Below are 115,343 nucleotides of genomic sequence, written 5' to 3'. Positions count from 1 at the left end.
ATTTTCAACGCCACCATCAATCCAGCCAGCACCAACACCACCAGCATGAAAAGCAGAGAACGGCGGTGCCGTTGCAGCCAGTCACCCATCAGGATTTCCCGGCCACACGCAGGGCCATGCCATCCCGCAGTTCATAATTACCAAGGCTGACCACCCTCTCTCCCGCCTGCAGTCCTTTGCTGACCGCAATCCAGCCTGCTTCGCGCCAGCCGGTTTCAATCCAGCGCTGCTGCGCTTTACCGTGAACATCCACAAAACAATAAGCGCGACCGCCCTGCTGTAGAACAGCGCTGTCGGGAATAGCCAAAGCTTTATGGCGCCCCAGGATGATCTCCGCCCGCACCATGGCCCCAGGCAGCAGACTGGGGGTGGCGGCCATGGGGACGACCACCTGGGTGAGACGTGTTTTGGGATCGATCTGCCAATAAATCTGCCGAATCCTGCCTGATAACGGGGACTGAGCGCCGTAAACGGGACGGAGCTGAACGCTGTCACCCACTTTTACGCGGGGTAAATCTTCCGGCTCAACCCCCAGCACAATACGCAAGGCATTGCCGGTGCTGAGGCGCAGCAAGGGTTGTCCGGCGGCAACCAGATCACCCTGATGGATGGTCACGGCTTCCACAACACCACTAATGGGTGCGCGCACCGTACCGGCTTGCAGAATCTTTAGACGCGCCTGTAGATCGTGGAGGGTGGCTTGCGCCCTGGCAAAAGTTTGCCGGGCAACCTGCACCTCCGCATTGGTCGCCAGCTGCCTGCTACGCAGGGATTCCAAACGCTGCTGGTCCGTGCGGGCAAAGCGCACACCAATCTGCGCCTGCTGCAACTGGAGCTGATCATTGATGGAAGGGACCACCCGTAGCAACGCTTCCCCCTGATGTACCCGCTGGCCGCTCGCCACCAGCACCTGACTGACCAGACTTTCCGCTTCCAGCGACAAGGTTCGCCCACCCTCTGGTGCAAATTCCACGGTACCATAAGCCCGCAAATACTCTGCCAAGGGCATCACGCGTGCGGGAGTTAACTGGACCAGGGCTGCCACCGCCGCCGTCGCTGGCAGCGCCAGTATACTGAGCCCTAGTCCCAGACCACCCCATAACCATACCGGTATCCGTCGCGTCACCGCCATTCTCCTCGTTATTGCCAAGGCAAACCTACCGCCATTTCCAGAGCCACCTGTTGTTCAGCATAAGCCTGTTTGAGGGCCAGCAATTGCAGGCTCTTGGCGAGGGCCTGACTGCGTACCGCCTCATAATCGATCAAAGTCACATTATGCTCCGCCGCCGCACTCCGCAGGCGCTGCTCGGCACTTTGCAGTTGTGGTACCTGCTGCTCCAGCGGGGTAATTTCCTGATGCAATCGGTGCAAATCGGCCACCAGGGCGGTGATTTCGGCACGGGTCTGAAAAAGGCGGGCGGTGTAGGCGGCATGTAATTGCGCACGGGTGGCTTCGGATTCGGCGATAACACCGCGATTGCGGTTCCAGAGTGGGATATCGAGATGGATGCTGGGGCCGATAGTCTGAATGTTCGAGGTGTCAGCCGCCCTGGAAAAACCGATGGTAAATCCCGGGTATTGGCCGAGAATCGCCCGGCGCACCCGCGCTTCCTGGGCTTGATAGCCCGCGCGCAGAGCCAGCAAATCCAGCCTGTGGCTATCAGCGAGAGGGACCAGTTGGGCTGCGCCGGGGAAATTTTTCAGCATTTCCGGCGCCCGCAAAGCGAGATGCATTCCTGGTGGCAACCCAATGACTTTGTTAAGATTCTGCCGCACCTTGGTCACTTGCCGACGCAGCGCCAACTGGCGGTCCTGACTATCCAGCCAGGCGATTTGCCGTAGCGCCGTGGTGGTGATAGTGGCGTCTCCCAGCCGGAGATTCTGGACCGAGGTTCGGTAGAGCTGATCCGTAGTGGCTGCGGCCTGCTGCGACACGGCCTCTTGTTCTTGCAGATAATACAGTTGCCGGGCCAGTATCCGCGCCTGGTTAGCCACCAGCCATTCCTGCCAGGCCACCTGATACTGCACCGAATGCGCTTGTGCCCGAGCAACATGCAGATCCGCAGCGCGGGTAAACAGGCTGGCCAGGCTCCAGCTCAGCCCCATGCTGTAGGCGTTATAGTAGCCAGCAGCCACATTACTGGGCAGGTCGGCGCTCAGGGCAAGCTGCGGGTCGGGCAGCAGGCCCGCCGCGAAGACCTGCGCCTTGGCGACGCCGATTTGTGCGCGCATCGCCCGCAGGTCCGGATTAAGCAGCACTGCGATCTCTCCGAGATCCTTGCCGGACAGGGGCGCGTGCAGGTTTACCGGGTGGGCACTGGCGGGATGATTGTGGCGCAGGGCGGCAGCCATTTCCCGCTCCACCTTCGCCATAGCTGGCAGATGATCGCGCAAGGGCTGTGCGTGGTAGCTGGCGCAGCCCGTCAGAAGCCACAGAGGAAGGACGATGCGTCCGTGAACCGCGACAAGGCGCCACCAGCCTGATCTCTCAAAAATCGAATACATGATCCCTGCGCTCCGTGAGGGGTGATGACGGACTATTTGTTTTAGGATGCTACCACCATGTTTTATGATTCAAGGAAACGTGACAAGGCGCTGTCGATACATAAAAACCAGCCCTTGCCGGTCGCTCCGCGAGCCGAGTGTTATGCGTCCGCCGAGTCGATCGGCAATATGACGAGCGATGGTCAGACCCAGGCCGCTACCGCCTTCCGCGCTGTCCGGCAAGCGGTAAAATGCATCAAATACTCTATGCGATTCCTCTGGAGGAATGCCCGGACCACTGTCGATGACCTCCACGACACCCTCTTCGCTAGCGCTACGGATTCGAATGGTCACCTCACCGTTTTCCGGGCTATAGCGCAGGGCATTGTCGACGGCGTTGCGTATCAGGCTATGCAGCGCCGCTTCCGTCCCCTCTACCCACACCGCGCCGTGCAGCTCCAAGCCAAAATCGAGGTTTTTCTGCTCCGCCAGCGGATATAGATCTTCCACCACCAAACGGGCGATAGCGGCAAGGTCCACCGGCTGATGCGCTGCCACTGCCGCCTGCTGGCGGGCCAGACTCAGCAACTGATCAAGCAGATGACGGGATCGCTCCAGACCGCTTTTGAGAGGCAGCAGGCGTTGTTTGCATTCGGCGAGGGATTCCGCCCGTTCCAGATTCTGCGCTTGTAGTGAGAGTGCTGTCAGCGGTGTCCGCAGTTCATGGGCGGCGTCGGCGACAAAACGGCGTTGTTGGGTCATCAACAGCCTAACCCGCTCCAGCAGGCGGTTGATGGCGCGCAGGAAGGGTGCGATTTCCTCCGGCACATCGCTTGCCGGTAAAGGCTCGGGATATTCTGCATTCTGCGCATCTGCCGCCTGGGCCAGGGCATGCACGGGTGCCAGACTGCGCAGGACCAGATAGCGGGCAAATACGATCAGCAAAGGCACTAGCAGCAAAAGTGGCAACAGGGTCCGCAGAGCGCTATCGAAAGCGGCGTCACTGCGAACATCGGTAGACTGGGCAACGGCGAGTTTTTTACCCGGCGCTACCGGACGGACAAAGACGCGCCAGTTCTGGCCACCCACGTTCACCGTGTGGAAGCCGCTGCTCAAGTGAACCGGGAGCCTGAGCAAAGCTGCGGTCGACGGCTGGGATGTCGTTAAAGCTTGCACCACAATGCGCGCATCGGGGTCCACATCCGGAGGGGTCGCAACGGGCTTTTCCACGGTCGGCCAATGTTCCGGGGGGATCAGGACCGCGATCTGCCGCAAGGACGCATCCTGGTATTCCTGCGCCTCATCAAAGGCGAGCCAGAACGACGCCAGGCCGGCCAGCAAACCCATACACACAATAGCCATGCTCAATCCGATGGACAAACGACCTTGCAGAGAACGTGTCATGGCCGGCGGACGACCATCCAACCGGCGCCACGGACATTTTTGATAACCTCCGCACCGAGTTTTTTGCGAATGCCGTGGATCAGGAAATCAATGGTGTTGCTCTCCACGGCTTCGTTCCAGCCGTATAAGCGCTCTTCGAGTTGGGCACGGCTGAGAATGGCACCGGGGCGCAGCAACAAAGCTTGCAGCAAGGCGAATTCCCGGGCAGTCAGCAGGACTTGTGCATCGCCATACTGCACTTCACGGGTGCTCAGGTTGAGTTGCAGCAATCCATTGCTGAGTACCGGGGTGGCCTGTCCGCCCTGACGGCGGATGATAGCGCGCAAGCGGGCCAGCAGTTCATCCATTGCAAAGGGTTTAACCAGATAGTCGTCGGCGCCGAGGTCCAGGCCATCGACCCGGTCCGCCAGCGCATCGCGGGCAGTGATGATGATAACGGGCAAGGTGTTGCCAGCGGCCCGAAGCTTTCTCAGCAGCGCGCGGCCGTCCAGTTTGGGTAGACCCAGATCCAGCAACACCGCCTGGTGCTCCTGGTTGCCGATGGCCCGCAAGGCGCTTTCGCCGTCCCGCACCCAATCCACGGCATAAGCCGCATCCCGCAGAGCCACCGTGATGGCTTCGCCGATCATTCGATCATCTTCAACGAGGAGAATACGCATAAGTAACCTCCAGTATATTCCCGATGGCTCCGCCCACCAAAAAGCCCCACCACCTGAGAGCGGGTAGGGCTTTTGCAAAACCAGTGATCAATCCGGATGCGTGCCTTCGGTAGAGTTCTCCAGAACGGCCCCGGTTTTAGCATCGACGCCTACCTCATGGGTGACCTGGCCGTTTTTGATGTCGAAAGAATAACGCAAACCGCTCCCACCTTTCTCCTGCTCCAGTTCTTCGTCCGTGATTTTGCCGGGGTATGCCTTCAAGGCAATAGTCCGGGCCGATTCGATAGATACCTTAGCATTGCCCGCCAGATTCTGGCCGGTGAAGGCGAAGGCACTAAGGGATACTGCGCTCAAAATTACACCCAGCACGCTAATGACCACTTTATTTGATATCCCCATGATGTCACTCCTTTCCAATATATTGAGGTCTGGTGGATGCTTGTGCTTCCACCGTGTTGCTCACACTACCACTGCGGAATTAGCGCAGACTTAGCGCCGAATGATCCGAGCTGTAACGCACGGCAACACGACAGCCCTCTACCACGCAAGGAATAAATATCGGCAGAAAAGCCCCAGACACAACACGCTGGAACCTTTCTGCCGAAAATGACAAGCAACGGCAAACCTAGAAGTTTACCGCAACACTTCCATATACCATCAGCGGAGCACCGGGCAACGCCAGTACCTGCCCGGCCGAGTTGCCACCCAAAAGCCCACCAGCCGTAATATACTGAAACTCATTGTAATGATTATTCGTAAGATTGAGGACATCGACACTCAGCTTGACATTTTTCAACCCTGGAACCCTTCCACGAGTAGGGATGGTGCTGTCAAAACCCAAGTTCACCGTACCATAGCCCGGCATTTTCTGCAGGCTGGGTGCCGTCGTATTATCATTGAACATGCTCTGTGCGCCCGTGTACTGATACCAGACCCGTGGCTCCAGCAACACGCCCGCAAGATAATAACTGTACGCCGTGCCGATATTAAAGGTGCTGCTCGGCACATTGGATACCGGCAACCCGCTGTAACTGACGCCGCCGGTCACGTAGTGGGCGAAGGTCGCCTTTTCCAAATTGAGATTGGCAAAAACATGCAGGTTGTAAATAGGGTCATCTTCCAGTGTCATATTGACACCCTGATAGATGGAATCACCATTCGCATCTCCCAGATAATTTCCATTACTATCAGTGAACGGAATATACTGGTTGGTATAATGCAGATGGTAAAAGCTCGCGGACAACAGGAAATTGTGCAAATAGGCAGCATTCTTAAAATGAACCTTTACACCGGCGTTGTAGTCTGCGCTTTTTTCCAGATTGTAAATAGGAGGCGTACTTTGATACAAACCACCGCCCCCGCCCACCTGCGGCTCTTTGTAAGCCTGCGCATAGCTGGCAAATACCGCCAGCCATTTGATCGGCTGCCAGTTGAAATCCACCGAAGGTTCCACCTCGGTGAAGCTGTTGCTGGCAGCCGGGAGCGCACCTTGATTATGCTGCGGATACAAGGCATAAGCCGCAGCGAAATCCGACTGCGCGGCAGGCGTGTAATTGGTCTGATAATTGATGAAGCGGACGCCCGGTGTGATATGCAGGCTTTTTATCGGGCTGATTCGATCCTGGATGAACGCCGCGAGGTCGGTCTGATCGAAATAATTGCTGCGGTAATGCGCATTCGGAACGGATAACGAACCATTGTACGGCGGGTTGGTATTATAAAAGGCGTTCCGCGAGTTATACCGGCTGTTCAGGAAAAATCCGCCCACGTTCACATCGTTGTAAGGCAGCGCCACCGAAAACCACAGCTTGTCGCCGTACACACTGGTATGTGGGTTATTGTATTCGTACAGATTACCCGGATTGGACAGTCCGTAGTTGTTATAGTGGAAATGCAGACGGTGGCCATTGCGGTACCAGAGTGTGTTATGCAGACCCACCATACTGTCCAGTGCGATATTCAGTTTGCTGTAGACCAGCCAGGTGCTGTTGCTGTCCTGTTTGAACCAGACGTTTTCCGGCAGTGAGGCATAGTACCCTGAGCTTGCCTGGCTATACAGCGGCGAGTTTGCCGTACCATCCATGGTCACACCGGCAATAGGGCTGAGGGGGATGGATACCGGCCGGTAACCGGAACCTTTCGCCAGGTAGGCGCCCAGCGAAAAGTCACCGTTGCTGAAGGTCTTGCGGGTTTTCAGGAACCAGGCGTAGTTATAACTGGGGTTAGCAAAACCATTCGGGGTTTGCCGGTAGCTGTTGCCGGAACCGGAGCCACCCGCCAGAATCGTGGACCAGCCGTCTATGCTCCCGGTGCGCAGGTTGAAGACAATGTTTTTGGTATTGTAGCTGCCGTAACTCATTTTGATCGAGGCGCCGGCCGTTGTGGTGGGCTGCAAGGGGACAAAATCGATCTGGCCGCCGATGTTGTTATACCAGCGATCCACCGGATTGCCGGGACCATAGGTGATGCCTATGCCCTGTAGAATGCCGTTCTGCGGTACCTGCGGGCTCTCCCAGAGGCCACTGGAGGGATTGACCATGGGGACGCCGTCAAAGGTGACGGAAAGACTGCCGTTGTCAATCTGGCCACCGGAAAAACCGCCCCAACCCTGCTTGATCCCGTTCACGCTGATGGAATTTTTGGTGGATCCGGTATATCCGTAGCTAGAGACACTGACGCCCGGCGCGTAAGACAACGCCTGCGCGCTGCCGCCCACCGGACCGGCCGCCGCCAATTCATGTTTACCCAGCACTTTTACCGATTGTCCTGAATTAAAGCGGGTTTTCTGACTCAGGGAGTGCGCCTCATTACTCCCGAGGTAAGAAGTTCCCTGCGCCGCGGCATTAACCTGACCAACGTCGACGGCAGCATGATCGGCACTTGCCGTGCTGGCAGTGACGCCATCGGCCAGGGCAAGTGCGCTCGACAGCATCACCCCGGAGGCCATGAGTGCAACAATTATAGGACGTAAATTCGTGGTGTTACGCATATTTTAAGACACTCCCTAGTTATGATCGGCAGCCCTAAGGAAACTTTTAAAGAGTCTTTGGGCTTTTCAAAGAGGGAGTATCATAATCAACGAATGTGTCGATAATGTGACAAATCAATGACTTTTTTATGATATTTTTAGGGGCCCATCTAAAAAGAGGATAATACGCCGCTGGATAGATGCGATGCCGGTTCTCGGCAGAAGGCGGTTACCCTAAAGTGTAATCGGAGCACAAGGTATTGGTCTATATAACCTAGTCAGCAGGCAATGCTATCATCAGACGCCGGATCGTGCTGACGATTTAACCGACACCCAAGGAGAATCAGCCTATGGAACAGAGTTCAACCCCGCATGTCACCTACTGGAATACCGGCACCCGCCTCCTTCACTGGGGCATGGCGCTCACCGTGAGTTTTCAGCTCCTCATCAGCCTGATCATGGAACATCCCAAGCCGGGTCGGGTGCTGACATCTACCCAGGCCCTATCCTTTGAACTCCATGAGTGGGTGGGTCTGGCTGCGGTTGGGGTCATCATCGCCCACTGGGTATGGAGCGCACTGCTCACTCGTGACGACAGTGGCTTCCGCCACCTGTTTCCCTGGGATGCCAAAGGACGGGCGAAACTCCTGGTGGAATTACGCCAGATCCGGCGCTTTCAATTACCCCAGGGAGGCCCCGAAGGGGGGCTGGCAGGGCTCGTCCATGGGCTGGGATTCCTCGCCGTCTCCGCTATGGCGGCCACCGGCGCCGTACTTTTTTTCACCTATCCAAAGAACGGTGCGGAAACGCCTTTCGTCGGCAACGTCGCCGATCTACATAGCCTCATCGCCAACCTCGCCTGGGTGTACTGGTACGCCCATATCGGCATGGCGCTGTTGCATGAGATCCTGGGTCATCGGGTTCTGGCGCGTATTTTCCTCCCGCGCCGGTAAACCGCCCCTAATTTTCTTTACGAGGTGGGGTGAGATAAACCCAGACCGCCAGAAAAAGGAACGCGATGACGTAGATATTGGTGGTACCCAGGACATCGCCCTTGTTCGCCGTGGCGCCCGGCAGAAACGGTGCGCCCCAACCTTCTGCCGTGGTCCAGACGCCAATGCTGTAGGCAATACCTACGGGAATCACCCAACGCAGGCCGCGGCCGATGATCAGGTAAAAAGCGATAATACTTTCCATGATCGCGGCAAAATAACCAAAGAGCACCGGCCCGACCCAGGTGATGACCATGATGAAGAAGCTGATGTAAGCGGCAATCCATGCCGGCTCGCCCGGCAGGGCCTGCTGCAGGTAGGTGACCGCATGATTGATGAAATAGGGCTGCCATTTCCAGAACGCATCGAAGGCCCAGAGAATGCCGAACAAGACACGTGCGGTGTGCATGGCCGGTGCATAAATAGGACGATGCGGTACTTTACTGAGACTCAGGCCCTCCCAACTCCGTGTCCAGATCACATAGAGGAAACAGAGTGCATAGATGATGGCAGTACCGGGATCGGTCGCCCCCTGAGTGTAGGGGCCGCCAAAGCCGCCAACGGTACTCCAGAGCCAGAGGTTATAAATCACCCCCACCCAGGCCAGCAGTGGCAGGCCGATACCGGTAATGAGGGAAATGGCGAGAATGGCATCGAGCGCAATAGTCGCATACGCCACATGCTGCGCACCCAATTGCTGGACCAGTTGCGCCATCCAGTGACCATAGCTGGCGATCCAGGCGGGTTGTCCGGACACCCAGTCAGCATTGAAGGTGCCGAGAAAGTGCGTGCTGTAAGCAGGATTAAGTTGTAACCAGGTATTGATCAGCCAGATCAGACCAAAAAGGATGCGAACAGCACCGAAAGCCTGTTTACGACGCGGTTCCAAGGGCTGGGGTGTTTTCATCATACCTCTCATTGTGTCATTAATAATACGGACATTCTTCAGGAAATCGACAAGAAGGTCAAAGGTCGGAAAATCTTTTGCTCTGGTTATAAAGAACAAACACCATGAAAATACTGATCATCGAAGATGAACTAAAAACCGCCGCCTTTTTAAAAAAAGGTTTTATGGAGGAAGGGGATGTCGTAGATATCGCGACCAATGGCATAGACGGACAACACCTGTCGGCGACAGGGAATTACGACGTCATCGTACTGGACGTCATGCTGCCGCAGCGGGATGGCTGGTGGGTGTTGCAGGAAATCCGCAAGCGGCGGGCACATCAGCCGGTGATCCTGCTGACGGCGCTGGATGCCGTCTCGCAGCGCGTGAAGGGTTTGCAACTCGGCGCCGATGATTATCTGGTCAAGCCCTTTGCCTTTTCTGAACTGCTGGCGCGGGTGCGCAATATCCTGCACCGCTGTCACGTGCGCGCCGAAGACGTGCTCCATTACGCGGATCTGGAGGTCGATCTGTTGCGGCATAAAGTCTGGCGGGCGGGAGAAGCCATCGGCCTTGCCCCTCAGGAATATCGGCTGTTGGCCTATCTGATGCGCTTTCCCGGGGAAGTGCTGACCCGCACGCGGATCGCCGAGCAGGTCTGGGATATGAATTTTGACGGCGACAGCAATGTGGTGGATGTCGCGATCCGGCGGCTGCGCCGAAAGGTCGACGACCCCTATTCCGGCAGGCTGATTCATACTTTGCGAGGGGTCGGTTATGTCCTTGAAACACGCGACTGAAGCCCTCCGCCGCGTTACCAGTTCGATAGCTGTACGTCTGACATTGTGGTACGCGTTGCTCAGCGTTTTATTGATTGCCGCCGCTGGCAGCACCTTGTATTGGGTACTCGTGGAGCAATTGCAGCAGGTCGACAGCCAGATTTTATCCAGTAAGATCACTGCGGTGTACAGCGCATTGAGTCAGCATGCCGGGAATGCAGAGGCACTACGACGCGAAACGCAATTGGAGGCGAGTACCATTCGCGGCGTATTCATCTGGGTCAGCCGCCCCCCTGACGGCATTATTGCCCGCGGTCGTGATTTCAATCCGCTTCTGGATAGTCCGCGACCATTCACCAAATCACCCGACACCCTGCAAAAAAAGGAGTGGAAATGGAAAATACACGATCACGATCATTATCTGGTCATGGCACAACGCTTTGCAGGTAACCCGCCCACAACGATTTATGTCGCCATCAGCACCACGCAGAATGCGCAATTTTTGGCTATTTATCGGCAGGCGCTGCTGCTGGCGACTACCCTCGTCCTGCTGGCGGCGGTGGCGGCGGGCTATCTGATTGCCCGCCGGGCTATGCGACCGGTCGCACGGTTGGCGCAGATTATCGATGAGCTGGGCGCCGGGCAGTTGCATCGGCGCGTTGCCGACGAACCTTGGCCGGGCGAGCTACGCACCCTGGCGGCCAATTTTGACCGCCTGCTGGGTCGCCTGGAGACCTCCTTCAAGCGTATCTCGCGCTTCTCCGCAGATATCGCCCATGAACTGCGCACGCCCCTGCATATCCTGCGCGGCGAGGCGGAAATCGCGCTTTCCAGAGGCCGCAGTCCGGCGGATTATCAGGCGTGTATCGAGTCGGCCATGGATGAATACGGACGCCTTTCACGCATGGTGGACGCTCTCCTCTTTCTCGCCCGCGCGGAGCAGCCAGATGCCCAGCTCGACACACCGTTGCTGGACAGCCGGGAAGAAGTAGCGGCAGTCTGCGCCTTTTATCAGGCGATGGCCGACGAGTTGGACGTCGCGCTGCTCAACAAGGCCAGTGGACCAGTGGCGGCGAATCCCGGGCTGTTACGGCGCGCACTGGGCAATCTGCTCGGCAACGCGCTGCGCCATACCCCTGCGGGCGGGCAGGTCAGTATCCGAACCGCCATTCAGCCAGCGCTGCTGCAGATCATCGTCAGCGATAGCGGTTCCGGGATAGCGCCCGAGGACCTGCCGCATGTGTTTGACCGCTTTTATTGCGCCGATGCGGCGCGTCTGCGTCAGGGTCAGGGCACCGGGCTGGGGCTCGCCATCGTACGGTCCATTATGCAGTTGCACGGCGGCGAAGTCGCCCTGCAGAGTGCATTAGGGAGGGGCACCACCATCACGTTATCTTTCCCGACTATCGCGGCGAAAACTCCGGTATTGCAGCAAAGATGACGAATTCGTCAGGTTGCGGTCATCTTCCGGTTTCCTGCTTTTGCGATGATGCGCGCATGGTCCGCAGGTGTTATGGCGGTATTTAATCCTGGGCGGAGATGAAATTGTAGAGACCGATTACCGGAAACCCCAGATAAAGCGTCGAAATAATCCCGCATTTTTAATCGCAAAGGTCAGTGCATGATACACAAAGCCGTAACACGGCGGATAACGACCGCGCTCGGAATTAGCGCCTGTCTGCTCTCGGGTACCGCCGCGGCGGATGATCTGACTTTACGGGGTGCCATTCAGCGGGCGCTGGTCAATCAGGCGGTGGTGCAGCAGGCGCAGCACATGATCGCGGAGCGCCAGGATCAAGGTCGTGCGGCGCATGCGGATCTATTGCCCGCCCTCTCGCTGAGTACCGGAGGCATCTGGACCCAAACCCAGAACAGCCAGCCACGCTTTGTCAGTGCCAATGGTGCGCGGGAGCTGATCGGACAGGTTCGCCTGCAGATTCCACTGTATACGCCACAAGCCTATGCCTTGTCGGCGCTGGCCCGCGAGCGCTCGGCCATCGCCCGGTATCGGCTGCAGCAGGCGCAGCTTGCTGTCGCGGCGCAGGTAACCATGGCTTATTACCAGATGGCGTTGGACGCTAACACTCTGGCCGTCTGGCGCAAGGCGCTGGCGGCCGCGCGCCAGATGCTCGTGGCGACACAAGAGGGCTACCGGGCGGGGACCCGCTCCCGCCTGGATCTGAGTCAATCCAAATTGACCCTGGTGCGTATCCGGATGGGACTCGATCAGGCACGGCCGCAGGCGCAGGCGGCGCGCCGGGTGCTCGCGCTGCAAACCGATTACACGACGGCGGCGTTACCCGTGCTGGCGCGCGTCGCCGTCCCACGCACGGCGTTGCCGGGTACCAATACGCTCCGTCAACAAGCCGATCAATCGCAGCCGCTGTTGCGCGTCGCCAATGGCGAAATTCAATCGGCGCGCTCGCTGTTGCACTATCGGCAGGCGGCGCGGCTGCCGGTCATCGCCGCCACCGGCGCCTATGGGGTGGACACCTCGACACTGCCGCAAAGCCAGCAGTTGGGCTGGCAGGCGATCCTGAGCCTGCAGATGCCCATTTTTGGCTTTGGCCGCAACCGGGATCGAGTCGCCGCAGCACAGGAGCAGGTGGCTGCCATGCAGGCCGCCAAGGCGGCGCTGCAACTGCAGATTCGCAGCCGGCTGGCGGCCGATTACGGGGCGGCACAGGCGGCAGCAAACGCCTTGCAGGATGCGCAAACGCTGGCCCGGACCGCACGGACGGTCTATACCATGACCCGCAAGGGCTACCTCGCCGGTGCGGAGAGCGCACTGGCGTTACAACAAGCGGAGAATGACTGGGTACAAGCCCAGTTGCAAAGCGCGGGCGCCGCCATCCGCGCCCGCCTGACACGTGCGCAACTGGCATTGGATAGTGGCTTGTTGCCCGATCAAAGGAAGCTGTCATGACCCCTCGCAAACGCTCAATGATCCACATTTCCCCACGCTGGCCCGCCGTTATCGGCCTCACCACCCTGCTCTGGCTGACCGGCATGAGCGCGGCTTGGGCACTGCCGGTACGCGTAGCCGTTGTCGCCTCCGCGCCGGCCCGGCAGGAGAACACCGTACTTGCCACCGTCGAGAGCAACGGTCAAGTGACCCTGACCGCCGCAGTGACCGGCCGGGTGCTCGGCCCGCTGCTACCGGCCGGACAAGTCCCGGCCGGCGCCATGGTGGCGCATATCGCGCCGCCCGGCCTGCAGGCGACCATCAGCGCCGCTCAGGCTCGGGTCGCTTTCAGCCGCAGTCAGTGGCTCCGCAACCGACAGCTCTATACCGATGGCGTCTTCTCCCGGCAGGATGTGGAGCGGACGAAGCTGGCACTGGATGAAGCACGCTCCACGCTCCGCGTCCTGCAGGCGCAAGCCAACGAACAGCAACTGACCGCCCCGTTCGCCGGGAGTCTGCATTATCTGGTCCCTGCTGGGGCAGTGGTCAACGCCGGCCAGCCCATCGCCACCCTCGCCGGGCGCGGGATACCCTGGATGCACGCCTACGTCACACCTGCCGTAGCGCAGGGGCTGCGGATAGGAATGGTGGTAGGGCTTGAGGGCAGCAGTTGGCAGGGGCATGGCAAGATTCGCTCCGTCGGGCAAAGTGCGCGGCATCTGGGTCTGGTGTCGGTCTATATTGACCTGCCTGCCCACAGCCTGCTGCTGCCGGGTGAATGGCTGCAGGTAAGACTGTCCGCACCAGGGGCAACGGCCCTCGTCTTACCGACCGCCAGTATTGTCATGCGCGGCGCCCGCACCGAGGTATTCGCCGTCCGCCACGGGCAGGCGGTCGTGGTACCCGTCCGCATCGTTGCCAGCCGCGGCGATCGCACCTGGGTCAGCGGTGATCTCCGGGTTGGCGAGCTCGTCATCCGTTCCGGCAATGCCCGCCTTGTCGCCGGCACCCCCGTGCAGGTCCAAAAGCCATGAAGCGTTATCTGGATTTTCTCTGGGAAAATCGCTTCAGCATAATCCTCGCCACCCTGTTTTTGCTGGCAGCCGGCTGGTTTGCCTTGAAAGGCCTGCCGGAAAGCGTGTTTCCCAACGTCGATTTTCCGCGCGTTGCGGTACTGGTCAATGACGGCAGCCTGCCGGTCAAGTTCATGGAGGTCGAGATCACCCGACCGCTGGAAGCACTGGCCAAGGGTCAGCCGGGCGTCCGGATGGTACGCTCGCAGACCGGTAACGGGCTGACCAAGCTCAATGTCTACTTCAATCCCGGCATCAACCCACAGACCGCTTATCTCATGCTGCAGGCCCGCCTCTCGCAGGTCCGCTTACCCGTTGGCGCGCAGATGCGGGTGACGCGCATGGCACCCTACACCTACCCCTTCGCCGAATATGCGCTGGTCTCCAATCAGCAGGATAGCTCGGCGATGATGCCGACTTTCGCCTTCCAGGTTCGCCCTGCCCTGCTGGCGATTCCCGGTGTCTATCAGGTGCAGGGCACCGGCCGCGGCTGGCCGCAGGTGCATATCGATCTGAACCCGGTGCGCCTGGCGCAATATCACCTGACGGCACAGCAGGTGATTGACACCCTCCGCCTCGCCCAGGGGCCTTTTTTCTCCGGTGTTCTGCATGCCTATCACCAGCAATTTATCGTCGCCACGACGCCGCGGCCCGTGGACACCGCGCATCTGGCCACCCTGACCCTGCCCCTCGGCCCGGCCAACGCCGAAGGCATCCGCGCCCCGCTGGCGTTGGGCGCGCTGGGGCGGGTGCAGGTCGGTCCGCCGCCCTTACTCACCGATGCCGCTGTCCCCGGCTACCGCCATGCCCTGATCATCGACGTGCTGTCGCAATCGAGAGCCAACGATGTGAATGTTGCCCGTGCCGTGCAGAGTCGGCTGGCCGCCTTACGGACGCACCTGCCACCCGGCGTGCAATTGGTGCCGATCTATGACTTGAGCCATTTGATCAGCAGCAGCCTGCGCGACGTCTGGATCGCCCTCGGACTCGGCAGCCTGATCGCCTGGCTGGTGGTCTTCGCCTTTCTCGGCCGTTTTGATGGGGCGATGGCGACCCTGGTGGTCGTCCCGCTGGCCCTGGCGGCTACTTTTCTGGTGCTGCATGCGTTGGGCTACGGGCTCAACATCATGACGCTCGGCGGCCTGACAGCGGCGATTGGTGCCTTGGTGGATCATGCCATCGTGGTGATCGAACGCGGAATCCATGGTCTGCACGGTGACCGCACGACACGACGACAGGAGGCCTTGCGCCGCGCGGCCGAAATTCTGCCACTGATGACCCTGGCCACCCTCACCTCCTGCCTGATCTTTCTGCCGCTGATCTTTTTGTCCGGCACGCTGGGACTCCTGTTCCGGCATATGGCGCTGGCCATCGTCATTGCACTGCTGACTTCGCAAATCGTTGCCCTGCTGGTGACGCCGGTACTGGCCGCATGGCTCGCCGGGCGCCCGCGGCAGAGTCGGCGAAATGGCGCTGAGCGCTGGTTACGCCGCCATTTCAGCCGCTGGCTGATCTACGGAATGCGCCGCCCGTGGTGGGCCATTCCGGTCGTTCTGTTACTCGTGGTCGCAGGGTGGCTAGCGCTGACCACCTTGCCCACCGCCTTCCTGCCCCATTGGGACGAGGGCATCATCTCTGTACCCTTCCGCACTCCGGTCGGCAGCAGCGTGGCGGAAACCACCCGCGTGGGGCGCGATTTCATGCGGGTGGCGCTGAAAAATCCCAATGTGGAGCAGGCATCGCTGATGGTCGGGCGCGGCTTTCAGTTCCTCCATGCGCCAGCCAACAAGGGGGCCATCGCCATCGTCCTCAAACCCAGTCATACGCAGAGCACCGAGGCGGTGATGCACACGCTGCAGGCACAGTTCCGGCAGACGGCCCCCAATCTGCTCTCCTTGACGCTCCATCAAACGATGATTGTACGCCTGGGCAATCTCTCGGGTGCCCACGCGCCGCTGGTGGTTTATCTCTTCGGCTCGGATTCCGCCACCTTGCGCGCGCAGGGAGCGCGTCTGGCGGCAGCTTTGCGCCAGAGCCATGCCTTTGAGTCCGTGAACTTCAAGTCACCGTCAGCGGGCCCGGAGCTGGAGATCACCCCATCGCCACTGGCGGCGATTTATGGCATCACCCCGCCAATGCTGGCCGGCCAGGTCAAAGCGCGTTTCTGGGGACGGCAGGCGGGCTTCCTCCTGCACGGCGAGCAGATTCTGCCGATTCGCGTCAGCCTCGCCGGGCACGATTTCACCCCGCGCACGCTGGACAGCCTCCCCATCCGCTTGCCGGACGGGAGCTTTACTCCGCTGGCAAGCATCGCTGGCGTTCATGTGCAAGGGGCGGTACCCTTTGTGACCCATCAGAATCTGGTGCCCGATGCCTATGTCTGGCTACAGCCGAAGCCCGGTGAGGGACTCGCGCAGGCCGCCGCTAAAGCACGTGTGGTAGTAGCTAACCTGCACCTGCCGACCACCGTGACGACCTTGCTGGGCGGCTATTATCGCCAGCAATCACAGAGCTTTCAGCAGATGGCACTGATTCTCGGCGGGGCGCTGGCCTTGCTCCTGATCCTGCTCGGCTTTCAGTTCAGCAGTCAGCGGGCGGCCATTTCCGCCCTGCTGGCGATTGCGCTGGCGGCACCGGGGGCCTTGCTGGCGCTCCTGTTCCTCGGAATTGACCTCGATAGCACCGCGTTTCTCGGCGTGCTGCTGGTCTTTGCCATTGCGGTCAACAATGTGATTCTGATTTTTGCCCGCGCCCGGCAACTCGGTGGTCCGCAGCCGCGCCCCGCCGTGGTCGCCCTCGCCGCCCGCCAGCGCTTGCGCCCCATCCTGATGACCATGCTCGCCGATGTCTTCGGCTTTTTGCCGCTGGCTATCGGTATCGGCCACGGCACTGACCTGCTCAAGCCCCTCGCGGTAGCAGTCATGGGTGGTCTGCTGCTGTCCGTGTTCATGTCTTTGTGGCTGGCGCCGGTGATTTATAGCGCGTTGACCGCGAAAGCAGCGCGGCAAGCAGCACTTCCTGGATAAGCCTTTTCTCGACGACCGTGCTTATGGCGTCTATCATGCTGACCGCGCTCGTTTTATCATAGCGACTGATCCGTTGGTTCTTTGCGTCTACAGGATGCCCATGTCCCTCCTCCACACCCTACGCCGTCCCGGCATTCAGGCCGCCCTCCTGTCAGCACTGCTCTTTGGAGCGAGTACGCCGCTGGCCAAGATGCTGCTGGCGTCGGTAAGCCCCTGGATGTTGGCGGGTCTGCTCTATCTGGGCTCCGGCCTGGGGCTGACCCTCTACCGCTGGCTGCGCCGCGCCGAACGGGTGCGACTGTCGCGTCGGGATGCTTTCTGGTTTGGGGCTTCGGTGCTGGCGGGTGGAATCATCGCACCGGTGCTGTTCATGATCGGCTTGCAGGGCGCTGCCGCTTCAACGGCTTCTTTATTATTAAATGCGGAGACCGTGTTTACGACCCTATTGGCGTGGTGGGTGTTCAAGGAAAGTTTTGACCGACGCATAGCCTGGGGCATGGTGGCGATTGTGCTGGGGATGGTGCTCCTCAGTTGGCCGGGACAGGTGCATTTCGACCACCTCTGGTCCGCCGCTGCCATCATCGGTGCCTGCTTTGCCTGGGGTATGGATAACAACCTGACCCGCAAGGTGTCCCTGACCGATACCAGCTGGATCGCCGCCAACAAGGGCTGGGTAGCCGGCAGCGTGAACCTCGGATTGGCGCTGTTACTCGGTGACCGTCTGCCGGCCCTGCCGGACGTGGCAGCGGCGATGCTGCTGGGTTTCTTCGCCTATGGCGTCAGTCTCGCCTTTTTTGTGGTCGGCCTGCGTCATCTCGGCAGCGCGCGGACGGGGGCATATTTTTCCAGCGCCCCCTTTGTCGGTGCCATACTCAGCGTGATGCTCGGTGCTCCAGTCACTCCGCTCTTACTGATCGCCGGGGCACTGATGGGTTGGGGCATCTGGATGCATCTCACCGAAAGCCACGCGCATGAACATACCCATACGCTCATGGAACATGACCATGCCCATGTGCATGACGCACACCATCAGCACGCACACCCTGATCCGCTGGTGCCCGGTGTCAGCCATCGCCACCCGCATAAGCACGAAGCACTGACCCATAGCCATGCCCACACCCCGGACATGCACCATTTGCATGAGCATTGAGCCGGACACTCCACCATTCCGCATCTCTTTTGTCTCCAGGCGCGACACGCCTCTGATATGAGCAACCGTGTTGCTAGCGGAGGCGAACCACTTGCCACTTGCGCAACGCCACCAGCGACCAGATGCTCTCGACGACCCCAAAGGGCCAGGTGCCGGCGAGAAATCCATACGCCGCGGACCCTAGACAAGCTATTGCAAAGGCCAGGGTGAACCAGTGCGAGCGCGATTCGAATGCATAAAACAGCATCATCAGCGTGACAATCGTGGCCCCGTATATCGTCAATATCATGCGTACCCCCTCAGAGCAGACTACTACAATCTGCCACAGACCATAACCACGCACCGCATGCCGCACAGCATCCTGTTCCTTGTCGATTTACTGCTGGCGGTGTCGCAGGGAGTGGATATGTCAAAGGGAAAACTTTTACGCCTTGACTCTGTAGCGCACTTCATGGTTTACGATGCCTTTACGAACTCCAAAAGGAGTCATTTTATGACTGTTGTAACCCTAGGGAAGCTGGCTTGCGACAACGGATCCCGCGATCACGACGCGGCAGGCTTCGACGTGCGGACCGAGATCACCTGACACTGACATGCAAACAATCCGCCATCACTCTCCCTTGCTCGCCTTGCTGGCTATGTTCATGTTCTTCCTCGGAACATGGGTAAGCAATGTCGCAGTGGCCATGCCGCTCGGTGTTTCCTGCACTGCCACGCCAGGTATGTCGATAGCAGACATGCCCTGTTGCCAGGGTGATCACGGTATGAACGTGAGCACACATTCCGGGGCGATGTCCGGCCAGTGCGTGTCGATCTGCGCAGCAACCCATGCGCCGGGGGGATTAAGACTCCCTGGAATAACCTTCCCGGCCCCGGCAATGATGGGCTCCGTGACATTTTCCCGCCCGGCAATGTTCCCCCCGGCAGCAGCCCAGGGTTTTTTCCCCCGCCTGCCGCATCCCTCCCCTCCCCTCCAGCACGTGCGGTTGGTCATTTAAATCTCTCCTGAGAAAACTGGCACTCCTCTCTAAATTGAGGAGATATCTCGCTGTTTTGCCATGGAGATTTTTATGTACGCCAATATTCCTGGTCGTTTTATCCAACCGACATGGGGCAGTATTCGCCTCTCGGTCGGGGTGCTATTGCTCCTGTCGGCAACATCCGCCTGGGCCGCCTCATTGAGTCTGCGGGATGCTGAGGCGATTGCCCTGCGGCAAAATCCCGGTCTCGGCGCCCTGACCCAAAAGATTGCGGAATTGCGGCACAAAGCCGTGGCCGTTGCCCAGTTGCCCGATCCGCATCTTGATCTCGGTGCCGCAAACCTGCCCCTCAACAGCTTCTCCATGAACCAGCAGCAGATGAGCATGCTGAGCGTGGGCCTGAGTCAGACTTTCCCCTCTTTTGGCAAACTGGGGCTGGAAGGACAGCAGGCGGGGATTGAGGCCCAGGCGGCCGCCGACACCCTGCGCGGCCAGTCCGCCGAGCTGGTGTTGTTGCTGCGCCGTGCCTGGCTGCAAGCCCTTTATACCGAAAATGCCATGGTCACGGTCCGGCATCAGGAACAGTTGGAGGCCGAAAGTGTGCAAGCGGCACTGGCGCTCTACCGGTCCGCTCAAGGGTCACAGGCCGAGGTACTCCGTGCCCAACTGGCGCGCGACAGTTTGGCCAATGACATCACCAGATTGCAAGCAGAGCAGGCAAGCGATCTGGCGCAAATCGCCCAGATTCTGAATCTGCCGGAACCGCCGTCCATAGAAAAGCAATGGCCGAATCTGCCGCCACCCCCCACTCTTGCCGAAATGGAAGCCCGACTTTCCGGCCAGCCCCTCCTGCGCGCCGCCCAGGCGCAAACCCGTGCCGCGCAAATGGGCGTGCAGGTAGCCAAAACCGGCTATTGGCCGGACGTCACCGTCAGCGTCGGTTATGGCCAGGATTTCTACCCCGGCAGCCCCAACTGGCTGTCAGCGGGGGTTAACCTGAGCCTGCCGATATTCCCGGGGGATCGTCAGGACCAGGACGTTGCCGCCGCCCAGGCCAGGGCCCAGCAGGCGCAATATCGCTATGACGATCAACACCTGGCCCTGACCCAGCAGGCGCGCGCCGCCTTTGCCCGCTATGAATCCTACAAAATCCAGTTGCAGCGCATGGATCGACAACTGCTGCCCACCGCACGGAATGCCTTTTCCGCAACGCTCGCCGCCTACTCGGCGGGGCGCGCCGGACTGAACACGGTGTTGCGCACCCAGAAGGAAGTGCTGGACTACGCCCTGACCCGCCTGCAATACCGCCGCGACCTGGCCATCAGCGCCGCAGAACTGGATTTCCTCACCGCCCAAGGAGAGATGCAACCATGAAGTCACGCAACTGGATCATCGGCATGGGTCTGCTCGTCCTTGGCGTAGTCCTCGGGGCTGGGGTGGTGTGGTGGTTGCGGGCCGCCGCCCCTGCCGCGGCATCGAGCGCCAACGTCGCCGCAACCCATCCTCAGGAAAGTACCCCCAAGGGACGGCACATCCTCTACTGGGCTGCCCCCATGGATCCCAAAATCCATTCGGATCACCCGATGAAGGACAGCATGGGGATGGCATATATCCCGGTCTATGCCTCCAGCCCGAACGCAAAAAAAGAGTCCGGTCTCAGCATCGATCCGCGCCTGGCGCAAAACCTGGGGGTGCGCCTTGTAGCGGTGCAGCGCCGTCAGATGGGGCATGCCATCCATACCGTGGGCACCGTGGCAGTGGACGAGAACCGGGTCTATTCCGTCACGCCGCGTTTCTCCGGCTGGGTGACACGCTTGCACGTCCGTGCCGTGGGTGACCCCGTGCAGCGCGGCCAGGTGCTCGCCGAGATATATTCTCCCGAGCTGTATAGTGCCCAACAGGAATATCTCATTGCCCGCCGCCAGGGTGGGACGACGGAAGACCCGGCACTGCTGGCACGCCAAGGCGAGATTGCGACTGCTGGGCATGCCGGAAAATCAGATCGCGGCGCTCGCCCGGCACGGCACGGCGGAGCGGGACGTGCCGCTCATGGCGCCCGCTTCCGGGGTGGTCGAGACCCTCAATGTGCGCCAGGGCAGTTATGTCTCGCCGCAGACGAATCTCTATGAAATCGCCAACCTCGACCGGATATGGGTCAATGTGGCGCTCTATTCCTACCAGTTACCGTGGGTACATATCGGCGATGCCGTGCGCTTGCATCTGCCCGCCTATCCCGGCAAATCCTGGGAGGGACGCCTGAACTTTCTCTACCCGACACTGGACCCCAAAAACCGGACGGTAACGGCCCGGCTGAGTTTTCCCAATCCCGGCGGGATGCTACGCCCCGGCACTTATAGCGACGCCACGGTTCTGGCCAGCGCTGCGGAGACTCTGGCGGTGCCCAGCAGTGCCGTACTGCGTACCGGTCAGAGAGATTACGTGATGCTGGGCGAGGGCCAAGGACACTTCCTGCCGGTACAGGTCGCCCTGGGGCCGGAGGCCGACGGTTGGGTAGCCATCGACAAGGGACTCAAAACGGGTGACCGGGTAGTGGAAAGCGCCCAGTTCCTGCTCTATTCCGAATCCCGGTTCCAGTCCGTCAAGGCCCGTATGTTAGGGGGTAACACGGCGTCCACCAAGAGCGCCATGGCCGGGATGGATATGGGTCCAGGAGGGCAGTCTCATGATTAGAGCACTCATGCGATGGTGTATGGCAAACCGCGCACTGGTCGTGATCGCCGCCTTGGTGCTGATTGCCAGCGGTCTGTTGGCGATGATCGATATCCCCCTGGAGGCTATCCCCGACATTTCGCCCACCCAGGTCATCGTCAAGACCTCCTACCCTGGTCAGGCTCCGCAGATTGTTCAGGATCAGGTGACCTACCCCCTGGAGACCACCCTGCAGGAGGTACCCGGTGCCCAAGCCGTGCGCGGCTACTCCATGTTCGGGGACTCCTATGTCTACGTCCTCTTCAAGGGGGGCACCAGCATCTATCAGGCCCGCAATCTGGTACTCCAATACCTGAGCCAGGTACAGTCCAAGCTGCCGCCGGGGATCACCCCGGCCCTGGGGCCGAACAGTTCGGGGGTGGACTGGATCTTCGAGTACGCCCTCACCGATCCCGGCGGGACATTGAATCTGGCTCAACTCACCACCTTGCAAAACTGGTTTCTCAAGTACGAGCTGCAGGGCATCTCCGGCGTTGCGGAGGTGGCCACGCTAGGGGGCATGGTGCAGGAGTACCAGGTGGTGGTGGATCCGCAGAAACTCCTCGCCTACCACCTGACCCTGCCGGAAGTGGAGACCGCCATCCGGGCGGCTAACGGGGAGACCAGCGGCTCGGTGGTGGACATGGGAGACGCCAGTTATATCGTCCGCACCTCGGGCTATATCCATTCCCTGAAAGATCTGCAAGATGCGTCGCTGGCCGTACGCAACGATGTGCCCATTACGCTGCGGGAGGTGGCCCGGGTGCAGTTGGGTCCACAATTGCCCAACGGTGTCGCCGAACTCGACGGTAAAGGTCAGGTGGTGGGCGGTATCGTGATGATGAACCAGGGTGGCAACGCCTATGCCCTCATCCACCAGATTGAGCGCAAGCTCAAGGAACTCCAGCCCTCCCTGCCCAAGGGCGTGCAGGTCGTCACTACCTATAGCCAAGCCCCGCTTATCCGGCACAGCATTCACACCCTGACCGGCAAGCTGCTGGAAGAATCCCTGGCAGTGGCACTCATCTCCCTGCTCTTCCTGCTGCGCGCGCGTTCGGCGCTGGTCGCCCTCGTCGCTCTGCCGCTGGGCATACTGGCCGCCATCCTCATCATGTGGGCCATGGGCATCCCCGCCAACATCATGTCCCTGGGCGGCATCGCCATTGCCATCGGCGTGATGATGGATGCCCCCGTGGTCATGATCGAGAATATGCACAAGCATTTGGAACACAACCCCGGCGTCGACCCCTGGGCGGCGGCGATGGCGGCGGCGGCGGAGGTCGGTCCGGCACTGTTCTTCTCGCTGATCATCATCGCCGTTTCCTTCCTGCCGGTCTTCGCCCTGGGTGGCGAGGAGGGCAAGCTCTTCGCGCCGCTCGCCTTCACCAAGACGTTTTCCGTGGCCGCCGCCGCCCTCCTTTCGGTCACCCTGGTGCCCATTTTGATGGCCTGGTTCATCCGCGGCCGCATCCGCCCTGAAAACAAAAACCCCCTGAATCGGGTCCTGGCTTTCCTCTACCGTCCGCTCATCCACGCTGTCCTGCGCGCGCCCTGGATTATTTTGATCCTGGCCCTGCTGCTCACGGCCACCCTCTTTTACCCCTGGAACCGTCTGGGATCGGAGTTTATGCCTCCCCTGAACGAAGGGACGCTGCTCTACATGCCGATATTTCAAGACCCCGCCGTCTCCATCGGTGAGGCGGCCATGGTTTTGCAGCAGACGGACCGCATCCTCAAGACTTTCCCCGAGGTGAAAACGGTTTTCGGTCAGGCGGGCAGGGCCCAGACAGCGACCGATCAGGCACCCTTATCAATGTTTGATACCACCGTCACGCTCAAAGAACCGGATCAGTGGCCCGTCGGGATGACGATACACAAGCTGCAGAACAAGATGAATGAGGCGTTGCGCATTCCTGGCCTGTCCAATGTGTGGACGCAGCCGATCAAGAATCGGGTGGATATGGTCACTACCGGGTTGACGACCCCCCTTGGCATCAAAGTGACGGGTCCGGATCTCGATACCCTGAACCGCCTGGGACAGGAACTCCAAACGGCTTTGCAGAAAATATCCGGCACCCAGAGTGCCTACGCGGCACGGGTTACTGGCGGCCGATATATCGTCGTGCACACTGATCGCCGCAAAGCAGCCCGTTACGGTCTTTCGGTGGCGGATGTGAACCGTCTCGTGGAAACGGCCATCGGTGGCAAGGTCCTGACCACCGCGGTACAAGGGCTGGAACGCTTCCCGGTGGTTCTCCGTTACCCCCGGGAACTGCGCCAATCCCTGTCCACCCTGATGGAGAGCCGAATCGCTACACCCGACGGTGCCCAGATCCCCCTGGCCCAGGTAGCCGATCTCCGCATCGAGGGGGGCCCAGCGATGCTCACCAGCGACAACAGTCGTCTGAACAGCTGGATCTACATTGACCTGAAACCGGGCACCAACATCGGTGCCTATGTGCCCCGTGCCAAAGCAGCCATTGCGAAAGCCGTCAATCTACCGGGCGGTTACACCGTCTCCTGGGTAGGCCAGTATCAGATCATGCAGCAGACCACCAAACGCCTGGAGCTGGTCATTCCTGCCGTCATTCTGCTGATCGCCCTGCTCCTCTACTTCAATTTTAAAAACTGGGTGGAGGTGACCATCATCCTGCTGACTTTGCCCCTGTCTCTGGTGGGTGGTTTCTGGCTCATCTATTGGCTGAATTACAAGCTCTCGGTGGCGGTGGCGGTGGGTTTCATCGCCTTGGCGGGAGTGGCGGCGGAATTCGGGGTGGTGATGCTTCTCTACCTGGACCAGGCCCTCCTCCGGCGGCAGGCCAGTGACACCTTGCGGAACTGGCACGACCTTCGGCTGACCGTCATTGAGGGGACCATGCTGCGCCTGCGGCCTTTGGCCATGACCTTTACCCTGGTGGTGGGTGGCCTCTTACCCATCATGTTCAGTCATGGTGCCGGTGCCGATGTGATGAAGCGCATCGCCGCCCCCATGGTGGGCGGCATGTTCAGCGCCGCGTTACTGGCGCTGCTGGTAATTCCCGCCCTTTACGCCCTATGGCAGAAGCGGCGATTGGGCCTACGCTGATGAGGCTACGGATGAGGAGGAAATAATAATCATGAGTGAAAAGGAGGGATACCACGGGAGTTTTTGTAGCGACACTAAAGTTGGGATTCAACAAGGAAACAATTTAACCATAGCAAGGAGACGACAATGAAACGCTTCTATCTCACCCTCATTCTGCTGTGTTCTTCGGCGGTCACTCTTCCGGCACAGGCGGCCATGGACAATATGCAGAGCATGGCCCATATGGGTGGCACCAAAAACACGACCGAGGCGCAGGCGGTCAAGGCTCAGACCTTCATGGGATATGGCAAAATCAACAGCATCAATCCCACCGGCACGGTCAACGTCGCCATGGGCCCCGTCAAGGCCCTTGGTTGGCCCAAGATGTCCATGAATTTCCTGATCCGGGACAAGACCATGATCGCCAGTCTTAAGACTGGCGAGACTGTGAATTTCGACTTCTCAAAAGATACTGCCGGAGGGTACGTGATCACCAGGATATCGCCAGCCAAATAATAAAAATATGGGGAATCCCCGTAACTGGCCTAATCCGGCCTGGGCGCATCCACGGTGCCAGCAAGTCAGTGACCAAGGCCACCACGCCGCCGCTGAATACGGCGGCTGCGGATTTGCCACAAGGTCAACAGCAACCCCACCACCACGTAGGAAATCACGGCGATAAACAGTACCAGCGGTGGATGCACGGCGACCAAGGCCACAACCAGCACCACAAAGATGGCTAAGGCAAAAGGCACTCGCCCGTGCAGGTCAAAATCCTTGAAGCTGCGGAAGCGGACATTACTGACCATCAACAGGCCCAACGCGTAGACCAGTCCCAGCGCCAGATACTCGCTCATCTGTGTCAGCCAAGGGTACCCCTCCCCTACTGCCACCCAGACCAGACTGGCCAGCACGGCCGCCGCTGTGGGTATGGGCAAGCCTTGGAAGTAGCGCTTGGACGCGCTATGCACCTGAGTGTTAAAGCGGGCCAGGCGCAGAGCGCCACAGGCAGTATAGACAAAGGCCCCCAGCCACCCGAGATTGCCGAAATCCTGCAGCCCCCACAGAAATACCAAAATGGCCGGCGCCATACCAAAGGCAATCACATCCGCCAATGAATCATATTCCGCGCCGAATGCGCTTTCCGTATGGGTCATCCTTGCCACGCGCCCATCCAGACCATCGAGAATCATGGCAATAAAAATGACGATGGCGGCCACCCGATAGTGACCGTTGATGGAAGCGATGATGGAATAAAAACCGGCAAACAGGCTGGCCGTGGTAAAGAGGTTGGGCAGGACATAAACCCCACGGCGCGGATATCTGGGATTCATGACTGGTGGACACCCAAGGTCGCAATACACTGGGCACCCGCACGCACCCGCTCGCCTACGGCCACCAGGGGCTGGGCATTGACCGGCAGGTAGGTATCTACCCGCGAACCAAAGCGGATAAAGCCGAAGCGCTGTCCTGCGGTCACGCCGCTATCGGCCGCGACATAACAGACAATACGCCGCGCAACCAGCCCTGCCACCTGTACGACAGTCACGTCGCTGCCATCGTCGGTTTTCACCCAAAGGACATTGCGTTCGTTCTCCAAAGAAGCCTTGTCGAGGGCGGCATTGAAGAATTTACCCGGAAAATACCAGGCCTTCTGCACCTGTCCCTTAACCGGCATGCGATTCACATGCACATCAAACACATTCATAAAGATACTGATCTTGAGCGCAGGACGGGAAAGATAGGGGTCGTCAACCTGCTCAACAGCAACCACCTTGCCATCAGCGGGGCATACCACCGATTTTTCCGATAACGCCGGCAGGGGACGCCGCGGATCACGGAAAAATTGGAGGCTGAAGAGAAAAAGCAGATAAAACGGCGAAGCCCACCAGCCATTCGTAAATATCTGCAGCACAATGGCGACACCTAAAAACAAGGCCAAAAAAGGCCAGCCTTCGCGCGCCAGTAAGGGATAAGGATAATCTGTTTTCATGCGCGGAGCGTATCAGGAGCCGGCCAACGATAAAAGGGCGGAATCACCACAGGCACATTACTTTTTGCCCACTGCCATTCCGCCCCATGCGGATTATCGCCAATCTCGGTCGCAGACTTTAGTTGCGCGAACGGTCCACGATCCGGTTCTGGCCGATCCAGGTCATCATCGAGCGCAGCTTTTTGCCCACCACTTCAATGGGGTGCTCCGCCCCAATTCGGCGCATAGCCTGCATGGTCGGCTTACCCGCCTGATTCTCAAGAATAAACTCTTTGGCAAACTGACCATTCTGAATTTCGGTCAAGATCTTCTTCATCTCCGCCTTGGTATCCGCATTTACAATCCGCGGGCCGCGCGTCAGGTCACCATACTCCGCCGTATTAGAAATGGAGTAGCGCATATTGCTGATGCCGCCTTCGTACATGAGGTCGACAATCAGCTTCAGTTCATGCATGCACTCGAAATAGGCCATTTCTGGCGCATAACCGGCTTCCACCAGCGTCTCAAAACCTGCCTGCACCAGCGCCGTAGCGCCACCACACAGCACCGCTTGCTCACCAAACAAATCCGTTTCGGTTTCTTCCCGGAAGCTGGTCTCGATCACGCCGGCACGGGTACCACCGTTGGCCTTAGCATAGGACAGCGCAATATTGGTGGCATTACCGCTTGCATCCTGATGTACCGCGATCAGGCTGGGCACACCGCCACCTTGCGTGTAGGTAGAACGCACCAGATGACCGGGTCCCTTAGGTGCCACCAGGAAGCAGTCCAGATCGGCACGCGGATGAATCTGGCCAAAGTGGACGTTAAAGCCATGGGCAAACACCAGCGCCGCACCCTGCTTGATGTTCGGTGCGATTTCATCGCGATACAGCGCGCCCTGGCCTTCATCGGGGGTCAGGATCATGATCACATCGGCTGCGGCCACGGCTGCGGCAACTTCCTTGACGGCCAATCCGGCATTACTGGCTTTCTCCCAGGAGGAAGAATCCTTGCGCAAAGCAACGACCACGCTGACGCCGGAATCCTTGAGGTTCAAGGCGTGGGCATGTCCCTGGGAACCGTAACCGATGATGGCCACTTGCTTCTTCTGGATCAGGGCGAGATCAGCGTCGTTATCGTAATAAACCTTCATGTAAAACCTCTTTATATTTGGTTAAGTGATTGTAAATTTTTATTTATGGATTAGATTGCCTTGGCACCACGACTGATGGCGCTGGCACCGCTGCGTACCACTTCAATGACCATACCGGGGTCCAGAGCATGGATAAAGGCATCCAGCTTCTCGCCGGTACCCGTCAGCTCCATTGTGTAGGAGCGGTCCGTCACGTCGATGATGCGCCCCCGGAAAATATCCGACAGCCTTTTGACTTCCTCGCGGTCCTGCCCTACGGCATGAACCTTGATCAGCATCAGCTCGCGCTCAATGTGCGGGCCCTCAGTCAAGTCGTGCACGCGTATGACTTCCACAAGTTTATTCAGCTGCTTGAGGACCTGCTCCATGATCTCCTCGGAGCCTCGCGTCGCCACCGTCATCCGCGAAATACTCGGATCGTGAGTCGGCGCGACGGTCATCGCCTCAATGTTATAACCGCGCGCCGAGAACAGCCCTGCCACTCGTGACAAGGCACCCGCTTCATTTTCCAACAAGATGGAGATGATATGGCGCATGGGTTATACCAGAATCATTTCAGAGAGGGCCGCACCTGCAGGCACCATGGGGTAGACATTTTCCTGCGGATCTACCTGGAAATCCATGAACACCATGCGATCTTTAAGGCGCAGTGCCTCACGGATCACCGGTTCCACATCAGCAGGGGTATCCGCGCGCAGGCCAATATGGCCATAGGCTTCAGCCAATTTCACGAAGTCAGGCAAGGCATCCACATAGCTCATGGCGTAACGATTCTCATAGAAGAACTCCTGCCACTGACGCACCATCCCCAGATAATGATTATTGAGACACGCCACCTTGACGGGCAGGTTATACTGCAGGCAGGTGGACAATTCCTGAATATTCATCTGGATGCTACCATCTCCCGTCACACAAACCACCGTCGCATCCGGTTCGGCGACCTGCGCGCCCATGGCCGCTGGCAGCCCGAAGCCCATGGTGCCCAGTCCGCCACTGTTGACCCAGCGACGTGGCTGGTCGAAACCATAGAATTGCGCGGCCCACATCTGGTGTTGGCCCACATCCGAGGTAACGATGGCGTCACCACCGGTAAGCTCGAACAGTTTCTGCACCACAAACTGCGGCTTGATGATCCGATCGTCCTGATTATAGTGCAGACAATCGCGCTGCCGCCATTCTTCAATCTGCGCCCACCACGCCTGCATGGCTTGCAAATCGTTGCGCTGACCATTTTCCGCCAGAATCTGATTCATCTCCAGCAGTACCTGCTGCAAATCGCCGACGATGGGCACATCCACCCGCACATTCTTGGAGATGGAAGACGGGTCAACATCCACATGCACAATCCGGGCGTGCGGCGCGAATTTGGCGAGGTTGCCCGTGACGCGGTCATCAAAACGCGCACCCAGGGCCACCAGCACATCACAGTGCTGTACCGCCATATTGGCTTCGTAGGTACCGTGCATACCCAGCATCCCTAAAAACTGGCGATCCGACGCCGGGTAAGCGCCCAACCCCATGAGCGTATTCGTGATGGGCGCGCCCAGAGTGCGCACCAGCTTGCGCAGTTCCCCGGAAGCGTTACCGAGGATAATGCCGCCGCCGGTATAGAACATCGGTCGCTGCGCACCGGTAATGAGCTGCATGGCTTTACGCAGCTGCCCCGGATGGCCTTTCAGCGTCGGTTTATAGGACCGCAGACTGATTTTTTCCGGGTAGTGATAGTGGGTTTTGTGGCTGGTAATATCCTTGGGGATGTCCACCAGCACCGGGCCTGGCCGCCCCGTCGCCGCCAGATAAAAAGCCGTCTTCAGGGTGCTCGCCAGATCGCGGACATCCTTCACCAAGAAATTATGCTTGGTGCAGGGCCGCGTAATACCCACCGTGTCCACTTCCTGAAAGGCGTCATTACCGATGAGCGCAACAGGCACTTGCCCGGTGATCACAACTATGGGCACCGAGTCCATATACGCCGTGGCAATGCCGGTCACCGCATTGGTGGCACCCGGGCCACTGGTGACCAGCGCCACACCAACCTTGCCAGTGACCCGGGAATAAGCATCTGCTGCATGCACTGCCGCCTGCTCATGGCGCACGAGAATATGCCTGACGGCATCCTGCTGTGCGAGCTTGTCATAAATATACAGCACCGCACCGCCCGGATAACCGAAAACATGTTCCACACCTTCATCACGCAACGCACGGACCACAATCTCCGCACCCGTCAGGTCTTCTTCTACCAGATCGGGACCTGGGCGATTTTGCGTAATCGTCGGGGACGTCATCGTCGTACTCCTCAGGGAATTAAAGTATCAGCGCAAAAAGCTAGACATTTTTTGCCGTGAGGTCAAATAAAAATGCCTTGGCACATACGGCTTGTCATCTATGGTACCGCGGTAAGCAGCACATTTTCCGGCCTAGTGGCTGTGCAGGTATTCCAGATAATCGCGCGCCTTGCTGACCAAAGCCTCCGGCAGTCCGCGTTTTGCCGCAATAACCAGACCCAGGGAACGTCCTGGCACACCAATCTGCAGTTCATATGTGGGCTCCAGGCGCTCCTGATCAAAGCGCATGGAGGCATTACACAGGCAAGCGTGCATATCGGCAAAAGCCTTGAGCGGGGTGAGATGGGTAGTCACCATACCCCGCACCCCGCGTCCCGCCAGATGATCAAGCACGGCCATCGCCAGCGCAGCGCCCTCTTCCGGGTCCGTGCCGGTACCCAGCTCATCCAGCAGGATAAGGGTATGATCATCGGCATCCGCAAGTAGTCTTTTCAGGACCTCCACATGACCAGAATAGGTAGACAATTCAAAAGCGACACTTTGCGGATCACCCATATCCACAAAAACATGCGTGAAATTTCCAACCACAGCGCGCCCGTCCACCGGGATATGCAAGCCGCAATGGGCCATTACCGTAAGCAATCCAACCGTCTTCAGAGAGACACTCTTGCCCCCGCTGTTGGGTCCAGTCACCACCAGAATCGGGCACTCGGCATCAATATGCACGGATAGCGCCTTGGGCTGCGGACCCCGCTTCTCCGCATAAGCGAGGACCAGTTGCGGGTGATAGGCCACTTCCAGTACCAGCACCGGCTCGTCCACCATCTCCGCCGCTTTGCCATGCAGATGGATGGACAGTTGTGCGCCCGCAATGGCCAGATCCAGCCAGGTCAGTGACTCGACCAAATGCTGTAAGCCGCTCAGGCGCTCACGCGCGGCATCACTGAGGGCACGGAGGATAGTCTGGTTTTCCTGTTCGATACGGCCAGCGAGCTTCTCCAGATGATTATTACCCGCCACCATCTCCATCGGCTCCACCAGAATGCCATGTCCGCCTGGGCCGGTACCGCGCCGTACCCCGCGAATCTTGTCCACCGCCCCATCGGGCAAATGCACGCAGGCGCGCTGGCCGGACCAGTGGACCTTCGCTCCCGGCGCACGCAGATGCCCCTGCAGGATTTTCTGAATCTGCTCGCGCTCCGTCTTCAGCTCAGCATGCAACTGGCGCAGGGTATCATTACCATCTTCGCGCACGCTGCCGTTGGGCAGGAGAACAGCGTCAATCTGGGGTAGCAAGTCCGCTGCCGCGTCCAGCCGCGCTGCCCCGGTGGGCAACAGCGCAGGACGTTTCTCCACATAAGGACGCAATTGCACACCGACCCGCAGCACCAGCGCCAGATTACGCAAGGCGGTCCCCGCCAGCGCCGCACCAGGAGAGGCCACCTGGCGAATAGCGGCGCGCACATCCGGCAACTCCGGGAGAATCGGGCCTTCGCCCGACTCCAGGCCAACGCGGGCGGCGGTGATGGCCGCCTGCAACTGGCGCGCGACGCCCACTGTGGGGGCAGGTGCGAGGTTACGCGCCGCCTCGGCCCCGAAGGGCGTCGCACAAAGCCTTTCGAGCAAGCGGCGAATGCCCTCGAATTCCAGGGGCTTCAGGTCAGCTTCCATGGGTTCTCCTGATAGTTAGTGCGCCCAAGAGTACAAAAGGCCTGGCGACAATGCCAACCCAATCAGTTTTGAAAAATTTCCCGCCACCAGCGTTTGCGACCTTCGGGCACAACAAACTCTCCCAGAGAATCGGGAGGTACCCGCGAGAGTATCCAGCCGGCTGGAACCACCTTTCCGCTGCTGCCACAAGATGCCCCCAAATGGTTGGGATCGTAAATCTTGATCAGCCGCGGATGCTCAAAATCATCCACATAGACGATACCCAGATAGGTCTCTTTATGATCGTGATGCAGCAAAGTGCCGATCGCGTCCAGCACTTTGCAGAAGGTCACGGCATCAAGTGGCGCCTGCGGAAAATCTACCCCAACGAAGTACACATACCAGCCATTATCGGCCTGTTCCGCGAGCGTTTTCTGAAACTCGTCCCAACGCGACCACGCACGAATGCCACGCAGCATTCCGTTGTATAACGCCATGAACTCAGACATCAATCTTCCTCCATAACCCCTTGAAAACTGACCAACACCCGGCGGCTGACTGGCCGCACCCGGTGTTCAAAAAGAAAAACCCCCTGCCAGGCCCCCAGCGCCGCCCGCCCCTCCCGTACGGGGATGATCAGGCTATTCTGGGTCAGTACACTGCGCAGGTGCGCCGACATATCATCAGGTCCTTCATTGCGATGACGAAAACCATGATCGCCATCCGGAACCAAACGCGCAAAATAATCCAGGATATCCGCCCGCACATCCGGATCGGCATTTTCTTGCAGTAATAAACTGGCTGAGGTGTGTGGCACGAAGAGATTCGCCCATCCTACCCGAGCATCAACTTCCCGCAACCAATCCTGCAATTTCTGCGTGAGTTCGTATAGGCCGCGACCACCATTGTTCACCTGCCATTCATGACTGCAATGCCGCATCACCGCTCCTCTGCCCCGTTTCGACACCCGTTTCAGCCGTGGCGACATCGGCCTCTCCTGCCCCTTTTCCGCGTCGCCTCGCCCGGAAAAAATTCCTTAATAACGTCGCGGAGGGTGCGGCCAGCACGCCCCCCTCCGTCACAATACGATGGTTAAAGCGGCCATCCTCCAAGAGATGGTAAAGACTTTCCACTGCGCCCGTCTTAGGATCCGATGCCGCATAGACGAGACGCGCAACCCGCGCATGCAGCATCGCCCCAATACACATAACGCAAGGCTCCAGCGTGACATAGAGGGTAGCACCCGTTAGCCGATAATTCTGCAAAACCTGTGCTGCCTGACGCAGCACGAGCATTTCCGCATGGGCACTGGGATCATGACTCTGAACAGGCGTGTTATGCGCCGCCGCCAGCAGATGACCGTCAGCACCCAGCAACACTGCGCCCACAGGAACCTCGCCTTGGATGGCGCCACGCGCCGCATAATCCAGCGCCAGCGTCATCCAAGCCAGATCCCGGTAATGACCATCCGTTTCCGTCAAAATCATGGAACTCCAGAATTACTCATCGCTAAAAGTCGCGTTGGTATGCCACCCCCACCGGGTTTCGCGCCTATGGTAACAATTTCTCGGTCGGTGCGCCTTGACAGAATCGGGAATGCTGCTAATTTCCCTCACGTGTTGCAAAAAGTATTCGTGCGTTGCGCAAGTGCCGTTGAGTTTTCTGCAAAACAAATTTATGTAATATTCGTCAGCTCATAAAAGGGAATAAACGTGCTGCGCTTACCAAGTCCTCCTTTGCTCGGCCTGGATATTAGTCCGGACGCAGTCAAACTCGTTGAACTCTCGCAGTCCAGAGGGAAGCTTCGCGTCGAACATGCGGACTCCGAGGCGCTGCCGCCGGGCGCCGTTAATGATCGTGACATCCAGGACGCTGCAGCGGTCAGCCGGGCGCTACACACCATTCTGGAGCGATCCCGCATCCGGACCAAGGCCGTAGCAACCGCCCTGCCGGCCAATACGGCCATCGTCAAGGTCATTTCTCTTCCGGCTGAGCTGGATGAGGTGGGTATTGAAGAGCAGATTCGCTTTGAGAGCAGCCAATATATTCCCTACAGTATTGATGCCGTCAATTTTGATTTCGCGGTGCTTGGACCCGATGAAGTCAGAAAAGGTTATAATCATGTCCTGCTGGTAGCGTGCAAAAAAGAAGCCATCGAAGATCGTGCTGCCGCCCTCGAAGAAGTGGGCTTAAAACCAAAAATTATTGATGTCAAACCCTTTGCACTCTGGTTATTACATGAGCATCTCACCAGAGCATCGCCACTGGCACATGACAGCTCAGGCGGGGCGGTCATTCTGGTGGAAATAGGTAGTGTCACCACAAACATCAACGCGTTTCAGGAAGGACATCCGGTTTACTCCCGTGAGCATAATTTTGGCTTGGGTCGTCTGATTGAAGAAATACAGCGTCGTTATAGCCTCGATACCCATGTCGCGCAACGCATGGAGCGCTTCGGTGGTTTGCCTCCCGAATATGAGCGTGATGTACTCAATCCCTTCGCCCGGAGTATCGCCCAGGAACTCTTTCGTTCTCTTGATTTCTTTCAGGCCAGCATGCCGGATATTGCCGCAGGATCGGTGCATCTTTTTGGTATAGGCGCTAAAATTCCGCAACTTGCAGAGCAATTGCGTCAACTCGTGAGCTTTCCGGTTTACGTGCCTGATCCTTTTACAGGCATGGAAATGGCTCCCCAGATCAGCCGTCGCTTTATGGATGCAGACAGGTCGTCTCTGGCGGTTGCCTGTGGGTTGGCGCTCAGGAGGATTTCGGTATGATTCGCATCAACCTGCTGCCCTATCGCGAGGCTCAGCGCGCACAACGCGGCCAGTTGTTAGTGTTAGCCCTTATCGGCATTCTGCTGCTTGCCGCCCTGCTCTATTATGGTATCTACAGTATTTTTAGTGCGCGGGTCTCTGCTGAGCAGCAAAAAGTGCAGTATCTGCAAGAGGTTACCACCCAACTGGACAAAAAAATCGCGTCCATTGCCGATCTGCGTAAAAAACGTGATGAACTGCTTTCCCGTGAGGGCATCATTACCGATCTGCAAGACCAGCGGGATATGGTGGTGCGACTCTTCAACACCCTGGCTCAGATAACTCCCGATGGTATCTTTCTAACGAAGCTTCAGCAGACGGGTGATTTCATTACGGTGGATGGTTATTCCCAAGCAAACAATCAGGTCGCGGCATTTATGCGCAATATTGAAGCCTCAAACATTTTCGCTAAGCCGGAACTGAATATCATCAGCAAGTCCAAGCTGGGCAATGAAGAGGTGGGACAATTTACGCTGCAGATGAGCATCCGCATACCGACTGCCGCGAATAAAAGTGGCGCATCCGCGCAGCACAAGGATACCCAGCCATGACCTTTGATGAATTCCGTAGTCTGCAAATGGATGATGTCATCCGCTGGCCGATCAAAACCAAGCTCATCATCATCGCCATCATTGTCCTGGTTCTCGGTATCCTGGTCTGGTTTGAGTTCATTGCACCCGAAAACAACCAGTATCATCAACTAAAAACTCAGGAAGACAGTCTGAAGCTCCAGGTGCGGCAAAAACAATTGCTGGCTGCCTCCCTACCCGCCTATCAAGCCCAGATCAAGGAAATGAATCTGCGTTTTCAGGACTTTCTGCAACAGTTGCCCAACCGCACCCAGATCCCTTCTTTGCTGGATGACGTCACCTTGGCCGGACGTAGCCGCGGGCTGGGTTTCGAACTGTTCCAGCCTATGGGAGAAGTGAACAAGAATTTCTATGCAGAAATTCCGGTCAAGCTCAAAGTGGTCGGCACCTACAGTGACATCGGGCGCTTCGCTGCCGCAGTCGCCGCCATGCCGCGCATTGTGACCATCAACAATATCGACATCGCCCGAATGCCTAATGTGGGTGCGACCAGCGCGGCCAAGGCACAGGCAGCCCAGCAATTGGTGATGCAGTGTACAGCAACCACTTATCGCTATCTGGATGGCAGTGAGCGTGCAAATCGTCAAAGCAAGGAAGGGGGCAAGCCATGAAACGCTCTCTCAGCATCCTGATGATGCTTACCGGCATGGTGCTGCTGAGCGGTTGCTCAGACAGCGACAATCTCAGCAGTCTTCGGGCTTTTGTCGCCGCTGGCCCCAAAACCAACACACACATTATGCCGCTGCCCAAGACGGCTGCTTACGAGCCGAAGACCTATGCAAATCCGCTCAACCGTGACCCCTTCACGAGCTTCTCTGAGCTTCTGTTGCGCAAGGAGGCCGCCGCCGCCGGCACCGGACCACGTCCCGTCAGCCATGGACCTGTCCAGCCGCTGGAAAAATATGCCCTTTCCAGCCTGAGCATAACCGGTATTGTCCGGGATAATCAGGGCAGGCTCTGGGCCGTAGTTGGCACGCCGGATCATAAAGTCTATCGCGCGACGATCGGCAGCTATATTGGCACCCATGACGGTCGCATCGTGAACATTGATGATGGCATAACGAAACGATCGGTCACCGTCGAACAATACCTGCCCAACGCCTTCGGTGGATTCCAGAAAGAACCAACTGTTTTGCAGATGCAAAACGGCAACTGAACATGACTTGCCTAACCCCAAAGAATACAGAGGATAGCGAAAAGATGAGCACAGCATCCATTACCGCCCGCCACGCCCGCCGTGTTGCAGCACCGCGCCTGCAGCTCCACCCCTTGGTGCTGAGACCAGTGACGCTTGCGGTCATGGCGGCGGCGCTCTGCCTGAGTCCAGGGGCCGCCTGGGCAGAAAGTCTCATCACCGGCGTCACTCCGGTGCAGGACCAGCATGGCACAGCCCTCCTCATTCGCAGCAACAGCCGACCGGCTTATGATGTCAACACCCTCGACGGCGGCTATCGGGTGCGGATCGATTTCAACAATGCACACTTCATGAGCTCGGTAGGAACTATCGCAAGCAGCGGCGCGGTCGAGAACGTGCTCGCGGAAAACATCGGGCACAACGCCAGACTTGACCTGCTGCTAAAGTCACCACAGGCTATCATGGTAGCACCGACACCAGGCGGTTATCGCCTCGCCCTGGTGGCGGAACGGGGTAAGGGTGTGACCGCCCCGAGTGCGGCGAGCATACCCACCAGCAACGCCGCCGCGACGCCTGCTATGCCCGTACCTGTCCACACTGCGGGCACCCAGATCAACGACCTGAATTTCAAGCGTGGCAAGAACGGTGGTGGGATTCTGAATCTTTCCATCTCCGGCCCGCAACCGCAAATGAATGTCACCCGCAAGAATGGCGCCCTCGTCGTCGAGCTCAAAGACACGGCCATTCCCTCCAGCTATACTCACCGCTTCGGGGTCAGCCAGTTCGGCACCCCGGTTCAGTATGTGGACAGCTATCCTCTGGGGCGTAGCACCCGTCTGGTATTTGCCATTCATGGTCCTTACGAATACTCGGCTTATCAGCTGGGGCAGCGCACCATGATTGATGTACATCCCAAAACTACTGAGACAGGCAACAATCCCGACTCCGGTGCGCGCCTCAGTATGGACTTTCAGAACATCAGCGTGCGCGATGCCCTGCAGGTGATTGCCGACTTCACACACCAGAACATCGTCGTCTCCAACAACGTGAGCGGCAGTCTTTCCCTCCGCCTGAAGAACGAGCCGTGGGAAGAAGCTCTGCAAGTGATTATGGAGTCTCAGGGACTGGCGGCTAAACATATTGGCAACATTCTCTGGGTGGCTCCCGCTAATCAGATTGCCAGTCAGGAAGAGGCGCAACTGAAGGCCGCTGCCAGTAAGCGCAAGCTCGAACCACTGGAGACGGAACTGATCCAGATCAAATATGCAAAAGCCTCAGAGATTGCCTCTCTGCTGCAGGGCTTTGATCAAAACCAGCAGCCCGGAATTGCCGGTGCCGACAACGGCATGAGCATGAATCCCAGCCAGAATGCCGCCCTGGCCAGCGCATTGGGCATTCCGAGCTCCAGCCTTATTGGCAACTCACTGCTCGGCCCACGCGGCTCGGTAGCGGTGGTAACCCGCACCAACAGCCTGCTGGTGCGGGACACCCCGCAGGATATTACCAACATTAAAAACCTGATCGCCAAAATCGATCGTCCGGTCCCGCAGGTATTGATTGAAGCGCGCATTGTGCAGATCACCACCAATGCCGCCCAGTCCCTGGGCGTCAATTGGGGCGGGACCTATACCGGCGGCGGCGGCGGTGGCGTCGTCAACCTATCCGGTACTGGTGGTACGGGGGTCACATCGACACAGGGTGGCGCTTACCCGATGTCTGGAACTTCCACCGCCAGCGGAACCGGCTTCACCACCCCGGCCCTGGTAAACCTGATACCCTCCACCGCCGGCAGCGCCCTCGCCGGCAGCAATCCCGCCTCGCTGGGTTTTGCTCTGGGCACCGCTGCGGGCAATCGCATCCTGAATCTGCAATTACAGGCACTGCAAGCGAATAACCGCGCCAAGATTATCTCCAGCCCGAAAGTCCTCACCCAGGACAACGAAAAAGCGGTCATCGAACAGGGTCAGGAAATCCCCTATCAGCAATCCACCAGCAGTGGTGCAACGGCGGTATCCTTCAAGAAAGCAGTGCTCAGCCTGAACGTCACGCCGCACATCTCGCCCAACGGCAAAATTACCCTGGCTGTGGATGCGCGCAATGATCAGCCCAACTACGCCCAGGCCCTGCCTTCCGGCATCCCGATTAATACACAACAGGTTAAAACCAAGCTGCTGGTCAACAATGGGCAAACCGTCGTCATCGGCGGCATTTATACGGACTCGACCACCCAGACGGAAACCGGCGTCCCATTATTGAGAGACATCCCGCTGCTCGGCTGGCTCTTCAAGAGCCACCTCAACAATGTGGCGAAAACGGAGTTGCTGGTTTTTCTGACCCCCAAGGTGATTGGCGGCGATGCCCCGGATGGCCTGGGCGGGACATCCGGCAGCGCCAATCTCGGGCAATGACCGGAAGTATCATCCTTATCGGTCCCATGGGATCGGGTAAATCCACCATCGGGCGGCTTCTGGCCACCCGCTTGCACCTTCCTTATGTGGACAGTGATGCGCTCATCGTCAGTCATACCGGCGTGGATATCCCCACCATTTTTGAAATTGAGGGGGAATCGGGCTTTCGCGAGCGGGAGCGCAAAGTTATCGCCGATCTCGCCACCCAGAGTGAAGCGATCGTACTGGCCACTGGGGGTGGCGCCATACTCGACCCCGCTAATCGCCGTCATTTACGCCGCATGGGCAAGGTCATCTACCTGGATGTCAGTGTCGACGAACAACTCAAACGTATCCGCCATGACCGCAACCGTCCCTTACTGCAAAATACGGACCTGGACAGTCGCCTGCAAACTCTGGCAGAACAGCGCCACACGCTTTATCAGGAAACAGCGCACTGGCGGGTACTAGGAGATGGTCTGCGCTCGGATCAGGTTTTGCGCCGCATACTGCGACATCTCCAACCGCGGTCTGGGCCGATCCCCGCGCGCGGATAGCCGTAGAAACAAGCTCAAGATGGCGTTATAGGGGCGGCCCACTTGCCTCAACGTAAAAGAACCCCAACAATGGGGCATAAATCGGTCCACAAGAGTAAACATCATGCACAGTCTTCACGTCGATCTGGGGCAGCGCAGCTACCCCATCCACATAGGCACTGGTATTCTTGCCGACCCAGCCCTCTTCGCGCCCGCTCTGAGCACAGGTCCGGTTGCTATTATCACGGACAGCAATGTTGCACCCCTCTATCTGGAGGCGCTGCACAAAACCCTGAGGAAACTTGAAAAAGACGTGCTGACCATCACGCTGTCGGCCGGTGAAGCGAGTAAATCCCTCGCTAATATCCAGGAAATCACCGGCCGCCTGCTGAGTGCGGGTTACGGGCGTGATTGTACCCTTTGCGCCCTTGGCGGCGGTGTTGTGGGAGATATCACCGGCTTCGCCGCCGCAGTCTATCAGCGCGGAATCGCCTGTATTCAAGTGCCGACCACCCTGCTCGCCATGGTGGACTCTTCTGTCGGCGGCAAGACCGGGGTCAATCACCCCCTGGGTAAAAACATGATCGGCGCTTTTTACCAGCCGCGTGCCGTGATCGCCGACACCGACACCCTGGACAGCCTACCCGACCGGGAATTTCGCTCGGGCCTGGCCGAGGTCATCAAATATGGTCTGATTAACGACCAAGGCTTTTTCTCCTGGCTCGAAGACCATATGGATGCTGTGCTTGCCCGGGAGGCCGACGCCCTGGCCAAAGTGATCCAATACTCCTGCAAAGACAAGGCTGACGTCGTGGCGCGCGACGAACTGGAGGGGGGGTTACGGGCCATTCTCAACCTCGGCCACACCTTCGGCCATGCCATCGAGGCAACAACCGGCTACGGCCAGTACCTCCATGGCGAAGCGGTGGCCATCGGCATCGTCATGGCAGCAGACCTTTCCCGCCGCCTCGACCTGATTCGGGAGAGCGAACAGAACCGTATCTACGCCCTCATCAAGGCCACCGGTTTGCCCACCCTCGCACCAGCGTTCCCCATCGCCGATTATCTCGCCTTTATGCGCGTCGACAAGAAAGCGGAAGGGGGCCGGGTGCGTTTCATCCTGCTGCGTGGCATTGGGAGTGCGGTGATTACCGGCGATGTTCCCCCGGCGGCCATCGCCCAGACCCTTCAAGCCTTCATGGAGCATGAACATGCATGAGATCAACAAAGCGACTGCGGAATTGCAAGAGGAAATGGCACAGCGTATCGCGCTGAACCCGGGTGGCACCCGCCGTATTGGCAACTTCGGTTTCATCGAGCTGGAAGAGACCTGGGGGGACGAAGCCACCATCATCAATACCGCGCGCATCAGCACCACCAACCAGCGACTCCCAAGCGGGCACGACTTTTCAGAGCGCGACCGTGCCCTGCTCTACCAGTTACTCCGGGATCAACATGGCACGCCTTTTGAAACCATCTATTTTCGCTTCCGTTTTATTGCGCCGATTTTCGTGTTGCGCCAGTGGGTCAAACACCGCGTTTCGAGCTGGAACGAGTTTTCCATGCGCTATCGCAAGCCGATTTCCGTCGCTTATGTGCCTGATGCCGCAGCGCGCACGGTGGATGGCTTTGCGGTGTTGGACGAGGCTGCCGTAGCCGAATATGAAGCGCTGATGGAGCAGCTCTTTGACTGGTACGAACGGCAATACAGTACTGCTTGCAGTCGCATTGATCAGGCACGCGCGAGCGGCAAACTGGGTCCTAAAGAAGGCGGCCGCGACCCCTACCGCGGCCGGGCCCGCGAGCTCCTGCGCAACGTGATGCCGGTCGCTGCTTACTCGGATGTCTACTGGACGGTCAATTTCCGCAGCCTGATGAACTTTTTCAAGCTGCGGCGCAAGCAAGATGCCCAGTATGAAATCCGCGAATATGCCGATGCGGCCTTTGCCCTGTTCGCCACGCGCCTGCCTCTGCTCGCCGAAACCATGCAGCGGGTGCTAGACGAATCCACCGCCAGTGCCGCGGTGCAGGAATCGTCCGGGCATGCCTGACCTCGTCTCTCCGTGCCAGTCCGGGAGATTGGCGCCTTACGCCGCCGACCCCGCGCAGAGCCGTGGCCGCAAACATGCGGAGGAGCCGCCCGCCGGTCGCAGCGCCTTTCAGCGTGACCGGGACCGGGTCATCCACTCCGGCGCCTTCCGCCGCCTGGAATACAAGACCCAGGTCTTTGTAAATCACGAGGGCGATCTCTACCGCACCCGCCTCACCCACAGCCTGGAAGTAGGACAGGTGGGCCGTGCCATCGCCCGCCAGTTGGCCCTGAATGAGGATCTGGTCGAAGCCATTGCCCTGGCCCACGATCTCGGTCACACCCCTTTTGGCCATGCCGGACAGGATGCGCTGCAGGAGTGCATGGCCGACCTCGGTGGTTTCGAGCACAACATCCAGTCCCTGCGGATCGTGGACCATCTGGAAAAACGCTATGGCGACTTTCCGGGCCTGAACCTGAGCTTTGAAACGCGCGAGGGCATCCTCAAGCACTGCGCCAGAAGCAAAGCTGCCGACCTGGGAGACGTAGGTGAACGGTTTTTGCAGGGTACCCAGCCCGGTCTGGAGGCACAAATCACCAATCTCGCCGACGAGATTGCTTATAATAACCATGATATTGATGATGGTTTACGCGCTGGCCTGCTGAGTCTGGAAGAACTCTGCGCCAGCACCTTGTACGGGGTTATTTTTGCCGAGGTACGCCAGCGCTACCCTGAGACCTCGCAAACCGTATTGCGCCACGAAACGGGTCGCCGCCTCATCAATCTGCTCATCCACGATCTGGTCGATGCAACCCGGCGCCACATCGCGGCTGAGGGCATCACCACCATTGCGGAAGTGCGGGCAGCGCCGCGCCCGCTCGCAGCCCACAGTCCGGCCATCGCCCACGAAGTGGTGACCCTCAAACGCTTCCTCTTTCAGCGCATGTATCGTCACCCGCGGGTGCATCGTCAGGCGGAAAAAGCCAAGCGCCTAGTACGCAAACTGTTTCATGCCCTGCAGGAAGATCCGCGCCTGCTGCCGCTGAAATATCAGGCACGCATCAACGAGTGTGACGGCGCGGTGAAACGTCAGGCGCGTGTCGTCGCAGACTATGTGGCCGGCATGACCGACCGCTTCGCCATTGCCGAGTACGACCGCATCTTCGATCCCCATGGCGAGGCGTAAACACCTCGGCCATTCCGCCGCAAAAATCCCGAAAGATGACGCGCCCGCACCCTTGGATGGTATCCATGAGCGCGTTATAATGTTCGGCCCTGCTTTGCAGTCCGGCGACAGGGTGCGGTGACAACCAGGTGACAATATGACGCAAAGCTTATACTCCCCCGATTTTGAACGAGACTCCTGCGGCTTCGGCCTGATTGCCCAGATGGACAATCAGGCGAGTCACGCCATTGTCGCGACGGCGATCACTTCCCTGGCACGACTCACCCACCGCGGCGCGGTAGCCGCCGACGGCAAAAGTGGCGACGGCTGCGGCTTGCTATTGCAGATGCCGGAGACTTTTTTCCGCGCTATCGCCATCGAGCAAGGCATTGCTCTCGGCAGGCATTTCGGTATCGGTCAATTTTTTCTCCCGCAAGACCCGGCGGTTGCGAGCAAAATCTGCACGACACTGGCTACCGAAGCCCAGGACCTTGGGCTCAGATGTCTGGGCTGGCGCGAGGTCCCTACTGACCTTGCCGCTTGTGGCGATGAAGCCCTGAAGAGCCTGCCGAGTGTATGGCAAGCCTTTGTGGGCCTCCCCGATGCCGCGGACACAGACAGTCACGAACGCCTCCTTTATCGCCTGCGACGGCGGGTGGAAAAACGCTTTGTCGACGAAAGCAGCTTTTTTGCCGTGACCTGCTCCTCTCAGGTCATTGGCTACAAGGGCTTGGTGCTGCCGGAAAATCTCCCCGTTTTTTATCCCGATCTCTGCGACCCGCGCTTTGCCTCCGCGCTCGTCACTTATCACCAACGCTTTTCGACCAATACCTGGCCGGAATGGCGCTTGTGCCAACCCTTCCGCATCCTCGCCCACAATGGCGAATTGAATACCGTGCAGGGCAACCGCCTGTGGGCCAAGGCCCGGGAAGCACAGTTGCAATCTGACCTGCTGCCCATGGCAGAGGTACTGCCTGCGGTGGGTGGCGGCAGCGACTCCTTCAGCCTCGACAACATGCTCGAACTGCTGGTGCAGGGCGGTATGGACTTCTTCAAGGCCATCCGCCTGCTGGTGCCACCCGCCTGGCACAATGTCCCACGGATTGAACCCGCTCTGCGCGCCTTCTACGAATATCACTCCATGCGCATGGAAGCCTGGGATGGTCCCGCCGGACTGGTGCTCAACACCGGACGCATTGCTGCCTGCGCACTGGATCGCAACGGTCTGCGCCCGGCCCGTTATGTCATCACCAAAGATCGCATCATCAACATCGCCTCCGAAGTGGGCGTCTTTGACTACGATCACCGCGACATCGCCGTGCAGGGCCGGGTCGGGCCGGGGCAACTGGTGGCAGTGGATATGGCCACGGGTAAATTCCTCGAGTCGGCTGACATCGACACACAAATCCAGAATAGCCACCCTTACCGGGAATGGCTGGATCAGTATGCTGAGCACCTCGATAGCGACAACAACGACAGCTCCCCCGCACTGCCGGTAACCGATCTGCTGACCAGTGAAAAGGCCTTTGGTGTCAGTTTCGAAGAAGAAGACCAGGTGATTCGCGTCCTCGCCGAGGGCGCCCAGGAAGCCGTCGGCTCCATGGGGGACGACACCCCCATGGCGGTCTTATCGCGGCAAACCCGGCATATTGCCGATTATTTTCGTCAGCAATTCGCCCAGGTCACCAACCCCCCCATCGATCCTCTGCGCGAAGCCCTGGTGATGTCCCTCAACACGGTCATCGGCAGTGAGAGCAATCTGTTTGCCGAGCGCCCCGAATACGCCCGGCGCATTGAAGTACACTCCCCGGTACTCTCCGATGCCACTTTTGTCGCTCTCACCAGCCGCACGGAAGCTGCCTTCCGCGGCCAGACTTTTGATCTCTGTTATTCAGCGGCGGACAGCAATCTGGGGGGCGCCATCGAAGCCCTCTGCGAAGAAGTCATCACGGCAGTGCGGCACGGAGCCGTTATCCTGGTGCTCTCGGATCACGCCCTGGCGCGCGATCGGCTCTACATCCCGGCACTGATGGCGGTCGGTGCCGTCCACCATGCCCTCATTGATGCCGGCCTGCGCACCCGCTGCAATATCGTCGTGGCTACCGCCCATACCCGCGATCCTCACCATTTCGCCACGCTGATCGGTTACGGTGCCACCGCTGTCTACCCCTACCTGAGCTATGCCATCATCCGCAGCCTGGCCGAGCGGCATGCCTTCAGCCAGCCGGTCACGGTCCTCAAGGCACTGGAAAACTACCGCAAGGGCATCGACAAAGGCCTCTACAAGATCCTCTCCAAAATGGGAATTTCCACTCTCGCCTCCTACCGCAGCACCCAACTTTTTGAGGCGCTCGGCCTCGATCAGACGGTGGTGGAGCGCTGCTTCAAGGGGACGGTCAGCCGCATCAGCGGCGCATCGTTCAAGCATCTGGAAAACGATATCCGCCAGCAGGTCCGCGATGCATATATCCCCAGAAAGACGTTGCCATTGGGTGGTCTGCTCAAATATGTCCACGGCGGTGAATATCACGCCTACCACCCAGACGTCGTCCAGAGCCTGCAGACGGCGGCAAAATCAGGGCGCTATACCGACTATCAGGTGTTTTCCGGGCTCGTCAATGAGCGCCCGGTCACCAACCTGCGCGACTTACTGCAATTGCGTACGGTAGCGCAACCCATTCCGCTCAGTGAAGTCGAGCCCATTGAGGCGATTACCCGCCGTTTTGACACCGCTGCCATGTCCTTGGGCGCGCTCTCGCCAGAAGCCCACGAAGCCCTGGCCATCGCCATGAACACCATCGGCGGGCGTTCCAATTCCGGCGAAGGCGGCGAAGATCCGGCCCGTTACCACAACAACAAGATAAGCAAGATCAAGCAGATAGCATCAGGCCGCTTTGGCGTGACACCAGAGTATGCGGTGAACGCCGAAGAGTTGCAGATCAAGGTGGCGCAGGGCGCCAAGCCCGGCGAAGGTGGTCAGTTACCGGGACATAAGGTCAGCGGCATCATCGCCCGCCTGCGCTACGCCAAGGAAGGGGTTGCCCTCATCAGCCCGCCGCCGCACCACGATATCTATTCTATCGAAGACTTGGCACAGCTCATTTTTGACCTGAAGCAGATTAATCCGCAAGCCTATGTCTCCGTCAAACTGGTCTCCGAGGCCGGTGTCGGAACGATCGCCGCCGGGGTGGCCAAGGCCTATGCCGACCGCATCACCATCGCCGGCTATGACGGTGGCACCGGCGCCAGCCCGCTGAGTTCGGTCAAATATGCCGGTTCCCCGTGGGAACTGGGTCTGGCGGAAACTCAGGTCACCCTGCGCCGCAATCACTTGCGGCACCGGGTACGCCTGCAGGCCGACGGCGGCTTCAAGACCGGACTGGATGTGATCAAAGGTGCCCTGCTGGGCGCGGAGAGTTTCGGTTTTGGCACCGCACCGATGATTGCGCTGGGCTGCAAGTATCTGCGCATCTGCCATCTCAACAACTGCGCCACCGGCATTGCCACGCAGGATGAAACCCTGCGCAAGCATTTCACCGGCCTCCCGGAAATGGTCATTAACTACTTCCGCTTCGTCGCTGAAGAAGCCCGCGGAATCATGGCGCAACTCGGTATCCGCCGCTTTGATGACTTGGTTGGTGCCAGCCAGATGCTGGAAATCGGTGGAGCGCAGACAGAAAAACAGGCCCATCTGAATCTGCGTCCACTGCTGGCCAATGCCGATCTGCGCGATGCCGACAGCAACATCCACACTCAGGATCGCAACCCGCCTTTCGACAAAGGCGAGCTTGCTGAGACCATGGTGAAGGACGCACAACCGGCGCTGGACGAGCAAATCCCCACCCGTTTGCACTACCCGATCCACAATGTGAACCGCTCCATCGGCGCGCGTCTCGCCGGAGAAATCGCCCGTCGCTATGGCAATTCTGGTCTGCGGGAAGATGCGGTGCACGTCGAACTCCACGGAACGGCAGGTCAGTCTTTCGGCGCCTTCTGCGTACAGGGGATGACCCTGCATCTGCATGGCGATGCCAACGATTACGTGGGCAAGGCCATGAACGGCGGCACCATCATCATCGCACCGCCGACGGGCGTTTCCTACGCCAGTCAGGACTCGGCCATTGTCGGCAACACCTGTTTGTACGGGGCCACCGGCGGACGTCTCTATGCGGCCGGGCGCGCCGGTGAGCGTTTTGCGGTGCGCAACTCCGGGGCCATCGCCGTGATTGAAGGCGCCGGCGACCATGCCTGTGAATACATGACCGGCGGCCAGATCGTCATCCTCGGCACGGTCGGCGTAAACTTCGGCGCCGGCATGACGGGTGGTCTCGCCTTCGTCCGCGATCAGGCCCGCCAATTCCCTGATCAGGTGAATGGTGAACTGGTGAATTATCACCGGATTGAAACCGAGTCCATGCGCGGTTACGAGGCCTTGCTGCGGCGCCATATCGAGACACATATAGCCAGCACCGGCAGCAGTTATGCCGCAGCACTGCTCAAAAACTGGGCCCACTTTATCCGTGATGTCTGGCTGGTGGTGCCCAAAGCCACCAAACTGGATGTCCTGCTCGAAGAAGCGAGTTGAGCAACCGCGTCACCCTGAGGATAAAATCATGAGTTATTTTTCATTCATCGAAGACCCGCGGCAGGACCCCAAAAAGCTGGACGTGGAAGAACGCCGCGAGGCATTCAAGGAAATCTACAATAGCTTTGACCTGGACAGTGCCAAATTGCAGGCTGACCGTTGCCTGCATTGCGGCAACCCTTATTGTGAATGGAAATGCCCGGTGCACAACTACATTCCCAACTGGCTGCAACTCATCGCCGAGAATCGCCTTGAAGAAGCAGCGGATCTGTCCCATCAAACCAATACCCTGCCGGAAATCTGTGGCCGTATCTGCCCCCAGGACCGTCTTTGTGAGGGCGCCTGTACCCTCAACGATGGCTATGGCGCCGTCACCATTGGCAACCTGGAAAGATTCATCACCGAAGAAGCCCTCGCCCGCGGCTGGCGTCCGCAAGTGCCTGAGATTATCCCTAACGGCAAACGCGTTGCCGTGGTAGGGGCAGGCCCGGCCGGCCTCGGCTGTGCGGACATCCTCAACCGTGCCGGTACCGAGGTCGTCGTTTTTGACCGCTACCCGGCCGTCGGCGGTTTGCTCACCTTCGGCATCCCCTCCTTCAAACTGGAAAAAGAAGTCGTCGCCCGCCGCGCCGATCTATTGCAGGAAATGGGCATTCGTTTTCAGCTCGATACGGAAGTCGGCAAGGACATTTCTCTGGCCAGGCTACTGGAAGATTTTGACGCCGTGTTCCTGGGGATGGGCACCTACACCGCCAAGACCGGCAACTTCCCCGGTGAAGACTTGCCCGGCGTCCTCAACGCGCTCTCCTACCTGATCGCTAACACGCGTCATCTGATGCAGTTGCCTGACCCAGACCTGCCTTATGTCAGTCTGTCCGGCATGCGGGTCGTAGTACTCGGGGGTGGCGATACCGCCATGGATTGTGTACGCACAGCTATCCGCCAGGGTGCCAGCAGTGTCACCTGCGCCTATCGCCGCGACGAAGAAAACATGCCCGGCTCACGCCGGGAAGTCGCCAATGCCCGCGAAGAAGGCGTCAAATTCCTCTTCAATCGTCAACCCGTCGAGGTTATTGGTGATGCGGCATCGGGCGCACGGGGTGTGCGCCTGGTCGAAACCTGTCTGGGGGAACCCGATGCCAAGGGCCGCCGCCATCCGGAAATCATCCCCGGCTCAGAGCAGATACTGGATGCCGATGCGGTGATCATCGCTTTTGGTTTTGATCCCTCTCCCGCTCCCTGGTTTGCGGAACACGGCATCAGCACGGATGCCCGTGGGCGGATCAGTACCAGCGAACAATTCCAGACCAGCAACCCGCGCATTTTTGCCGGGGGCGACATGCGCCGCGGCTCTGATCTGGTCGTCACCGCGGTAGATGAAGGACGCCGGGCCGCCGAGGGCATCCTCAATCAACTGGGAGTATAGGCGATGAAGTCCACATTGCAGAATGACAATTTCCTGCGAGCCTGCCTGCGCCAGCCGGTGGATCATGTCCCCGTCTGGCTGATGCGTCAGGCCGGGCGTTACCTGCCGGAGTACCGCGCTACCCGCGCCCGTGCCGGGGATTTTCTCACCCTCTGCACCACACCGGAACTGGCCTGTGAAGTGACACTACAGCCCATTGATCGCTTTCCTCTGGATGCCGCCATCCTGTTCTCGGATATCCTGACCATTCCTTATGTCATGGGACTCGGACTGCAATTTCAGGAGGGCGAAGGTCCGGTATTCGAATGTCCCTTGCGTAGTGCCGCAGACATCAAGGCCCTGAGTCAGCCCGATCCGGAAACGGAACTGCGCTTTGTGATGGATGCGGTGCGGCTTATCCGCCGGACGTTGAATGGACGCGTACCCCTCATCGGCTTTGCCGGTAGCCCATGGACTCTCGCCTGCTACATGATCGAAGGTCGCGGCAGCCGCGACTTCATCCATATCAAAGGGTTGCTGTATAGCGATCCGGCGCTGCTGCACCGCCTCCTGCGTCATCTGGCCGTATCGGTCACCCAATACCTCAACGCCCAGATTGCCGCTGGGGCGCAGGCAGTGATGATTTTTGATACTTGGGGTGGCACGCTCAGCACCCCGGCTTATGCAGAGTTCTCGCTTGCGTACATGCGAGAGATCATAGCCGGCTTGAAGCGCGAGGCGGAAGGCCGCCCGGTACCGATCCTGCTCTTTACCAAAGGCGGGGGGAACTGGCTGGAGGCAATGGCGGCAAGTGGTGCCGATGTGCTGGGTCTCGACTGGACAACCGAGTTAAGTGTCGCCCGCCAGCGTCTGGGTGATGGCATAGCACTGCAGGGCAATATGGATCCCATCGCCCTCTATGGCAGCATCAGCGGCGTTGCCGCAGAGGTAGAGCGCGTTCTGGTCAGCCACGGACCTGGGCCGGGCCACATCTTCAATCTCGGCCATGGCATCACCCCGCAAACCCCCATACAAAACGTCGCCACTTTGGTGGAAAGCGTTCATACTTGGCGGCCGGCCTAACCTTCGTGACCTTGCCGCCATGCCGCCCAGGCATCCCGGATGGAATGACGGCGGGGGTCATGCAGATAGGTGACCGAAGCCCCCTGCTCCATCCGCTGTAAGGCATCGGCAATAGCCGTCTGAGCCGTTGCTGCCAGCTTCCGGCGACCTAATTCTGGCGCCAGCGCGGGCAGGAATTCCACGCGCAGTGTCAACGGTGCCGCCGCTGCCAGTCGCCAGAGATGTCCAAACAAGCTGTCTTCACCGATGAAGGGGCAGAGGGGGTCGGGCTGACCGGGGCACAGCACATCTTCGTAACGCAAGGCCACCGGGATCGTCGACGCTACTGCCCCAGAGGCAATCTCAAAAGGCGCCGCAAAAAAATCGCCCACCCTTTTGCCATCGCTGGTGGTGCCTTCCGGAAAAATGATGATGCTGGTGCCCGCTGCCAGAATTTTGCCGGCCTGACGCACCGTGCGCTGACTCGCACGGGCGTCGCCGCGATCGATAAAGAGCGTCCCCAGCCACTCGCCCATAATCCCGAAAAAAGGCCAGGCACGCATTTCCCTCTTTGCCACAAAACGACCGGGAACCAAGGTCGCGAGCGCGAGAATATCCAGGTAGGAAATATGGTTGGCAGCGACCAGTACCGGCAATTTGGGGACGATTCCATCCACACGCAAATGAATGCCGAAGATACGCAAGGCCCGCCGACTCCACCAGGCAAAAGCCCGGTAGCTGGCCGCGTCCGGTTCAGACTTGCGCCTACAAGTCCAGACCGCCAACGGAAAAGCCAGCAGCAGATAAAACACCAGCACCGGCAGCCGCCAGATACGCCGTAAAGCCTTGGGCCGCGAACGGCGCCAGCGCCGCCCCGGATACGTCACCAATACCGAGGCGGGCTTTTTACGGCGTGTCATTTACGCGCATCCACCGGTTCCAGGTAGCGCTGCTGATAGCGCGGGGTGATCAGACCAGCTTCGCACCAGACGAAGAAATCTGCACAATGAAATTGCGGATCCCAGAAAGGCTCGCCGCCGATGCGCACTCCAGCCCTTAAATAGCCCTTGAGCAAGCCTGGCGGGGTGGCAGGGTCCACCTGCGCTCGCGCATCAAAATTGGGAACGGCGCGCAAAGGGAAGACCCGCTGTTCCTGCGGCGTCAGGTATGTATGGAGACTCTGGTACAGGGCGCCCAGGGCCGGGCCATCGGTGCTGTGTACACTTGCGCAGCCCATGAGATAATCAATTTTCCACATCGACATGGTCTCGGCCAGCCCCGACCAGAGCAGCGCAATCACCGCGCCCTGACGGTAGTCAGGATGTACGCAGGATCGCCCCAACTCCATAATCCGCACATTCAAAGCCAGCAGACGTGAAAGATCAAACTCTGTCTCAGCATAATAGCGGCCCACCCGAGCAACCTTCTCAGGAAGGAAGAGGCGGTAGGTCCCAACCACTTCCTGACTGACCTCATCTTCGACAATCAGGTGCTCACAGAAAGGGTCGTACTCATCCTGATCCAGCCCGGGACGACCACTCAACTGGGCATCATATTCGGCACTGAATACGTCATAGCGCAGTCGTTGCGCCGCATCTACTTCGTCCTGGTGATGCGCCAGATAGAGACGCAACGAGCGCTCTTTCTTGGCGGCGACACGACTGGTACTGCCGTGAGATTGGGTGCTGAGCATAACGGGGCTCTCCGTGCAAAAACGATAACGAATCTTGCTTATTATGACTCATAAATATGACAATAGTGCGGCATTTTCATGAACTTTTCGTGACAATGATACGCCGACTCCCACAGACATGGTAACTTTTCTTCCGAAGAATAATCATGCTGGCCTTACACAAGAGTCCTCACCACCAGTAACCATCGTCAATGCGGACATTTTATATCATGAACCAGGCAATACCAGCCCCGATCATCAAATCGCGGTAGTTGTGCTGTGGACCGCGGCGGCCTCTTGCACCGCATCCCCTCAATAGTTACTGTATGCCTTTGCTTTAGTGCATTCTGTTAGAGGTGAAAGTTCTGCCATGTCCGCCGCCCCCGAGGAAGTCGATAGCAGCCCCTATTGCTGCTGTTCGGCCGCCACTTTTCAGGAAATCCTTGAGCGCCAGCGCGCCAAGCCCCTGCCCTTTATGGAGCTTTTGATGGTTCATGCTGGCTGCGGCAGTGGCTGCGGCAGTTGCATCGACGATCTGGAGGCTTATTTGCGCAGTCACGACGCCTACATAGAGGATTGAGTCCTTCCTGCACCTTTCATCCGCCCTGGTGGTCGCGGGGTGGAGATTTTCAGACTATCTGGGCGCCCTTTTTCGCTCGCTCGGCTCCGGTCGATTTTCGCCGGGAAATCTGGAAAACGCCTGATGGCGACCAGGTCGCTGTAGACTGGGTGGATGCATTAGCCGATGCACCCGTGGTTATTCTCTTTCATGGCTTGGCGAGCAGTTCGCGGGGACATTATGCCCGCTCCCTCGCGGCGGAACTGCGGCGGCGGAGTTGGGCGGGCTGTTTTATCAATTTCCGCGGCTGCGGGGGAATAAACAACTTACTGCCCCGCGGCTACCACGCGGGTGACAGTGCCGAGATTCGCTGGATGCTGGAGCGCGCTACGGCACTGTTCCCGCGTCGCCCACGCTACGCCGTCGGCGTTTCCCTGGGCGGTAACGCCCTACTCAAATATCTGGGCGAGGCCGGAGACGCGGCGCGCAAAAATCTGGAACGTGCGGCTGCCGTCTGCGCCCCCATTGATCTGGTCGCGACAGCAGAGTATCTGCAATCCAGCCATCTTCGCTTCTACAATCAGTATTTTCTCCAGAAAATGAAGATTTCTGTCCGTCGTTACGAGGCCAGGTATCCGGATCTGGCGGACTGGCCGCGGGTCTTTTCGGCAAAAAGCGTGTATGATTTCGATGAATATTTTACGGCACCAGTGCATGGTTTCTCAGGCGCCCTTCACCTCTGGAAAGAGGGCTCCGCAGCGCCGTTGTTGTCACGTATCAATGTGCCCACACTGCTGCTGAACAGCGCAGATGATCCCATTGTACCCGTCAACAGCCTGCGTAATGTTCAGACAAGCCCGGCCGTAACCCGTTGCATCACCGAGCATGGCGGTCATGTTGGCTTTATAGATGGCACCTTTCCCGGTCATCTGCGCTGGTTGCCAAACACGCTGCTGGATTATTTTGAGAGGAAGAGCACCCCATGACAGACCATCTGCAGCCGCGTCTCCGCATTCTGCTGGCAGAAGCCATCGCCGTTGGCCCCGGCAAGGCCGAACTGCTCCGCCATATTCGCGAAAAAGGCTCCATCTCCGCAGCGGCGCGCGCGATGAATATGAGTTACCGGCGCGCATGGTTGCTGGTGGATACCATGAATCACTGCTTTCTGGCGCCGCTAGTCGGCACCGCCACGGGCGGCAGCCATGGCGGCGGCGCCCATCTGACCGAGATGGGTGAAGAAATCTTGAAACGCTATGAGGCGATGGAAAGCAAGGCGAATGCGGCCCTCGCTCCCGATATCGCCGAATTCCGCAAACTCATGCAACTCCACACACCAGAAGAAAACGCTTCGTGAAAACCCTGCTCCGCGAAGTGCTGTGCAGCCGGGTCTACGATGTGGCCCGGGAAACGCCGCTGGAAACGGCGCCCAAACTGAGCGCACGCCTGCAGCGCGAAGTGCTGTTCAAACGCGAAGACCTGCAGCCAGTGTTCAGCTTCAAACTGCGCGGCGCCTACAACAAGATCGCCCAGCTTTCGGACGCCGAAAAAGCACGCGGCGTCATCACCGCCAGCGCCGGCAATCATGCACAAGGCGTTGCCTACGCTGCCCAAAAACTGGGTATCCGTGCGGTGATCGTCATGCCCGGCACCACCCCGGAAATCAAGGTCAATGCGGTACGGGCGCGGGGTGCGGAGGTCATTCTTCATGGTGACAGCTACTCCGACGCACAGGCGCATTGCGACGCACTGATCGCCGAGTCGGGCCTGGTCTTCATTCCACCCTTTGACGATCCGCTGGTCATTGCCGGCCAGGGGACCGTTGGCGCAGAGATACTCCGTCAGCGGGGCGCCGGCCTGGAGGCGATTTTTGTTCCTGTGGGCGGCGGCGGCCTCATTGCCGGGGTGGCGGGGTATCTGAAATCGATCGTGCCCGAGATTCGCATCATTGGCGTAGAACCCTTTGAGGCCGACGCCATGTATCAGTCTTTGCAAGCGGGAATGCGGGTGACGCTGCCCCAGGTCGGTATTTTCGCCGACGGCGTGGCGGTGCGCCAGGTGGGAGAACACACCTTTGCCCTCTGTCAGAAATATGTGGATGAGATTGTGCGGGTGAGTAACGACGAGATCTGTGCAGCCATCAAGGATGTGTTTGACGAAACCCGTTCCGTCATGGAGCCGGCGGGCGCGCTGGCCTTAGCGGGCCTCAAACGGATGGCGGCAAGCGACCCCGGCCAGGGCGGGGCCTGGGTCGCCATCCTCTCCGGCGCCAACATGAACTTCGATCGCCTGCGCTTTATTGCCGAGCGGGCGGAACTGGGCGAGGCCCGCGAGGCGCTGTTTGCGGTCACGATTCCGGAGCGACCGGGAGCCTTTCGCGCCTTCTGCGCGGCCATTGGTCAGCGGGTCGTCACCGAATTCAATTATCGCCTGCACCGCCGGGATCGGGCACATATTTTTGTCGGTGTGGCTATCCGTGACCGGGAAGACGCCCATGCGTTGCTGGAAAGCTTGCGGACGACAGGCCACGAGGCGCTGGATTTAAGTGATGATGAAATGGCCAAGCTGCACATCCGCCATATGGTGGGCGGGCATGCGGCGGCGGCGCAGAATGAGCGGATTTATCGCTTTGAGTTTCCCGAACGTCCGGGCGCGCTGATGGAATTTCTTGACCAGTTGGGCGGGCACTGGAATATCAGTCTCTTCCATTATCGCAACAATGGCGTTGACCTGGGCCGGGTGCTGGCGGGTTTTGAAGTGCCGGATACCGAGATGGCGCAGTTTGAATCACTGCTCGCCCGACTCGATTACCCGCATGTGGCGGAAAGCGCCAACCCCGCCTACCAGTTTTTTCTGGATCAGGGTCAGCGCTGACCCTGTACGCCACCGCTTGCGGCCCCCCTGCTCAAGAGCCGGTCAGAATCGCTCCGGGCGATAGGGTGCGGGGTCAGTAAACGGCGTTTCACCCACCATCATTTCAGTCAGCAGGCGCCCGGTGGTGGGTCCCAGGGTCAGCCCTTGATGACAATGGCCAAAGGCATACCAGACCCCGGGATGCCCCGGCGCCCGGCCAATGATCGGCAGCATATCCGGCGTGCAGGGACGCACCCCCATCCAGGGATCGGCGTCCAGACGTCTGCCCAGGGCAGGCAATAACCGCCGTGCCTGCGCCTCCGCCCGGGTGAGCGGAATGGCGGAAGGCGGGGCATCCCGGTGCGCAAACTCCGCCCCGGTCGTCAGGCGAATACCGCGCTGCATAGGCACCAGCATATAACCCTGATCGGCATCGAGCACCGGGTGACAGAGTGCTGTGGCCTCCGCTTGGGCGTAGTGCATGTGATAGCCCCTTTTTACAAAAAGCGGCGGGTGGTAGCCCAGAGGTCCGGTTACATCCGGCGACCAGGCGCCCAAAGCCACCACCACCTCGGCGGCATCCACCGGTCCATGCACCGTAGCGATGCGCCATCCCGTCGAACGGCGCTCCACACCCTGCACGGTGCTGGTGCGGAACTCACCGCCCATCCGGGTAAAATAGTTCAGATACGCGCGCGTGAGTGCATGGGGATCGACGACAGCCAGGGGCTGTGTCCAGTGGATGCCACCGGCCAGCCCGGGGCGCAGACTGCACTCCATCGCCGCCACCCCCGCGCTATCAAGTGCGTCGTAGGCCACCGCAAAATTCCCCGCTTTAAATGCCGCCTCTTTCAGGGCATGATCCAGGGACTCGGACTTTTCATGTACCTGCAACCAGCCACCGGGACGGAGCAGATCAATCGCCCCCGCCGCTCCGGCCAGAGCCAGGTGGTCATCCAGACAGTGGGTAATCAGTGCGGCATAATGCCGAGCAATCATCCGATGACGATCTTCCTGGGAGTTATACCAGTACTGCATGAAGGGAATGGCCAGACGCGGCAGCATCGTCCCTCGGTAGTAGGCCTCGGTCGACTGATTGCGGGCATAGCTGAGCAGCGTCGCCAGGGCACGGGGGAAGGGGTGCGGCATAACTGCCTCGCGCTGAATCAGGCCGGCATTGCCGAAGGACGTTCCCTCTCCGGGGCCCTGTTGATCCAGGAGCATGGTGGGACGACCCCGTAGCTGCAACTGCAAGGCAATGGAGACCCCAACGATGCCTGCCCCCAGAACCACCACTTCGCCATGCGCTGCCATAAGCACTCCAGAAACAGTTTATGAACCCCATTCCGAGCGCCATTTTTTGTCGGCTATAGACATAACCGCCAGTATGGGACACTAACATGACGTTCCTATGGGTTGCCTTGGATATTGCAGTGGCCTGTCGGCAGGGTCAAGGCACTGCGGAGGTCTGTGCAAAACGCTTTTTACAATTCGATGCTTGTTTGCACCACGTCGGCAAGGTACTTCATCCCTTCGGCTTCTTTGTGGGTAACTGCTGCACCATGCGGTCGAAATCCGACTCGAAACGCTGGTCATCCAGCAGCACCCGGCCCATTGGCGAAAACGCACGCCTACCGGGCTGCGCCCGCGAAAGCCGAGAGCGAGGATCATGTCGAGATTGTAGTGTTCCACCTCACGGGTCACTTCACGCCCCCCTCGGCTTGAGCTGTTCGGAATAACCGAACAGTTGCCGTCGGCGTCAACTCCCCATCCTCGAAGATGTGCCTGATGTGCTCACTGATGGTGCCCTTGGCCTTGCCGAATAGCTCGGCCAACTGCTTCTGATTGAGCCACAGCGTTTCCTCCTCCAGCATCACGTCAATGCGGGTGGAGCCGTCTTCGCTTTGGTAGATTAGGAATTGTTGGGGTTCAGTCATGACTTTTCCCGATCGCATTCATCGCGTCACATTTGGGTATGTTGGGTTCATTTGCAGATTGAAGTCTGTGGTCTTCACGGCTTTCTGTTCATCATTGACGGGGAGTTAACAACAACGCAGCCATTCATTCCCTGTAATTTCAGCACACCTTCTTTGAATTTGGTGTGTTCCTGCGTCGAGCAGGTATGGTCCCAAAGAAAACTGACGATCCGCGCATCCCTATATGTCGGATCGGATCGGTAGAGGGGAATGTCTTCCGCAACTTCGCCAATCAGGACTGGAAACGATTTTTTTGTGTCCTTGCGATATTTCACCTCGATGATCGTGTGTATCGGGGGGATATAAATATCCACGCGCGGCGTCTTCTGCCCAACCGGCTGGAGATAGATCTCATCCGCAATATCCTCGAATATTGGAGCCAAAAGCATATACAGGAGGTTTTGGACATGATATTCATTTTCGATCAACCATTTGATAGGAGTGGCATTCTTGGTACGGCCGCTCTCTTCCCATGTCCATCTTTTCAGACCAACTGGTATGTGCTCCAGAAACCCGACAAGATCATCGAACGTCCAGCCATTCGGCGGAACTAGCGCGATGTCGTTGTTCACCCTGTCAAAGACGTAGATCATCAGACTGAGAAGCGCGGTTGAGTAATCCACGAGCGCCAAACCTTTAAACTCTCCCATGAATTTGCTGATTAGGAACTGCCGTTTCTGATGGTCGACGATACGTTGTATATCGCGATAGTGCAGAAAGAGTGGGAGGCCTGCGGATAAGAACACTGCCTCTTCGGAATCGGTGATATACGCGGCGATATCCTTTTCGTAACAGTTGAACCTATCGCTGTTCGCCTGTAATGGCAGAAATCCTCCACTCCACATTTTATACTGACTTCGTAAATTTTCATCGTCCCATTTTTCGATAAGCCACTTCACGGCCATGACGCCGAAGATATCGGAGACCCATGGCCTTGGCGTCGAATCTATTGTTGCTGCCTGGCCCAGAAGCCGGGACAGGTCGTGGGCGGAAACATGCTCATCCAATACATGCAACCCAGCTATTGCGCATTTCTGGTACAGAGACAGTGTGGCGAAGTCGAATGACGCGGGCTGAACCTGCGCCAACCCGAGAAAGGACAGAAAGCAGGACTTGAAGGCATCGCCGCTAGCATTGTCTAGCACTTTCCTATGAAGGTATTCCCGGAGCTGGAAAGTGTTTTCCCTGTCTATAGAAACCATTGCGATTGCCCTATCTTTCCGATCATGATTGAATCATTCCAGCCCGGCAGTTGATTGAGCCAGCCGAGATTTCGGGCAATCAGATCAGAGTAGCTGATAGTGACCGGCATGGGATTTGGGAAATAGCTACGCCAGGAATGCGAGGCAAAGCTGTAAAGTTGCGCGCTCAGATATTTGATATCCTTGAATGTCGAGTCCTTGTGGATATTCAGGATCACGCCGCGCGGATGACCGTCTGTTTCCTGTCTCAGTTCACGCTGGCCAATCAGGTAAACAAGCATCTCATGCTTCGAGAGTTTGAAAGTTTTCCCCCTCTGGGGGGCCAGTCGTCCCTTCTGCTCGCCTGCTGTCGAAGAGTCGAACATATGGAGCCCGTGATCTTCCGAGATTTTCAGGAAGGCGTATTCGATCTGGTAATCCCGGTAGCTGCGAATGACGGAGCGTACGGCCTCGATCTCTTCCTTGTTGAACTTCTTGACAGACGCATGAAAAATCAGGCGGATGGTGTCCCCTTTTTGCCAGTTCATGCGTTTTTGTATTTTCTGGATCGTCTCTCCGAGAACAGAAGTCAGTGCATCGCAATACGCCTCAGGCACGACCGCCTTCGAGGTGTTCGAAACAATGTAACTACCGTCACCTGAAAAAACGGTGGTGATCCCCATGATCCGGTGGCCCCCGGCTTCGCGTTTGGGTCCAACATTGGCACTTCCAATGCCGACGACCAACTCATGGGATAAGGTCGGCGAAGACTTGAGCAACCAAGGCACGCCTCCCATCTTTGCATAACAGGCTAGCGCCATGTTGTTCAGAGAATATCCTAGGGAATAAGGGGACTGAGTGAGCAGCTCTATTGTGAAATCCTGGACGGGTACCTGATGCAAAAAGAACAAACTTTTTCCCCAGTAATAAGGGTTATCTCCCACATCTAGTGTCTTGAAGGATTGCCTCACCTGGACAAGTGCGAGGTCCCACCGGCCGCTATCGTCGGATTTTTTCCGGATCGCGGTTTCTATTGCATTCTTGTAGCCGCTGACATCCTCCGTGCCGGTAGCGAAAACCTCAACACGGCTCGTTCCAAGGCTGAACTTGCCTTCAAGCCCATTACTGAAATACTTGCTCTCGGACATTCCCTTCAGGAGTTTTCTGACGAATTGTTCCACACGCCCCTTATCGTGCTCCGCGCAGATCACGCAGATCGAAGGATCGTTTCTGTCAAAAGTACGCTTTGTGTAGGGGCCGTACTGAGAGAGCCCCTTCTCCGCCCAGTCTGCCTCCCTATTGTCATTAAAGACGAAGACAGGCTTGTCCAGTTGGCCGCATGCACCCTGGATATTTTCCGCCTCTTCGATATCAATGCGGGTGCCATCAATGAGAATAATACCTTTGGATAGGAAATATTTTTTTAACTTATCGATGCGGGCCTTTTTGTTGTCGCCACTATTGAATGACGAAATGGCCTTCCTGACCTCCTCTATGATCGCGTCCTTCTGGCTGCCGTGCGTGTGCAAGATGTAATCGTCAAAATTCTTCCTGCTTGCTTCCAGATAGACGTCCCTACCTTGAAACATTCCAGTTTTTCCGTCTGGCTGCACGATGTGAAGCATCTCATCCTCAATCTTTGTCACGTATCCCAGGAGCTTCCTATAGCCATCCTCCTGCTCCGCAACGACATAGCGACCCATCAGATCAAAATTATTACCTATGAAATAGAGGCAATTTTCGCCGACCGCTCTCCGGGTTGAACAGTCAATAACCAAATAGGGTCTTTCGTTGATAAATCGTGTGTCGATCTTGTATCTGACGTAGATTTGGAACGGATATTCCTCCCTCAGGATGGAGGCCAGGAGATTGTCTTCCGATTTTATGCTCACCAGCTCTATCGGGTTAAAACCACTTGGTTGGCGTTTGAGACTGGTGAAGTGGCGTATCAGGCCATCCTTGACGAGAAAACAGGTGGTTCCGAAATCGTCTTTTAGACTTATCGTTTGGGTTTTTCCTATAACCGGATACTGCCCGTCCTGTGAGAAAATCAGGATACTATCGCCCTGCCGTCGGAAAACATAAGTGCCTTTATGCTCTGCTCGGAGTGTATTCAGCCGATCCTGTTCATAGGGAATAACACATGCACTCAATGAATTGCCTGGAATTTGTAGTGGGAATGCGTTCAAATTAATAGGCATGGTTCGTTTGTCAACCCCCTCTAACAACCCTAAACACCTTCATCACCTCATCCCCCAGATGGTTGATCACTTTCACCGCAATCCGCCCCGTCGCGGGCTTGTCAAAAGGCCGGGAGGTGTCGCTGTTCAGCGTTGCCCAGGCTTCTGCGTCTATCTCCGCTTTCAGGGTGGTTTTCAGCGATTTGTAGGGGTCGTTGGCGCCGAGGAAGTAGGCTTGGCGGACGAAGAAGCTTTCTTCGTTGTAGTCGGTGTCGATGAACCAGCAGGCGATGCCGTCGGGGCCGTCGCTGTGGACTTCGCCGCTGTTGGGGTGGAAGACGTCGACGCCATTGACCTTGACGCGGATCTGGCCGTCTTTAGCGTCAAGGATGTCGATGTCGGGTTCACCGAAGATGACGAAGAGGTTGCCTTTGCCGGTGTTCTTGAGGTCGTTGGCCATGTGCAGGTCGGCGTTCATGCGCGCCTTGAGGACGGGGACGCGGCCGAGTTTGTCGAATTCGCTGGCGTGGGCGTCGTAGTTGAAGGCGCAGGCGATGAGCACGTCGAATCCGGCGTCGGCAGCCTCTCGGGCGGCGGCGACCAGATCGGGGCGGGAGACGGTGCCGAATTCGGGGCCGATGAAAATGGCAGCGCGGCGCTCGGTGCCGCCCCCATCCAGTCCGGCGGGTTCCAGATAGCGGCCGTCGGCACAGACCAGTTCACCCGGCCAGGGGGTCAGAGCGGTGAAGTTGATCTTGCCGTCCTTGTGGGCCTGCTGCACTCCGGCGGTTTTGAGGTTTTCGAGAATGATCTGGGTGAAGTCGCGTTCCTCGCCGTAGCCAGAGCCCTGATCGCCGATTTTACTGGCGTTGGGGTCGATGAGTTCGTCGTTTTCATCTACGCCCAGCACACGGTGGGGGGAAAGGCTTTCGACAGTAAAGGGACCGGCGACGCGGACCTTTTTCTTGTCCTCATAGGTCTTGTCGTAGAGATACTCAAAGTCGGCCTTGGCGGCGATGGAGGCATCTATGGCTTGTTGGCGGGCGATGCGGGCCTGCCAGAACCCGGCGAGGGGCGCATGGGTGCTGGCGGGCCAGTCGGCGGGGGCGTCGCGGGGGACTTCCCAGTCGAGCAAGGTGCTGGCGCTGACGGTTTCGCCGCCGGGCAAGGTGGTGCTGCGGCCTTCCGGCGCGTCGAAATGCAGGAGTTGGCCCTGCCGTCCGCCGCTGGAGACTTTGTAGGGCGTTTTATGGCCTTTTAGTGCCGCATTCAGATCTGCCAAGGCGCCGCTGACGGCGGGCTGCCACTGCTCCCAGATGACGTCGATCTCGGCATTGTTGGCGATGGACTTGAGGGTGATGTGGGGCACGCGCTCACAGACAAAACCATGGCGGATGCTGCCGTAAGTGGGCTTGCCGGAGGGGAAGCTACGGGTGACTTCCGCCTCTTTCTGCTGTCCTTCCGGGCTGTCGGCGAGGAGATAATAGGGATAGCGGGCGCCCATGATGCGGGCACGGGCCAGTGCCAGGGCGACGCGGGAGGTGTCGAGGGTGATCCAGCGGCGGCCCCATTGTTCGGCGACATAGGCGGTGGTGCCAGAGCCGCAGGTGGGGTCGAGGACGAGGTCGCCGGGGTCGGTGGACATCAAGATGCAACGTTCAACTATACGGTTCGCCGTTTGAACAACGTAAACCTTGTCGCCACCAAACTGGTTTTGCCCGACAGTATCTGACCACACATTCGTTAGCGGAAACGCCGGGAAGTCATCGATATATCGGACGTAAGATAGCCTTCCACCGGACGTACTGCTCAGGCGATCCGCTTTGATGATTTTCTGAAAACCGATCTCTCCAGTTTTCCAATAGCCCTTGACGGGCCGAAATGTCTTACCACGGTATGCGACAGGAAAATCTCCAGGTGGGCGTTGGCTAGTCATGTCACCAGTTGCCATGACGCGGCTGTCAATTGGCAAAGATGCTGCACCAGATCGCTCTTGCGCTGACATCTGGCGAATCTCTCCGTTTGATAAGCGAATTTTCGTGTATCCAGTGGCGCCTTCTTCGCCAGCAATCTTTTTTGCGAACAGTTGATGGTACCTAACGGTGTCTAACCTCTTCGCGTACCAGACAATATAGTCGCATATTGGCGGTAGTAGTTCGCTTGTTGCGCCGGTCGTTTTAGCCACAGCGATCAAACAGGCGAAATTCTCATCCCCAAAAACTTCATCCATCACCGCCCTTACCCTGTGCACATTCTCATCCCCGATCTGCACAAAGATCGACCCAGAATCCGTCAACAAATCCCGCGCCACGGTGAGCCGGTCGCGCAGGTAAGTCAGGTAGGAGTGAATCCCGTCCCTCCAGGTGTCGCGGAAGGCCTTGACCTGTTCCGGCTCGCGGGTGATGTGCTCGGTGTTGCCGTCCTTGACGTCGCGGCTGGTGGTGGACCACTGGAAGTTACTGTTGAATTTGATGCCGTAGGGCGGATCGAAGTAGATGCACTGCACTTGGCCGCGCAGGCCTTCGCGCTCGGCCAGGCTGGCCATGACCTGCAGGCTGTCGCCGAGGATCATGCGATTGGCCCAGTGGGCGTCGTGCTGGTAGAACTCGGTCTTGGCGTTGGCGTCGGGCAGGCCGTTGAAGTCGGCGAAGAGGTCGATCTGCTGGCCGTCCTCCTGCCCCGCCGCGCCCGGTGCCGGGTTCCGTGCCTGAAAGCGCCGGAGGTCGTCGATGAGGACTTTGGGGTGGACCTTTTCCTGGATATAGAGGGGCGGCGCCTGCACCACGAGGCTGGACCAGTCCTGCCGATCCTTGCCGCGCCAGATGAGCTGGGGATCGAGATCGGGGTTGCGGCTGCGCTTTTCGTCCTCCAGCCCGGCGGCCTGCCGGGGGTACTCCACTCGCACCGGCTTTTGCTCGTCCTGCCGCATCACCGCCTGATATTCGGCGGTGGGGATGTTCTTGCGTGTCGCCTCGTCGTGGGTGAGGGTTTCGATAGTCAGGGATGGTTTAGGGCTTTTGGCCATGTTTTACTCTTTAGCAGACGCGTTGCGGATATTCGCTTTGGCCGTATCCCAAGCCGAAAAGTGGTCAGATCCCTGGCGTAGGGCATTTTCCCGTTGGACCAGTATTTCTCCGTGCCAGACGGGAGAGGGAATGTTTGCCGGTTGCTGACAGAGACTGTCCCATAAAGACTCGATCATCTGAAGCTTTTCACTGACAGTGAGTTCACTCAACTTGGGCAAAACATCGCTCCTGATAGGTGGGAATCCACCACGCTGGCAATCGTTCGATCAAAGAATAACGCAATCTGACGGACAAAATCTTCCTGCATCAGCCAGACATCCGTGAACTCGGCGAAGGCCCAGCGGCCGTAGCTGCGGAGGTTGTTCACGCAGGGTACCCAGTAGGTGTCCATGGTGGCTTTTTTGTCCTTGGCGTCCTCGCCACGATAACCCTTAATCTCGACGATGAGATTCAACAGATCATTATCGCCATGGCCATCGTCCACCCGCACGATGAAGTCGGGACGGTAGACGCGGGATTCAGAGCCGTAGCGATAGGGCACTTCAAAGCCGAGGTTGTGGTTTTTCACATAGGCGCGCACGCGGGGGTGGGCTTCCACCACACGGCAGAACTCCCCTTCCCAGTCGCTGTCGAGAATGACCCAGTTGAGCGGACACTTGGGCGGCGGGCCGCTGGTGTCCCAGCGTTCGGTCTTGGAGGTGTTGAAGTTGACGTGGGTAGTGCTGCCGCTGGGGTTGTAAGGGTCAAGCACGGCGTGGATATGGCGCTGTGCCGCTTCGGGATGATCCGTGAGCATGGCGCGATTGATAGCGGTGATGATGCGGCTGGCGGCCATGTCGGCCAGCATCTTGTATTTGAGTTGTGCCGGATAAGTGCCGCCCTTGCAGGTCAAATAACCATCGAGCCATTGCCGGGCAATGCGCTTAATCTGCCCGAAAAGGTAGAGTTTCGGTTCACCGTCTTTGTCGCGGAACTCGTTGAGCAGCAGGTAAGAGGTCAGTTCATAGACCACCTGTGAAGGGCGCACGTCGCCGGTGTGGACGAGGTTGAGGTCCACTGTTTCGCCGATGATGCCGGAGTTGCGGGTCTCTGTGGCGCCGACCAAATCGGGCGTGATCCAGGACCGAGTCGGCATCAAAGCGCGCTGCGAGCGGCGTTTCCGGTAGCTCGACGCGGTAACCCTGCACTCGCGGAAAGCGGATTTCCAGGGCATCGCGCTCGGGTCGCACGACTTTGACGTGAATGGTTTCGCGGAGTAGTTGCAGCGGCGCCACCACCGGCTTGGCGGTGAAGTCGAAGGGAATACCCAGCACATCGGCATACTCGACGTTGAACAGCCCTTCCTCATTCAGATCGTAGGACTGGCGCCGCAAAGCGCGACCGATGACTTGTTCGCAGAGCAACTGGGTGCTGAAGGCGCGCACCCCCAGCACATGGGTGACGGTGTTGGCGTCCCAGCCCTCGGTCAGCATGGACACGGAGACCACACAGCGGACGGAATCGCCCAGTCGGCCCGGCTTGCCGACGGTGTTCATCGCCTCGCGCAACAGCTCCTGATCGCTGATGTTCTGACCTGATTGCAGATCGCCGCTGCGCTCCACCATCTCGCGGCGAAAGCGCTCGATCTCATCAGCCGCCATGACGCGGAACTTGTCGTCCAGCGCGTCGCCGGATTCCAGTTGTTCGCTGTCGATAAGCAGGGTACGCGGGCGGCCCAGCGCGTTGCCATACTCGTCATAATTGCGAAACAGCGGCAGGCGTCCGTCCACCAACTTAGTGGAGCCGTCTTGCTGGACTTGCAGAAAACCAGCGATATAGTCATAAACCAGCTTGGATGTCGCAGTATTATTGCAGACGATGATGAAGCAGGGCGGTACGGCAATGTTCGCCCCCTCCCAGAGCTTGAAGGTCTTGTCGTAATGACCATATAGCGCATCCAGAGCGGTTTGCAGAGGTGTCGGCATAGACAGTGGGTCTATGGGATTGCCTTTGCCGCGCCCAGGCTTGGGCATCTGGCCGCGGATATGTTCCCAGAGGTTGCGGAACATGGGCATCTCGCCGCCGGGGATATTGTCCGCCACCGGCACTCGCGGCAGCTTGACGATGCCGCATTCGATGGCGTCCATCAGCGAGAAGTCACTCATGGTCCAGGGGAAGAGTGTACCCTCGACATAGCCCGAGCCGCTCAGGAAAAAGGGCGTGGCGGAAAGATCAAACACCCGCGCCAGCCCGAGCTTACGCTGCACCGCTTCCAGCCCCGATATCCACAGGCGGGCGGCGGCGCTGTTCTCTTCGGCCTCCTTTTTCTCGTCGTCTTTGAGATCGTCGTCCGTCGCACCGGGTTTCTCGCGGTAGCAGTGGTGGGCCTCGTCATTGATGGCGATAACGTTTTTCAGACCCATGAGTTCGGGCATAACGCGCTGGAGCATCTGGCCTTCCGTCTCCAGCGTGTTCAGCGCCTCACCGCCCTGCCCCTGGAGCAGGCGGCGACCGCCCTTGGAGAGTTCCAGCCGCTCGCGCAGCTTGAAGGCATGGTAGTTGGTGATAACGATGCGGGCGCGTTCCAGATCAGCCAGCATATCGCCGGGCACCAGTTCGCGGCTGGCGTAGTAGCTGTCGGGATCGTTGGGTTGCAGCACGCGCAGACGATCTTTGATGGTGATGCCGGGCGCTACGATCAAAAAGCCCCGCGTGAATTTCTTGCTGTTGGGGTGCCGCACTGCGTTGACGGTCTGCCAGGCAATGAGCATGGCCATCACCGTGGTCTTGCCCGCTCCGGTGGCCAGCTTAAGCGCCAGACGCAGCAGGTCCGGGTTGGCATCGTGACTAGCGTTACGCAGGTGATCGATGTAGGTCTGCGCTGATTTCCCCATCTGCGGCGCGACTTCAGTCAGCCAGATGGCGGTTTCCACCGCTTCGATCTGGCAGAAGAAGGGGCGAATACTGCTGAAAGCGTGGTGCCGCCAGTGTTGCAACAGCCGTGCCGTCTCCGGGGTTACCCGCCAGTCTGCGGGGTTGGGGATGCCGCGCCACTGGTCTACTTCGGCACGCACACCGTTGATGAGCGCGGTGATGTTGTACTGCTGTTCCTCAGTCGAGAGCCCCTGCCCTTGGTCGAGCACCAGCGCTGCCTGCCGACCGGCCCCTTTTTGCTTGCGTGGCCGGGGAATGGGGCTGATGAATTCCGCCTTGCGGCGATTGTCGATGATGCGTTGAGTTGGCTGTCCCTGTTCATCCAGTTCCCAATGACGCTGCGGATACGCATAGGGGGAATTGAGGATGGGTTTTTGAAAGAAAGGGTTTTGCATGGTTATTTATGGTCTGCGGCGGCCAAGCTTTGTCCCCTTTATAGCCTATAAAGGGCCTGCTGGCGACCTGGAGACTGTCAGATAGCGTCATGAGCAAATGAGGCAAGGCAACTTAGGGGAAAGGGAATACTGCGGTAACCATTTGTTTAATATGGCGGAGAGGGTGGGATTCGAACCCACGTGGGGTTTTACCCCCCATCCGATTTCGAGTCGGCGCCGTTATGGCCACTTCGGTACCTCTCCGTGGGGGCATACAGTAATCTTTCCCGACACCAACGGCAAGTGCGCCGCGCCGGCAAACGCCGTACAGCGCTACAAGGTGGCGCCGTCGTTACGATCCTTGGCACTGATAAACTGGCGTTTGAGGACGTGCTCCCGCTTGAGTCCCAGCCACAGGGCAATCGGGCTCGCGACGAATATTGAGGAATAAGTACCCACCACCACACCGATAAGCAGTGCCGTGGCAAAGCCGTGAATTACCGGTCCGCCGAAGAGGAAGAGCGACAAGGCGACCATGAAGGTGATGAAACTGGTAATCACCGTGCGTGACAGGGTCTCATTGATAGCGACGTTGAAAATTTGCGCCACATCGCCGCTACGGGATGCCCGCAGGTCCTCGCGCATACGGTCGAAAACCACCACCGTATCGTTGAGCGAATAGCCCATGATGACCAGCAAAGCCGCGATCACGGTCAGGGAGAACTCTTCCTGACTGATGGCGAAAAAACCCACCACCAGGATCGGGTCGTGAAGCATGGCGAGCACACCCCCCACAGCAAAGCGCCACTCGAAGCGAAACCCCACATAAATCAGGATGCCCAGGGTCACGATGATGAGCGCCATAACCCCTTTATTGCGCAATTCCTTGCCCACCTCCGGACCAACATATTCCGTGCGGCGCAACTGCACGTCCGGATACTTTACCTGATCTTTCTGAAAGACCTGCAAAATCTTGTTACCCACCGCGCTGCTCTCACCGGGTACGCTGCGCAAACGAATCAGCAGATCACGATCCCCACCGAAGGTCTGCACCACCGCGTCATGAAATCCAGCCTGTGCGAGCGTCCCGCGTACGGCACCCAAATCCGGCGTCTTGCTGAAGGCCAGCTCCACCAGCGTACCACCGGTAAAATCGATACTGTAATTAAGTCCGCGCAGCAGAAAGACGGCGACAGAAGCAATAATGAGCAGAGCGGACACGCCCAGAAAAATCCAGCGTCTGGACATGAAATCAACATGGGTACGGGTTCTAAAGAGTTCCATCGCGGCCTCAGATATATAACTTTTGCACGCGCCGCTTACCGAGGGCGAGTTCGATGATGCCACGACTCATCATAGTCGCGGTAAACATGGAGGTGATCACTCCGATAGTCAGCACCAACGCGAAGCCCTTGATGGCTCCGGTGCCAAACTGGAAGAGCACCAGCGCGGCGATAAGTACCGTGACATTGGAGTCCACAATGGTCGCAAAGGCCTTTTTAAAGCCGGCGTCGATAGCCGCACGGGTACTCATGCCGTGCCGTAATTCCTCGCGGATGCGCTCGAATACCAGCACGTTGGCATCCACCGCCAGGCCGATCTTCAGTACAATACCGGCAATACCCGGCAGCGTCAGGGTGCCGCCCATTATCGAGAGCACAGCCAGAATGGCCAGAACATTCACCAGAATGGCGAGGTCGGCAATCAGGCCAAAAGCCCGGTAATAAAGCGTCATGAAGAGCACGACAAAGAGCATGCCGAAGATCACTGCCATCACCCCGTCGTGGATGGAGTCCTGGCCCAGAGTCGGGCCAACGGTGCGCTCTTCCGAAATATGAACCGGCGCGGGCAAAGCGCCAGCCCGCAATTCAATCGCGGCATTGCTGGCGTCTTTCAAACCGGAGAATCCGGTAATCTGGGCCCGGCCCCCCGTAATGGCTTCACGTATCACCGGCGCGGTCACCACCTTGTTATCCAGCAGGATAGCCATGCGCTTGCCCACATTTTTGGTAGTCAGATCACCGAAGATACGGGTTCCCGCATTGTTGAAACTGACATTAACAATGGACTGGCCGCTACTGTTGTCTACCCCCGCGCTGGCATTGCTGAGATAGCGGCCCGTGAGCACCGTATCCGTGTAAAGCACGTAAGGCGCACCATGAACGCCGTAAAACAGGGCGGTACCGGGGGGCAGGTCACCTTTGAGCGCCGCCGCCATGTTGGCCTGATCATCCACCATCTTGAATTCAAGTTGGGCAGTGGAACCGATAATGGATTTGGCCCGCTGGGTGTCCTGCACACCCGGCAATTGCACGGCGATATGCGCAGCACCCTGACGCTGGATGACCGGCTCGGAAACGCCCAGTTCATCAATACGATTGCGAATAACGACAATGGCCTGTTGCAGCGCGTCGTCCTTCATTTTCCGGGCGGCATCGGGGGTGATACTTACGTCTAACACCGCATTAGGCTGCAGGGTGATGGCATAATCGGGATAATGCCCGGCAATAGCCTTTTGCGCCTGCGCCGCGACGGCGGCGTTTTCCATCTCGATGGCAAGACTTTGCGGTCCGGTTATATTGACCGCCAGATATTGCAGATTCTGGTGGCGGAGGAAGGTACGCAAGCTGCCGCTGTCCTGCTCCAGAGCATGTTTGATAACGGCATCGGTGTCGACACGCAGCAGGAGGTACACCCCGCCGCGCAGATCAAGACCCAGATTGACGGGTTTGCCGCCGAGACTGCTTAACCAGTCCGGCTCGGCAGACATCTGCGAAAGAATGACCTGAGCATTGCCTGGGAGTTTACTTTGCAGTAACGTTTCGGCCAGACCTTGGGCATCATTGTTGGGGAAAAAGAAGGTGCTCCCCGTCCCATCCGAGCTGACGCGGGTGACCGGAACTTTAGCCGCTTGCAACCAGCCCTGCATCGTGGCCACCGGCGGCAGGAGGGTTCCCGCGGGCGCGCGCACCTCTACGGCAGAGTGCCAGCCATAGAAGTTAGGCAGTGCGTAAAACAGGGAAGGCAATACAACTGCGAGGATAATCAGGTACTTCCACCATGGATAACGGGTCATGAACAGGCCTTTACAGTTTTTTCAGTGTCCCTTTGGGCAACAATAACGTCACTGAAGACCGTTGCACCTTTACAACAACCCCCTCGGCGACCTCAAGCTGCAAATATTCCTCACCCGCCTGCATGATCCGCCCGGTCAAACCACCCTGAGTGACCACCTCGTCGCCCTTGGAGATTGCCGCAATGAGCTGGCGTTGAGCTTTCGCCTTTTTCATCTGCGGCCGGATCAGGAGAAAATAGAAAATGGCGAAAATGATAGCCAGCGGGACGATCTGCATAAAAATGGCATCTGGACCATCCCCCGCCGCAGTTCCGGCATAAGCATTGGCGATAGGCGAAAAATTCATTGTGTACTCCAGATCAGGTCCGCGGGCCGCCATTGTAGCCTTTAGGCATCCACTAGGGAACCAGCGCGACGGCGGCGATAGAAATCATCGGTAAAAGCACCCACGCGACCGGCAGCAATAGCATCTCGCAGCCCCGCCATCAGCTCCTGATAGTAGTGCAGATTATGCAGCGTGTTCAGGCGTGCACCGAGAATTTCATGACTGCGCTGCAAGTGGCGCAGATAGGCCCTGCTATAGTTCTGACAGGTGTAGCAGGCACATTGCGGGTCCGGCGGCAGGGCATCTTTCTCATAACGGGCGTTGCGCAGCTTGAGAATGCCATCACGGGTAAAAAGCCAGCCATTGCGGGCATTGCGGGTCGGCATGACACAATCGAACATATCCACACCGCGACACACGCCCTCCACCAGATCCTCGGGCGTCCCGACGCCCATAAGATAACGCGGCCGATCTGCAGGCATCTGCGGCATGAGGTCCTCCAGCACCTGCATCATCTCCGCCTTGCTCTCCCCTACCGAAAGTCCGCCGATAGCAAGACCGGGGAAATCCAGTTGCTGCAATCCCGCCAAGGAACGCTGCCGTAAATCTCCATACATGCCGCCCTGGACGATGCCAAAGAGCTGACCCGGTCCGGCGTATGCGGCCCGGGAGCGCGCCGCCCAGCGCAAAGAAAGCTCCATGCTGACACGGGCTTCTGCGTAAGTGGCAGGGTGGGGCGTACATTCATCGAAGACCATAGCGATGTCCGAACCCAGCGCCGCCTGAATCTGCATGGACTCTTCCGGCCCCAGAAAGACCTTGTGGCCATCGGTGGGCGCACGGAACTGCACCCCTGCCTCCGTCAGCTTGCGCAGCGCGCCCAGACTGAACACCTGAAAACCGCCCGAATCGGTGAGGATGGGCCGATCCCAGTGCATCATCTTATGCAGTCCGCCGACCGCGCTGATGACCTCCAGGCCGGGACGCAGAAAGAGATGAAAGGTGTTGCCGAGGATAATTTCGGCCCCCAGGGTCTTCAGTTCCTCGGGAGACATGGCCTTGACGGTGCCATAAGTACCCACCGGCATAAAGGCAGGCGTCTGAATATTACCGCGGGGCAGGCGCAGAACGCCGCGCCGGGCTGCGCCATCACGGGCCAGCAACTGATAAATACTCATCGCTGTCCGACCTGGGGGGAAATCAACATCGCATCTCCATAACTGAAAAACCGATAACCCTCTGCCACCGCGTGGCGATAGGCAGCGAGCATGCACTCCATGCCGGCAAAGGCACAGACCAGCATGAGCAGGGTGGATTCCGGGAGGTGAAAATTGGTCAACAGCCCGTCAATCACCTGAAAGGTCTTGCCGGGATAGATGAACAGGCGGGTCTCCCCGGTGTAAGGGCGCAGCGTCCCATCCTGCGCCGCTGTCTCCAATGCGCGGCAGGCCGTGGTACCCACGGCAATCACCCGCTTGCCCCGCGCCTTCGCAGCGGCAACGGCTGCCACCGTCGTCGCACTGACCTCCATGGTTTCGGCATGCATGGGGTGCTCGGTAATGTCGTCGCTGCGCACCGGGAGGAAAGTCCCGGCACCGACGTGCAAGGTCACGAAAGTCCGCTCGACGCCGCGCGCCGCGAGCGCGTCCAGTAGCTGCGCATCGAAATGCAACCCGGCGGTGGGTGCGGCCACCGCACCGGGATGGGCCGCATAGATGGTCTGATAGCGCTCCCGATCACTGGCCTCCGGCGCGCGCCTGATGTAGGGCGGCAAAGGCATACTCCCTTCGGCTTCGAGAATGGGTAACCACTGGGCGTCCGCAGACAGGCTCAGACGGACCTCCATGCCATCCTTTTCCTCTACCGTGGCAACGGCGCCCGGCAAATGAAGGCGCATACCCGGCCGCAACGCCTTGGAAGATTTCGCCAGAAACCAACCTTCCCGGGCATCGACCAGCCGGTCGAGCAGCAGTTCGACCGCGCCACCCGTCGCTTTGCGGGCCTGCAAACGTGCGGGAAGCACCCGGGTATCGTTAAGTACCAGCAGGTCTCCGGGCTGGAGGAGGTCGGGCAGATCGCATATCCGCGCATCTTGCCAGGTGCCCTGGCGGCCATCAACGATGAGCATGCGCGCGGCACTGCGTTCCGCGAGAGGTGCCTGGGCGATCAGCGCGTCAGGCAATTCATAATAAAAATCACTTTTCTGCATGGGGCGTGTCAGGAAAACCAGTCGGATTCAGGTTGGTCGGGGTGCGGGATCACTTGCACCAGTGTGATGCGTGGACCTTTTTTACGCAAGACCACCACGTCGAAGCTGGGAAAAGTGATCCGCTCGCCCTCTTCCGGGACCCTTTCGAGTTGATGCATGACCAGACCGCCGATGGTATCCGCAGTTTCCTCGTCGATGTCGATGTGCAGGCTGCGCTCCAGGGAATATAGCGAGAGGCTGCCAGAACCTACCCAACTGCCGTCAAGGCGCCGCCGCCACTCCTGACGCTGGTGGCGGAACTCGTCGGGGATAACTCCAAGCAGGCTTTCCAGCACATGATCCAAGGTGACAAAGCCGGTGATGGTGCCCAAGTCATCCACCACCAGCGCGAAATGCGGGTGCCCGGAGCGAAAATGCGTCAGTAGATCCATGGCCGGCAATGCCTTGCCTACGGAGGGTAGCGGGCGCAGGAGTTGCTTCAGGTCACCCAGGTCTGAGTGCCTTGACAGTGCCGCAAAAGCGTCCTTGACGTGGAGCAACCCGGCGACATGCTGGCGATCTCCATCGCACACCGGATAGCGGGTAAAGCGATGGCGCATCATCACCTGGCGGATTTCCTCGGGGCTATCTTCCAGCATCAGACAGACCATCTCGGCGGCAGGACGCATCAAGTCGCCCGCCGTCAGCTCCGTAAAATCCAGGGTGCGATCGAGGATGTCTCCAGTGCGTTGACCGAGGGTGCCTTGCGCCTGACTGAGGGCCAGGATCATCGCCAGTTCATCGCGGGAATGCGGTGCATCACCGGCATGCTGATCCCCCCCTAGCGCAAAGAGGCGCAACACGATGCGGGTCGCGCCATTGAGCACCCAGATCGCCGGGTACATCAGCCAGTAGAAGGCATAGAGGGGTGCGCCGGTCCACAGAGACACCGCCTCCACCTTGCGGATCGCCAGAGATTTGGGCACCAGTTCCCCAATCACAATGACGACAAAGGAGATCAGGGCAAAGCCGACGGCGAAAGAAACGGACTTCAATAACGTGTGATCGGTCATCCCAAAAACCCTGAACATGGGTTGGAGCAAACGCGCGACGGTGGGTTCACCCACCCAACCGATACCCAGCGACGCAATAGTAATACCGAGTTGTGTGGCAGAGAGGTAAGCATCCAGCCGCCGATGCATCCGCATCAGAATGCGCCCGCGCAACCCATACTCCTGGGCCAGGGTACGGGCATGGGTACTGCGTAATCGCACCAGCGCAAATTCTGCCGCAACAAAAAAACCATTGAGCAGAATCAGCAGGGCTGCCAGCAGCAGCCCGTTGATCTCATGCACGGGAGACCACTCCCGCCCGCGCGTGGCGGGGGTGTCGTTCAGTCATCACTGGTGATGAGTTGCTCCAGCCCGGCAAAGCTCTGTACCACATCGTTGGTCTGTATGGGTACCCCCAGTTGTCGCGCTATCTGACTGATGGAAAACACACCGCGAATCTCTTCTCCGCGGAGTGTTTCTTCGCGCACCAGGGCGTGCTGACGCCCTGCCTTGCGCAGAGTGAGGACGACATCTCCCACGGTAGAGCGCTCCACTTCAGCGAAGTCGAGTACATCAATCTGCCCCAGCGGCACCATGATGTCCTGCACCTTGATGGAGTCCCGCACGACGTGGTTTTCGGCAGCCAGTTTGACGGGCTTTTCACCCATGAGGTCACGGGCAGTGGCCAGGCCGACCAGCGTACCGAAGTCATCCAGCACAAAAAGCATACGGACACCCGCATGAATCATGCGTTGCAGGGCCTGATCAATAGTGCTTTCCGGCTTCATCGTCACCGCGGGCACCCGACTGAGGTCGGTCATACTTTTGATCGCCATGTCACTGGGCGTCACTGTCAACGGTATCCCGTTATCAAACACGCAGATACGCGTGTCCGGCTGGAGTCCATAACGTTGTAATGCACGGAATCTTGTCATTTCATTATCTCCGTAGTTGAAAAAATGGCGGACAGACGCACTGCTGTCCAAGCACCGCGCAAATCAGGGGGCGGCAAGAGCGGCAAAGCCGCGCTCCAGATCATCGCGCAGGTCGTCAGTATGCTCCAGACCGACACTGATCCGCAGCAATCCATCGCCAAGCCCCGCCGCCGCTCGTACTTCAGGACTGACCCGACTGTGGGTCGTGCTGGCAGGGTGGGTAATGGTGGTCTTGGCATCCCCGAGATTGGCCGTCAGGGAGATCAGGCGCAGGGCATCCACAAAAGCCCACGCCGCTGCCTGGCCGCCACGCACGTCAAAGGCCAGAATGGCGCCCGGCAGGCGTTGCTGGCGCGCCGCCAAGGCTTGCTGGGGATGACTCTTGAGACCCGGATAATAGACCCGTACCACCTCCGGCCGTGCCTCCAGCCATTCGGCAATCTCCTGGGCATTGGCGCAATGACGCTCCATACGCAACCCGAGAGTCTCCAGACCTTTGAGCTGCACCCAGGCGTTGAAAGGACTGAGACTCGGACCCGCCGTACGCACGAAATTACGTGGCCCGCTATTGAGCAGTTCGGCACTGCCGCAAACCGCCCCGCCCAGGGTTCTCCCCTGCCCGTCCAGATATTTGGTGGCGGAGTGAACAACCAGATCGGCACCAAACTTGAGAGGCTGCTGCAAGGCCGGGGTACAGAAACAGTTGTCCACCACCAGCCAGGCATCATGCGCGTGGGCCAGATCCGCCAAGGCCTGTATGTCGCCGATCTCAGTGAGCGGATTAGACGGCGTTTCGAGGAAGAGCATCCGGGTATTGGGACGCAATGCGGCACGCCAGGCCGCCACATCCGCCAACGGCACAAAGCTCGTCTCCACCCCGAAGCGGTCGAGAATATTACTGAGCAGTTGCACCGTCGTACCAAAAATAGAGCGGGAGGCGACGATATGATCGCCCGCCTTGAGCATTCCCATGAAAACGGTCAGGCAGGCGGCCATGCCAGAGGCCGTGGCGACACAAGCTTCCGTACCCTCCAGCGCGGCGAGCCGCTCTTCAAAAGTACGTACAGTGGGGTTGGTGAAGCGCGCATAGATATTTCCCGGCGCCCTTCCCGCAAAACGCTCCGCGGCCTCTTCTGCCGAGTTAAAAACAAAGCTGGAGGTCGGGAAGATGGCCTCGCTGTGCTCCTGCTCCTGGGTGCGGTGGATGCCGGCCCGGATGGCGAGGGTTTCCGGGCGTAGCTGCCTCGCCCAGTCAGGATTGGAATCTTTGGGCTTCATCGCAACTCCTTGATCAGATGCAATTGCCGCGAGCCATGTCCTTCCGGCGTCGGCAAGGGATAGTCATCACTGAAACAGGCATCGCAAAAACCCTGCTCACGCCCGCCCACCGCCTCATACAGCGCTTCCAGACTGATGTAATCCAGACTGTCGGCACCAATGATTTTGCGCACCTCTTCTATACTGTGCTGAGCGGCAATGAGCTGGGAGCGATCCGGGGTATCAATGCCGTAATAACAGGGCCCGGTGGTAGGCGGCGCGCTGACCACAAAATGCACCTCGCGCGCACCGGCAGCCCGGACCAGACTGACGATTTTCGCGCTGGTCGTACCGCGCACAATAGAATCATCCACCAGGATCACCCGCTTGCCGCGCAGGATGTTGGGCTGGGCATTGAGCTTGACCTTCACCCCGAAATCGCGCCCACGCTGTGCCGGTTGAATGAAAGTGCGTCCCACATAGTGGTTACGGATTAAACCCAGCTCGAACGGCAAACCGGAAGCCTCCGCGTAACCCATAGCCGCAGCGACCCCAGAATCAGGAACGGGCACCACCAGGTCCGCCTCCCGCGGGTGCTGGCGTGCCAAGGCCTGGCCAATACGTTTACGCGCTGAATACACGTGAACCCCATCCAGGACGCTATCCGGACGCGCGAAATAAATATATTCAAAAATGCACATGCGCCGACCGACAGGGGCGAAAGGCTTACGACTCTCGATACCCTCTTTGGAAATAATGATCAGCTCGCCCGGCTCGACATCGCGGACGAATTCCGCCCCCATGAGGTCAAGAGCGCAAGTCTCAGAGGCCAGCACAAAGCCACCCGAGTCAATCAGTCTTCCCAGTACCAGTGGCCGAAAGCCCATGGGATCCCGCGCCCCAATCAGTCGGCTCTCCGTCAGACAGACCAGCGAATAAGCGCCGGAAACCTGCCGCAGTGCTGCCGCCAGGCGAGTGCCCGTGTCATCACCCGGCACCCGCGCCAGCAGATGGACGACAACCTCGGTATCCATATCCGTGTGGAATATAGCCCCTTCCCGCTCCAAACGGGTGCGGAGTTCAGCCGCGTTGACCAGGTTACCATTATGACCGACGGCAAAGGCGCCATGACGATAATTGATAAATACCGGCTGGGTATTCCGCAGTACGGAACCCCCAGCAGTGGAATAGCGCACATGACCGATCGCCTGATCACCGGGCAGCTTGCTGATCTGCTCCAAGCCGAAGACATCGGCTACCCGCCCCATACCGCGCTGCACATAAAGCTTGCCCTGATCGCCAGAAACGATACCCGCCGATTCCTGCCCCCGGTGCTGCAGGGCATAGAGGCCGAGATAAGTCAGATTGGCGGCTTCCGGATGACCGAATACGCCAATGACCCCGCATTCATCATGAAAATGGTCATCATCTACGGCATGCTGCACCACATTGTCATTTTGCAATTTTTTGCGACTCCAGATAAGACACGGCAGGTGCCGTCAACAATTGCGACCAGTGTTTCACCGGTTCCTGTGCCAACCAGGAACTCTCCCACCAAGGAGACTGGGACAAGGCCGAGGACTGCACCAAGGTGACCACAATGGCAATCAACACGAGCCCCCGCAAGAAACCAAAGAACGTCCCCAAAAAGCGATCCGTCGCCCCGAAACCAATACCATATAATAGCTTACGGACCAGAAAAGCGCACAGAGTACCAACGATCAGACAAGCAAAAAAGAGGATAAAAGAAGCTAGCGGCACCTTCCAGCCTGCGGGGATCTGCGACGACAACTGAGGCGCCAGCCAAGTTCCGCCCCAATTCCACGCCACATAAAATCCGCCAACCCATGCTACCAGTGAAAAAAACTCGCGCACCATTCCGCGAAAAAGCCCCCAGAGCGCGGACAGCAGCACCAGACCAACGGTAGCGGCATCTACCCAGAACATCATGCCGGGTCACTCTGCAACCACGCCATGGGCAACTGCTTGACGAGGTGAAAAGAGCCGAAGCAGAGCAGAATATCGCCGCCCGCCAGAGTCGTTCTTGCCGCCGCCAGGGCCTGTTCCATGCCGACACCTGCGGATACTGTTGTCGCATTCATTCCCTCAAGCACAGCGCCAATTTGCGTCGTCGCAGCCGCCCGCGGGGTATCAGTGATCTCCAGCACCTGCCAGGCATCCACCCAGTGCAGCAGTGGCGCGAGCGTCCCGGCCATATCTTTGTCAGCAAGCATGCCAACAATGGCGTGACAACGCGCGGCGCCTTTTCGCGCCGCCAGCAAGGCCGCCAGCTGCCGCGCCGCCTGGGGGTTATGGGCGACATCCACCAGCAGATCAGGACCGGCCTTCCCCCAGGGCTGACGCCACTGGCAGCGTCCCGGCAACTCCGGCGCCCGCGTCCATGCGGAGATGACTGAATCGGGCACCGGCAGCTTTGCCTCCAACAAAGACAGCGCCGCTACCGCCAATGCCAGATTGGCCCATTGTGACGGTGCTGCCCACAAGGGTGCAGGCACCTGTTTCTCTTGCCCGAATCCCGACCATTTCCCGCGCAGAGGATCAATATGAAAATCCCGCCCCAACTGCCGCAGGGGCACGTCAGCGCGTACCGCCGCTGCCAATACCGAAGCGCAGGGGTCTTCCGCATCCCCATAGAGGGCCGGCACCTTACGCCGGAAGATACCGGCCTTTTCCCGACCGATGGATGCGCGATCGGACCCCAGCCAGTCCTGATGATCCAGGTCCACGGTGGTGACGATACTACAATCAGGGGTAAAGGCATTGACCGCATCCAGACGTCCCCCCAGGCCGACCTCCAGAATCGCCACATCGACCCCGGTGGCTAACATCATCCGCACCGCAGCGAGGGTCGCAATCTCAAAATAGGTAAGCGGAATCTGGCGTGCTGTGTCGGCTATTTCTGTAAGTTGCCGGCGCCAGAGGGATTCAGATGCAGGCCGACCATCCAGCCGCAAACGTTCAGTAAACTGCCAGAGGTGCGGGCTGGTATAAGCGCCAACGCGATAGCCCGCCTGCCGATAGAAGGCCTCCAGATAAGCCACCGTGGAGCCCTTGCCATTGGTGCCCCCTACCAAAATCACCGGCATGGGCAAACGCGCAGGAATCTTCAGCGCCGCTAAAGCGGCCAGCATCCGCTCCAGACCCATGACAATTTGCTCGGGTGGCCCGGCAAGTTCAGCGACCCGATCACTGAGGGTATCTGGGAAAGACACCACCGGCTACACCCGCCCCCGTGTCCGGCTGTTAATACGCACTCTCAGCATGCGTCAGCATCCTCAGCATCTCGCTCACCACCGTGCGCATCTGGCGACGATCGACAATCTGGTCAATGGCGCCGTGCTCCAGCAAATACTCCGAGCGCTGAAAACCCTCCGGCAGCTTTTCGCGGATGGTCTGCTCGATCACCCGCGGTCCGGCGAAGCCGATCAGCGCCTTGGGCTCCGCAATCAGGATATCCCCCAAGGTCGCCAAACTGGCAGAAACACCGCCCATAGTCGGGTCGGTGAGCACCGAGATGAAAGGCACCCCCGCCTTGGCCAGGCGCTCCACGGCGGCAGAAGTCTTGGCCATCTGCATCAGGGAAAAAAGTCCTTCCTGCATCCGAGCCCCACCGCTGGCACTGAAGCAGACCAGTGGACAACGTTCCGTCAGCGCCGTCTCCGCCGCCTTGGCGAAGCGGGCGCCCACCACCGAGCCCATACTCCCGCCCATGAACTCGAAGGCAAAGGCCGCGGCCACCACCGGGCGCCCTTTGAGGCGGCCACGCATCACCACCAGGGCATCGTTCTCTCCGGACTTGGCCTGGGCTTCCTGCAGCCGATCCTTATAGCGCTTCTGGTCCTTGAAACGCAGGGGATCCACCGGGACGTATTCCTTCGCGATCTCCAGGCGGGGCTCCGCATCGAGGAAGCAATCCAGGCGCTGCCGGGCACTGATCCGCTGATGATGTCCGCAGTGGGGGCAGACGAAAAGGTTCTCCTCTAACTCCGTGCGGTAGAGCACCACCTGACAGGTGGGGCACTTGGACCACAGGCCCTCGGGTACGGTACGCTTATTCTCGGTTGCGCTGGGGGTCGCTATGGGCGCTTTTTTTATTTTGGGCGGCAGCACCCGATCGAACCAACTCATACGCCTCTCCTTTCCGTTGTCCGCACGGCCTGGGCCAGCGGCTCGATAAAGCGGCAGGCCGCATCAATGGCTTCCTGATCCGTCGCACACGCCGCCAGTTGCTCGACCAGCGCACTGCCGACCACCACCGCGTCGGCGCCGGTCGCCACCCGCGCCACCGTCGCCGCATCGCGAATGCCAAAACCGATGGCGACGGGCAGACCCAGTTGCCGACGCAGATCCTGTACCCGTTGCAGAACTTCCGCCCAGTCCGCCTGGGCCGCGCCGGTAATGCCACGCAGAGAAACGTAATACACAAAACCGCTGCCCATACTGCGAACGGTCACCACGCGTTCCGGGCCGCTGGTGGGCGCCAGCAGGAAAATAGGATCAATACCGTGCTGCTGGAGAACGACAGCTTCGCCGCGCCCCTCTTCCGGGGTCAGATCCACCAGGATGACCCCGTCCACCCCCGCCGTCGCAGCAGCCTCGGCGAACGGGGTTATGCCCATGGCTTCCACCGGATTCAGATATCCCATGAGGATGACGGGCGTGTGGCTGTTGGTCATGCGGAATTCGCGCACCCACTCCAGTACCATGCGCAGTTTCACCCCCCGCGCCAACGCCCGCTCGCTGGCGCGCTGGATGCTGGGACCGTCGGCCATGGGGTCGGAAAAGGGCATTCCCAGTTCGATGGCATCGGCCCCGGCAGCGACCAGCGCGTGCATCAGGGGCACGGTCGCGCTCAGCGAGGGGTCACCCGCCGTCATAAAAGGAATGAGGGCGGCACGACCCGCATCCTGGAGTTGAACAAACAGTCCGCCCAGACGACTCATAAATGAATCCCCTCGAGAGCGGCGACGGTATGAATATCCTTATCCCCTCGCCCGGACAGGCTGACGATAATGGTTTGATCAGAGCGCATGCTTGGCGCCAGGTGGAAGGCATGGGCCAGTGCATGGGCGGTTTCCAGTGCCGGAATGATGCCCTCGGTGCGGCACAAGCGATGAAAAGCGGCCAGCGCTTCTGCATCGGTAGCGGCCACATATTCTGCCCGCCCGCTGTCCTTCAGATAGGCATGCTCGGGCCCCACCCCCGGATAATCCAGCCCCGCCGAGATGGAGTGCGTCGGCAAAATCTGGCCGTCTTCATCTTCCATCAGGTAGGTCCGGTTACCATGCAGCACTCCTGGACGTCCGGCGGTCAGAGGGGCGGCATGCTGTCCCGTGCTGAGTCCCAGTCCGCCCGCTTCGACCCCGATCATGCGCACCGCCTTATCTTCGATAAATGGATAAAACAGCCCGATGGCATTACTGCCCCCCCCCACGCAGGCGATCAGACAATCGGGGAGCCGCCCCGTCAGATCGAGGCACTGGGTCCGAGCCTCGTCACCGATCACCCGGTGAAATTCCCGCACCATGACCGGGTAAGGATGCGGTCCAGCGGCCGTCCCGATCACGTAAAAAGTGCTTTCAACATTGGTTACCCAGTCACGCAAGGCTTCGTTGAGCGCATCTTTCAGGGTACGCGTACCACTGCTTACCGCCGCCACCTGCGCCCCCAGTAAACGCATGCGAAATACATTGCTGGACTGACGCTGGATATCCTCTTCGCCCATATACACCAAGCATTCCATACCATAGCGGGTCGCGACCGTCGCCGTGGCGACGCCATGCTGCCCTGCGCCCGTCTCGGCTATTACCCGTTTTTTGCCCATACGCCGGGCGAGCAGAGCCTGACCGACGGCATTATTGATTTTGTGTGCACCGGTGTGGTTAAGATCTTCCCGCTTGAGGTAAATCTGCGCCCCCCCCAGTTCCCTGGAGACACGCGCCGCATGATAGAGCGGATTGGGACGACCGACAAACTGGCGCAACTCACTGTGCAGCTCGGCACGAAACTCCGGATCCCGTTGCGCCTCCTGATAGGCATGCTCCAGTTCCTCCAACGCCGGAATCAGGGTTTCTGCAACAAACCGCCCGCCGTAAGGCCCATAGTGCCCGGATGCGTCCGGCAAAGCATAAGTTCCCATTTTCTCTCCCTCAGGCACTGCGCACCCGCGCAACAAACTGTGCCATTTTGTCATGATCTTTGCGTCCGGGCGACATCTCCACCCCGCTGCTCACATCTACCGCATAAGGCCGGGCGATAGCGATAGCTTCGGCAACATTGCCGGCATGCAGCCCGCCGGCCAAAATCCAGGGCTTACCCAGATCCGCCAGCCGCCACCAGTCGAAACTCTGGCCCGATCCTCCCCAGACTCCCGGCACTGCACAGTCCAGAAGCAGTCCTTGCGCGTCATGATAAGCATCCACCGCTGGTCGCAGATCTTGCGCCGCCGTCACCCGCAGCACCTTAATATAGGGCCGGTCAAAATTGCGACAGAAGGATGGCGATTCATCGCCATGAAATTGCAGGACATCCAAAGGGTATTGCTGCAGAGTTGCGGCCACTTCAGCAGCATCTGCGTTGACAAAAAGGCCAACGCGGGTGATGAAGGGCGGCAAGGCCGTGAGAATTTCCTGGGTACGCGCAGCATCTAAAGCCCGCGGGCTTTTACGGTAGAATACCAGTCCGATGGCATCCGCACCGACAGCCGCCGCCGCGCGCGCGTCCGCTGCATTCGTGATACCGCATATTTTGATACGTACCATCAGCGCATTCTAACACCGCGACATGCAGAAAGCATGAGTGCCGTCATCCGGTGCGCCCGTTAATCCCCTATCAAGAAACCGGCGTCCACCGCATCCACCGGCAACCCGAACTCCGCAGGGTAACGCGGCGCCACAAAATAGAGGCCGCCCGGTGGGGCCGTAACGCCAGCCTGACAGCGATCGCAACTGGCCAGCACCTCTGCTGCCCAGCCCACGGGTCGGTCACCCTTGCCTATGGCAATCAGCACCCCCGCAAGATTACGCACCATGTGATGCAAGAAACCATTAGCCTCGGCATCAACGGCGATCAGATCGCCTCGACGCGTGACTTGCAGTCGGCACAAATCCCGTATGGGGCTTTTGGCCTGACAGGCAGAGGCGCGAAAGGCGGAAAAATCATGGGTCCCCTGTAGAGTTTGCGCTGCTACCTGCATGGCTTGCACATCCAAAGGGCGATATATCCAAGCCGTGTGGTTCCGCCATAGTGCTGATTTTTCACGCTGATTGAGAATCATATAACGATAACGCCGCGCCATGGCGGAGAACCGGGCGTGGAAATGGTCCGGGACAGCCCGGGCCCAACGCAGTGCCACGCCTTTGGGTAAGCAGGTGTTGGCACCACGTACCCAAGCCTCGGGGGGACGCACGACCGGGCTGTCAAAATGCACCACCTGACACAGGGCATGCACCCCCGTATCGGTGCGCCCGGCAACGATGACGCTGACCGGACACTGGGCCACATGACTCAGCGCTGTTTCCAGAACACCTTGCACGCTTTCCTGATCCAACTGGCGTTGCCAGCCACAGAATCCATGGCCATCGTATTCAAGCCCCAAGGCCCAGCGGGTGCCAGCCATTGGCACAACGGATTCCATTACCAAGCGCAGCTTAAAGCGTTTTCAGCAACTGCCTGGCTTCTTCCTGCTGAGCGCTGCTGCCTTCCCGCGTCACTTCCATGAGCAAATCGCGCGCCGATTCGCCCTCTCCCATTTCCACATAGGCCTTGGCCAGGTCGAGTTTGGTACCGACCGCGTCCCAATCCGCAACATCCTGGACAGCATATGCTTCCCCAGTGGCAGGAGATTCCACGGCTGCGGAAAAAGCGGCAGGCAGGGTGGGCGTGGATGGTTCATCAGGCCGGACCAAGCCGAACAAGGGCGCGGCAGCTGGAGCTTCCCACGCTGTGGGGGATTCTTCTGAATTTGAATCGACATCCAGCGTCTCACTGGTTCCACGAGTCTCATCCATCAACCGAAACTGCTCGTCAATGTTTTGCAGAAGCCGGGCTTTCTCCTCCGGCGGGAATTCTTCTTCTGCCGCTGCGGCCGGCTCCACTGGGGTATGACCAAAGTGGAAATCCAACATATCCAAGGGAGCATGTGCCGCGGACTCTTCCACAGGCTCAGCAGGCAACGGTATCTCAGTAACAGGCTCGGGAACTGTCGCCGTCGTCTCCGCAGCGCTGGCAAAGAGCGCATTACCGGGAAAAAGCCGTGCCCCCTGTAAGGCCACTTCCTGCCACACAGCATTATGCGGTCCGAAACGCCCCCGCATGCGTTCAGCGAGATCCAGATACGCCTCATGGCGATCCAGATTGGCATAAATATCGAGCAGCTTGACGTACAGTTCCTTACGCCGTGGGTTCGCTTCGAGAGACTCATTGAGCACGGAAACTGCCTGTTCCGCCTTACCGTAGGTCAGGTAGAGATCGGCCTGTTCAAGTGGATCGACTTCCGCGCCGGCATATGCATCCTTGGCGCTTTCCTCCGGGTGATTTACAGATAGGGCAAGACCTGGCAGGGCATCATATATGGGTGCGCCGACCGCAGCAGGCTGGACACTCGACGGCGGCGAAACAACGGGGGGCGGCGCTGCACTAAGCACCGATGTGGGAGACTGGGGTTGAGGACTCGCCTCTTTCGGTGCCGCACTCAAAGTAGAAATTCGCTGCGAAATCTCGCGCTGGCGCTGTTCCGCCTCTTTTTGTCGACGTAGCATCCAGAGGAACAAAAGCAGCAGAAGAATATTACCGCCTAACGATATGAGCAGCGGAAAGTCATTAAACAGACTGCTGTTACCTGTCGTCCGGGAAAGGGTCGCAAGTTGCACTTCCTGACTGGCCAGCAGACGCGCCTCTGCGTTCAGGCGCTGACCCAGACTGGCCACTTCGACCATCAATTTTTGGTTGTCATCACGCAGTACCGTATCCGCCACCGGCAACTGACCTGTTGTGGCAGCGGAGGCGGCGCTGGCTACGACAGCGGTAGCCGCTGCCGCAGGTGCACTGGAAAGCACCAGATGCGTCGAGTTACCGGCGGTTTTCACCGCTGCTGCCACAGCAGCGGCCGGTGCAATAACCGGGGGCGTTGCGGCAGGCGCAGTAGCAACAGACACACTGTTCGCATGCTGGGCAGACAACCAAGTACTGGCCTGCGCGGGTGAAACGGACTGCACCTGTGCCAGACTGGGCACCATCAGCATGCTGCCGGCATAGAGGTAGGTAGGATTGCCGTCCTTAAAGGCCCGCGGGTTGGCCTTCACCAGAGCGGCCATGACCTGGTCGAGGGTGACCGCGCTACTGCGTGTAATATCTTGAGCCGCCTGGAACAGAGATCCATTGACCGGCACCGGGCCATAACGGTTCACCCTGGACCAACCATGATAGATGCGGGCAGGTGCTGCGTGGCGGCCGGGCTGCAGCATTGTCGGCGAGGCGCTGGTCTGCGGAGCAGACATCATGGTCCGGGGTGCGGAAACCACGTTAGCTCCGGCGTTGTATGCCGCGTATTCGCGTACCATCTGCCCTCCCGACCAATCCATCTGCACCAGGAAATGCAGCGCTGGCTGAGCCAGTGGCAGTGGCAGTGGACTACTGATCAATATGGCCGGTCTGTCACCACTTCGCACCGTAAAGTGCCATTGATCCAGTGCACCAGCCTTGGGAAGATTGATCATTGCGAAGGCGCTGGCAGGTGCCAGACCGGCACTGAGACTGGCTTCGCTTTGCGGATTCAACGACTGTATGGAAATTTCTGCACGAAAAGGTTCTCCCGGCGCTGAAAGCACATGCAGCCCGCCAAGCCCCAGCGCCTGCGCCATACCCGGCAAGAGGAGGCCCATGCCAGCCATGACCCACAACCAGTTCTTCCTATCCATCATTATCTTCCTCATTTTGGTAACAGATGCGCAGTTCGACAAGCATGCTTGCCAATAACATCTCTATAAATAGTCGCGAACCAGTAACTCTGCAATCTGTACACTGTTCAGCGCCGCCCCTTTGCGAATATTGTCAGCCACTACCCAAAAATTGATTCCACGTTCATGGGAGCAATCGCCGCGAATACGACCTACATAGGTGGCATCCTGCCCCGCTGCATCCAGCGCTGAAGGCCAGGTGGCGGTGCTGCGATCATCGACGACAACGACGCCCGGCGCCTTTTCCAACAACGCGCGGACGGCCCCTGGCGTAATAAGTTCACGGGTTACCACATTGACCGCTTCGGAATGGCCATAAAACACGGGCACCCGTACACAGGTGGCAGTCAGCGCAATATCCGGAATCTCCAGGATCTTGCGAGTCTCCCAAAGCATCTTCATTTCTTCCTTGGTGTAGCCGTTTTCCTGAAAAACATCTATTTGCGGCAGACAGTTGAAGGCAATCCGCTTGGGAAACACCTCGGTAACGCCCTCTTCATGACGAAAAATCGCCAGGGTCTGCTGCCCCAGTTCTTCAATGGCCCGCCGGCCCGCACCACTGACCGCCTGATAAGTCGCGACCACCACCCGCTCGATGCCCGCCACATCGGCGATGGGTTTTAGCGCCAGCAGCATCTGGATAGTCGAGCAATTGGGGTTGGCGATAATACCGTGGCGCCGGTAATCGGCAATCCGCTGCGGATTTACTTCTGGCACCACCAACGGGATTTCATCGTCATAGCGGAACTGAGAGGTGTTGTCGATGACCACACACCCGGCAGCCACTGCCTTTGGGGCATACTCTGCGCTGACCTTGGCACCGGCAGAAAACAGCCCGATATCGACCTGCGACCAGTCAAAAGTCGCCGCATCTCGGACCAGAACCTGCTTGCCCGTGAAGGGCAGGCGCCCACCCGCCGAATGGCTGCTGGCCAGCAGATAGAGTTTATCCACCGGAAACTTCCGCTGCTCGAGAATCTGCAGCATGACCTCACCAACAGCTCCGGTAGCGCCCAGAATAGCCACGTTGTATCGTGATTTTTGCATCTGTGTATCAATCCTTCAGGTTCAGGGCGTTGACCACCGCGGCACCCATGGCGCTGGTGCCGATTACCGGCGTTCCCGGCGCTGCGATATCCGCCGTGCGCAGGCCCTGCTCCAGCACCAGCTGCACCGCCGCTTCCACCCGCTGCGCCCAGGGTTCGGCGTTGAGGGAATGGCGCAGCATCATCGCCACGGACAGAATCGTGGCCAGGGGATTCGCCTTGTCCTGCCCGGCTATGTCCGGCGCCGAGCCATGGATGGGCTCATACATCGCCCGGCCCTCGCCCAGTGAAGCCGAGGGCAGCATACCGATGGAACCGGTCAATTGACTGGCTTCGTCAGAAAGAATGTCACCGAACATATTGCCGGTCAGCAGCACGTCGAACTGTGCCGGGGCGCGAATCAGTTGCATGGCGGCATTATCCACATACATATGGCTGACCTGCACATCAGGATAGTCCCGTGCCACCTCGGTGACCACCTCGCGCCACAGACGCGTGGCCTCCAGGACATTGGCCTTGTCCACCGAGCACAACTGCCTACGGCGCCCCTGGGCAGCGCGGAAGGCTACATGGGCGATACGGCGAATTTCATCCTCGTCATAGACCATGGTGTTAAAGCCACGGCGCTTGCCGTCGACCACTTCCAGGCCGCGCGGCTGACCGAAGTAGATGTCCCCGGTCAGCTCGCGCACCACCAGGATATCGACATCACGTACCAGCTCCGGACGTAGGGGCGAGGCATCCAGCAACTGCGGAAAAATCTGCGCGGGACGCAGGTTCGCGTAGAGATCCAGGCCCTTGCGCAGGCGCAGCAGTCCCTGTTCCGGGCGTTTGGCAGGTGGATACGCGTCCCAGCGGGGGCCGCCTACCGCGCCCAAAATGACCGCATCCGCCTCCATGGCCAACTGCAAAGAGGCTGCCGGCAAGGGATCATCGCTGGCGTCCAGCGCGGCCCCGCCCACCAGGCCTTCACTACAACGCAGGCCAAGGTGGGCAGCCTGATCCACGGCATCCAGCACTTGCCGGGCAGCCGCCACGATTTCCGGACCAATGCCGTCACCGGCGAAGATGGCTATTTTTTTCATACCAGATCCTTTTTCATCACGACACGAATAATAAATGGGTTTTCCGTCCCCGGGTGGGGGTTTTCGGGAATATGGGTAAAGGGATAGACTCCGGCACCGAGACCATGGGCATCGGCGTTGACAATGGCCTGGTCTTCCGGCGTGGCCGTTTCCGGCTTCAGTAGAGTCAGGCGCAGCCCCGCCGCGCCTTCGCGCTCCCGGGCGGCTTCCACATACATGCGCCGGGTAATCTCGGCGTGCAGCACCCGAAAGAAACGCGCCACGGTGTCGGTATCCACGCCAAAGCGCGCCTGCAATCCGGCCCTTGCCGCCAATTGCTGGGCGCTGACGCGCGGCATATCCCGGAGGAAGTCACCGCTCCGCGCCGTCTCCAGCAGAATCTGACGCAGATCGGGATTTTCCGGCAACAGACCAAAACCATTGTAGTGCAGAATAAAAAGGGGCTCCGGCAAGGGGAGTTCCGCCACCCGGTCCTGCGCCGGGATACCCGCATCTATCACGACTCCGCTGGGCGGGGCGACAGGCTCCATCTTGCCCCGCAACCAATTCCACATAACCGCTCCGGGTTTTACTCAGGAAAGAATTGTGGAAGGATAGCATAGGCATTACCAGCAAGGCACGACACCCGTGAACCCGTCCATCAGCACCCCGGCACCCCTACCCAACGCACAGAATACACGCCAACGGCTACCGGTCACCGGAATCATTCTGGCCGGTGGCGCCGGTCGGCGCATGGCTGGCGCGGATAAAGGCTGGCTGGACTGGCAGGGAAAACCCCTGATTGAGCGGGCCATCACCATCCTGCACGGGGATTGTACCGACATCGTCATCAGCGCCAACCGCAATCTGGAGCGTTATGCACAATGGGGGTATCCGGTCGTCTCTGATCTGACGGCAGACTTTCAGGGCCCGCTCATGGGCCTCGCCGCCGGAATGCATGCCGCGACGCAAGCCTGGGTAGCCAGCATCCCGGTAGACGGTCCCTATTTACCCCAGGATATCGTGCGCCGCATGTGGCAGGCCAAAGGCGGGCATGACCTGGTGGTGGTGCGCAGCGCCGACCATTGGCATGCGGTCATCTGTCTGTGTCGCCGCGCTCAGCTGCCCCAGCTACAGCGTTATCTGGACGGCGGCGGGCGGCGAGCGCAAGGCTGGTTCCAGGACCTCTCTTTTGCCGGTCTTACCCTGCCCGCCGACTTGCTGCGTAACTGCAATCATCCAGAGGATATGACATGAAAACGCTCTGTGTAGTAGGATATAGCGGTAGCGGTAAGACCACCCTGCTCTGCGCCCTGATTCCCCTGCTGCGCGGATATGGACTGAAGGTCGCCGTCGTCAAGTCGACCCATCATGATGTGGACTGGGATGTACCGGGAAAGGACAGTTACCGTTTACGGGAGGCAGGTGCAGATGCCGTATTACTGCAGGGCCCGAAACGCTGGCTTATGAGCCGACCGGCGCCGGCGGAAGTCAACCTGGAGACCATCAGCGCCAGCCTGCAACCACTGCCAGACCTGCTCCTGATGGAGGGGAACAAGGCACTGGCGCTGCCGAAAATCGAAGTGTACCGGCCAGGTCTCGGGCGTCCCCTGCTTGCGGCAGAGGACCCCGGCATCATCGCTGTGGCGACAGATAGCGTTTTGGACATTCCCGGCGTTCAACTGGACCTGAATACGCCGTCCGCCATCGCGCAATTCATCCGGCAATGGATAAAAAAGGAAGATTAAACATGGCGCACTGTTGTGGTGGTAACGAACATGATTCCCTGGCTAAAAATGTCGCCGATGCACGGGATGCCATCCTCGCGGCCAGCCTGCCGGTGCAAGGTACCGAAAATATCCATCTCGGCAATGCGCTGGGACGGGTACTGGCCACCGACATTCATGCCCCTGCCAACGTGCCCGCCTGGTCCAATTCGGCCATGGATGGCTACGCCCTGCGCAGCATTGACGGCGATGCCGTACGACGCATCATCGGCCAGTCTTTTGCCGGACATCCCTTCAAGGGGCATGTCGGTGCCGACGAGTGTGTACGTATTATGACCGGTGCCGTAGTCCCGGAAGGCGCGGATGCCGTGCTCGTTCAGGAGCAGGCAGAAGTCCACGCTGATCAGGTCACTCCGCAGGCGGTCAGCAAGACGGGAGCGAATATCCGCCAGCCCGGTGAGGACCTGCAAGCCGGTGCCCTGGCCCTTGAAGCCGGAACATGGCTGCGTCCCGCCCAAATCGGGCTGCTCGCCAGTCTGGGTGTTGCCGAACTCACCGTGTATCGCCGTCTGCGGGTCGCATTTTTCTCTACGGGCGATGAGTTGCGCCCACTGGGCAGCGCGCTGGGTCCAGGACAAATCTACGACAGTAACCGTTATGCCCTGCACGGCATGCTGCAACGCCTCGGCTGTGAAATCCTTGATCTCGGCCGTATCGTCGACGATCCTGAGCAGATCGAAGCGGCCCTGCACAGCGCCGCAACCATGGCCGATGTGGTGATCAGCACCGGCGGCGTCTCCGTGGGCGACGCCGACTACATCGCCGAACTCCTCGGTCGCCTCGGCACCATCAATTTCTGGAAAATAAACATGAAACCCGGGCGCCCTCTGGCTTTCGGACAACTGGGCGATGCCACATTTTTTGGTCTGCCTGGCAACCCTGTTGCCACCGTAGTGACGTTTTACCAGTTCGTGCGCCCCAGTATCCTCAAACGTATGGGCAAAACCGCCCCCTGGATCGCGCCGCCATTGCAACTTCCTCTGACAGAGGACCTTAAGAAAAAACCGGGACGCACCGATTTTCAGCGTGGTGTATTGGTACAGACGCCCTCCGGGCTTAAGGTGGCTGGCGTCGGCCAGCAGGCCTCCCATATCATGAGTGGAATGGCCCATGCCGACTGCTTGATCATTCTCGCGGCCGAAGCGGAGCATGCCAAGGCCGGCAGTCTGGTCGAGGTACAGTTGCTGGAAGGGCTCGTCTAGGCTGGCTTAATCCAAGCCATGACGCGCCGTGTAGGGCGTCGAATGGCTGAGATGAAAGCGGAAGTTGTCAGCGTAGAGCTGCTGTAGTGCAGGATTCTCCCGAAATATCAGGAGATTTTCGGCATTGGCCTGCTCCGCCGCCTTGCTGAAATTAAAGCTGCCCGTGATCAGCGTCCCCGAGTCGATCACCATCACCTTGTTATGGGCAATAGCGTGCTGGTCATCAACGTAAACGGGCACACCCTGGTTGGCGAAAAAATCGGCCACCGAATATTTCTGGGTGCGCTGGCTTCTATCCAGCACCACCTTCACCTCGACCCCTCTTTTGGCGGCGCTGAGCACGGCCTTGGCGATCGGCGCGCTGGTGAAGCTGTAGGCCTGCACCCAGACCCGTTGCTTCGCCTCGCCAACGGCCTGCACAATGGCCGCTGTCGCCCCGCCCGGCGGCGAGAAGGCCACTTCAATCGTCCCTCGCGCCGGCACCGTTACGGGCGTGTGCGGCAGTGCGGCGGTGGCCGCTGACCACTGATTTTGGCCCCAGTTCTTTAACGATTGCCAGGTACCGGCACTGTCAGCGTGTGCTCCGACAGCGAAAGATGCCAGCAACAGTCCATAAACCAGCACACCGCTCGACCGCGGCGGACCACGCATTGACTTGGATTTTCCTTTTACAGCCATCCGCACGATTTGCTGGATTTCACCCTTGCCCTGCTGGGGTTCGCGGTGGAGTGGAGGCATTGACCATAAGACTCGGCCACCGCGGCGGGATTCATTCGGCGGAAGGTTACCCCCCCAAAGGATCAGCAAAAGCCCCATGAAAGGGCTATCCTTTTGGATCAGCACTACCGAGGAGATGACAGCTTCTAAGCCCATGGCGGATCCCTGAATTGCCCTGAAAGGAAGGAGATACAAATGATATTTCGACAACTATTTGAAGCGGAATCCTCTACCTATACCTACCTGTTCGGTTGTACTCAGACGGGGCAGGCGGTCCTGCTGGATCCCGTACTGGAGACCATGGAGCGGGATTTACGAGTGCTTCAGGCGCTGGGTCTGCGCCTGGTCTACACCCTGGAGACCCACATTCATGCCGATCATGTCACCAGCGCGCGCAAGCTCAAATCAGTTGCCGGAAGCCAGATGGCCGGTCCGGCCATGGACCAGCTTCCCTGCACGGATTTTGGGGTCGTGGAGGGACAACCATTCAGAGTGGGCACCCTCACCTTTTCTCCCCTGTTCACGCCCGGACACACCGACACCCACCATAGTTATTTGCTGACTGGGAGCGATAGTCAACGGGTATTTACGGGCGACGCGCTGCTGATTGATGGCTGCGGACGCACCGACTTTCAGAATGGCGATGCAGCCACTCTGTATCGGTCGATTCAGGATAAGTTATTTAGCCTGCCGGATGAAACCCTGGTCTACCCAGCGCACGATTATCAGCATCGGCACGTTTCTTCTGTGGCCCAGGAAAAGGGGCGGAATCCCCGGCTCGCGGGCAAAAGCGTGAAAGAGTTCCAGGACATTATGGCGGGCCTGAATCTGGCCTATCCCAAAAAAATAGATTATGCGGTACCCGCCAACCGACAGTGCGGTGAGTGCCCTACCGAACTGCCAGAGCATATGCGGCGTTTGTGTGATCCCTCTCCGCAGGGGTAAGTGGGAGGGCCACCCTATGTCCGCGGCCTGTTGCCAGCACTGGCCTCGGGTGACCTGATCGCTATGAAAGGATCTATTGGCGGACCGCCACTCAAGCCCCGATACGCAAGGGAATGCGCTTGCGTCCGAAACTCCCCGGCCGGGCCTCGAAATATCCGGCAATAGGGTGGCCACAATGGGGACAATGACCCTCCGGAGTCAGGTGATAAGACAATATCTGATACCAGTCACGGACAATCAATGCCGCCCCGCATCCGGGACAAAAAGTGGTATCGCCCTCCTGATCATGCACATTTCCGGTATAGACATAATGTAAACCCATCTCCATGGCCACGCGGCGTGCCTGCACGAGGGTATCTGCCGGTGTGGCGGGGACATCTGGCATCCGGTAGTCGGGATGGAAAGCAGAGAAATGCAACGGTACGTCAGGACCCAGACGCTCCATAATCCACTCCGCGGCTGCACGAATTTCCGCCTCGGAGTCATTATGGCCCGGAATAAGCAACGTAGTTATTTCCAACCAGGTCTGGGTTTCTTTGACAATATACTCCAGCGTTTCTAACACGGGAGCCAGATGCGCTCCCGTCAGCTTGAAGTAAAACTCGTCGGTAAAGGCCTTGAGATCGACGTTGGTTGCGTCCATTTTGGCGAAGAACTCCGCCCGCGGCTGCGCGTGGATGTAGCCGGCGGTAACAGCCACAGTCTTAATGCCGACGGCATGGCAGGCGTCCGCCGTATCCATGGCGTATTCGGCAAAAATAACCGGGTCATTATAGGTAAAGGCCACACTTTTGACAGCCAGCGACAGGGCAGTTGCCGCGATGCCTGCGGGACTCGCCTGGTCCTGGAGCCGGTCCATCTCGCGGGACTTGGAAATATCCCAGTTCTGGCAGAACTTGCAGGCCAGGTTGCAGCCCGCCGTACCGAAAGAGAGCACACTGCTGCCGGGGTAAAAGTGATTCAGGGGTTTTTTCTCGATGGGGTCAATGCAAAAACCCGAGGAACGGCCATAGGTGGTTAGGACCATGGTATTGCCCTCCCGCATCCGCACAAAACAGGCCCCGCGTTGCCCTTCCTGCAGGCGGCAGTCGCGCGGACAGAGGTCACACTGAATGCGTCCATCTGCGAGATTATGCCAATAGCGGCCGGGATGCGTTATAAACGTTTCTTTATCCACCGCTCTTCCTCTCTGCGGTCGGCTCTTCCCGCCATTTTTCGACCATATAGCGGTACACTTCTATGTTTGCCGACCAGAAATCTGCAGGCAGGCCCGCCTTGTGCTTCAGCGCTCGCAAAAACTCCCGTGGCTGGGGGAGTTCCTCCCATACCTGCGGGAGAAAGGTACCGCGCTGCACCCCATGGCTTAAAACCAGCCCATCCTGATGGGGTTGTATTTGCTGCAGCAGGCTCTCCTCGCTGTCAAAATGCATGGGTTGCAGCGAAGAGAGTAGTGAAACTTCCACCCGCACCTGTGACCACTCCTCTGCGCCCAGCGGCGGGAAACGTGGATCCTCGAAGGCCGCGGCCAGGGCATTGGCGCGCAGGTCCACCCCGAGGGGACGGTAGGCTTGCAAGCTACCGATGCAGCCCCGCAAACCCTGGGGTCCGGTGAGCGTCACAAAAGTCGCACCCGGCGGCTGCGCCCAGTCCGGCACAGCCGCCAACTCAGCGGGCAAACCCAACGCCTCGGCAATCGTCGCACGGGCCAAATTCAACAGGACTTTCCCGGCTTCCGGCGGAAACCCACTGGTTTTTTCGTCACCATCATGCATGGTCATGGCTTTCTCCGTAAAAAGCTACCGCGGCATAGCCCACCACCGCATCGCGGGACCCCGCCGTATCACCCGAGTTACACAGATCCACCAGACGTGGGCGCAGGTGGTGCTTGCGAGCGACAGGGAGAAAGCCATTGATGGGCGTAGCGCCGCAAGCCTGGTCGTGCTCGATGGGTTGCGGGTCAAAGCGCAATATCTCTTCCACCGTATGGTGGTCTATCGCTCTGGCTTCGGTGTAAGGATGATAGTGAGAGAGGTCGGAGCTGATAACAATGACCGTCTCCTCGCCCCCCCAGAGCTTCTCCAGAACCTCCGCCACCGCCTCTGGCCGGGCATCTCCCACCACCAGAGGGATGACGCTGACGCCATCCAGCACTTCCTGAATAAAAGGCAATTGTACTTCCAGGGCATGTTCCTGGGCGTGGGCGGCGGGCATTTCCAGAACCTGGGGCAACCCGGCCAGTGCCGCCACCCCCGCCTGATCCACCGCAACGACACCCAGCGGCGTTTGCATAGCCTGAACGCCAGGGAGAGCGAGATCGCGGAACGGCACACGATGCGCAGGCCCTAACAGCACGACCCGGCGAATGTGCCCCCGGCCCTTGGCCAACAAGGCGTAAGCAGAAGCCGCCACCGCTCCGGAATAGACGTAGCCCGCATGCGGGACGATAATGGCCTTGGGCCACGCGACAGCGGCCGCTTCATCCGCGCTTTCCGCCCCGGCCAATAAACGCGCTACTTCGGCGCGCAAAACAGAAGCCTTCGCAGGATAAAACGTCCCGGCCACCGCTGCTGGTCTGACGAACTGCATGAAGCACCCTCCCTGGCCGCCATAGAACCAACATCTCCACGTCACACTACATGAGGATGGGAAAGGATTTTTTCAAGTCAGTGGCAACCACCAGGCGAGCGCCAGCAGAGTCACCAAAAGCACCGGCGGTGTGATCAGCAGCCCAATCCTCATATACTGGCCCCAGGTGATGGTGACCCCCTTGCGACCCAGCACATGCAACCACAATAAGGTGGCGAGACTGCCGATGGGCGTAAACTTCGGGCCCAGATCACAACCGATGATATTGGCGTAGACCATAATCTCGTGAATCATGGGATCCGCTGCGACTGGCGCGTGATGAATGGCCAATGCACCCACCAATACCGCTGGCATGTTATTCATCACTGAAGAAAGCAGTGCCGCCAGGAAACCCGTACCCAGTGCTGCCGCGACCCGCCCATGCGCACCAAACCAAAGCAGGGCCTGTGCCACATAGTCCGTCAGTCCGGCATTACGTAAGCCGTACACCACCAGGTACATACCCAAACTGAAGACCACAATTTTCCAGGGCGCGTCCTGCAACACCTTACGTACGGAAATCTGCGCGCCGCGCCCACCCTGAAACCAGCGGCCCGCCAGGGCAAGCAGAATCAAGGCACCCGTGACGGTGACCACAGAGACGGGCACCTGCCACTGCGCGGTCACAAAATAGGCGATGAGCAACAAAATCAGCACCGGAAAGCTGGTACGGAACACCAGATGGTCTTTGATCGCCGTTGCCGGCTCCGGGAGATGCGCCGTGCCGTAATGCTGCGGCAGCACCCGCCGAAATGCGATCCAGAGCACCAACAGCGTCATCGCCAACGCCACCAGATCTACCGGAATCATCACCAGGGCGTAGCGATCAAATGAAATATTGAAATAGTTGGCGCTGACAATATTGACCAAATTAGAGATCATCAGCGGCAGGCTGGTGGTGTCAGCAACAAAACCCGTGGCGATGACAAAGGCAAAAGTGGCGGCCGGGGTAAACTCCAGTTGCAGCAGGATGGCCATCACAATCGGGGTCAGGAGCAAGGCTGCTCCATCATTGGCAAAAACTGCAGCGATGGCTGCGCCGAGGACAACAATCAGCGGGAATAAGAGCCGTCCCCGTCCACCACCCCAGCGCGCCACATGCAGCGCCGCCCAGTGAAAAAAGCCCGCTTCATCCAGAATCAGCGAAATGATGATGAGGGCCACAAAGGTAAAAGTGGCGTCCCAGATGATGTGCCAAACTGCGGGGATATCATTCCAGGTGATGACACCAGTCGCCAGCGCCAGCGCCGCCCCGCCCATGGCACTCCAGCCAATACTCAGCCCCTTGGGTTGCCAGATCACCAATATCAACGTTGCCAGAAAGATCAGTACCGCCAGCATGGACCCGTCACTCCGCAGAAGATTCAACGCGTAGTCTTGACGAGCGGTCAGCTCCTGTCAATACTTCAACGAAAGTTCGTGAGTTGATTTGTGGATGCTACAGAACAACGGGATCGAATGGTAATCTGCTTGGCGGCACTCGCGTCGCCGATACGGCTGGATATTTTCCGGCTCTTGGTGGAGCAGGAGCCTGTAGGCCTGGTATCTGGCGAAATTGCCGAGTATCTGGGGCAAACGCACAACGGTATTTCTTTCCATCTCAAGTCCCTACAACATGCGGGACTGGTCACGGTACAGCCGGGAGGAGCGCCACCGACGCTATCGCGCGGTCATGCCCGTAGTCCGCGCCCTAGTGGCCTAATCTCGGCGGCGGCGTGGCACCATCGATGCAGACAGTGCCAAGCGCAGAGGAAAATTGTGCTAGCCAGGTTTTTTAATATGGCTCAGCATGTTCAGCAAGGTCTTGCGCAGTCGCTCGGCCGCTGTTTGGAGAATGCCAATCTCATTTGTTTCCGTCTGTTCTAGCGATTGCTCCAATCGCTCCCCCAGAGAAATGGCCCGCAGCCGCTTCGCCAATTCCACTACTGGAGCAAGAATACGCCGCTCGATGAAGCGTTTCAGATTGAGTCCGATCAAGAGAAACACTAAAGCACTCAAAACCAAAGATGCACCGAGCGTAATCGCTGCGATGCGCAGCGTGTTTGTTACGTTGTAACCAAACACGGCCAAACCCAGCGGTTTCTTATCGTATCCCGTCAGAGGCATCACGAAGAGATGGTAAAACTCACCATCCTTAAGCCTGGCTATGCCACTGTAGTTCGCGTGTAACATATGAGGATGTTGGGCAATATATTCCTGCAAATCAGGCGAGCTAACATAGCTAACCACATTATTTCCCAGCGTTTTTTCATTAACATCATCAGGCGAAGTGGCGCTGTGATGGATCAGGATGGCGATACCGCTCCCGGGGATGTCATGCAATATGCGGCCATACAACGAGGCAATGGGCAAACTGACCTGCGCAACCCCGAGCACACTACCATCACTGGAAAGCACTGGCGCAACGCCACTTACAGAATAACCAACAAGCTTCAGCAGTCCCAGATTGGCCACTGGCAAACCGGTCTTTATTACCTGAGAGATATCTGGACGGGGAATTATATGATCCCCAAAAAACGTTGGTTTATTAGCGCGATACAATACATGCTGGTTGGCGATAAACACCACGACGGCCTGCCCATATTGTGACTTGAGCACACGATACAAGCTATCGGACTCGGCGCCAAGTTGGGTACGTTGACTCGCAGAAGGCGCGGTGGCGAAGGCAGTCATCACTCCTGGATTGCCTGCCAGAGCACTGGCAGCGCCAAGGACCTGCTGCGCATAACCCGCTGTTAGCTGATGAAATTCATTGCGTATAGCAGAAAGCTCCTGATCTTCCGCCTGACGGATCAGCAGATACTGCCCCAATGCGAGAATACCAAGCACCAACACAGCATTAAGCAATACCGCAGGTATGAAGTGCCGTAAAAATTCCCGAGTCAACGTATTTTCGCGCGCCATCTTAATTATTCTCCATCCAAAACATGCTCAATCATGATCAAGAAATATCTGGGAAAACGTGTCTTCATCAAGCCCATAGTGCCCGCGTTTTGCGGTTGGTGCCGGTGCCGGTGCCGGTGGTGCCGGTGCCGGTGCCGGTGCCGGTGGTGCCGGTGGTGCCGGTGGTGCCGGTGGTGCCGGTGGTGCCGATGGTGCCACAGCTTGCTGAGATATGAACGCCGCCGCCTCTTGGCTGGCGTGGGCCTCGCGGAGGCTCTGCAGGTGAATAATAGGGTCCTGACCGAGGCAAGTTTCGTCGACTGTCAATAGTGAGAAAATTTCCTGTATCAAGGTCTTGCGCGCGCTCTCTGAGAGGCTCGACCCGATCTCTTTGCGGACAAATTCAATGCTGGTCGTGGTCGGTGTGCGCAGGGCACCTCCCATGTACGCAACTTCCCACCGCAGCAACAATGCCAGGGACTTATCCCGGTCAAACCGAGCGCTGAATGTGCTCCATAGAATACGCCGCATGCGCGATTGATTGTCCATATTTTTTCACACGCTCCATATCTAGAGTACGTATCGCTGGAGAATTAGCCATGGCATTAATTACTTTGAAAGATATATCAGAAGTTTGCCAGATTCTGGCATCCCTGCACGCTAGAATGATACAACAGGACTTCGTTATAAACTAGTCATCACGGTAAATTCGTTCGCTATCTATATCGTCCCAGATTTATCAGTCGTTGCTTCGCCGGACTTCTTACAGACGCACGCCAAGACTTTTCAGCAGATGGTCGCACCAAAGGATGGTGCACTGGAACAACATTTTAAAATTGCATAATAAACAGCCTATTGGAAATAATGAACTGCAGTGCCATGTGGAATAAACAGATTCGAAGCGGGCGGGTATCGGGTCAACGTAAATTCACTATTTACACCGGTGCATGTTCGACACAGATCGATACCATATCCATCAGATGTCAACACGCCTATAAAGCAACGATGGGTCGTATCCGCCAGTTCCCGCACGCGTAATGCGGCAGGCAGGCAGCGACGCTGCATTTGCCTCTTTTGGCGTATAGCACCATAAATATGCCTTATTGGTCTGGGCCACCGACACTCCGGCGCAACCCCATAGCGAAACTGTACCGGACTAGGTTATCCTGACCTCGGAACCGTTAAATACTGGATGAGGGGGCCTCGCGAACGATGCAACGATTTTTTGTGCTGGCCATCCTTATTCTGCTGGGCTGGCTGACGTATCGTCTCTCCCCCATCCTCAGCCCATTTCTGATTGCGGGCATCCTCGCTTATCTCGGCAATCCGCTGGTGACTCGGCTGCAACGCCACCGAATCGGTCGGACCTGGGGCACCACACTGGTTTTCGTCCTCGTCATCCTGATCCTGGCGGGAATCACCATGGCCCTGCTCCCCGTCATCCGTCACCAATCCGTGCTGTTTATCGAATATCTGCAAAAATATGCAGAACTTCTGCAAACCCAGATCATTCCACAGTTCTCCGCACGGATTGGCATCCACCTTGACAGCCAAAGTATTACCCATTACGCCACGGCCAATGCCCAGAAACTGGCGGGATGGCTGGGACGCAGTCTCCAATTGGCGCTGAGCTCCGGCTCCGGCCTGATCAGTAGCGTACTCAGTATCATTTTAGTACCGGTTCTGGGGTTCTATCTGCTGCGCGACTGGCCACGCCTTATTGCCCGTATTGCCGCACTGATTCCCCCGCACTATCTGCCCATTTCCCAGCACCTGGCCAGCGATGCGGACACCATGCTTATGGCCTTTTTGCGCGGACAACTCCTGGTGATGCTGGCCCTGGGCACCAGTTACGCGATTGGCCTCAGTATTGTCGGCCTGCAAACCGCCATCCTCGTCGGCCTGGTGGCGGGACTTCTCAGTTTTGTGCCCTATCTTGGCGTCGTAAGCGGAATAGCCATGGCCAGCCTCGCCATGTATGTGCAGACCGGCGCTTTTTTGCCCATCCTCTGGGTATTGATCGTCTTTGGCATCGGCCAGATACTGGAAAGCATGGTGTTCACCCCTTATCTGGTGGGGGATCGTATCGGTCTGCACCCGGTCGCCGTTATTTTCGCCGTGCTTGCGGGCGGCGAGCTCTTCGGCTTCGTCGGCCTGCTGCTCGCCCTACCGGTCACCGCCGTCCTCATCGCCCTGCTGCGCCACCTGCATGGCTGGTACCTGCAGAGCCCTTACTACCTGGGTAAAGAGTCATAACTCCATGGACGACGTCATCATCATCGGCGCTGGCATTTCGGGTCTGGCCACGGCCTATTTCCTCCGCAAACAGGGCTGGTCGCCCTTGCTGCTGGAGGCCGCTGCCAAACCAGGGGGCAACCTGCAGAGTCGACAAGAAGAAGGCTATCGGCGGGATATGGGACCCAACTCGCTCATGCTTAAAGGCCACATCGTCCCGGAATGGCTCCGCGAGCTGCGTTTAGAAGAAGACATCGTCGAAGCCAACCCGCTCGCCAAACGCCGCTATATCCTTAATCGCCATCGGCAACCCGTCGCACTGGGACCGGGCGTGCTTTTCGGCGGCGGCCTGCTGAGTTGGCGCGGCCGCCTGCGTCTCCTTGGCGAGCCTTTCCGGTCACCGCGTCGGATGCAGGATAGTGAGGAAAGTGTTGCTGACTTTGTGCGGCGGCGACTTGGAGAGGAAGCACTCACCTGGCTGGTCGACCCCTTCATCTCCGGTGTCTTTGCTGGCAATCCCGCCCGTCTTTCGGTACAAGCCACCCTTCCCCGCCTGATAGCGCTGGAGCAAGACGGTGGCTCGCTCCTCCGCGGCGCCCTGCGCGCCCGCAACAAGAAATCGCCCGACACCCCGAAAACCCGCCTTATTTCTTTTCACGAAGGCCTACAGACCCTCCCGCTCAGGGTCGCCAGCGCCCTTGGCGATGCGTTGCGTTGCAACACTCCAGTCGAGCACTTGGGGAATAGCGACGGTAATTGGCAGGTCAGCAGCGGCAGCCAGACCTGGCAAAGCAAACGGCTTATTCTCGCCCTGCCCGCAGGTGCTGCGGCCAGGCTGCTCGCGCCAACGGACGCTGCACTTGCCCACGAACTGGACGCCATCCCTTATCCTGCAGTCGGCAGCCTGTCCATTGGCTTTCAGCGCATGCAGGTTCAACATCCGCTGGATGGTTTCGGCATGCTGATTCCGCGGGTCATGGGTCTGGAAACACTGGGGGTGCTCTTCTCATCCACCCTCTTTCCAGGACGCGCGCCTGCGGATCAGGTATTGTTGACCGCCTTTATCGGCGGCAGTCAAAATGACATTTCCGGACGTGATGATGATGATCTGCTGGCGACTGCATTACGCGAGATCTGCCCACTACTGGGTATCAGCGGCAAGCCCGTTTTCAGCCGCTGCCAGACTTGGCCAAAAGCCATCCCGCAATATGAAATCGGGCACCTGGAGCGGGTAAAGCGGATCGACGCCCTCAGCGCCCGGCACCCTGGGTTGTACTTCCGGGCCAACTGGCGGGAGGGCGTCGCGCTGGGCGACTGTATGGAAGAGGCTTACCGATTCAGTCAGGACGTCGGCTGGCAGCGCTAAAGCACACTGAAAATCAGTGTGCTGCGCTTGGGGCGAGCGCCGCAAGCAAGGTATCCATCGCGGTATCCTGGGGCTTCGCAACAGTCCCTGGCGTCGCCGTCGTATTGAGCACGGCCGCGGACTTATACCGGGCATCAGCACTGGCTGATTCTAAATTGCGGCGAAATCCGCGCACATTCCCCACAATCTCCACGGGCGTCCCTACCCGCACCATCGCGGCGATTTGCCGGGCATCCCAGTTAGACAAGGCCACGCAGCCAGCCGTCCAGCGCCCGGGGAACACCTTGCTCTGAGGGCCATCCGCAAATTGCGGACCCATGCCGTGAATGCCTATTTCACCGCCCAGCGGGGTATTTTGCGGCGGTGTGTGCCCAGCATCGACGGCAGCGACAATGGCGCGATATTGCGTCCTGGTGATAATGCCTTCACGCAACCCCCACGCCGCATTTTTCCGGTTAGGGTAGGTTAAACCCATGAATGGGCCATAGCGTGTGTCCCGACTGACCCAACCGATGTGATAACGCCCTATCGGCGTAATATCATCGCCTCGCATCCGTTTGGGGGCGGCGCCATTGAAACCGATGGCTACCGGATAGGTCGCCAGCACGGTGGCGCCCTTGTAGATCATCAGGGAGTGTGTGTCAGTTGAAATGACGATATGCACCGATTGAGCGACGGGCGCGGAGATTACCGGAGAGACTACTGGTGCCACCGGCTGAACAACCGGCGGGGGAATCTGTGCGGCATAGTAGGCCACCGAGTGTACTGGCGCAGAGGACAGAGGTGTCGTCGCGCAACCCGCCAATCCCAGAGCACCCGGTATAACCCCCAACAGCCCCCATCCCTTGAATTTGCGTATCACCCTGCTCTCCCAAATGTCCCCACTCACACGAGTTCATAATATACCGGAAGTCTGAGCGCGAGGTCCATGATCTTCGGACAGATTCCCTCTAACCCACCTGCCCGTAATCCAGTCGGTTCCCCAGCCAGCGTTGCACGATAGCCTGCGCCGCATCGGGATCTTCCCGCAGCAACTGATCCGCCAAGGCGGGCACGAGGGCCAGCAGGGCCTCGTCACGCAGGATGTCGGCGACACGCATCTGCAGGATGCCCGTCTGCCGCGTGCCGAGATACTCGCCCGGTCCGCGCAGTTCAAGGTCCTTGCGCGCAATGACAAAACCGTCATGGGTTGCGCGCATTACCCGTAAACGCTCGCGTGCCTTGCTACTCAGGGGGGGATGATACAGCAGGATACAACTGCTCTGCTGCGCTCCCCGCCCCACCCGCCCGCGGAGCTGGTGCAGTTGCGCCAAGCCCAGGCGCTCCGCATCTTCGACGACCATGAGACTGGCGTTGGGGACATCCACCCCCACCTCAATCACCGTCGTCGCCACCAGAATGCGTACAGCACCCGACTGAAAGGCCACCATCACCTCCGCCTTTTCTGCAGCGCGCATCCGCCCGTGTATTAGCCCGATGGCCACACCGGGCAGGGTGCTTTGCAAATCTGCAAAACTTGCCTCTGCCGCCTGCAATTCGAGGATTTCCGACTCCTCAATCAGCGGACAAACCCAATAGATTTGCCGCCCCTCCTCCAGCATGTGTTGCATCCGCCCGATCAGTTCGGGCCGCCGACTGTCAGGCATCACCAGGGTTTCCACGGGGGTACGCCCTGGCGGCAGCGCGTCAATGACCGATACCTCCAGATCCGCATGCACCGTCATCGCCAGAGTCCGCGGAATCGGCGTGGCGGTCATCACCAGCAGGTGGGGCATGGCGCCCTTCTCCAGCAGCTGACGGCGCTGCTCCACGCCAAAGCGGTGCTGTTCGTCAATAATGACCAGCCCAAGACGAGAGAACTCCACTTCCTCCTGAAACAGGGCCTGCGTCCCCGTCACCAGCCCAAGTCTGCCACTGGCCAGGGCTTCCAGGGTCTCGCGGCGGGCGCGCGGTGGGCGGCCACCCACTAGGAAGCCCACCTCCCAGTCCAAGGGTTTTAACCACTGCCGGAAGCGCGTATATAACTGTTCTGCAAGAATTTCAGTCGGTGCCATCAGTGCCACCTGATACCCAGCCTCTAGGGCAGTCAGCGCTGCCGCCGCCGCGACCAGGGTCTTACCGGAGCCGACATCCCCTTGCAATAAGCGGCGCATGGGCCGATGGCGCGCCAAGTCGGCATTAATCTCCGCAATCACCCGCTCCTGCGCTCCCGTCAGCACGAAAGGCAATTGCGCCAGGAAACGCTGCCACAACTGCCCGTCGCTGTGCAGACAAGGGGCATTTTGCATCGCCCCCGACTGCCGCGTACGGCGCACCGCCAAATGATTTGCCAGCAGCTCCTCCAACGCCAGCCGCTGCCCGGCGGGATGCTGCGGGGAGGGAATGTCATCCGCACATTCATGGAGCAGACACAAACCTTCGCGCAGACTGGGCCAGTGCGGAGGCAAACGATCTTCAAGGTAGTCCGGAAGCTGGTCAAGCAAAGTCAGGGCTTGCGCCACCCAGCGCCGCCATTGCGCCTGGGTAATGCCTTCACTACTGGGATAAAAGGGGGTGAGATGACGTGGGGCCTGAAATTGCGGGACATCGGCCATCTGCCATTCCGGATGCACCATTTCGAGGCCGTGAAAGCCACCCCGCAAATCTCCGAAACACCAGAGCTGCCGCCCGACCTGCCATTGCCCACGCAGGGCCGCTACCATGTGAAAAAGTCGTATTTGCAGACAGCCACTGCCATCACTCAAGGTCACCAGCCATTGTTCACGTCGCCCGCGCTGGTGATGGATACTGACAATTTCACCCAGTACGGCACACTCCTGACCGGGCTGCAAGGCCGCCATAGGGGATATGAGGCGGCGATCCTGATAACGACTGGGTAGATGAAACAGGATATCCTGCACCCGCCACAGGTCCATGCGCTGCAGGCGCTGGACCAGCGCGGGGCCAACCCCGCGCAATGCCGAGACGGAACTCTGCAGAAATAGCCCCGTCTTCGCTACCGCCATGCTAGTCGGTGCGCGACAGGGCCTCGCGACGTGCCCATTCCGCGAGGAGTTCATCCGGATCGATATGATGCATGGTGGCCACCCCCGCCAGGGTCTCCCGATCAGCGACAAAGCATTCCCCGCAGTGAATACCGCGCTCTTCCAGCAGCGCGACCAACACCGGATGTGCCTGCAACAGCACATGCATGGGCTGGGTAAGCAGTTCCGCGCGCTCCATATCAGTCCGCCTCACCCAAGGCAACGATACCGTCGATTTCTACTTGCGCGCCGCGCGGTAGTGCCGCCACCTGCACCACGGCCCGTGCCGGATAGGGTGGCGCGAACTCCGCCTCCATGGCTTGATTCACCTGCGCGAAGTGCCCGAGATCCGTAAGGTACACCTGCAATTTGATGGCATTTTGCAAACGTCCGCCCGCCGCCGCGCAAACCGCCTGCAGATTATCCAGCACCTGCCGAATCTGCAGGGCGAAGTCGCCCTCTACCATACGACCACTGACGGGGTCCAGAGGGATCTGGCCCGAGAGATAAAGCAGGCCATCATGCACCATACCCTGACTATAAGCCCCAATGGCCTGCGGTGCTGAATTACTCTGAACTGGAACTGGCATAGACAAACTCCTTGTTAGCCTTTGACCCGCTGTACCCGGGATACCATCGGCAGGCTACGCAAACTCCGCATGATTTTAGCCAGGTGATCACGATGGTGCGCCTGTATGGTAAAGGTGATGCCCGTGTAGAGTCCATCCTGGGGCTCGATGTCCACATGATCAATATTGGAATCTTCATCGGAAATCAGGGTGGCGATACGGGCCAGTACGCCACGCGCACTCTCCGCCACCACCCGGATCGTTACCAGAAACTCACCCTGGGGGGCTTCTGGGTCCCACTGCACATCCACCCAACGGTCGCGGCGCTTACGCCACTCGCGGATGTTGTGGCAATCGTGGGTATGCACCACTACGCCTTTGCCAGCGCTGATAAAACCCAAAATAGGATCACCGGGAATAGGCCGGCAACAGCGCGCCAACGTCACCGGCATCCCCTCTGTTCCCCGAATCAGCAGCGGCTTTTTCGTGGCTCCCTCACGGCTGAGGCGGCTCGGTAACAACTGACTCACCGCCTGCCCCAAACGGCGCGCTGTCTGTGCCAGGCGCCCACGATCTTCCTCCTCTGGCAACAGTTTGTGTGCCACGACCAGCGGAAACACCTCTCCCATACCAATGGCGGCAAACAATTGTCCTTCGTTCTGAACATTAAACGTTGTCAGTACTCGCCGGAAATCCGCTGCTTCTACCAGCTGGAAATCCGTACCCAGATTGTGCATCGCCTTCTCTAGCAAATTGCGGCCCAGTAACTCAGCATCGCCGCACTGCATAGTCTTCAGATAAGCACGTACACTACTGCGCGCCTTGGCAGTCACCACCACATCCAGCCAGCCGGGCTGCGGATGCGCCGAGGCGGCGGTGACAATCTCCACCTTCTCCCCATTATTCAGCGGGCTACGCAACGGTACATACATATCGTTCACCTTGGCTGCCACCGCTTGATCACCGATATCCGTGTGCACTGCGTAGGCAAAATCCACCGCCGTCGCGCCGCGTGGCAGGTTGAGAATCTTACCCTTGGGGGTAAACACATAAACCTCATCTGGAAACAGATCAAGCTTAACGCTCTCCAGAAACTCCTTGGAGTCCCCACCCTGCATCTGCAGTTCCAGCAAGCGCTGCAACCAGGCGCGCGACTGGGTTTCAGCATGCGCGTTACTGGTGCCCGTTTTGTAAAGCCAATGTGCCGCCACTCCCGCCTCTGCCACCCGGTGCATATCCTCCGTGCGAATCTGGACCTCTACCGGATGACCAAAGGGACCCAACAACACGGTATGCAGGGACTGATATCCGTTAGATTTGGGAATGGCAATATAGTCTTTGAAGCGCCCGGGTATCGGTCGATACAGACTATGGATCAAGCCCAAAACGCGATAACAGGTATCCACATCAGCGACAATGACTCGGAAAGCGTGGAGATCGTGGATGGCCCCGAAGGGCATACCCTTCTTCTGCATTTTGCTGTAAATACTGTAGACGTGCTTTTCACGACCGCAGACTTGCGCCACGAAGCCCTCCTGACGCAGACGGTCCTCCAGGGCACGCTGAATGGTTTGCACCCCTTCCTTACGGTTGCCGCGGCTCGCCTTGATCGCCTCATTGAGGGTGTGCCAACGCTTGGGATAGAGATGGGAGAAGGCCAACTCCTCCAACTCAATGCGAATGGCATGAATACCCAGGCGTTGCGCAATGGGTGCGTAGATATCGAGGGTTTCCCGAGAAATACGCCGCCGCTTCTCCGGCGTCATCACGCCCATGGTACGCATATTGTGCAGGCGATCGGCCAGCTTGATCAGTACCACCCGAATATCCCGGGACATAGCCAGGAACATCTTGCGAAAGTTCTCTGCCTGCGCCTCTTCACGGGTTTCAAAACGCACCTGCCCGAGCTTGCTGACGCCATCCACCATCTCCGCCACTTCTGGCCCGAAGCGCTCGACGATGTTTTCCTTACTGATATTGCAATCTTCAATCACATCATGCAGCAAGGCGGCTTGAATGGTAAAAATATCCAGTTGCAGTTCGGCGAGAATGCAAGCGACCGCCACCGGATGATGAATATAAGGCTCACCACTACGCCGGGTTTGTGCACCGTGCGCGGTAGCCGCCAACTCGTAGGCTTCACGCGCGCGCGCCACCTCTTCGGGCGTCATGTATTGCTGGAGTAATGCGCGCAGCGGCGCGCAAGGATCCTCCAAGGCCGGAGGTACCGGCGACAGCCGCAGCACCTCGCCCACCGCCATTGCCAGCGGCAGTCTCGGCATTGTTGCGCCTAGCTCGCTTTCACTCGCCAGAGACATCCTCAACTCCAGCCGCTTCGCGGTTCGCTGCACCGGGAAAGTTGGGTAACGGTGGCGGCATCTGCTCATCCAGAATCGTCCGACTCACTTTGCCCGCTGCCACTTCGCGCAATGCAATCACCGTATTCTTGTCGCGCCCCGGTTCCACCTCTGGAATCGCGCCGGAAGCCAATTGCCGCGCGCGCCGTGCCGCTACCAACGTTAACTCAAAACGATTATCCACATGATCCAGACAATCTTCTACTGTTACTCGTGCCATCGTCCATTCACCTTTTTATCAAAATTAACCATTCATACCGAGAAGATTCTTTAATCGTTGATGCTGTGCATACTCCTGATAACCCCGCCGCAAATGCTCGGCATGGACAATGCTCTGCAAGTCGGCCAACGCATCCTGGAAGTGGTCATTCACCACCAGATAATCAAACTCGTCATAGTGCAACAACTCTTCACGTGCTGCCGCCAGCCTACGCGCGATAACCGTCTCCGAATCCTGGCCACGGCCGCGCAAACGTTCCGCCAAGGCGGCGACCGAGGGCGGCAAGATAAAAATACTGACTGCCTGCCCCGGCAATCTTTCCCGCACCTGCCGCGCGCCTTGCCAGTCGATCTCCAGCAGACAGTCCGTCCCAGCGAACAACTGGCTCTTTACCCAAGGTTCACTGGTGCCATAACCATTGCCGTGCACCCTGGCGGACTCCAGAAACTCACCGCGCTCCGCCATGGCCGTGAAGACTTCCATGGGAACGAAGTGATAGTCCGTTCCCTCAACCTCACCTGGCCGCGGGGGCCGGGTGGTGTAAGAGACGGAGGTCCGCAATTGCGGAGTCGCCGCTACCAACGCCCGCGCCAGACTGGTCTTTCCCGCCCCGCTGGGTGCCGAAATAATCCACAGGATACCGCGTTCTGCTCCACCCGTCATTGGCTTTCACTCCACATTCTGTACCTGCTCCCGCATCTGTTCGATGAGTACTTTCAGCTCTACCGAGGCAAAAGTCACCTGGCTGTCTCCAGCCTTGGAAGCGAGGGTATTGGCCTCCCGGTTGAGCTCCTGCATAAGGAAATCCAGACGCCTGCCCACTGCCTCACGCCGCTGCAAGATGCGCCGCAATTCGCTCAGATGGGTATCCAGACGGTCCAGCTCTTCCGCTACGTCCTGACGTTGCAGATAAAAGAGCAACTCCTGCTCCCAACGCCCCGCGTCCACCTGCTGCGCCAGTTCCTGCAGGCGCGCCTGCAAGCGTTCGCGCAGCGCCTTTTCCAGCTCAGGCAAATGGGTGCGCAAAGCTGCAGTCTGTTCGGCAATCGCCTCCACACGGCTCAGCAACAGTTGCGCCAAAGCCGCGCCCTCCCGCTCGCGAGCCCCCTGCAACTCGGTCAACGCCCGGTCCAGCAGCACCAACACTTCTGCCTCCAGCATCTCCGTATCCATATCCGTGCCGGACGCCTGCACCAGACCCGGCCAGCGCAGCGCATCCCATGGATTAAACGCGGTCTCACCCAGCTCCCAGATGTCCGTCAGCTCCGCATGGAGCCCGTACAGTTCCGTCGCCAGTGCCGTGTTAAGGCGCAACGATCCGCCCGCCACAGGCTGAAAACGCAGCCAGGCATCCACCCGGCCGCGCACCAGCGTTTTTTGCAAACGTGCCCGTACCGCTGTTTCGAGGGCGCCCAAGCCCTCGGGCAGGCGCAGACCAACATCAAGAAAACGATGATTTACGGTGCGCAGCTCCCAGGCAAGCGTGCCCCAGGCTCCATGACTTTCACAGCGGGCAAACCCGGTCATACTGCGTATCATTTTGTTGGCTCCTCAGCACAATCCTGTTCACAGAAATGCAGACATTACCTGTATAAACTAGCATGTGGCCGTCAGTCCGGCGACCCCGGCATAAGCTTGCAAAGTGCAGAATACCGAAAAACATCCTTGACACCACCATAATCCCGAACTACACCTAAACGACTGTACCCATAAAAAACAGGGACGCCGATCATCACGATAACTGCGGGAGAGTGTCACATGATAGGTTCGGAAGAAATGCTGTTCGAATGGGATGAATGGAAAACGCGGGCAGTGGCGCTGGGGGTCGCGGAGGATCTGGCCGAACTGGGCAAAAAGATCATGCGCGATGCCTATATGCAGCGCTGGCCCGAAGCCGTGCTCAGCGACTGCGGCTGGGATGACGATGGTTTTGGCATGCTGGCCTTGGCACGCGCCAAACCTGCTGAAGCCCGCCGTGATTGGGAACTGCTGTATGCGCACCATCATCGCAGACCCGCCTGCCCGGTGGAGGCGAGCCAACATCGCAGCAATAAGGCCATGGTGCGAGCCGCTGCCCCAATGCTGGTGCGCACCCGGAAGCCCGAAGAGAGCAGGCCCTGAAATCTACAACCGCATCCTGAGCAAGTGCCAGAGGATGACAGGTAAGGAAATCGCACCAACGTAGCGGCCAACGATGCGGCCTTGCCCGTTCACCAGGAGAGAAGTGGGCGTCAGCGTTACCCCTCCCAGCAGCCGGGAAACCCTTCCGGAACTGTCTACATAGACAGGATAGATGATGCCGTACCGGGATTTAGCCTGAGCCACAACTATAGGCGCGTTCCCCGCGACCGCCACACCCAGCACCGCAAAGTGCGCACCACCCAGCCACTTTTGCAGCCCGTTCAGAACAGGAATCTCGGCCACACAAGGCGGGCAATCCGGTGACCAAAAATTGATCAGTGTCACCTCGCCACTGCGCGGCTGATAATCCAGCCATTGCCCGCTTGGGCTTTGCAGAACCAGGACCGGCAATTGCTTGGGCGGAATGGCCGCGGATCCACGCCATTGGGTAAAAACATAAACCCCGACCAGCAACAATACCAGCAACAACAACTCAACCAGCCAACGCTGGCACCTCCCCGTTTGCAAAGCTACTGGGTCAGGCCGGCATAAAGCATGGGCAAACGTTCCGGCAGACGCTCGACATGATCAATTACCTGATAATTGCGCGCCCCGAAAATCCGCGATACATACTCGTCGGCGTGGGGATCCAGACTGAGGCAATAGGTAATCACCCCGTCCCGCTGCAACTCCTCCACCGCACGCTTGGCGTCGTGGCGCAGATATTGCGGATCGCGCACATCGATGTCCGCCGGTTCACCGTCGGTGATGACCAGCAGCAGCTTTTTACTCTGCCGCTGCTGACGGAGATAGTGTCCGGCATGCCGTAGCGCCGCTCCCATACGGGTCGAGAACTTACCCGTCATGCCCGCAATGCGCCCCATGGCCTCGTCACCATATGCCTCATCAAAGTCCTTAAAGCGGTAATATGCCACATCATGCCGCCCATCGGAATGAAATCCGTGAATAGCGAAAGGATCGCCAATACGGTTCATGGCGTCGGCGAGTAAGGCGGTCGCATCCCGGGTGAGCTGAAGGATCGTGTCCTCCGAACCGTAGACCTTATCGTTGGTAGACTCCGATAAATCCATCAGCACCAGCACGCCCAAATCGCGCAGCTTGCGCAGTGTGCGCATGTGAATGCGGGTATCCGGGGCCAGGCCCATGCGGATATCGACGAGGGCGCGCAGCGCCGCTTCCATATCAATCTCGTCACCGTCTTCCTGCTTGCGCAAACGCTGCACGCCCTGGGGCTGCAAGGCTTCGATCAGATACTTGAGGCGACTGGAAACGGGCTTATACTTTTCCAGCACTTCACGCACGCCGTTTACATCGCCCATGCGTGGACGTCGTTCCAGTACCGTCGCCCAGTGGGGACGACAGGCCTGTATCTGATAATCCCACTCCGCATAATGGAAAGGATCGGAAAGCGGCTCCTTGCCTTCCGTCTGGTTGTAGCTTAACCCCATATCTTCATAGGGAAAAAGCTCCGATTGCAGCACCCAGACTTCCTGCGCATCGTCACCGGCCAGTTCGGTATCCACCTCGTTGACCATTTCCATGACGTTGACGTATTTCCGTACCTGGGCACCGGGGAGGATCGTCGCTTCATGTTCCCAATCCACTTCCTCAAACTCCCAGATATAGCGGTTGTCATCGCGGTAGAGGACATCGGGAATATCGGTTCGGGCGTGGTAAGTCACCTTCTCTTTACGCAGGCTGTCCGCCAGACGCACCCCCAAATCCCAGGAGAGCTGTGGATCGTCCCAACGCGCCTCGGCCGCCATAAAGGCCAGCCGACCCTCCTGCACCCAGGCGTTACCATCCTCATAGGCGGGATCGATAATAGCCCGCGCCAACCGGGAAAACAGCTCTCCCATACTGGCGACCGGCCCGGCTACTGCCGTGTGAAAAGGCAACCAGATAGCCCGGATTCCGGGGAAAGCGCGCATGGCCAGCGCCTCCACTCGGGCATCTTCAAACAGACCAATCACCGCCATCTGTTCCGGGTTGAGCGCCTCAGCCGAGATCGCCTTCTGCATGTAAGCCACATGCGCCGCGGCGTGAGCCGCCACGGCGCGATAGCGGGTCATTCCATCGATACCTTCCCAATCGTCGTAGGCATCGGGAAGATGGATGAAAATCCCTTCGATATAAGGCCGGTAACCTTCACGGTCTTCAAAGTCACCGCTGGTAGGACGCAGGAAAAAATCCCGTCCCCACAACGCGCGCAGATACATGCGCAGGCGGCGCTGGATATCCACAAATAGCGTGCCTTTGCGCTCCTGCTGGAGCATAGCCAGGGCTTCCGGGCTTTTCAGGGAAAAATACGCGATTTGCGCCGCAAAATCGGTGCGATGGGCGTGCGCACCCCACAATGCCCAGCGGCGCAAACCACCCAGCGTCAAATAACCGAAGAGCTGGTCGATATTTTCCAGCATCGGCCGTACGGCTCTGGGCACTTGTGCGAGCAGGCGGTCCAGCATGCCGAGATAACTTTTGAAAAGCTCCAGATCAGCCAAACGGTTGGCGGCTGTCGGACTGGTGGAGAGCACCGCCTCCAGCACCGCACCACTGGTTTTGGACGCCATCTTCAGAACGGCGCCCACCAGTTCCCAGACGGCATCTTCTCCCACTTCGCGGGCGACGTGGGGGGCGGCATCCAGATAACTGCTCACCAAGCCATCGCCCTTGCCCAGCGAGCGCATACCCATGGCGCCATCCAGGTATTGATCCAGACCAGCCGGACTGAAAATCCGGGCGGCCTCCTGCCAGTTACTCTGCAGAACGGCTTGGCTTTCCTCGCCAAAAACCTCCAGCAGCTCTGCATAATCTTCCAGGCGTTTCATGCGTCCTCCGTGATCGTTGCGACCCTGTTTACTGCAAGGCGAACGTGAGAACTCAGAAGTAAGTAGTCACCGCCGCATCCAGGGCATCGCGCATATCCGGGTCATCGGTAATCGGACGCACCAGCGTCACCCGGCAAGCGGCCTTTGCTTCGACGCCCTTGCTGATCAGCGAGCCGGCGTAGACCAGCATACGGGTGGAGATACCCTCATCAAGACCATGACCCTTCAGGTTACGGGCACGCTCGGCGATAGACACCAACTTACCGGCGACGTCCTTGCCGACACCCGTCTCATGAGAAACAATTTCCGTCTCAATCGCATGCTCGGGGTAATTAAAATCCAGAGCACCAAAGCGCTGCTTAGTTGACTGTTTCAGATCCTTCATGAGGCTCTGATAGCCCGGATTGTAAGAGATCACCAACTGAAAATCGGGGTGTGCATGAACCAGTTCCCCCTTCTTTTCCAGCGGCAAAATCCGGCGATTATCGGTCAGCGGATGGATGACCACGGTGGTATCCTGACGGGCCTCCACGACTTCGTCCAAATAGCAGATGGCACCCAAACGCGCCGCCATGGTCAACGGACCATCCTGCCAGCGGGTGCCTTGCGGGTCGAGCAGGAAACGTCCGACCAGATCGGAGGCCGTCATGTCTTCATTACACGCCACGGTGATCAACGGCTTACCCAGCTTATAGGCCATATACTCCACGAAACGGGTTTTGCCACAGCCGGTGGGGCCCTTGAGCATCATCGGCATACGCACGCCGTAAGCGGCTTCATACAGCTCTATTTCATCACCGGTAGCCCGGTAGTAGGGTGCTTCTTTAATATAGTATTCGGCCAGCTGATCGCGCATGAGATGGTTCTCCTCGGACAATATCGGACAGGGAAACACGGCACTTGACGAGAATATTCACGATAGCGCGAAGGCAGGCTACAGAATACTCTCGACAAGCGCCGTATCTGCTTGGCGCGAAGCCCTTACAGATACGGCACGGAACTACTTACTTATACGGTCTTGCCCCGATAAATCACCAGAGCAGCGCCCTGGGACTGCTTGAAGTTGTCATAACCGACAAGACGGACGTGATTATGGGGATTGGCCTTGTGACAGGCCTCCGCCTCTTTCAAAATGTGATCCACGTCGGTTTCACCGAACATGGGCAACTTCCACATATACCAGTAGTGATCAAAGGCATTCTCCGGCTCGGTGTGCTCAATAGCCGGGTTCCAGCCCTTGGATACAATATACTCGACCTGGTTACGAATCTGCGCCGGGGTTAAAGCGGGCAAATAAGACAAGGTTTCGAACTTCCGGCTCGCCGGATCGGAGAGACGGGATTTGTAATCCTGCACTTCACTCATAAAAAGCTCCTAGGCATCAAGACGTGCCCACCGGAGCGGGAAACAAAGTATCCCCGCCGGGGTACACGATAAACGTGCTTACTTGTGGGCGACGTCCAGCTTGTCGACGGTATCGAACTCGAACTTGATCTCTTTCCACGTTTCCATGGCCACCTTGAGTTCGGGAGAATGCTTGGCGGCGTCAGTGAGGACGGCCTTGCCTTCTTTCTCGATGGGCACACCGCGGTTGCGGGCTTCCACACAGGCTTCCAGCGCAACACGGTTGGCAGCAGCGCCAGCAGCATTGCCCCAGGGGTGGCCCAAGGTGCCGCCGCCGAACTGCAACACCGAGTCATCACCAAAGATGGTGACCAGCGCCGGCATGTGCCAAACATGGATACCACCGGAAGCAACCGGCATCACGCCCGGCATGGAACCCCAGTCCTGGTCAAAGAAGATACCGCGGCTGCGATCTTCCTTGATGAACTTATCACGCATAATGTCGATCCAGCCCAAGGTCGCCTCGCGGTCGCCTTCGAGCTTGCCTACCACCGTACCGGAGTGCAGATGATCACCGCCGGACAGACGGAGAATCTTGGTCAGCACGCGGAAATGAATACCGTGGTGCGGGTTACGGTCGAGCACAGCGTGCATGGCGCGGTGGATGTGCAGGAGCAAACCGTTATCGCGACACCAGTTGGCCAGACCCGTGTTGGCACAGAAACCACCGGTGATGTAGTCATGCATGATGATGGGCGCACCAATTTCCTTGGCGTATTCCGCACGCTTGTACATCTCTTCCGGGGTGGGCGCGGTGACGTTCAGGTAGTGACCCTTGCGCTCACCAGTCTCCCGCTCTGCCTTCTCGATCGCCTCCATGACGAAGTCGAAACGCTGCTTCCAACGCATGAAGGGCTGGCTGTTGACGTTTTCGTCGTCCTTGGTGAAATCCAGACCGCCACGCAACCCTTCATAGCAGGCACGGCCGTAATTTTTGGCCGACAGTCCCAGCTTGGGCTTGATGGTGCAACCCAGCAGCGGCCGACCATACTTGTTCATGATGTCGCGCTCGACCTGAATGCCGTGGGGTGGGCCGCCGCAGGTCTTGACGTACGCGATCGGGAAACGCACGTCTTCCAGACGCAGGGCACGGACAGCCTTGAAGCCGAACACGTTACCGACCAGCGAGGTGAAGACGTTAACCACGGAACCTTCTTCAAACAAGTCGATGGGGTAGGCGATGAACGCATAGAAGCAGGTGTCATCGCCAGGAACGTCTTCGATCTTATACGCACGGCCCTTGTAGTAGTCGAGATCGGTGAGGAGATCGGTCCACACCGTGGTCCAGGTGCCGGTGGAGGATTCAGCGGCAACCGCAGCAGCGGCTTCCTCACGATCCACGCCCGCCTGGGGAGTAATCTTGAATACGGCAAGGATATCCGTATCCTTGACGCTGTAATCCGGTTCCCAATAGGTGTTCCGGTAATCCTTCACACCCGCGCTATAGGTCTTGACGGCCATATGCCACCTCCATGCAGTTGCCCGACGCCGGAGGCACCGGCGTCAATCGCTACGTCTGCAGCGATTGACGGACTA

The 115,343-nt window shown here is 58.7% G+C and carries 103 protein-coding genes, 1 tRNA gene and 2 pseudogenes (1 of these 106 cut by a window edge); 35 read left to right on the top strand and 71 right to left on the bottom strand.

The features are described 5' to 3' along the window. From H2515_RS05930 to H2515_RS05900, 7 genes are all read right to left on the bottom strand, one after another. Positions 1-89 carry the 5' portion of an efflux RND transporter permease subunit gene (locus H2515_RS05930; protein ID WP_198661170.1) on the bottom strand. It extends 2,956 nt beyond the left edge of the window, so 89 of the gene's 3,045 nt are visible here — the first part of the coding sequence; the start codon lies at positions 87-89; its stop codon lies off the left edge, out of view. Continuing rightward, complete coding sequence (locus H2515_RS05925) at positions 89-1,132, bottom strand: efflux RND transporter periplasmic adaptor subunit (RefSeq protein ID WP_198661169.1); 1,044 nt, start codon at positions 1,130-1,132, stop codon at positions 89-91. The genes H2515_RS05930 and H2515_RS05925 overlap by 1 nt, the downstream gene beginning before the upstream one ends. An 8-nt stretch (positions 1,133-1,140) precedes the next feature. Continuing rightward, positions 1,141-2,505: a TolC family protein gene (locus H2515_RS05920; protein ID WP_226837003.1), complete on the bottom strand. Its 1,365-nt coding sequence runs from the start codon at positions 2,503-2,505 to the stop codon at positions 1,141-1,143. A 69-nt stretch (positions 2,506-2,574) separates the two neighbouring features. Continuing rightward, positions 2,575-3,888 (bottom strand): sensor histidine kinase, encoded by a 1,314-nt coding sequence (locus tag H2515_RS05915; protein WP_198661168.1) that lies wholly within the window; start codon positions 3,886-3,888, stop codon positions 2,575-2,577. Next, positions 3,885-4,547 carry a response regulator gene (locus H2515_RS05910; protein WP_198661167.1) on the bottom strand — a complete coding sequence of 221 codons (663 nt, stop codon included), beginning with the start codon at positions 4,545-4,547 and terminating at the stop codon, positions 3,885-3,887. Before H2515_RS05910 ends, H2515_RS05915 begins: the two co-directional genes overlap by 4 nt. Positions 4,548-4,634: 87 nt before the next feature. Then, a complete protein-coding gene (locus H2515_RS05905) occupies positions 4,635-4,946 on the bottom strand; it encodes a PepSY domain-containing protein (RefSeq protein WP_198661166.1) in 312 nt (103 codons plus the stop codon). A 226-nt stretch (positions 4,947-5,172) separates the two neighbouring features. After that, positions 5,173-7,536: a TonB-dependent receptor gene (locus H2515_RS05900; protein ID WP_198661165.1), complete on the bottom strand. Its 2,364-nt coding sequence runs from the start codon at positions 7,534-7,536 to the stop codon at positions 5,173-5,175. A gap of 329 nt (positions 7,537-7,865) precedes the next feature. Here H2515_RS05900 and H2515_RS05895 point away from each other — a divergent pair, with 329 nt between their 5' ends. After that, positions 7,866-8,468, top strand: coding sequence for a cytochrome b/b6 domain-containing protein (locus tag H2515_RS05895; protein ID WP_014029500.1), 603 nt, complete (start codon positions 7,866-7,868; stop codon positions 8,466-8,468). 7 nt (positions 8,469-8,475) lie between these two features. Here the strand turns inward: H2515_RS05895 and H2515_RS05890 are convergent, their stop codons facing one another. Next, a complete protein-coding gene (locus H2515_RS05890) occupies positions 8,476-9,414 on the bottom strand; it encodes a hypothetical protein (protein ID WP_014029501.1) in 939 nt (312 codons plus the stop codon). 104 nt (positions 9,415-9,518) lie between these two features. Between H2515_RS05890 and H2515_RS05885 the strand changes: the two genes are divergently transcribed. The 6 genes from H2515_RS05885 to H2515_RS05860 all read left to right on the top strand — a co-directional run bounded on the left by H2515_RS05885 (position 9,519) and on the right by H2515_RS05860 (position 18,326). Then, a complete protein-coding gene (locus H2515_RS05885) occupies positions 9,519-10,193 on the top strand; it encodes a heavy metal response regulator transcription factor (RefSeq protein WP_014029502.1) in 675 nt (224 codons plus the stop codon). Continuing rightward, positions 10,171-11,613, top strand: a complete 1,443-nt coding sequence (locus tag H2515_RS05880) for a heavy metal sensor histidine kinase (RefSeq protein ID WP_198661164.1) — start codon at positions 10,171-10,173, stop codon at positions 11,611-11,613. The genes H2515_RS05885 and H2515_RS05880 overlap by 23 nt, the downstream gene beginning before the upstream one ends. A gap of 180 nt (positions 11,614-11,793) precedes the next feature. Further along, on the top strand, positions 11,794-13,098 hold the full coding sequence (locus H2515_RS05875; RefSeq protein WP_198661163.1) for a TolC family protein: 1,305 nt from the start codon (positions 11,794-11,796) through the stop codon (positions 13,096-13,098). Next, positions 13,095-14,111, top strand: coding sequence for an efflux RND transporter periplasmic adaptor subunit (locus H2515_RS05870; protein WP_198661162.1), 1,017 nt, complete (start codon positions 13,095-13,097; stop codon positions 14,109-14,111). The genes H2515_RS05875 and H2515_RS05870 overlap by 4 nt, the downstream gene beginning before the upstream one ends. After that, complete coding sequence (locus tag H2515_RS05865; RefSeq protein WP_198661161.1) at positions 14,108-17,176, top strand: efflux RND transporter permease subunit; 3,069 nt, start codon at positions 14,108-14,110, stop codon at positions 17,174-17,176. The genes H2515_RS05870 and H2515_RS05865 overlap by 4 nt, the downstream gene beginning before the upstream one ends. A gap of 100 nt (positions 17,177-17,276) precedes the next feature. Continuing rightward, the gene (locus tag H2515_RS05860) at positions 17,277-18,326 is read left to right on the top strand and encodes a DMT family transporter (protein WP_035190224.1); all 1,050 of its coding nucleotides are present in this window, start codon (positions 17,277-17,279) and stop codon (positions 18,324-18,326) included. 73 nt (positions 18,327-18,399) lie between these two features. On the opposite strand, the gene H2515_RS05855 is transcribed toward H2515_RS05860, so the two are convergent. The 3 genes from H2515_RS05855 to H2515_RS05845 all read right to left on the bottom strand — a co-directional run bounded on the left by H2515_RS05855 (position 18,400) and on the right by H2515_RS05845 (position 19,320). Continuing rightward, on the bottom strand, positions 18,400-18,615 hold the full coding sequence (locus tag H2515_RS05855) for a hypothetical protein (RefSeq protein ID WP_172804419.1): 216 nt from the start codon (positions 18,613-18,615) through the stop codon (positions 18,400-18,402). A gap of 321 nt (positions 18,616-18,936) precedes the next feature. Continuing rightward, positions 18,937-19,065: a hypothetical protein gene (locus H2515_RS16310; protein WP_264318159.1), complete on the bottom strand. Its 129-nt coding sequence runs from the start codon at positions 19,063-19,065 to the stop codon at positions 18,937-18,939. 18 nt (positions 19,066-19,083) lie between these two features. After that, positions 19,084-19,320, bottom strand: a complete 237-nt coding sequence (locus tag H2515_RS05845) for a hypothetical protein (protein ID WP_198661159.1) — start codon at positions 19,318-19,320, stop codon at positions 19,084-19,086. Positions 19,321-19,396: 76 nt separating this feature from the next. Here H2515_RS05845 and H2515_RS05840 point away from each other — a divergent pair, with 76 nt between their 5' ends. The 4 genes and pseudogenes from H2515_RS05840 to H2515_RS05825 all read left to right on the top strand — a co-directional run bounded on the left by H2515_RS05840 (position 19,397) and on the right by H2515_RS05825 (position 25,595). Beyond that, on the top strand, positions 19,397-20,680 hold the full coding sequence (locus tag H2515_RS05840) for a TolC family protein (RefSeq protein WP_198661158.1): 1,284 nt from the start codon (positions 19,397-19,399) through the stop codon (positions 20,678-20,680). Beyond that, positions 20,677-21,997, top strand: a pseudogene (locus tag H2515_RS05835) (efflux RND transporter periplasmic adaptor subunit). The gene H2515_RS05840 and the pseudogene H2515_RS05835 overlap by 4 nt, the downstream one beginning before the upstream one ends. Then, positions 21,990-25,100 (top strand): efflux RND transporter permease subunit, encoded by a 3,111-nt coding sequence (locus tag H2515_RS05830; protein ID WP_198661157.1) that lies wholly within the window; start codon positions 21,990-21,992, stop codon positions 25,098-25,100. Before H2515_RS05835 ends, H2515_RS05830 begins: the two are co-directional and overlap by 8 nt. A 126-nt stretch (positions 25,101-25,226) precedes the next feature. Further along, positions 25,227-25,595: a copper-binding protein gene (locus H2515_RS05825; protein ID WP_198661156.1), complete on the top strand. Its 369-nt coding sequence runs from the start codon at positions 25,227-25,229 to the stop codon at positions 25,593-25,595. 65 nt (positions 25,596-25,660) lie between these two features. On the opposite strand, the gene pssA is transcribed toward H2515_RS05825, so the two are convergent. The 9 genes from pssA to tadA all read right to left on the bottom strand — a co-directional run bounded on the left by pssA (position 25,661) and on the right by tadA (position 33,629). Next, on the bottom strand, positions 25,661-26,413 hold the full coding sequence (gene pssA, locus H2515_RS05820; RefSeq protein WP_014029515.1) for a CDP-diacylglycerol--serine O-phosphatidyltransferase: 753 nt from the start codon (positions 26,411-26,413) through the stop codon (positions 25,661-25,663). Beyond that, positions 26,410-27,072, bottom strand: a complete 663-nt coding sequence (locus H2515_RS05815; protein ID WP_198661155.1) for a phosphatidylserine decarboxylase — start codon at positions 27,070-27,072, stop codon at positions 26,410-26,412. Before H2515_RS05815 ends, pssA begins: the two co-directional genes overlap by 4 nt. A 118-nt stretch (positions 27,073-27,190) precedes the next feature. After that, on the bottom strand, positions 27,191-28,207 hold the full coding sequence (gene ilvC, locus H2515_RS05810; RefSeq protein ID WP_035190205.1) for a ketol-acid reductoisomerase: 1,017 nt from the start codon (positions 28,205-28,207) through the stop codon (positions 27,191-27,193). Between the two features lie 50 nt (positions 28,208-28,257). Further along, the gene (gene ilvN, locus H2515_RS05805; protein ID WP_014029518.1) at positions 28,258-28,743 is read right to left on the bottom strand and encodes an acetolactate synthase small subunit; all 486 of its coding nucleotides are present in this window, start codon (positions 28,741-28,743) and stop codon (positions 28,258-28,260) included. Positions 28,744-28,746: 3 nt separating this feature from the next. Beyond that, entirely contained in the window at positions 28,747-30,492 is a 1,746-nt protein-coding gene (ilvB, locus tag H2515_RS05800) for a biosynthetic-type acetolactate synthase large subunit (protein ID WP_198661154.1), read from the bottom strand. A gap of 132 nt (positions 30,493-30,624) precedes the next feature. After that, positions 30,625-32,163, bottom strand: a complete 1,539-nt coding sequence (locus tag H2515_RS05795; protein WP_198661153.1) for an endonuclease MutS2 — start codon at positions 32,161-32,163, stop codon at positions 30,625-30,627. A 62-nt stretch (positions 32,164-32,225) separates the two neighbouring features. Then, complete coding sequence (locus H2515_RS05790) at positions 32,226-32,651, bottom strand: hypothetical protein (protein ID WP_065413679.1); 426 nt, start codon at positions 32,649-32,651, stop codon at positions 32,226-32,228. After that, positions 32,651-33,082, bottom strand: a complete 432-nt coding sequence (locus H2515_RS05785) for a secondary thiamine-phosphate synthase enzyme YjbQ (protein WP_198661152.1) — start codon at positions 33,080-33,082, stop codon at positions 32,651-32,653. The genes H2515_RS05790 and H2515_RS05785 overlap by 1 nt, the downstream gene beginning before the upstream one ends. Beyond that, positions 33,063-33,629: a tRNA adenosine(34) deaminase TadA gene (gene tadA, locus H2515_RS05780; protein WP_198661151.1), complete on the bottom strand. Its 567-nt coding sequence runs from the start codon at positions 33,627-33,629 to the stop codon at positions 33,063-33,065. The genes H2515_RS05785 and tadA overlap by 20 nt, the downstream gene beginning before the upstream one ends. A 225-nt stretch (positions 33,630-33,854) precedes the next feature. Here tadA and pilM point away from each other — a divergent pair, with 225 nt between their 5' ends. The 12 genes from pilM to hemE all read left to right on the top strand — a co-directional run bounded on the left by pilM (position 33,855) and on the right by hemE (position 49,874). Beyond that, complete coding sequence (gene pilM / locus H2515_RS05775) at positions 33,855-34,919, top strand: type IV pilus assembly protein PilM (protein ID WP_198661150.1); 1,065 nt, start codon at positions 33,855-33,857, stop codon at positions 34,917-34,919. Next, the gene (locus tag H2515_RS05770) at positions 34,916-35,509 is read left to right on the top strand and encodes a PilN domain-containing protein (RefSeq protein ID WP_198661149.1); all 594 of its coding nucleotides are present in this window, start codon (positions 34,916-34,918) and stop codon (positions 35,507-35,509) included. The genes pilM and H2515_RS05770 overlap by 4 nt, the downstream gene beginning before the upstream one ends. Next, positions 35,506-36,159 carry a type IV pilus inner membrane component PilO gene (locus H2515_RS05765; protein WP_035190189.1) on the top strand — a complete coding sequence of 218 codons (654 nt, stop codon included), beginning with the start codon at positions 35,506-35,508 and terminating at the stop codon, positions 36,157-36,159. The genes H2515_RS05770 and H2515_RS05765 overlap by 4 nt, the downstream gene beginning before the upstream one ends. Then, positions 36,156-36,704 carry a pilus assembly protein PilP gene (locus H2515_RS05760; RefSeq protein WP_035190187.1) on the top strand — a complete coding sequence of 183 codons (549 nt, stop codon included), beginning with the start codon at positions 36,156-36,158 and terminating at the stop codon, positions 36,702-36,704. The genes H2515_RS05765 and H2515_RS05760 overlap by 4 nt, the downstream gene beginning before the upstream one ends. 44 nt (positions 36,705-36,748) lie before the next feature. Next, a complete protein-coding gene (locus tag H2515_RS05755) occupies positions 36,749-39,091 on the top strand; it encodes a type IV pilus secretin PilQ (RefSeq protein WP_198661148.1) in 2,343 nt (780 codons plus the stop codon). Further along, a complete protein-coding gene (locus H2515_RS05750; RefSeq protein WP_035190184.1) occupies positions 39,088-39,627 on the top strand; it encodes a shikimate kinase in 540 nt (179 codons plus the stop codon). Before H2515_RS05755 ends, H2515_RS05750 begins: the two co-directional genes overlap by 4 nt. Before the next feature lie 103 nt (positions 39,628-39,730). After that, positions 39,731-40,825 carry a 3-dehydroquinate synthase gene (gene aroB, locus H2515_RS05745; RefSeq protein ID WP_198661147.1) on the top strand — a complete coding sequence of 365 codons (1,095 nt, stop codon included), beginning with the start codon at positions 39,731-39,733 and terminating at the stop codon, positions 40,823-40,825. Continuing rightward, positions 40,818-41,657, top strand: coding sequence for an FAD-dependent thymidylate synthase (thyX, locus tag H2515_RS05740; RefSeq protein WP_198661146.1), 840 nt, complete (start codon positions 40,818-40,820; stop codon positions 41,655-41,657). Before aroB ends, thyX begins: the two co-directional genes overlap by 8 nt. Continuing rightward, entirely contained in the window at positions 41,650-42,822 is a 1,173-nt protein-coding gene (locus tag H2515_RS05735) for a deoxyguanosinetriphosphate triphosphohydrolase (protein ID WP_198661145.1), read from the top strand. Before thyX ends, H2515_RS05735 begins: the two co-directional genes overlap by 8 nt. A 136-nt stretch (positions 42,823-42,958) precedes the next feature. Next, positions 42,959-47,386 carry a glutamate synthase large subunit gene (gltB, locus tag H2515_RS05730; protein WP_198661144.1) on the top strand — a complete coding sequence of 1,476 codons (4,428 nt, stop codon included), beginning with the start codon at positions 42,959-42,961 and terminating at the stop codon, positions 47,384-47,386. Between the two features lie 28 nt (positions 47,387-47,414). Then, positions 47,415-48,812, top strand: a complete 1,398-nt coding sequence (locus H2515_RS05725; protein WP_198661143.1) for an FAD-dependent oxidoreductase — start codon at positions 47,415-47,417, stop codon at positions 48,810-48,812. 3 nt (positions 48,813-48,815) lie between these two features. Continuing rightward, positions 48,816-49,874 carry a uroporphyrinogen decarboxylase gene (hemE, locus tag H2515_RS05720; protein WP_198661142.1) on the top strand — a complete coding sequence of 353 codons (1,059 nt, stop codon included), beginning with the start codon at positions 48,816-48,818 and terminating at the stop codon, positions 49,872-49,874. Here hemE and H2515_RS05715 read toward each other — a convergent pair. Both H2515_RS05715 and H2515_RS05710 read right to left on the bottom strand, forming a co-directional pair. Then, positions 49,871-50,773 (bottom strand): lysophospholipid acyltransferase family protein, encoded by a 903-nt coding sequence (locus H2515_RS05715; RefSeq protein WP_198661141.1) that lies wholly within the window; start codon positions 50,771-50,773, stop codon positions 49,871-49,873. The genes hemE and H2515_RS05715 overlap by 4 nt on opposite strands. After that, entirely contained in the window at positions 50,770-51,546 is a 777-nt protein-coding gene (locus H2515_RS05710) for a GNAT family N-acetyltransferase (protein ID WP_198661140.1), read from the bottom strand. Before H2515_RS05710 ends, H2515_RS05715 begins: the two co-directional genes overlap by 4 nt. Before the next feature lie 349 nt (positions 51,547-51,895). On the opposite strand from H2515_RS05710, the gene H2515_RS05705 reads away from it, so the two are divergent. Genes H2515_RS05705 through ilvA form a run of 4 tightly spaced genes read left to right on the top strand, consistent with a single transcriptional unit; the run spans position 51,896 to position 54,955 of the window. Next, positions 51,896-52,105 (top strand): (2Fe-2S)-binding protein, encoded by a 210-nt coding sequence (locus H2515_RS05705; protein ID WP_014029538.1) that lies wholly within the window; start codon positions 51,896-51,898, stop codon positions 52,103-52,105. Continuing rightward, positions 52,102-53,070 carry a YheT family hydrolase gene (locus tag H2515_RS05700; RefSeq protein WP_198661139.1) on the top strand — a complete coding sequence of 323 codons (969 nt, stop codon included), beginning with the start codon at positions 52,102-52,104 and terminating at the stop codon, positions 53,068-53,070. The genes H2515_RS05705 and H2515_RS05700 overlap by 4 nt, the downstream gene beginning before the upstream one ends. Then, complete coding sequence (locus tag H2515_RS05695) at positions 53,067-53,438, top strand: winged helix-turn-helix domain-containing protein (protein ID WP_065413693.1); 372 nt, start codon at positions 53,067-53,069, stop codon at positions 53,436-53,438. Before H2515_RS05700 ends, H2515_RS05695 begins: the two co-directional genes overlap by 4 nt. Continuing rightward, entirely contained in the window at positions 53,435-54,955 is a 1,521-nt protein-coding gene (gene ilvA, locus H2515_RS05690) for a threonine ammonia-lyase, biosynthetic (RefSeq protein WP_232821577.1), read from the top strand. Before H2515_RS05695 ends, ilvA begins: the two co-directional genes overlap by 4 nt. A 42-nt stretch (positions 54,956-54,997) precedes the next feature. Here ilvA and H2515_RS05685 read toward each other — a convergent pair whose 3' ends face one another. From H2515_RS05685 to H2515_RS05540, 29 genes and pseudogenes are all read right to left on the bottom strand, one after another. Continuing rightward, the gene (locus H2515_RS05685; protein ID WP_198661138.1) at positions 54,998-56,248 is read right to left on the bottom strand and encodes an NAD(P)/FAD-dependent oxidoreductase; all 1,251 of its coding nucleotides are present in this window, start codon (positions 56,246-56,248) and stop codon (positions 54,998-55,000) included. A gap of 81 nt (positions 56,249-56,329) precedes the next feature. Beyond that, positions 56,330-56,605 carry a hypothetical protein gene (locus tag H2515_RS16500; protein ID WP_408626821.1) on the bottom strand — a complete coding sequence of 92 codons (276 nt, stop codon included), beginning with the start codon at positions 56,603-56,605 and terminating at the stop codon, positions 56,330-56,332. 29 nt (positions 56,606-56,634) lie between these two features. After that, positions 56,635-56,871: a hypothetical protein gene (locus H2515_RS05675; RefSeq protein ID WP_198661136.1), complete on the bottom strand. Its 237-nt coding sequence runs from the start codon at positions 56,869-56,871 to the stop codon at positions 56,635-56,637. Between the two features lie 74 nt (positions 56,872-56,945). Then, a complete protein-coding gene (locus H2515_RS05670) occupies positions 56,946-58,112 on the bottom strand; it encodes a PD-(D/E)XK nuclease domain-containing protein (protein ID WP_198661135.1) in 1,167 nt (388 codons plus the stop codon). Next, the gene (locus H2515_RS05665) at positions 58,100-60,292 is read right to left on the bottom strand and encodes an argonaute/piwi family protein (RefSeq protein ID WP_198661134.1); all 2,193 of its coding nucleotides are present in this window, start codon (positions 60,290-60,292) and stop codon (positions 58,100-58,102) included. The genes H2515_RS05670 and H2515_RS05665 overlap by 13 nt, the downstream gene beginning before the upstream one ends. Before the next feature lie 10 nt (positions 60,293-60,302). Next, positions 60,303-63,296, bottom strand: a complete 2,994-nt coding sequence (locus tag H2515_RS05660; RefSeq protein WP_198661133.1) for a site-specific DNA-methyltransferase — start codon at positions 63,294-63,296, stop codon at positions 60,303-60,305. Positions 63,297-63,299: 3 nt separating this feature from the next. Then, positions 63,300-63,515 (bottom strand): addiction module protein, encoded by a 216-nt coding sequence (locus H2515_RS05655; protein WP_198661132.1) that lies wholly within the window; start codon positions 63,513-63,515, stop codon positions 63,300-63,302. Further along, a pseudogene (locus H2515_RS05645) lies at positions 63,503-66,605 on the bottom strand (BPTD_3080 family restriction endonuclease). The gene H2515_RS05655 and the pseudogene H2515_RS05645 overlap by 13 nt, the downstream one beginning before the upstream one ends. 152 nt (positions 66,606-66,757) lie before the next feature. After that, positions 66,758-66,848, bottom strand: a tRNA-Ser gene (locus H2515_RS05640). A gap of 69 nt (positions 66,849-66,917) precedes the next feature. Then, on the bottom strand, positions 66,918-67,868 hold the full coding sequence (gene secF, locus H2515_RS05635) for a protein translocase subunit SecF (protein WP_065413702.1): 951 nt from the start codon (positions 67,866-67,868) through the stop codon (positions 66,918-66,920). 7 nt (positions 67,869-67,875) lie between these two features. Continuing rightward, positions 67,876-69,660, bottom strand: a complete 1,785-nt coding sequence (gene secD / locus H2515_RS05630; protein WP_198661129.1) for a protein translocase subunit SecD — start codon at positions 69,658-69,660, stop codon at positions 67,876-67,878. Positions 69,661-69,670: 10 nt separating this feature from the next. Then, the gene (gene yajC, locus H2515_RS05625; RefSeq protein ID WP_014029552.1) at positions 69,671-70,006 is read right to left on the bottom strand and encodes a preprotein translocase subunit YajC; all 336 of its coding nucleotides are present in this window, start codon (positions 70,004-70,006) and stop codon (positions 69,671-69,673) included. A gap of 41 nt (positions 70,007-70,047) precedes the next feature. Next, positions 70,048-71,163 carry a tRNA guanosine(34) transglycosylase Tgt gene (gene tgt / locus H2515_RS05620; protein ID WP_014029553.1) on the bottom strand — a complete coding sequence of 372 codons (1,116 nt, stop codon included), beginning with the start codon at positions 71,161-71,163 and terminating at the stop codon, positions 70,048-70,050. Continuing rightward, a complete protein-coding gene (gene queA / locus H2515_RS05615; RefSeq protein ID WP_198661128.1) occupies positions 71,160-72,194 on the bottom strand; it encodes a tRNA preQ1(34) S-adenosylmethionine ribosyltransferase-isomerase QueA in 1,035 nt (344 codons plus the stop codon). The genes tgt and queA overlap by 4 nt, the downstream gene beginning before the upstream one ends. A gap of 8 nt (positions 72,195-72,202) precedes the next feature. Continuing rightward, a complete protein-coding gene (locus tag H2515_RS05610) occupies positions 72,203-73,528 on the bottom strand; it encodes a hemolysin family protein (RefSeq protein WP_014029555.1) in 1,326 nt (441 codons plus the stop codon). Between the two features lie 38 nt (positions 73,529-73,566). Continuing rightward, on the bottom strand, positions 73,567-74,160 hold the full coding sequence (locus H2515_RS05605) for a CBS domain-containing protein (protein WP_014029556.1): 594 nt from the start codon (positions 74,158-74,160) through the stop codon (positions 73,567-73,569). 63 nt (positions 74,161-74,223) lie between these two features. Beyond that, positions 74,224-75,438, bottom strand: coding sequence for an O-succinylhomoserine sulfhydrylase (locus tag H2515_RS05600; RefSeq protein WP_014029557.1), 1,215 nt, complete (start codon positions 75,436-75,438; stop codon positions 74,224-74,226). Then, complete coding sequence (purF, locus tag H2515_RS05595; protein ID WP_065413706.1) at positions 75,435-76,880, bottom strand: amidophosphoribosyltransferase; 1,446 nt, start codon at positions 76,878-76,880, stop codon at positions 75,435-75,437. Before purF ends, H2515_RS05600 begins: the two co-directional genes overlap by 4 nt. After that, positions 76,870-77,367 carry a CvpA family protein gene (locus H2515_RS05590; RefSeq protein WP_014029559.1) on the bottom strand — a complete coding sequence of 166 codons (498 nt, stop codon included), beginning with the start codon at positions 77,365-77,367 and terminating at the stop codon, positions 76,870-76,872. Before H2515_RS05590 ends, purF begins: the two co-directional genes overlap by 11 nt. Then, positions 77,364-78,650, bottom strand: a complete 1,287-nt coding sequence (locus H2515_RS05585) for a bifunctional folylpolyglutamate synthase/dihydrofolate synthase (protein ID WP_232821576.1) — start codon at positions 78,648-78,650, stop codon at positions 77,364-77,366. Before H2515_RS05585 ends, H2515_RS05590 begins: the two co-directional genes overlap by 4 nt. A 31-nt stretch (positions 78,651-78,681) precedes the next feature. Continuing rightward, on the bottom strand, positions 78,682-79,566 hold the full coding sequence (accD, locus tag H2515_RS05580; protein ID WP_035190123.1) for an acetyl-CoA carboxylase, carboxyltransferase subunit beta: 885 nt from the start codon (positions 79,564-79,566) through the stop codon (positions 78,682-78,684). Beyond that, complete coding sequence (trpA, locus tag H2515_RS05575; RefSeq protein ID WP_198661126.1) at positions 79,563-80,381, bottom strand: tryptophan synthase subunit alpha; 819 nt, start codon at positions 80,379-80,381, stop codon at positions 79,563-79,565. Before trpA ends, accD begins: the two co-directional genes overlap by 4 nt. Continuing rightward, positions 80,378-81,577: a tryptophan synthase subunit beta gene (gene trpB, locus H2515_RS05570; protein ID WP_198661125.1), complete on the bottom strand. Its 1,200-nt coding sequence runs from the start codon at positions 81,575-81,577 to the stop codon at positions 80,378-80,380. The genes trpA and trpB overlap by 4 nt, the downstream gene beginning before the upstream one ends. A gap of 10 nt (positions 81,578-81,587) precedes the next feature. Then, a complete protein-coding gene (locus H2515_RS05565) occupies positions 81,588-82,199 on the bottom strand; it encodes a phosphoribosylanthranilate isomerase (protein WP_198661124.1) in 612 nt (203 codons plus the stop codon). 59 nt (positions 82,200-82,258) lie between these two features. After that, the gene (gene truA / locus H2515_RS05560) at positions 82,259-83,056 is read right to left on the bottom strand and encodes a tRNA pseudouridine(38-40) synthase TruA (protein ID WP_232821575.1); all 798 of its coding nucleotides are present in this window, start codon (positions 83,054-83,056) and stop codon (positions 82,259-82,261) included. A gap of 31 nt (positions 83,057-83,087) precedes the next feature. After that, on the bottom strand, positions 83,088-85,358 hold the full coding sequence (locus H2515_RS05555; protein ID WP_198661123.1) for a FimV/HubP family polar landmark protein: 2,271 nt from the start codon (positions 85,356-85,358) through the stop codon (positions 83,088-83,090). Between the two features lie 60 nt (positions 85,359-85,418). Further along, on the bottom strand, positions 85,419-86,441 hold the full coding sequence (locus tag H2515_RS05550) for an aspartate-semialdehyde dehydrogenase (RefSeq protein WP_198661122.1): 1,023 nt from the start codon (positions 86,439-86,441) through the stop codon (positions 85,419-85,421). A 7-nt stretch (positions 86,442-86,448) separates the two neighbouring features. Further along, on the bottom strand, positions 86,449-87,525 hold the full coding sequence (gene leuB, locus H2515_RS05545; protein ID WP_198661121.1) for a 3-isopropylmalate dehydrogenase: 1,077 nt from the start codon (positions 87,523-87,525) through the stop codon (positions 86,449-86,451). Then, positions 87,522-88,079: a hypothetical protein gene (locus H2515_RS05540; RefSeq protein ID WP_065413712.1), complete on the bottom strand. Its 558-nt coding sequence runs from the start codon at positions 88,077-88,079 to the stop codon at positions 87,522-87,524. Before H2515_RS05540 ends, leuB begins: the two co-directional genes overlap by 4 nt. 73 nt (positions 88,080-88,152) lie before the next feature. Between H2515_RS05540 and mobA the strand changes: the two genes are divergently transcribed. Genes mobA through moeA form a run of 3 tightly spaced genes read left to right on the top strand, consistent with a single transcriptional unit; the run spans position 88,153 to position 90,493 of the window. Then, the gene (mobA, locus tag H2515_RS05535; RefSeq protein ID WP_065413713.1) at positions 88,153-88,761 is read left to right on the top strand and encodes a molybdenum cofactor guanylyltransferase MobA; all 609 of its coding nucleotides are present in this window, start codon (positions 88,153-88,155) and stop codon (positions 88,759-88,761) included. Continuing rightward, entirely contained in the window at positions 88,758-89,252 is a 495-nt protein-coding gene (gene mobB / locus H2515_RS05530) for a molybdopterin-guanine dinucleotide biosynthesis protein B (RefSeq protein ID WP_065413714.1), read from the top strand. Before mobA ends, mobB begins: the two co-directional genes overlap by 4 nt. 2 nt (positions 89,253-89,254) lie before the next feature. Further along, on the top strand, positions 89,255-90,493 hold the full coding sequence (moeA, locus tag H2515_RS05525) for a molybdopterin molybdotransferase MoeA (protein WP_198661120.1): 1,239 nt from the start codon (positions 89,255-89,257) through the stop codon (positions 90,491-90,493). A gap of 6 nt (positions 90,494-90,499) precedes the next feature. Here the strand turns inward: moeA and H2515_RS05520 are convergent, their stop codons facing one another. Continuing rightward, positions 90,500-91,366: a phospholipase D family nuclease gene (locus H2515_RS05520; RefSeq protein WP_232821574.1), complete on the bottom strand. Its 867-nt coding sequence runs from the start codon at positions 91,364-91,366 to the stop codon at positions 90,500-90,502. 39 nt (positions 91,367-91,405) lie between these two features. On the opposite strand from H2515_RS05520, the gene H2515_RS05515 reads away from it, so the two are divergent. Then, positions 91,406-92,155 (top strand): MBL fold metallo-hydrolase, encoded by a 750-nt coding sequence (locus H2515_RS05515; protein WP_198661119.1) that lies wholly within the window; start codon positions 91,406-91,408, stop codon positions 92,153-92,155. A 91-nt stretch (positions 92,156-92,246) separates the two neighbouring features. On the opposite strand, the gene amrS is transcribed toward H2515_RS05515, so the two are convergent. The 4 genes from amrS to H2515_RS05495 form a co-directional block, all read right to left on the bottom strand. Beyond that, positions 92,247-93,332, bottom strand: a complete 1,086-nt coding sequence (amrS, locus tag H2515_RS05510; RefSeq protein WP_065413716.1) for an AmmeMemoRadiSam system radical SAM enzyme — start codon at positions 93,330-93,332, stop codon at positions 92,247-92,249. Then, on the bottom strand, positions 93,325-93,933 hold the full coding sequence (gene amrA / locus H2515_RS05505) for an AmmeMemoRadiSam system protein A (RefSeq protein WP_198661118.1): 609 nt from the start codon (positions 93,931-93,933) through the stop codon (positions 93,325-93,327). The genes amrS and amrA overlap by 8 nt, the downstream gene beginning before the upstream one ends. Continuing rightward, complete coding sequence (gene amrB / locus H2515_RS05500) at positions 93,920-94,741, bottom strand: AmmeMemoRadiSam system protein B (RefSeq protein ID WP_198661117.1); 822 nt, start codon at positions 94,739-94,741, stop codon at positions 93,920-93,922. The genes amrA and amrB overlap by 14 nt, the downstream gene beginning before the upstream one ends. 72 nt (positions 94,742-94,813) lie before the next feature. After that, positions 94,814-96,121, bottom strand: coding sequence for an arsenic transporter (locus H2515_RS05495; protein ID WP_065413717.1), 1,308 nt, complete (start codon positions 96,119-96,121; stop codon positions 94,814-94,816). Between the two features lie 117 nt (positions 96,122-96,238). Here H2515_RS05495 and H2515_RS16040 point away from each other — a divergent pair, with 117 nt between their 5' ends. Beyond that, positions 96,239-96,646, top strand: a complete 408-nt coding sequence (locus H2515_RS16040) for a winged helix-turn-helix domain-containing protein (protein ID WP_232821617.1) — start codon at positions 96,239-96,241, stop codon at positions 96,644-96,646. Here the strand turns inward: H2515_RS16040 and H2515_RS05485 are convergent. Beyond that, positions 96,542-97,684 (bottom strand): hypothetical protein, encoded by a 1,143-nt coding sequence (locus H2515_RS05485; RefSeq protein ID WP_198661116.1) that lies wholly within the window; start codon positions 97,682-97,684, stop codon positions 96,542-96,544. The two genes, H2515_RS16040 and H2515_RS05485, sit on opposite strands and share 105 nt — an antisense overlap. A 27-nt stretch (positions 97,685-97,711) precedes the next feature. Further along, the gene (locus H2515_RS05480) at positions 97,712-98,194 is read right to left on the bottom strand and encodes a hypothetical protein (RefSeq protein WP_198661115.1); all 483 of its coding nucleotides are present in this window, start codon (positions 98,192-98,194) and stop codon (positions 97,712-97,714) included. Between the two features lie 681 nt (positions 98,195-98,875). On the opposite strand from H2515_RS05480, the gene H2515_RS05475 reads away from it, so the two are divergent. Further along, positions 98,876-99,919, top strand: coding sequence for an AI-2E family transporter (locus tag H2515_RS05475; RefSeq protein WP_035190079.1), 1,044 nt, complete (start codon positions 98,876-98,878; stop codon positions 99,917-99,919). A 4-nt stretch (positions 99,920-99,923) separates the two neighbouring features. Continuing rightward, on the top strand, positions 99,924-101,264 hold the full coding sequence (hemG, locus tag H2515_RS05470; protein ID WP_198661114.1) for a protoporphyrinogen oxidase: 1,341 nt from the start codon (positions 99,924-99,926) through the stop codon (positions 101,262-101,264). 13 nt (positions 101,265-101,277) lie between these two features. Here hemG and H2515_RS05465 read toward each other — a convergent pair whose 3' ends face one another. From H2515_RS05465 to H2515_RS05430, 8 genes are all read right to left on the bottom strand, one after another. Further along, the gene (locus H2515_RS05465; RefSeq protein ID WP_232821573.1) at positions 101,278-102,126 is read right to left on the bottom strand and encodes a L,D-transpeptidase family protein; all 849 of its coding nucleotides are present in this window, start codon (positions 102,124-102,126) and stop codon (positions 101,278-101,280) included. Positions 102,127-102,214: 88 nt separating this feature from the next. Beyond that, entirely contained in the window at positions 102,215-104,269 is a 2,055-nt protein-coding gene (gene recG / locus H2515_RS05460; protein WP_198661113.1) for an ATP-dependent DNA helicase RecG, read from the bottom strand. Position 104,270: 1 nt separating this feature from the next. Next, positions 104,271-104,486 carry a DUF1858 domain-containing protein gene (locus H2515_RS05455; protein WP_035190073.1) on the bottom strand — a complete coding sequence of 72 codons (216 nt, stop codon included), beginning with the start codon at positions 104,484-104,486 and terminating at the stop codon, positions 104,271-104,273. Position 104,487: 1 nt separating this feature from the next. Next, positions 104,488-104,877, bottom strand: coding sequence for a Rid family detoxifying hydrolase (locus H2515_RS05450; RefSeq protein WP_408626810.1), 390 nt, complete (start codon positions 104,875-104,877; stop codon positions 104,488-104,490). 14 nt (positions 104,878-104,891) lie between these two features. Further along, a complete protein-coding gene (locus tag H2515_RS05445; RefSeq protein WP_172804422.1) occupies positions 104,892-107,174 on the bottom strand; it encodes a RelA/SpoT family protein in 2,283 nt (760 codons plus the stop codon). Beyond that, positions 107,158-107,433 (bottom strand): DNA-directed RNA polymerase subunit omega, encoded by a 276-nt coding sequence (rpoZ, locus tag H2515_RS16305; protein ID WP_198661111.1) that lies wholly within the window; start codon positions 107,431-107,433, stop codon positions 107,158-107,160. Before rpoZ ends, H2515_RS05445 begins: the two co-directional genes overlap by 17 nt. A gap of 24 nt (positions 107,434-107,457) precedes the next feature. Further along, on the bottom strand, positions 107,458-108,096 hold the full coding sequence (gene gmk, locus H2515_RS05435; RefSeq protein ID WP_035190067.1) for a guanylate kinase: 639 nt from the start codon (positions 108,094-108,096) through the stop codon (positions 107,458-107,460). A gap of 6 nt (positions 108,097-108,102) precedes the next feature. Beyond that, positions 108,103-108,972 carry a YicC/YloC family endoribonuclease gene (locus H2515_RS05430; protein ID WP_065413971.1) on the bottom strand — a complete coding sequence of 290 codons (870 nt, stop codon included), beginning with the start codon at positions 108,970-108,972 and terminating at the stop codon, positions 108,103-108,105. Positions 108,973-109,191: 219 nt separating this feature from the next. Here H2515_RS05430 and H2515_RS05425 point away from each other — a divergent pair, with 219 nt between their 5' ends. After that, positions 109,192-109,554 carry a hypothetical protein gene (locus tag H2515_RS05425; RefSeq protein WP_014029591.1) on the top strand — a complete coding sequence of 121 codons (363 nt, stop codon included), beginning with the start codon at positions 109,192-109,194 and terminating at the stop codon, positions 109,552-109,554. Positions 109,555-109,557: 3 nt separating this feature from the next. Here the strand turns inward: H2515_RS05425 and H2515_RS05420 are convergent, their stop codons facing one another. The 5 genes from H2515_RS05420 to H2515_RS05400 form a co-directional block, all read right to left on the bottom strand. Next, a complete protein-coding gene (locus H2515_RS05420; protein ID WP_198661415.1) occupies positions 109,558-110,040 on the bottom strand; it encodes a TlpA family protein disulfide reductase in 483 nt (160 codons plus the stop codon). Positions 110,041-110,084: 44 nt separating this feature from the next. Continuing rightward, positions 110,085-112,403 carry a nitric oxide reductase activation protein NorD gene (locus H2515_RS05415; protein WP_198661110.1) on the bottom strand — a complete coding sequence of 773 codons (2,319 nt, stop codon included), beginning with the start codon at positions 112,401-112,403 and terminating at the stop codon, positions 110,085-110,087. 52 nt (positions 112,404-112,455) lie between these two features. Continuing rightward, entirely contained in the window at positions 112,456-113,259 is an 804-nt protein-coding gene (locus tag H2515_RS05410; RefSeq protein WP_065413973.1) for a CbbQ/NirQ/NorQ/GpvN family protein, read from the bottom strand. A gap of 152 nt (positions 113,260-113,411) precedes the next feature. Next, positions 113,412-113,768 (bottom strand): ribulose bisphosphate carboxylase small subunit, encoded by a 357-nt coding sequence (locus H2515_RS05405; protein WP_014029595.1) that lies wholly within the window; start codon positions 113,766-113,768, stop codon positions 113,412-113,414. A gap of 78 nt (positions 113,769-113,846) precedes the next feature. Continuing rightward, positions 113,847-115,268: a form I ribulose bisphosphate carboxylase large subunit gene (locus H2515_RS05400; protein WP_014029596.1), complete on the bottom strand. Its 1,422-nt coding sequence runs from the start codon at positions 115,266-115,268 to the stop codon at positions 113,847-113,849. Positions 115,269-115,343 lie beyond the last annotated feature (75 nt).

It is taken from the genome of Acidithiobacillus ferrivorans (assembly GCF_016250455.1).
Classification (GTDB): domain Bacteria; phylum Pseudomonadota; class Gammaproteobacteria; order Acidithiobacillales; family Acidithiobacillaceae; genus Acidithiobacillus; species Acidithiobacillus ferrivorans.
The sequence above is the reverse complement of the archived record's forward strand: the minus strand, read 5'-3'. Positions and strand labels throughout refer to the sequence as shown.

Excerpts from the sequence above, each read along its gene's own strand:
- H2515_RS05480 (WP_198661115.1), bottom strand. The coding sequence starts at position 98,194 with ATGCGGCGTATTCTATGGAGCACATTCAGCGCTCGGTTTGACCGGGAT.
- H2515_RS05415 (WP_198661110.1), bottom strand. The coding sequence starts at position 112,403 with ATGAAACGCCTGGAAGATTATGCAGAGCTGCTGGAGGTTTTTGGCGAG.
- H2515_RS05565 (WP_198661124.1), bottom strand. The coding sequence starts at position 82,199 with ATGGTACGTATCAAAATATGCGGTATCACGAATGCAGCGGACGCGCGC.
- H2515_RS05670 (WP_198661135.1), bottom strand. The coding sequence starts at position 58,112 with ATGGTTTCTATAGACAGGGAAAACACTTTCCAGCTCCGGGAATACCTT.
- H2515_RS05665 (WP_198661134.1), bottom strand. The coding sequence starts at position 60,292 with ATGCCTATTAATTTGAACGCATTCCCACTACAAATTCCAGGCAATTCA.
- H2515_RS05485 (WP_198661116.1), bottom strand. The coding sequence starts at position 97,684 with ATGGCGCGCGAAAATACGTTGACTCGGGAATTTTTACGGCACTTCATA.
- H2515_RS05825 (WP_198661156.1), top strand. The coding sequence starts at position 25,227 with ATGAAACGCTTCTATCTCACCCTCATTCTGCTGTGTTCTTCGGCGGTC.
- ilvC (WP_035190205.1), bottom strand. The coding sequence starts at position 28,207 with ATGAAGGTTTATTACGATAACGACGCTGATCTCGCCCTGATCCAGAAG.
- H2515_RS05885 (WP_014029502.1), top strand. The coding sequence starts at position 9,519 with ATGAAAATACTGATCATCGAAGATGAACTAAAAACCGCCGCCTTTTTA.
- accD (WP_035190123.1), bottom strand. The coding sequence starts at position 79,566 with ATGAGTTGGTTCGATCGGGTGCTGCCGCCCAAAATAAAAAAAGCGCCC.
- H2515_RS05540 (WP_065413712.1), bottom strand. The coding sequence starts at position 88,079 with ATGTGGAATTGGTTGCGGGGCAAGATGGAGCCTGTCGCCCCGCCCAGC.
- hemG (WP_198661114.1), top strand. The coding sequence starts at position 99,924 with ATGGACGACGTCATCATCATCGGCGCTGGCATTTCGGGTCTGGCCACG.
- leuB (WP_198661121.1), bottom strand. The coding sequence starts at position 87,525 with ATGAAAAAAATAGCCATCTTCGCCGGTGACGGCATTGGTCCGGAAATC.
- H2515_RS05875 (WP_198661163.1), top strand. The coding sequence starts at position 11,794 with ATGATACACAAAGCCGTAACACGGCGGATAACGACCGCGCTCGGAATT.
- H2515_RS05605 (WP_014029556.1), bottom strand. The coding sequence starts at position 74,160 with ATGACAAGATTCCGTGCATTACAACGTTATGGACTCCAGCCGGACACG.
- H2515_RS05900 (WP_198661165.1), bottom strand. The coding sequence starts at position 7,536 with ATGCGTAACACCACGAATTTACGTCCTATAATTGTTGCACTCATGGCC.
- H2515_RS05890 (WP_014029501.1), bottom strand. The coding sequence starts at position 9,414 with ATGAAAACACCCCAGCCCTTGGAACCGCGTCGTAAACAGGCTTTCGGT.
- H2515_RS05920 (WP_226837003.1), bottom strand. The coding sequence starts at position 2,505 with ATGTATTCGATTTTTGAGAGATCAGGCTGGTGGCGCCTTGTCGCGGTT.
- H2515_RS05845 (WP_198661159.1), bottom strand. The coding sequence starts at position 19,320 with ATGACCAACCGCACGTGCTGGAGGGGAGGGGAGGGATGCGGCAGGCGG.
- pssA (WP_014029515.1), bottom strand. The coding sequence starts at position 26,413 with ATGAATCCCAGATATCCGCGCCGTGGGGTTTATGTCCTGCCCAACCTC.
- H2515_RS05895 (WP_014029500.1), top strand. The coding sequence starts at position 7,866 with ATGGAACAGAGTTCAACCCCGCATGTCACCTACTGGAATACCGGCACC.
- H2515_RS05555 (WP_198661123.1), bottom strand. The coding sequence starts at position 85,358 with ATGATGGATAGGAAGAACTGGTTGTGGGTCATGGCTGGCATGGGCCTC.
- truA (WP_232821575.1), bottom strand. The coding sequence starts at position 83,056 with ATGGCTGGCACCCGCTGGGCCTTGGGGCTTGAATACGATGGCCATGGA.
- H2515_RS05830 (WP_198661157.1), top strand. The coding sequence starts at position 21,990 with ATGATTAGAGCACTCATGCGATGGTGTATGGCAAACCGCGCACTGGTC.
- tadA (WP_198661151.1), bottom strand. The coding sequence starts at position 33,629 with ATGATTTTGACGGAAACGGATGGTCATTACCGGGATCTGGCTTGGATG.
- H2515_RS05455 (WP_035190073.1), bottom strand. The coding sequence starts at position 104,486 with ATGGAGCGCGCGGAACTGCTTACCCAGCCCATGCATGTGCTGTTGCAG.
- H2515_RS05880 (WP_198661164.1), top strand. The coding sequence starts at position 10,171 with ATGTCCTTGAAACACGCGACTGAAGCCCTCCGCCGCGTTACCAGTTCG.
- H2515_RS05855 (WP_172804419.1), bottom strand. The coding sequence starts at position 18,615 with ATGATATTGACGATATACGGGGCCACGATTGTCACGCTGATGATGCTG.
- H2515_RS05905 (WP_198661166.1), bottom strand. The coding sequence starts at position 4,946 with ATGGGGATATCAAATAAAGTGGTCATTAGCGTGCTGGGTGTAATTTTG.
- H2515_RS05815 (WP_198661155.1), bottom strand. The coding sequence starts at position 27,072 with ATGAAAACAGATTATCCTTATCCCTTACTGGCGCGCGAAGGCTGGCCT.
- H2515_RS05495 (WP_065413717.1), bottom strand. The coding sequence starts at position 96,121 with ATGCTGGCGGTACTGATCTTTCTGGCAACGTTGATATTGGTGATCTGG.
- H2515_RS05750 (WP_035190184.1), top strand. The coding sequence starts at position 39,088 with ATGACCGGAAGTATCATCCTTATCGGTCCCATGGGATCGGGTAAATCC.
- recG (WP_198661113.1), bottom strand. The coding sequence starts at position 104,269 with ATGGCGGTAGCGAAGACGGGGCTATTTCTGCAGAGTTCCGTCTCGGCA.
- H2515_RS05475 (WP_035190079.1), top strand. The coding sequence starts at position 98,876 with ATGCAACGATTTTTTGTGCTGGCCATCCTTATTCTGCTGGGCTGGCTG.
- H2515_RS05600 (WP_014029557.1), bottom strand. The coding sequence starts at position 75,438 with ATGAAGCCCAAAGATTCCAATCCTGACTGGGCGAGGCAGCTACGCCCG.
- H2515_RS05865 (WP_198661161.1), top strand. The coding sequence starts at position 14,108 with ATGAAGCGTTATCTGGATTTTCTCTGGGAAAATCGCTTCAGCATAATC.
- ilvN (WP_014029518.1), bottom strand. The coding sequence starts at position 28,743 with ATGCGCCATATCATCTCCATCTTGTTGGAAAATGAAGCGGGTGCCTTG.
- secF (WP_065413702.1), bottom strand. The coding sequence starts at position 67,868 with ATGGAACTCTTTAGAACCCGTACCCATGTTGATTTCATGTCCAGACGC.
- H2515_RS05410 (WP_065413973.1), bottom strand. The coding sequence starts at position 113,259 with ATGCGCGATCAGCTGGCCGAATACTATATTAAAGAAGCACCCTACTAC.
- tgt (WP_014029553.1), bottom strand. The coding sequence starts at position 71,163 with ATGAGTATTTATCAGTTGCTGGCCCGTGATGGCGCAGCCCGGCGCGGC.
- H2515_RS05425 (WP_014029591.1), top strand. The coding sequence starts at position 109,192 with ATGATAGGTTCGGAAGAAATGCTGTTCGAATGGGATGAATGGAAAACG.
- hemE (WP_198661142.1), top strand. The coding sequence starts at position 48,816 with ATGAAGTCCACATTGCAGAATGACAATTTCCTGCGAGCCTGCCTGCGC.
- H2515_RS05770 (WP_198661149.1), top strand. The coding sequence starts at position 34,916 with ATGATTCGCATCAACCTGCTGCCCTATCGCGAGGCTCAGCGCGCACAA.
- H2515_RS05710 (WP_198661140.1), bottom strand. The coding sequence starts at position 51,546 with ATGCTCAGCACCCAATCTCACGGCAGTACCAGTCGTGTCGCCGCCAAG.
- yajC (WP_014029552.1), bottom strand. The coding sequence starts at position 70,006 with ATGAATTTTTCGCCTATCGCCAATGCTTATGCCGGAACTGCGGCGGGG.
- moeA (WP_198661120.1), top strand. The coding sequence starts at position 89,255 with ATGGCGCACTGTTGTGGTGGTAACGAACATGATTCCCTGGCTAAAAAT.
- amrA (WP_198661118.1), bottom strand. The coding sequence starts at position 93,933 with ATGACCATGCATGATGGTGACGAAAAAACCAGTGGGTTTCCGCCGGAA.
- H2515_RS05445 (WP_172804422.1), bottom strand. The coding sequence starts at position 107,174 with ATGTCTCTGGCGAGTGAAAGCGAGCTAGGCGCAACAATGCCGAGACTG.
- H2515_RS05450 (WP_408626810.1), bottom strand. The coding sequence starts at position 104,877 with ATGCCAGTTCCAGTTCAGAGTAATTCAGCACCGCAGGCCATTGGGGCT.
- thyX (WP_198661146.1), top strand. The coding sequence starts at position 40,818 with ATGCATGAGATCAACAAAGCGACTGCGGAATTGCAAGAGGAAATGGCA.
- secD (WP_198661129.1), bottom strand. The coding sequence starts at position 69,660 with ATGACCCGTTATCCATGGTGGAAGTACCTGATTATCCTCGCAGTTGTA.
- H2515_RS05790 (WP_065413679.1), bottom strand. The coding sequence starts at position 32,651 with ATGTCTGAGTTCATGGCGTTATACAACGGAATGCTGCGTGGCATTCGT.
- H2515_RS05795 (WP_198661153.1), bottom strand. The coding sequence starts at position 32,163 with ATGGAAGCTGACCTGAAGCCCCTGGAATTCGAGGGCATTCGCCGCTTG.
- H2515_RS05870 (WP_198661162.1), top strand. The coding sequence starts at position 13,095 with ATGACCCCTCGCAAACGCTCAATGATCCACATTTCCCCACGCTGGCCC.
- amrB (WP_198661117.1), bottom strand. The coding sequence starts at position 94,741 with ATGCAGTTCGTCAGACCAGCAGCGGTGGCCGGGACGTTTTATCCTGCG.
- H2515_RS05755 (WP_198661148.1), top strand. The coding sequence starts at position 36,749 with ATGAGCACAGCATCCATTACCGCCCGCCACGCCCGCCGTGTTGCAGCA.
- gltB (WP_198661144.1), top strand. The coding sequence starts at position 42,959 with ATGACGCAAAGCTTATACTCCCCCGATTTTGAACGAGACTCCTGCGGC.
- H2515_RS05685 (WP_198661138.1), bottom strand. The coding sequence starts at position 56,248 with ATGGCAGCGCATGGCGAAGTGGTGGTTCTGGGGGCAGGCATCGTTGGG.
- H2515_RS05590 (WP_014029559.1), bottom strand. The coding sequence starts at position 77,367 with ATGATGTTCTGGGTAGATGCCGCTACCGTTGGTCTGGTGCTGCTGTCC.
- H2515_RS05715 (WP_198661141.1), bottom strand. The coding sequence starts at position 50,773 with ATGACACGCCGTAAAAAGCCCGCCTCGGTATTGGTGACGTATCCGGGG.
- queA (WP_198661128.1), bottom strand. The coding sequence starts at position 72,194 with ATGCAGAAAAGTGATTTTTATTATGAATTGCCTGACGCGCTGATCGCC.
- trpB (WP_198661125.1), bottom strand. The coding sequence starts at position 81,577 with ATGGGAACTTATGCTTTGCCGGACGCATCCGGGCACTATGGGCCTTAC.
- H2515_RS05695 (WP_065413693.1), top strand. The coding sequence starts at position 53,067 with ATGACAGACCATCTGCAGCCGCGTCTCCGCATTCTGCTGGCAGAAGCC.
- H2515_RS05675 (WP_198661136.1), bottom strand. The coding sequence starts at position 56,871 with ATGACTGAACCCCAACAATTCCTAATCTACCAAAGCGAAGACGGCTCC.
- H2515_RS05735 (WP_198661145.1), top strand. The coding sequence starts at position 41,650 with ATGCCTGACCTCGTCTCTCCGTGCCAGTCCGGGAGATTGGCGCCTTAC.
- H2515_RS05430 (WP_065413971.1), bottom strand. The coding sequence starts at position 108,972 with ATGATACGCAGTATGACCGGGTTTGCCCGCTGTGAAAGTCATGGAGCC.
- H2515_RS05705 (WP_014029538.1), top strand. The coding sequence starts at position 51,896 with ATGTCCGCCGCCCCCGAGGAAGTCGATAGCAGCCCCTATTGCTGCTGT.
- ilvB (WP_198661154.1), bottom strand. The coding sequence starts at position 30,492 with ATGACGTCCCCGACGATTACGCAAAATCGCCCAGGTCCCGATCTGGTA.
- rpoZ (WP_198661111.1), bottom strand. The coding sequence starts at position 107,433 with ATGGCACGAGTAACAGTAGAAGATTGTCTGGATCATGTGGATAATCGT.
- aroB (WP_198661147.1), top strand. The coding sequence starts at position 39,731 with ATGCACAGTCTTCACGTCGATCTGGGGCAGCGCAGCTACCCCATCCAC.
- H2515_RS16040 (WP_232821617.1), top strand. The coding sequence starts at position 96,239 with ATGGTAATCTGCTTGGCGGCACTCGCGTCGCCGATACGGCTGGATATT.
- H2515_RS05860 (WP_035190224.1), top strand. The coding sequence starts at position 17,277 with ATGTCCCTCCTCCACACCCTACGCCGTCCCGGCATTCAGGCCGCCCTC.
- H2515_RS05925 (WP_198661169.1), bottom strand. The coding sequence starts at position 1,132 with ATGGCGGTGACGCGACGGATACCGGTATGGTTATGGGGTGGTCTGGGA.
- H2515_RS05785 (WP_198661152.1), bottom strand. The coding sequence starts at position 33,082 with ATGCGGCATTGCAGTCATGAATGGCAGGTGAACAATGGTGGTCGCGGC.
- H2515_RS16500 (WP_408626821.1), bottom strand. The coding sequence starts at position 56,605 with ATGATCCTCGCTCTCGGCTTTCGCGGGCGCAGCCCGGTAGGCGTGCGT.
- H2515_RS05840 (WP_198661158.1), top strand. The coding sequence starts at position 19,397 with ATGTACGCCAATATTCCTGGTCGTTTTATCCAACCGACATGGGGCAGT.
- H2515_RS05515 (WP_198661119.1), top strand. The coding sequence starts at position 91,406 with ATGATATTTCGACAACTATTTGAAGCGGAATCCTCTACCTATACCTAC.
- H2515_RS05520 (WP_232821574.1), bottom strand. The coding sequence starts at position 91,366 with ATGGGCTTAGAAGCTGTCATCTCCTCGGTAGTGCTGATCCAAAAGGAT.
- H2515_RS05760 (WP_035190187.1), top strand. The coding sequence starts at position 36,156 with ATGAAACGCTCTCTCAGCATCCTGATGATGCTTACCGGCATGGTGCTG.
- H2515_RS05405 (WP_014029595.1), bottom strand. The coding sequence starts at position 113,768 with ATGAGTGAAGTGCAGGATTACAAATCCCGTCTCTCCGATCCGGCGAGC.
- mobB (WP_065413714.1), top strand. The coding sequence starts at position 88,758 with ATGAAAACGCTCTGTGTAGTAGGATATAGCGGTAGCGGTAAGACCACC.
- trpA (WP_198661126.1), bottom strand. The coding sequence starts at position 80,381 with ATGAGTCGTCTGGGCGGACTGTTTGTTCAACTCCAGGATGCGGGTCGT.
- gmk (WP_035190067.1), bottom strand. The coding sequence starts at position 108,096 with ATGACGGGTGGAGCAGAACGCGGTATCCTGTGGATTATTTCGGCACCC.
- H2515_RS05550 (WP_198661122.1), bottom strand. The coding sequence starts at position 86,441 with ATGCAAAAATCACGATACAACGTGGCTATTCTGGGCGCTACCGGAGCT.
- H2515_RS05660 (WP_198661133.1), bottom strand. The coding sequence starts at position 63,296 with ATGGCCAAAAGCCCTAAACCATCCCTGACTATCGAAACCCTCACCCAC.
- H2515_RS05725 (WP_198661143.1), top strand. The coding sequence starts at position 47,415 with ATGAGTTATTTTTCATTCATCGAAGACCCGCGGCAGGACCCCAAAAAG.
- H2515_RS05765 (WP_035190189.1), top strand. The coding sequence starts at position 35,506 with ATGACCTTTGATGAATTCCGTAGTCTGCAAATGGATGATGTCATCCGC.
- H2515_RS05910 (WP_198661167.1), bottom strand. The coding sequence starts at position 4,547 with ATGCGTATTCTCCTCGTTGAAGATGATCGAATGATCGGCGAAGCCATC.
- H2515_RS05400 (WP_014029596.1), bottom strand. The coding sequence starts at position 115,268 with ATGGCCGTCAAGACCTATAGCGCGGGTGTGAAGGATTACCGGAACACC.
- H2515_RS16310 (WP_264318159.1), bottom strand. The coding sequence starts at position 19,065 with ATGTCTGCTATCGACATACCTGGCGTGGCAGTGCAGGAAACACCGAGC.
- H2515_RS05915 (WP_198661168.1), bottom strand. The coding sequence starts at position 3,888 with ATGACACGTTCTCTGCAAGGTCGTTTGTCCATCGGATTGAGCATGGCT.